Here is an 88,093-nt window from a genome sequence, read left to right as displayed (position 1 = left end):
CGGCATGCGCTGTCACCGGCCCCACCAAGAACCCACTAACCCGACACAAGATCCATATTTATTTATGACCCGCAGTCATAACGCTCACCGGACCGTTGCCCGGGCACCCTGGTGGCCACCGCCTTTCAGCGACTGGACAGAGTTGCCCAACCCGAGCGGTCCGACGGAAGCAGATGGGGTGGCGGCGGGAGCGGGGGGTGGCAGAGAGGCCACCACATGCCGGGACCGCAGGCCGAGCTTGACCGCGGGCCGAGCTGACTGCAGGTCAAGCTTGACCGCGGGCCGAGCTGACCGCGGGCCTAGCTGACGGCGAAGGGCGCCGCTCCCGGTGATTCGGGGGCGGCGCCCTTCGTACGGTCGACGGAGGCTGAGCGGGTCAGTTCCGGTCGGCGTTGCTGGCCGTGTCCTCGCTGTAGCGGGCCCCGCCGTCCGACTCGCTGGTCAGCGGCTTGGCGCCGCCCTCCGGCGGGCCGGCCAGGCTCTGGCCGCCGGCGGCCAGCTCCGGGAACTTCGCGTCGAACGCCGGCCGCTCGGAGCGGATCCGCGGCATCCGGTCGAAGTTGCGCAGCGGCGGCGGGCTGCTGGTGGCCCACTCCAGGGAGTTGCCGTGACCCCAGGGGTCGTTCACCTCGACCACCGGGCCGGTCTTGTACGACTTCCAGCAGTTGTAGATGAACGGCAGCGTGGAGATACCGGTGACGAACGCGCCGACCGTGGAGATCATGTTCAGCGTGGTGAAGCCGTCGCTGGGCAGGTAGTCGGCGTACCGGCGGGGCATGCCCTCGTTACCCAGCCAGTGCTGCACCAGGAACGTGGTGTGGAAGCCGATCATGGTGAGCCAGAAGTGCACCTTGCCCAGGCGCTCGTCGAGCATCCGGCCGAACATCTTCGGGAACCAGAAGTAGATGCCGGCGAAGACGGCGAACACGATGGTGCCGAAGAGCACGTAGTGGAAGTGCGCCACCACGAAGTACGAGTCGGACACGTGGAAGTCGATCGGCGGGCTGGCCAGCAGCACACCGGTGAGACCACCGAAGAGGAAGGTGACCAGGAAGCCGACCGACCAGAGCATCGGCGTCTCGAAGCTGATCTGGCCCCGCCACATCGTGCCGATCCAGTTGAAGAACTTCATACCGGTGGGCACGGCGATCAGGTAGCTCAGGAAGCTGAAGAACGGCAGCAGCACCTGGCCGGTGGCGAACATGTGGTGCGCCCAGACGCTCATCGACAGCGCCGCGATGGAGATCGTGGCGGCGACCAGACCCTTGTAGCCGAAGATCGGCTTGCGGGAGAAGACCGGGATGATCTCGCTGATGATGCCGAAGAACGGCAGCGCGACGATGTACACCTCGGGGTGACCGAAGAACCAGAACAGGTGCTGCCAGAGCATCGGCCCGCCGGTCGCCGGGTCGTACACGTGGGCGCCGAGGATGCGGTCCGCGGCCAGCGCGAAAAGCGCGGCGGCCAGCAGCGGGAAGACCAGGATCACCAGCAGGCTGGTGACCAGGATGTTCCACGTGAAGATCGGCATCCGGAACATGGTCATGCCCGGCGCGCGCAGGGTCAGCACGGTGGTGATCATGTTGACCGCGCCCAGGATGGTGCCCAGACCGGAGATGGCCAGACCCATGATCCACATGTTGGCGCCGACGCCGGGCGAGTGCTCGACGCTGCTCAGCGGCGCGTACGCGAACCAGCCGAAGTCGGCGGCTCCGCCCGGGGTGATGAAGCCGGCGGTCGCCATCGTGCCGCCGAACAGGTACAGCCAGTAGGCGAAGCTGTTCAGCCGCGGGAAGGAGACGTCGGGCGCGCCGATCTGGATCGGCACGATGTAGTTCGCGAAGGCGAACACGATCGGCGTCGCGAAGAACAGCAGCATGATCGTGCCGTGCATGGTGAAGAGCTGGTTGTACTGCTCGGGCGACAGGAACTGCAGGCCCGGGCGGGCCAGCTCGGCCCGCATGATCAGGGCCATCAGGCCACCGATCATGAAGAACACGAACGCGGTGACCATGTACATGATCCCGATCTGCTTCGCGTCCGTGGTTCGCAGCAGCCGCGCGATGGCCGACCCCTTGACCGGCTCTCGGACCGGCCAGGGCCGGGTCACGACCGGCTTGGGTGCGACGGTGGTCACGAGTGGCCTCCGGTTCTCGGTTGTCCCGCTCGGCACGCGCTTCTATCTGCGGGCCGTCATCCGCAAGGAGGATAGTCCCCGGAAGGTGGAACCGCCGCGTGGGGTGGCGGGGTAGCCTTCCCGCCGCACACCGCCCAGCCCAGCCGTCGGCCGCCGCCGATGGGAGCTACAGCGGGCCGACCAGCAGCCGGTAGTGCTCGCCGAAGATCCGGCCGCCGCGCCCGCGCAGCAGCGGGTCGCGCAGCGCGGGCGGCACGTCGCGCGTCCGGTTGCGGTCCCGGGTCCGGTCCCGCACCCATCGGGTACGCGGACGACGGCGACTCTCGTACGCGACCAGCGCCGCCTCCACGCTGCCGGCCGCCCGCAACGACTCGGCCAGCACCACCGCGTCCTCCAGCGCCATCGCCGCCCCCTGAGACAGCGTCGGGGCGGTGGCGTGCGCGGCGTCGCCGACCAGCAGCACCCGACCCCGGTACCAGCGGCCCAGCTCGACCTCGTCGGTGATCCCGACGTGCACCCGGTCCAGCGCCGCCAGCACCTCCGGCACCGCGCCGCCGTAGCCGCCGAAGAGTTCGCGCAACCGGGCCAGCGGGTCGACGGGCGGCACGGTGCCCGCCTCGTCGGCGTAACAGTGCAGCCTCCCGGCGCCGATCGGCACCATCAGGAAGCCGGAGCGCTGGCCGAGCAGGGCGGTCCATTCGGTGATCGGCGGGCCGTCGTGCAACACGGCCCGGTAGACCACCTGCCCGGCGGGGCGGGGCGGGCCGCCGAGCGCGGCCAGCGCGCGCACCGAGGAGCGCGGCCCGTCGGCGCCGATGACCAGGTCGTACTCGGTGCTGGTGCCGTCGGTGAACGTGACGCCGACGCCGTGCGGGAGCAGGTCCAGGGTGCGCACCTCGGCGCCGTGCCGGACGGCGCCGCCGGCCCCGGTGAGCAGCACCCGGTGCAGGTCCGCTCGGGGCAGGGCCCGGCACTCGCCGACACCGGCCCAGAGGGCGTCGAGGTCGACCGTGCAGAGCGGCGCCCCGGCGGCGTCGAAGAACAGTTGCCGGCGGATCACGTGCCCCAGCGGACGGACCGGGTCGTGCAGGTCCAGCCGGTGCAGCGCGCGGGCGGCGTTGCCGGGAAGGTAGAGACCGGTCTCGGTGGACTCCCCCGGCGGCAGCTTCTCGGTGACGTCCGGCCGGAAGCCCGCCAGGCGCAGCGCCCGGGCCACGGAGAGGCCGGCGATGCCCGCGCCGACGACGAGGATGCGCAGGGGGGAGCCACCCATGGTGGTGTACGCCTCCGGGGGGTGCGGCACGCGTTGGAGGCAACACGCTACTCGGAGCAATCGACGCACGCCAGGGCCGATCGGCCGGCCGTGCGCCGCTCGTCGGCGGCCCGCGTCGCTCAGCTGGACCTCCACCGCCGACCGTCCGGGGCGGGCGTGGCAATCCTCACATTTCACCAGTTCAACGGTTCCGGTTGAAGGAGCGTCATGAAACGTCCACTTCGGGCCCTGGTCGCCGCGGGTCTGCTGATCGGCGGTTCCCTGGTCGCCGTGGCCCTCGGGCCGAGCGCCTCCGCCGACACCCAGATCTGCGAACAGTTCGGCTCGACCACCATCCAGGGTCGGTACGTGGTGCAGAACAACCGCTGGGGCACCACCGCCCAGCAGTGCATCAACGTCACCGGCACCGGCACCGGCACCGGCACCGGCACCGGCTTCGATATCACCACCCAGAACGGCAGCAACCCCACCAACGGGGCGCCGACGGCGTACCCCTCGGTGTTCTTCGGTTGTCACTACACGAACTGCTCCCCCGGCACGAACCTGCCGATCCAGGTGAGCCAGATCAGCAGCGCCACCAGCAGCATCAGCTACCGGTACGTCAGCGGGGCGACCTACAACGCCTCGTACGACATCTGGCTGGACCCGACGCCCAAGCGGGACGGGGTGAACCAGATGGAGATCATGATCTGGCTCAACCGGCAGGGCCCGATCCAGCCCATCGGCTCACCGGTCGGCACCACCACCCTGGCCGGCCGGACCTGGGAGGTCTGGCGGGGCAGCAACGGCTCCAACAACGTCATCTCCTACGTCGCGCCGTCGCCGATCAGCAGCCTGAACTTCAGCGTGCTGGACTAGATCACCGACGTGCGCAGCCGGGACGCGATCACCAACTCCTGGTACCTGACCAGCATCCAGGCCGGCTTCGAGCCCTGGCAGGGTGGTGCGGGCCTGGCGGTGACCTCGTTCTCCGCCGCGGTCAACGGCGGCGGTACTCCGCCGACCACCCCGCCGCCGGGCGGCGCCGGCTGCGCGGTGAGGTACACGCCGAACTCGTGGAACAACGGCTTCACGGCCGACGTGCAGATCACCAACACCGGGTCCAGCGCCCTGAACGGCTGGACGCTGACCTACGGCCTGCCCGGCGGGCAGCAGGTGACCAGCACGTGGAACGCAACGGTGAGCCAGAGCGGGTCGACGGTGACCGCGCGGAACGTGAGCTGGAACGGCACCCTCGCCCCCAGTGGCACGGCCAGCTTCGGCTACCAGGGGACGCTGAGCGGCGCGTACTCCTCACCGACCAGCTTCAGCCTCCACGGAACAGCCTGCAGCAGGGGATGATCACGATTCGGAGGGGCACGGCCGAGGCTCGTCGTGCCTCGCCGCCAATCGCTTCCGGGCGCCGAACCAGGTGGCCCATGGCTTTGGCTCGACCTCAGGACTGACGGTGAGCGGGAGGCACCCCCAACCATCATCCTCCAACGGCGTGAGCTGCTTTCCTTGATGGCAACGACCAAGTATGGAGGCTGACGTACGGTCACCCCACGTGCGCGCAACACCCCACCTGCCCGCGTACTGGGCGGGCGTCTGCGAAAGTCCGCAAACGCCCGCCCAACTCTCGCCCTCAGCGATGCATGCACCGCTGGCAGTGGCAGTGAGCGGCTGCCCTTTTGTGCCTGGTCAACTCACCACTGGTCACAAGGAAAGTGCGTCGACCGAAAGCAGGCATGGTCTATCAGCAGGATCACGCGGTAGCGGCCGAGATCGGCCAGCCGGTCAAACAGGGCTGTCACGTAGGCGACCTCTGGCTGGCTGGTAGCGATGTCGAGGACGAAGGGGTGGCTCTCGAACGGCTCTCGATCGTCCGGCTCCCACGTCAACCAGGCCCGAGCCGAATCGTCGCCGCCGAGGAACATATCCTCCGCCGACGGCGTTTGGGAGAGCTTGAACCCGAGGACCACCTCAAGATCCTTCACGACTTGGCCCACAGTTGGCTTCCAGCCGAGATCCGCAGCCCCAATCATCAGATTCTTGTCCATCATCACTCCCTCACCGGTTAGCAGCTTAGCCAGTCGATGCCGTCGCAGTTGATGTCGTTCGAGAAGGGCTGCATCCCCGCACGCCACCGATGGCCGTCCGAGTCGGTTCCAAAAACCGAGAGGTTCTTCAGTTCATCGCCGGGGTTCTTCCGGAGATGTTCCCTCATGCCCTCATTGACCTTGGTGGCATCGACTCCCTCCACCCGGATGTACACATCACGCGAGTGTTGCTTCTTTGCGTCGCGCAAAGCATTACGTACCGCATTCCCCGAATTGGTACGAACAGTCTTGAACTCTGAGCGAACACCGTCGACATAGGCGTCGAAGCCCTTTTCATCACTGGCACCAACTGCCGGCATGTCCTGATGTCCGGTGCCCTTACGCCCGTCGCCCCGGGATTCGACGTGCTTGGCACCTTCCCCCCCGTCCTTGCCCCAGGCCAACTCGAAAGCAATGGCAAATTCGTCATCGTTAAAACCAAACTCTTTGCCGTTCAGGCTTCGCGATTCGTCGATACGGTCCAAGGTGCGGCGGATTAGCTCGTCCAGAATTTTGTCCTCAGCGACGTCCTCGGTGAAGCTGCACACCAGCTTCGAGATCCCCTTGCACTTAATGTCCACGTCCACCTTGTCGAAAAGGTGACTGAAGTCGAAGCGACCTTCCTTGATCTGCTTGAACCTCTTTTTGCGAAGTTCCTTCGCGCGCTCGGGGTCGCCGGTCGAGGCCCGCTCCTCCTCATCAGACGAGAACTGGTTGCTGTTCCCACCGCCGCTGGCGTTGTCGATCGCGTCGCAGTCGTAGTGGAGACAATCTTCATCGATGAGCCCGCTCGGGTCACTCGACGTGACTGGACTGTTGTTGGCGTAGGCGTAGCCGTTCCACTGCTGTGAATCGCCACTGTCAATGAGCGGGTCGACGGAGACGAATCGGCCAACGGCTTGGTCGTAGGACCTGGCGCCCAACTGGGTGAGACCGCTTGTCGGATCGATGATTCCACCCGCAAAGCCACGCTGGTCCGGCCAGGCGGTGGGTTGATCGCCTCGTGGCCCACCATATGGAGTGGTCCGCCGCCGGGTGATCGCACCCGTCCCAGCGTCAACGCTGCTATGGGCCGTACCGTGCTGGTCACTCTCCGGGAAGCTGACGCCACCGGGGCCGCGGACAGCGACCGTGCGACCCGCGAAACTGTAGAACCGGGTACCGGCGACTGAGCGCGCGGCGTGGTTGAGCCGGAGTTCCAGGCCCGGGAGGTAGACGGTGGTGGCGTCCGGCTCCTTGCGGACCAGCCGGTTCCCCTCGCTGTCGTAGATGAAGCTCGTGGTCTTACCGCCGACGGTGACCGTTGCGAGCTTGCCCTCGGCGTCCCACTTGAGGGACTGGCTGGCAGACCCGGTGGTGCAGTCGTTGGTCGAGCCTGCACCCGGACGGCATTCCGTGTTGCCCGCCTTGTCGTACCCGTACTGATGGGTCCGAGCCCCGCCTGGCCCAGTTTCCTCGACAGCCATCAACCCGTGCGGCTTGGCACCGCCCGCTGCCGGGTACCGGTACTCGCGTTTGGTGTCCGCGACACCATCGAGACCATGGATGGTCTCGACCTTCCGGTTGCCGACCTCGTCAATCTCCCACGAGTGGTGATAAGGGCCGGGCCCGCCCACGCCGGTGGTGGCGGGGCCGCCCGCACACGGATCGGTGTTGAGATTGTCCGTGGACCATGCCTCGGTGAGCCGTCGTAGGTGGTCGTAGCTGAAGCATTGGATGTCCCGGGCGCCTCCGGCGGGCGTGTCACTGATGGACAGGACGTTGCCGGCTTGGTCGTAGCTGTACCGGGCGTCGGTGTCGACCGTCGAGGCGTGCGGCCGGTCGAGGCGCGAGGTGAGGAGCCGACCGGTTCCTCTCTCGTAGGTCCAGTTGTGGACCGCCTTCTTGCCGTTGCCAACGGATAGGTCCATCCTCAGCAACTCGCCATTCCGACCGTAGCTTGTACCGGTGACGTAGCTGCTCGTGCCACTTGCCAGCCCGGTGGGACGAAGCAGATCGTCATAGCTCGTGACGATGACCTCGGCCGGAAGCCCGCCGGCCTGGGGCGAGCCGCTGCTCTGCACGGTGTCGTCGTTGTTGTACACCTGCGTGAATTCGTACGTCTTCGCCAGCTCCGCGCCGGCGCCGGAGGGGATGGTGTAGCTGGTCTTTCCCGCCCGGTAGAACGAGTCCAGGTTCGAGTACGTGACACCATAGGCTTGGCCGTTGACGTAGCGAGCGGTCCAGTGCAACTGGCCCTTGGCCAGGCCGTCGTACGACCATTCGGTGAGCTTCACGTTGCCCGTCGCGAGCACCCGCCAGGTCTGGGTCTTCCGGCCCAACGCGTCGTAGACGTACTTGAGTTTCTCGCCGCGGCTGTCGGTGCTGTACTCGAGCCGACCCAACGCGTTGTAGGAGTACTCGGTCGTCCCCCGATCGGGATCCTGGTCCTTGATCTTGTCGCCGAGCTGGTTGTAGCTGTACCGCCAGACGTTGTTGGCGGCGTCCGTCATTGACTCCAGCTGCCCGTCGGGCCTGTGGGTGTAGCGGGTGACGTCCGCGGGACCGGACGGGCCGTCGCCCTTGTAGTGGTGGATCTCGGTCGTGTTGCCCTGTGCGTCGGAGACGACGGTGGTGGGTGTGCCCCCTACCGGAGGGTCGACGTGGGTCCGATCCCCCTCATAGCTGGTGGTCGTGCGCCAACGTTCGTCACCCGCGACGGAGAAGATCTCCGCCGTCGTTCGACCGGCACCGTCGTAGACGTACGACGTCTGCCCGTTGGTGGAGCCCTCGGGAACGATGATGGGTTGATCACCCGGGGTGCCGAGGACGTGGTACGGCGAGTTCTTCGTCGCCACCTGCCCGGTACCCGAATAGATCAGGTCACTGATCAACCAGCCGCCGTCCGGCCCTTCCTGCTGGCTCTGCCGAGGACGGGTGAGGCTGTCGAGGATGTCGTAGGAGGCCCGGTAGGTACCGTCGTTCTTCACCTTCTCGGTCTTGATGACCAGAGCCTTGTCCGTACGGACCAGGTACGTGTACTTGATGTTCGGCGTCTGCCCCAGACTCTTCGACCGGTTCGGGAGCCAGACCTCGACCAGGCGTCCAAGGGCGTCGTACTTGAGATCGACGCGCTTGCCGTTGGGGTCGACGATCGTTGTGGGCAGACCGAGACTCGGTTCGACCGTGCTGATGGTCGCGTGTTTGAGGGGGTTGGTGGCCGTCATCTGGGTGGTCAACCCGTTGGTCTCGACGTACGTCTTGCTGGCGATGTTTCCGGCAGCGTCCGTTTCGGTCAGCGCCCGCCCGTAGGCGTCTACCGTCATTTCGCCGACAAGGGAGTAGGTGGGTGTCGTGCCGTCGTGACCAGCGAGTTCCTCTCCCCGGGTCACCACGCCCGTCTTCGGAGCCACTCCGTAGCCCTGTTGGTCATAGAAGGTGCGGGTGTCGGTGAGAACCTGCGTGGAGCGGTCCGGGTTGGCCACTCCGCAGTTCACCGAGAGCGTCTCCGTGCGCTTGACGTAGGTGTACATGTGCTTGTCCGGGTTGTCGGCGTACCAGGTACGGGTGCACCGGTCGTCGCTGCCCCGTGACACGTCGCCCAGATCCTCGACCTGCGTGACCCGGCCCCAAGACGTGTCGTGCGTGTTCGAGGTCCGGGTTTCGCGCCATTGAAGGTTCCCCTGCGCATCGGGCTTCAGTGCGGTGAAGGTCCGGGTGCTGTCAGTACGGACGAGGGACGCGCGCCGCGTGCCCCAGGACTCGGTCTGCGTGAGGGTGTGGTGCAACCATGGCTTGCTGATTGACTTGCTGACAACGGTGGTCCCGTCATAGGTGAGCGTCTCCAGCGGGTGCGCCGACCATTCGTCCAGGTCCGAGTAGACGGTGCCGACGGAGTCGGTGACACTCGCGCTCCGAGTTCCTCCATCCGGCAGGGGATCGCCGTGCATGCCCCGCAGGAAGATGTTGTCGACCCGGGTGGGCATGCTCTGTCCATCCCCGGTACGAACGGTGACCTTCTCGTAGCCTCGCCAGTCGCCCCAGGTCAGGTCGGCGTTCTTGACGATGCCGTCCGGCTTGTTCTTCCGCCAACCGGCGTCCCCGGCGTACGCGTACCTGGTCACCATGTCCGAACTACGGCCGGTGCGGTCCGTGGTGGTGATTTCCTCGACGACATACTTGTGGAACCAGTCGGTCACCTTCTTGTCGTCGTCCAGCGGGCTCCAGATCACCGGGTAGCACCGCTTCGTCGACTCCCCAGGCTTGGGCAGGCTCCCAGCAGCACAGTCCGCCGGGGCATAGGTGACGTCGATCTGCGACCCGGTATCGCTGTAGATCGTCTTCAGGCGGTAGCGGATGAGCTCTGAGATCATGTCATTGGGAGCGTCGATACGGTTGGGCATCTGCATGCCGACGAGCTCGACGGAGGGCAGGGTGAGCGTCGCGCCACCCCGGTGCCCCTTCTGGGTGATCTTGCTCAGCCACAAGGTTCGCGAGGCATCACCGTTGTTCTTGAACTCGTGGGTGAGTTGCCACGATTCGACGGGGCTCCAGGATGTACCGGAACGGACTTCGGTCGTGATGTCGGTGAGTCGCTTACGGGTGAAGAAGGTCGGCGACGACTGCTCGATCTTGCAGTGTGTGCTGGGCGCGCAGATGCGGTCGAAGGGAACATCCGGCCAGTGGGCGGATGTCGTGAGGTTCAGATCTGCTTCGTCGCAGTCAACACCGGTGGTCGGAAGGCAGCGCTCGTCCACGGCGAAGCGGACCCGCGCCGGCGCCGGGGTGGTGTAGACCTGGCCGTCATGATGACCGTAGTCGACTCGCTTCAGCCAACCGCCCCGGTCGTAGCTGTCGCCATTGACGTCGGTCTTGGCTCCCCGGGCGTAGTAGTTGGTCTCCGGCTGGTAGTAGTAGGAGACGACGTTGCCCTTGGTGTCCTTGACGTAGTCGAGGTTCCATCTCCACGCCTGATCACAGTAGGAACTGGCGAAGCCGGCAGTGCTGTTACAGGGCTCCCCGGCGTCGTCCCCGTAGATCGGAACCGTCCACGCTGACTTCGTCTCTTCCTGGCCGGTCGCGCCGGTCCAGCCGGGGAGGCGGTTCAGGCCGAAGTAGTACTCGGTTCCGTCGGTAGTCGTGACCCTCCAGTGCTCACCGTCATCGTCCCCGTTGTTGGCACCGGACAGCCTCTGGATCTTGGCGCCGCTGTCGTCCGCGAGTTTCCAGTTATTTTCGTCGATTTTTATCAGATCGCCGGACTGCCCACCGAGGACCATCGTGGCGTTGTGATGGGCCCAGCACTGGTCGCCGACGTTGTCGTGTCCGTCGTCCGGGCAGGGCTTGTAGCGCCGCTCGATGTAGCCCGGCTCGTAGCTGAACCCCTCGCCGATCCACGATCCCTGGTTGTTGGTGGCACTCGTCTGCCCGTCGACACCCTGAGACGAATAGCTCAGATTGAGCTGGGGGCCGAGTTGGCCCGGAGTCGGTGGAACTCGGACCGGATAGTTCCAGGACATGGCACCGGAGTTCAGCGCGACGTTCCACGAGGCCGAGGGCGAGAGCTTCGTGGCGCCGTAGTCCCCTTGGGCCGAGGCGTCGCCGGCCTCCAGAGCCAGCAGCATCCCGTCAGCGGTGGCGTTGATCCGCGCGGTGACCGTCTTCTTCTCGGTGTCGTTGACCGACGGCAGCGGCGTGCGCTGCCGACAGGCGGACGACTCCGGCGTGGTGAGAGCGCATTCCGGCAGCATCACCGCGCGGAGCCGGCCGCCCCAGTCGCCGCCGTAGCTTCCGGCGAACTCCCGGTAGCCCAGACTCACCTCGACCGGACCAGAGTTCCCGCCGGCAGTGGCATCGGCCGGTTGTACCCGTACCGTCGGACCGGTGACCCCGGCCCGGTCGGAGACCGCGCGGGCGTAGGTACGCACCCGCAGCCCCGAGGGTGCGGCCGACTTGGCCAGCCGGCCCTGCTCCTGCACGGCCCGGGCTGCCACCGGCAGGCCACCGGCCCGCGCGGCGGCGGCCGCCTTCCGATCGGATGACCCGGCCACCGGGACCTCCACGGTTCCGGCGCCTGGCCACCGCGGTTCGGCTGGAGTGGCAGAGGCTGCGAGCCAGGCGGGGTCGACCACGCGAGGCTTGACCGCGGCTGCGGCCCCCCGCACGGGCGCCCCGAGTTTCGGCACGGGCGGCCCGTCGTACGTTCCCGCGGCGGATGCCGGAGGCACCTGCACCAGGCTCGCGGACATGACCATCGACAAAGCGCCAGCGGAGAAGGGGATGAGCCGGCGGCGAGCGGAGCGCAACATTTGCCGCATTTTCGACACTCTAGACATGAAGTGATCCACCAGGTGCTCGAGAAGACGGTGCGGAAAGGGGTGTTCCTGCCCGGCAGCCGACAGGCGCCGGGCAGGAACTGTGGAACTCAGACGTCGGGCTGCTCGGTCGGGTTGGCTAGCGCCTTTACGGTGACGTCGTCGAGAACGCCGTCGTAGACACGCACCTCGTCGACCACCCCTGCGAAGTGGTCTCCCCAGGCGTCGTTGTGCCGGGTCCGGCCGATCTGCAGGCCGCCGTTGGCTGGCCAGGTCGTGTAGTGCGAACCCTTGGCCGCGACCGCCAATTGCCCATCGACGTACAGCCGGACCTCATTGAGGAAGTCGTTGTACGTCAGCGCGAGATGCTGGCCGTCGTCACCGCCCTGCTCCACCGTCGCCAGCCGCTGGTCGTCGAAGACCAGCGTCGCCGGCGGCGATCCGGCCTGGTCCACCTCGGAGAGGACCAACTCCCACCGCGGCATCGCGCCTTCGAGGCGGCAACGAACCGTGTAGGCGGCGGTGTGCAGGCCGGCCTGGGAGAGGACCGCCATGTTGCGGTTGCAGTCGGTGGCCAGCTTGACCCGCGCGGTGACCGAGTAGTTCCCGACCGTGCCGGCTCCTGTCGAGGCGTCGGCGTAGTCGTTGACGCCATCGAGCACCATGTGGCCCATACCGACGAGAGCGGTCTCCGTCGGTGGCGGGAAACCGGACGGGTCATAGGTGAACAGGCTGGCCCCACTGCGCAGCGTCAGTTCCTTGTCCACGTCACCGCTGTGATCAGGACTGGTCGCCTCGGGCGTCTCCGGGAGATCATCGATATCCGTGGCGGAGTCGAGCGCCCAGTAAGCAGTACGGGTGGGCTTCAGCGCGGCCAACTGCGCGATCTCCACCGGCGTGACGATCCGATTGAAGACGGAGACGTCAGCCAGGTTTCCGGTGAAGTAGTCGGTGTGCCCGGACTTGGCGAGCCGCCGTCCGAGCTGCACGGGGCCCCGCGCCTTCCACACCGACTGACGCGCCTGCGTCGCCGGCTGGATCGTAGTGTTCGTGTGCAGCGCCAACTGCTTCTTCACATGGTCGTACACGGCAACCAGGTGAACCCACTTACCGACCTCGGCCGTCGGACCGACCGCACGCCACCCGCCCAGCGAGTTGACGTCCATGGCGGGCACTTCAAAGACCCACTTCTTGGTGGCCGCGTCGAATCCCAGCACGAACCCCGGTTCGCCCGAGCCGTCCTGCGAGACCAGGACCCCGTCGCGGCTGTCGTCGCCCAGCTTGGCCCAGAGGCTGACCCCGAAGCCCTTGCTGGTGTCGACGACGCCGGTGGTGGTCGTGGCGAGATAGCTGCCGGTCCCGTCCAGGTACGCCGACCTGTCAGCGAGGCCACCCGGGCCGGGCTGGCCGAAGGCGACCTCCGACGCCTGCGCGTTGTTCACCCCGCGCGCGTCCGCGGCGGCCAACGAACCCGGTGCGTCTGCCAGGCCCCACTCGCCGACCGCCGGTGTCCCGGTAGCCACCTGGAAGGCGCAGGCCGTGGTGTCGCTCGTCTTGCCGGCGCGGTCGACCGCACGCACGTACACGGTGTGCGAACCCTCGCTGTCGGCCAGCCAGGTGACCGTCACCGGCCCGCCGTCCGTGGCGGGGGTGAGGGTGTTCGCGGGCGACGGCGTCGTGTCGAAGCCGTACTCGTACTTCACCACGTCGGTCGCAGCCGAATCGAAGGTGAACGTGCCGTAGCGTCCGACCCCGTCGTAGTAGTTCTCGTCATCGGTGCAGGCCGGGGAAGTCTCCAGCTGATCGCGCGGCAGATACTCGGGTGAGTCGATGTCCGGCCCGGCGGGCCGGCTCTTGTCCAGAAGGAACTGGCACTTGATGCTGCCGTCGGAACTCCACGGCCCCCAGGTTGTGCCGTCGTACGCCTGCACGTCCCAGGAGGTGACCACGTTCTCCGGCAGGGTGGGGACGCCGGACGTCGCGTCTGCGGCGTTGTAGGAGAACAGCGAGCCGCTGTTCTTCTGCCCAGACGTCCAGGTCTTCGTCTGGAGCGCGCCGTTCTGTGTCCAGGTGACGCGGAACTTCGCCTGAAGGGGTTCCGCGTCACCACTGTCCGGGTCGGTCAACGTGGCGTACAGCACCGGCAGTTTCGACACGTACGGCGCCGAGCTACCCGAGACGCAGGCGCCACCAGGGTTCATGGACAACGCCGAGACCGGCGGCTTGTTGGGCGCACGGTTGTAGGTCACCGACAGGGTCGCGTTGTTGCAGAATCTCTTCACGTAGTAAATGCTCGACTCGCTGTCGGCCCGGATGCCGAAGGTCGTGGTCGACCAGTTGCTCGCGGCCGCATCCCGCACCCCGTCGGTGGCGTCGAACTCGACGTTCTGGTTGGTGGTGGTGCAGCTGCTCTTCGTGCCGGTTGGCGCGATGGTGTCGAGCTTCTTCTTCCAGGACGGCTGGTTACCCCAGTTCGTCGAGGAGCTGATGCCGCTGCCCATCAGGTAGAGCGAGGCGTTGCGCGCGCTGCCGTCATAGGTGTGGACCATCGTCACCTTGAACCTGGCGCTAATGATCGAGATGCGGTCGTCCTGGTAGGGCGTCGGCAGTGCGTACATGAGCCGCTTGACCTGTGAGTTGCGTCCGCAGTCCGAGGGACAGAGCCCGATGCGCTCATCGGGCTCGTCGTCGAAGCGCCAGTACTCCTCGCTCGGGTAGCCCGAGTCGACCATGGTCCAACCGGTACGCGTGGTGCCGTTGACGAAGGGGTCGATGTAGACCGGATAGACCGTGGCAGGGTCGTCCAGCATGGCCGCGTCGGGCGTCAGGCTCAGGGCACCGCCGCCGACCCTGACGCCCAGACCGGCACGGCGAGCCGATTCCGGAGGAACGCGAGAGGCCTCCCGGCCCGTATCCGCCACCGCCGCCCGTGCGCCGATCGCCGGCGTACCCGAGTCCCACATGATCGGCGTCGGGGTCTCGAAGACCTCACCACCGGTCGCGGGGTCGACCGCCTGGAGGCGGCCCTCGCCCTTGTCCCGCACGGTCAGGTTGCCGGTCTTCAGGCCCAGAGTCAGGTTGCGCAGTCGCGGATTCTTCGCCGCCTGCCTGTCCTTCACCACCAGCACGTGGGAGAAGCCCGTCGTCGACGCCCGCACCACAAGGTCGACGCCGGCGAGCACGTCGGGGTAGGTCGCGGTGTCGCCCGCGAGCGTAGGGGCGGGCAACCGCTCCGGCCAGGAAAGGCTCAACCGCCGGCCAGCGCGCTCCACCGAGGCGAACGGGGCGTCGCCGCCACCGGAGAAGCTGAGCCCGATGGTCGCCGCCCGGGGGCCGACCGATCCGTCGGGCCGCTTGACCAGCGTCGGGTCGGTCGGAACCCACTTGCCACCCTGCACCACCCGCACCGGTTGCTGGTGGTGCACCTGGGTGTAGGTGCCGTCCGGGTTGGCGTACGTCTCGCGACTCTCACCTCGGAGCACACCGACCTCGACCGGCTGACCGGAGGCTCTCGCCTCCACGGCGGCCTCCGCCTCGGTCTGCTTCAGTTGAGCCCTACCAGCCGTGGGCGCCATGGTCGGCGCCACCGAGGGCTGGACCTGCCCGGCCGTCATCGCGTACGCCGCGAACAACCCGGCCAGCCCAGCTGTCAACCCAACCCGCCTCAGCCAGCCTCGGCTGCTTGTCTGGCTGTCCACCGTGCGGTCCTCCCCCGTTTCGCTTCGCTTGTCCATCCGCACCGTCACCCGATTCCCGCGCCGAAAGCCGTCTCCGCCGCCGGGATGCCGCCCTGGCCGGGCTTCCACGTACTGGTCGGCGCCGCCGACCCGCCAGCCAGGCTCGACCAGGTAAATCCGTAGACGGCCGGGTCGCCGTACGGAGAGCCGACGTAGAGTTGCTGCGAGGTGGCGCCGAGCGACGTACCGAGCAGTTCCTGGGTGACCGCCGTGCCAGGCAGGCTGGCCGGGGCTCGCTCGATCGTCAGTGGCGTACCGACTGGGTTCGCCAGGGCCGGGAAGATCCGGACCCGTCCGGTGTCGGCCTTCGCACCCGCGTCCTCACCCGGCACCCCGACGGCCAGGAACATCGTCGAGGTCGTGCTCTCGGAGGCCGGGGCGGTGTTCACCACGAGGACCCTTTCGCCGAGTTGGTCACCGTCCTCGGAGGAGTAGGTGATTGCAGGCAGTTCGTTCAGAGTGTTCGCCGCGGTGACGTGGAACCGGTGCACCAGGCCAGCGTCCGGCGCTGCGGTATTGGTCGCCGTCACGGTGATGTCCTCACCCGGCACACCGACGACCACGAGGGAGTCGGCCTGCCCGGCGGGTGCGCCCAGCGGGCGGTACGGCGCAATGGAGACGGACTTGCCGAAGGTGTCGTTGGCCTCGGACACGTTCGACACGTTGACCACGTCCTGGGTGAGACCAGCGGCCATCGTCGGCAGTCCCCCCGTCAAGGTGTGACTGAGCACGTTTGCCGATCCCGCGAATTCGAGGGACCCGATGGCCTCGCCGGGAGAACCGACGACGAAGTGGTGCGTGGACGCCGCGACGGAATACCCGGTCCGGTCGTCACTCTCGGCGGCGCCGGGCATCCCGGCTCCCTGGGCAACCACCACGTTGACGCTTCCCCGCAGGTAGTGCACGAGACCGGCGTCGACGCTCGCGCCGATGTCCTCACCGGGCACACCGATGACCAGGTAGGGCTCGCCGGAAGCGGTCCGGCTGCCGGCCACGGAGTAACCGAACCAGTCGCCGGGCTCGACCGTGTCCGGGGTGCTACCGAGGTCCTGGTGGTAGTTGATCGAGGCTGGACCAGTCGCGAGTCCGGTCGGGGCGCCGAGCAGCACGTAGACGATGCCGGAGTCGGCCGCCGAGCCGATGTCCTCGTAGGGAACACCGACGGCCAGATCGGAGCAGCCGTCGCGGTTCGCGTCGTAGCTGGAGATCGACGTGCCAAAGCCGTCACCAGCCTCGAGAATCCCCGAGACTTGGGCGTTACCCTCATCGATGGTCTGCACCGCGCCGGTGCGACCGTAGATGATGTGGATCTGGCCGGCCCTCTCCTTGCCCTCGACGGTCGCCTCCGGGTCGGCGATGGCGACGTCCGCCACCCCGTCACCATTGAAGTCGCTGTCCACGCCGCCGGTGCAGCCAGCGACCGGAGGCGCCGTGACATAGACGGTCATCTCGCAGAACGAGGACCACCTGTCACTGCCGGTGACGCCGTCCGCAGCCTTGACCCGCCAGCGATACGAACCGCCGTCGGCGAAGGCACCGGTGGCCACCGTCGTGCTGGCCGTGGCGCCGTTGCCGACTCCGGTAACCGTGGCGGATCCGATCGGTGCGGTGCCGACCAGCGACCACCACTCGAAGGTGACCGACATGGCCGTGCCATCAGCGTCGCTGACAGTGGCCTTGAGCTGCGGGGTGAGCGAATTCACCAGCGGCCGGGACGTCCCCGTGACGCACGAGCTGGTCGGCACGGTGGCGCGGGCGGTCACCGTCGGGTACGAGTTGTAGGTGACGCTGGCCTTGGGCAGCTTCGTGGTGTCCGACTCGTTGCGGGACCGGAACTGCTTGAAGTAGCTGGAGTCGGTTTCGTTGGAGGCGCGGAGCCCCATGTCGGCCCGTGTGTCGCCCGCGTTGGCGGCTCGCTGGAAGAAGCTCGTTCCGGTTACACCCACCCAGTTGTCGTTACAGCTGGCGTCGTACCCGGCTGTAGCCGTACTGGATGCCTCCTTGTAGTTCCACGTCGGCTGGGTATCCCAGATGACTCCGTCGTAGACCGTGCCGACGGTCCAGATCTCCCAGGACCGCGCCGAGCAGGCCGCCGACCACCAGTTCCAGAACGAGAAGGTTGCGGCGGTGATTTGCTTGCCGACGAGGGCAGTGGTGTCCCACCGGGCCAACGAGCGGGTCACCGGCCCGGTCGAGCCGAGTCGGCCGAGTCGCAGATCGTCGGTGCCGCCCCGGTCCGCGGTGTCGCCGGCCTGGATGAAGCTGTCGTACGTGGTGGGAAGCGGGTTGATCTGAGGATCGATGGTGATCGGGTACTGGCGCTTGGGGTCGGTCAGCCACCGTAGATCCGGGGTCAGCGTCAGTGTCAGCCCACTGGCGCCGCGGGCGTTCACCGTCCGATCCACGGTTGAGGCTACGGCGGCCTCGTTCACCGGGTCGCCCTGTGCGTTGATCCGGGCGTCCCACATCTTCAGGGCGGGCGTACGGGCCACGGTTCGGCCGGTGGCGTCCTGGATGACCGTGTTGCCGCCGGCGTCGCGGCTGGCCTTGACGACGCTGCGGCCGCTGATCGGCAGGGACATCTTCGCCACCTGGCTCGCCGCAGCGCGGCTCTTGACGACGAAGAACGTCTCCATCCCAGCGCGGGTGGAGGCGACCACCAGGTCAACCCCGGGCAGCGCGTCCGCGTAGGTGGCCCGCTCAGCGCTGATCTCCGGCTCGGGCAGAGCACCGGACCAGCCAATCGAGAGCCGGTCGTCGCCGTGTCCCAGCGCCGCCAACTCGTGCGTACCGGCCCGCTGCGCCCCGGACACCACCAAGTCGAAGGGGTGCGCCACAGCGGCGATCCGCCCTTCGGCAGTGCGTTGCAAGGTCAGGTCGACCGGCACCCAGTCGTCACCGCGACGGATCCGACTCGCGCCGAGAGACAGTTCCGCCCGGAACGAACCGTTCGGCAGCGCCCATACCTCGGCCGTCTCCGAGGTGAGGCTCATGACCTGCACCGGTTTGCCGGTCTCGCGAGCGGCGCGCAGGGACACCGCCTCGTCTGTCCGGACCTCCACTCCACCTGTCACGCCATCCGGACCTGCGGCCAACCACTCCGCCGGTTCGCCCGGAACGCCGGACAACGCGACCGCCGTCAGTACGGCTACCCCCGCTGCCAAGCATGAACGGACAGTGGCAGTCAGCCGACGTGCCACGAACCCTCCCCGTGTCTCCAGTTATGTGAGCGGGGACTCTATGGATCACCTGGCTCAGCGCACAAGCGCCGTAACAAACTGTTAGGACGCATAGGAGCGAAACCGGACATCCATCCGATGATGATCACTGTGGGCAACATTCCGTCGCCCTGGTTGGCCGCCTGGCCCTCCTGACCGGCTCTCACCGGGCCCGGACCAGGCCTGGTCCACTGGACATCCACATCGGCGAAGGCCCGGGTCAGGTACGTAAATCCGCCACTCTCAGAATCCGAGCGACCGGGCTTCTGGCAATGAATTCCACCCTCGTAATCCGCTTGCTTCAATGTAACTAGCGGTGACCGAGGCGCGCCGACCTAACAGCCGACGGGATCTCAACCGAAAAGTTCGTAACAACCGGTCCACGACCCGCAGCAACCGCGAATGGCCTGCCGGTCGTCCTCTGAACGTCTGGCTGGCACCGACATCCGGGCAGCGTAGAGGCGGAAGGAGGATGTCGAGTCCGACCCGGACGGCGGTCCTCGGCGGGACGGAAGCAGGATCATGAAGGCCGGGAATTCAGCCGCTCAATTGATACGGCGAAAGAACTGACCGTGCGAAACGTCAATCTGATGTTCGTTCTCCATGGGCAGGCCCACGCCGGGCGGTGTGCTCGGCGAGTCGGCCCGACCGACGCCAACCGGTCGGCCGGCGCAGGCTGATTTGAGCCACCTCGGCGGGCACTGGTCACCCGGTCAGGCGGAGCCGGGTGGATCTCCCGCGCATGTCCTGAGCGGTGGCGGAAGAGATGCGGACGCCGGTGTCGATGCGGAACGGCACGGACCACCGCCCCGGGAACGGCTCCCGCCACGTGGCATGCGGGGGCCGCCTTCCGGCCATCGCACCCGGCCGGCCTTCGGTCAGACGCGGGTGAGACGGACGGCGTCGGCGACGACCAGGCCGGTCGCGTTGCTCCACCGGCTCACCGCGACCCGGTTGGCGTCCCCGGCCGGCAGCGCGAACGTGCCGAGGATCCGCCACTGCCCGCCGGTGACCCGCTGGTCGACGTAGACCGTCCTGTTGCCGGTGGTGGTGGCGACGATGTACGGGGTGGCGCTGTTGTAGCCGGCATTCGCCGGCCACCAGGCGTCGACCCGGTAGTTGCCGGTCGCCGGCACGTTGAACCTGTACCAGGCGGCGTCGCTGACCGCGACCGGGTCGGCGTACCGGTAGTCGGCGCCGAAGCGCTGCCCGGAGTACGTGGACACGCCCCAGTTGGCGCTCGCGGTGAACCGGCCGGCGGTGGCGTTGTCGACCGTCGAGGACCAGGCTGTGCCGCCGCCGGCCATCTTCGCCGCCACGTCGGCCCGCATCACGTCCAGGTTGATGAAGGACGGGTCGATCTTGCCGGTGGTGCTGGTCTCCCGGTGCCCCCGGGCGTGGCTGGCGTCCCTGCCCAGCCGGGTGAGCACGGCGGCGGTGGCGGCGATCGACGCGTTGTACTGCGCGGCGGTCATCTCCTGGTTCACGCCGTTGTAGTCGATCTCCCACCCGATCATCAGGGTGTTGCCGTCGCCGGCCGGGATCGGCCCGCTGCCCCCGCTGACCCCGGCGTGGTTGCACCGGCCGGCGGAGATGACGTGGAAGACGCCGTTGTAGTCGACCAGGGCCTGGCAGAGCGGGCCGGCCAGGTCGGGCCGACCGTTGATGCAGATGCCGAGCGCCGGGTGCGGGTTGCTCGCGCTGGAGGTCGAGGCGGTGTGGTGCCAGAGCACCCCGATCGGGTCGAAGGAGCCGGGGCGCATCCGGTTGAGCCAGTCGCCCTCGACGACGACCTGCACCCCGGCGGCACGCAACACGTCGACGAGCCAGGGGATCGTCGCCATCAGGACTCCCCGAGCAGGTCGGCGAGACATTCGGGCTTCGGTGCGGCGGCGGCCGGGGTGGGCCGGACGACGACGGTCAACGCCGCGGCCACCAGGGCCGGGATGCCGAGCACCCCGCGGCGGCGCAGACGGATGGTTCGGGACGTGGCCATGGCGCTCCTCCAGCGGACGGCGTCGGGCTCGATCGGATCGACGATCGTGATGACCGGCACGGTATACCGTGATGGTCGTCGATGTCGATACCCTTCAAGCGCGAGCCGCGTGCTGAAGGAAATCTCCCCGTCAGGCGCCGCCGAGGGCGTCGATGTCGCGCATCTCCTCCGCCGTCAGCGAGAAGTGGAAGACGTCGAAGTTGGTGCGGATCCGTTCCGGGGTGACCGACTTCGGGATCACCACGATCTCGTGGTCGATGTGCCAACGGAGCACCACCTGGGCCGGCGAGACGTCGTGCGCGGCGGCGATCCGGGTCAGCACCGGGTCGGAGAGGTCGCTGGTCTTGAACGGGCTGTACCCCTCCAGCACCACACCCCGGTCCCGGTGCTCGGCGTGCCGCTGCCGGTCGTACAGCGACGGGCTCCACCGGATCTGATTGACTGCGGGGTTCTCCTCGGTCGACTGGATCAGCTCGTCCATCTGGGCGGTGCTGTAGTTGCTGACGCCCACCGCGCGGGTCAGGTTCTCGTCCCGGGCGGCCAGCAGCTCCCGCCACATCGGGATGCTGTCCGTCGGCGAGGACGGCGGCCAGTGGATCAGCCACAGGTCCACCTGGTCGACGCCGAGGGCCTCCAGGCTCGCCTCCAACGTCTCGCGCTCCCGGCCCACCCGGTCCGGCGGCACCTTGGTGGTGATGAAGACGTCCTCCCGGCGCAGGTCGCTCTCCTTGATCGCCCGCCCGACCTCCCGCTCGTTGCGGTACATGGTGGCGGTGTCCAGGTGCCGGTAGCCGGCGTCCAGCGCGGCCAGCACCGCGTCGTAACCGGCCTCGCCGGTGGCCTGCCAGGTGCCGAAGCCGAGCAGGGGCATCCGCACGTCGCCGGGGAGCAGGGCGGTGGGCTGGTCGGTGAGGTCCATGAGGACCGTTCTACCCCGCGGCGTACTCGGCATGCGACCGAACCGGACACCCGGGTGTCCAGCGCGCCGGTCGGGTTTGCCGGAGAATGCGGGTGTGGCGGACCGGCTGGAGGAGTACCGGCGCAAGCGGGACGCGGCCCGGACACCGGAGCCGGTGCCGCAGCGACCCCCGGCCGCCGCCCCTGCCGCTGGCGACGGCACCGCGCGCTTCGTCATCCAGCAGCACCACGCCCGCAGTCTGCACTGGGACCTGCGACTCGAGCACGAGGGCGTGCTGGCCTCCTGGGCGGTGCCGCGGGGCCTGCCCCGCGACCCCGGCCGCAACCACCTGGCCGTGCACACCGAGGACCATCCGATGGAGTACCTCGACTTCTCCGGCGAGATCCCGGCCGGAGAGTACGGCGGCGGCCGGATGGTGATCCACGACCGGGGCAGCTACCACTGCGAGAAGTGGCGCGACGACGAGGTGATCGTGACGCTCTCCGGCGAGCGGACCGCCGGGCGCTACGTGCTCTTCGCCACCGGCGGCAAGGACTGGATGGTCCGGCGTACCGACCCCGCGCCCGCCGGCTGGACACCGATGCCGGAACTGGTCCGCCCGATGCACCCCACCCCCGCCGCCGGACTGCCCCGGGACCGGGCCGACTGGGGCTACGAGCTGCGCTGGGACGGCGTCCGGGCGGTGGCGTACGTCTCCGGTGGCCGGCTGCGGCTGCTCGCGGAGACCGACGAGGAGATCACCGGCGGGTACCCGTGGCTGCGGGACCTGGCCGAGGAGCTGGCCCCGACCGAGGCGGTGCTGGACGGCGTGCTGGTGCGCATCGACACCGCCGGCCGCGTCCGACCGGTCGGTCCGACCAGCGGCGGACGGGCCCCCGCCGGTGCCCAGTACCTGCTCGTCGACCTGCTCTGGCTCGAGGGCGTGAGCAGCGTCGACCTGCCGTACGCGCAGCGCCGGGAACTGCTCGACGGGCTGGCGTTGGCCGGTACCCACTGGCAGACCCCTGCGTGGTTTCCCGGGGCCGGCGACGAGGCGTTGCGCACCGGTCGGGAGCAGGGCCTGCCCGGGGTGGTGGCGAAACGGCTGGACTCGGTCTACGAGCCGGGGCGGCGCAGTCGACGCTGGCTGAGCATCGACGCGGTCCGACGGTGAGGAGCGACGTGTACCTGACGCACCTGGAGTGCCCGCGCTGCGGACGGGAACACGCCGCCGACGATCTGCAGAACCTCTGCGAGTGCGGTTCCCCGCTGCTGGCCCGCTACGACCTGCCGGCGGTGGCCAGGGCGGTCAGTCCGGAGCGGTTCGGGCTGCGCCCAGCCGACCTGTGGCGCTATCGGGAGCTGCTGCCGGTCGCCGACCCGCGGCACGAGACGAGTCTCGGCGAGGGCTGGACGCCGCTGCTGCGCGCCCCCGCGTACGGCGCGGAGATCGGCATCGACGACCTCATGGTCAAGGATGAGGGGCTGACCCCGACCGGCTCGTTCAAGGCGCGCGGTGCGGCCGTGGGCGTGAGCCGGGCGCGCGAGCTTGGTGTGCGGCACGTCGCCATGCCGACCAACGGCAACGCCGGGTCGGCCTGGGCCACCTACGCGGCCCGGGCCGGGATGCGCGCCACCATCGTCATGCCGCTGGCCGCACCGGGCATCTGCCGCCGGGAGTGCGTGGCCGCCGGCGCGGACCTGCGCCTGATCGACGGGCTGATCAGCGACGCCGGCCGGCGGGTGGCCGAGCTGGTCGGGGCCTCCGGCGGGGCGGTCTTCGACGCTGGCACGCTGCGCGAGCCGTACCGGCTGGAGGGCAAGAAGACGATGGGGTACGAGATCGTCGAGCAGCTCGGCTGGCAGGTGCCCGACGTGATCATCTACCCGACCGGGGGCGGTGTCGGCCTGATCGGCATCCACAAGGCGCTGCACGAGTTGCGCGAGCTGGGCTGGATCACCGACAAGCTGCCCCGGCTGGTGGCGGTGCAGTCCACCGGCTGCGCGCCGATCGTGCGGGCGTTCGCCGCCGGGGAGGACCGGGCGCAGCCGTGGCCCGACGCGCAGACCGTGGCGTTCGGGATCACCGTGCCGGCACCGCTGGGCGACGAGCTGATCCTGGCCGCGCTGCGGGCCAGCGCCGGCACCGCGGTCGCGGTGGACGACGCGGACCTCCTCGCCGACCTGCGGGACTTCGCCGCCCGGGAGGGGTTGCTGCTCTGCCCGGAGGGCGCGGCCTGCCTGACCGCGGCCCGGCACCTGCGGGCCGGCGGCTGGATCCGGGCCGGCGAGCGGGTGGTGGTGCTCAACACCGGCGCCGGGCTGAAGTATCCGGAGAGCGTCGACGTCTCCGACGTACCCGTGCTGTCCTGAGCGGCGCACGCCCCGCTGGGTTCAGAAGCTGTCCGGGTTGGTCAGTCGCCAGGCCGCGTTGATCAGGCCGATGTGCGACAACGCCTGCGGGGTGTTGCCGAGCGGCGTCCCGTCCTTCAGGTCGATCTGCTCACTGAACAGGCCGACGTCGTTGGCGTACGGCAGCACCCGCTCGAACAGCTCCTCCGCCCGGCGCCGCTCGCCGGTCATCACCAGGCACTCCACCAACCAGAACGAGCAGAGCAGGAAGCCGGCCGGGTCGGTCGTCCACCGCCGGACCAGTCCGCTCTCGCTGCCCAGCTCCCGCTCGACCATCTCGATGGTGGAGCGCATCCGTGGGTCGTCGGCCGGCAGGAAATGCAACATCGGCAGGAGGAGCGCCGAGGCGTCCAGCTCCGCCGAGCCGTAGGAGCCGGTGAACGCGCCGATCCGGTCGTTCCACCCCTCCCGCAGCACCTCGTCGCAGATCTCGTCGCGAACCACCGTCCAGCGACCCGGGTCGGCCCGGTCACCGAGCCGGTCGGCGAGCTTCACCGCCCGGTCCATCGTCACCCAGCAGAACACCTTGGAGGAGAGGTAGTGCCGCTCGACCTCCCGGGTCTCCCACATGCCCCGGTCCGGGAGGTGCCAGGTGCTGGCCACCTGTTCGGTCAGCCCGAGCACCATCTCCCGTAGCTCGTCGTCGAAGGTCTCACCGAGGTAGTCGCGCAGCCGCCAGACCGCCGAGATCACCTCTCCCGGCACGTCGAGCTGCCGCTGCCGCCAGGCGTCGTTGCCCATCCGCACCGGTCCGTCGCCGCCGAAACCGCGCAGGTGCGGGCGGTCGTGTTCGGTGAGGTCGCGCTCCCCTTCCAGCCCGAAGAGCACCGGCACCGGATCGTCGCCGATCCGGCCGATCGAGCGGGTCACCCAGGCGAACAGCCGGGACGCCTCCGACGGGCAGGCCGCCACCCAGAGTGCCCGCATCGTCATCGAGAAGTCGCGCAGCCAGGAGTAGCGGTAGTCGTAGTTGCGGTCGCCGCCGAGGCGTTCCGGCAACGACGTGGTCAGTGCCGCGGCGACCGCGCCGCTGCGGGCGTACGTCAGGCCGGTCAGCACGGTGGCGCTGTGGCGGACCAGCTCCGGGTACCGGCCGCCGTACTGGTGCGCCTCGCGGTAGCCCTCCCACGCCCGCACCGTCTCGGCCAGCGTGGCCACCGGATCGAGCCGGGCCGGCGGGTCGTGGTACGCCCCGGCGTAGGCCACGTCCAGCCCGACCACGTCGCCGGCGGAGACCTCGAACTCGTGTGTCACCCGGTCCCGGCCGGCCCGTAGCGGCAGGTCGCCGGCGCGCAGCATCAGGTCCACCGGACCGGCGGTGGCCAGCACGCCGCCCGGCCGCTCGTGCAGGTACGGAGTGAGCAGGCCGTCCTCCGGGCGGGGTGCGAAGTCCAGTGCCATCCGGACCCGCCCGGACAGCCCCTCCACCACCCGGATCAGCACGGCTGGCGAGTTCATGCCAAGATCGTGGGCACGGGCACCCAGTTCGGCGGCGAGCGCGTCGGTGACCGCCACGCTGCCCTGCGGAGTGTGGTGCACGGTACGCAGCACCAGCGTGTCCGGCCGGTACGCGCGCTCGACCCGGTGGCCCGGCGTACCGGCGGCGACCGGCGCCAGCCGGAAGTACCCGGCCTCCGGGTCGAGCAGCCGCGCGAACACCGAGGGACCGTCGAACCGGTCCGGGCACCACCAGTCGATGGAGCCGTCCCGGCCGACCAGCGCGCCCGAGCGGCAGTCGGAGATGAATCCGTAGTCGGAGATGGCCGGCTGATCCACCCGGCGCGGATACCCGGATCGGCCCGGATCAGACCGCCGTCACGCGGTGGGCGGCTCGTCCTCGCCGGCGGCCTCCGCCGCGTCGGCCTCCTCCTTCGTCCGGTGCACCGCCTGGTCGGCGTGCTCCGGCGGGCCGTACACGGTGTAGAGCACCAGCGGGTTGGGCCCGGTGTTGACAAAGTTGTGCCGGGTGCCGGCCGGCACCACGACCAGGTCGCCCTGGACGACCTCACGCTTCTTCCCGGCCACCCGGGCCTCCCCGGTGCCGCTGACGAAGGTCAGGATCTGGTCGATGCCCTCGTGCACCTCCTCGCCGATCTCACCGCCCGGTGGGATGGTCATGATGACCAACTGGGTGTGCTCCCCGGTCCACAGCACCCGCCGGAAGTCCGGGCTCTTCTCGGCGACGGTCGCGATCGTGAAATGCTCCATGCCGCGCTCATACCCCGTCCGGCATCCCGTCACGCCGGGACTGGCAGATGGTGGAATTCGCCACGGATCGCGGGTTTGGATCCACCCGGAACGGGGATCGACAAGGCTGACCGGTGCTCACGGCCGGTCGAGCCAGGTCCCCGCTGGCGTACCGCCTTACGGCTGCGGTGGTGGGAGACGGCCAGAGCGCGGCGACGTTCCGACCCCAGGTCGAAGCGGCGCCGTGCGCTCGTTCCCGCACCCGGTCGCCGCCCCGGCCGCGCCGCCCTTCGCCCGCGCCGCACCGCGCTCCGCGTTAGGAAGGGCCCCTTCCTTCTCAGCGGGCGTCGCGGTGCAGCCAGGCCAGCAGGTCCGGCGGTGCGAGAGCCGCCGCCCGCGTCCGGTAGCGGGCCAGGGCCGCCTCGTCGAGCAACTCCCGCCCCTGCCCCGAGCCGCCCCGCCGGAAGAAGGCCCGGCGGTCGCGCAGCACGCCGAGCCGGTCCGGGGCCAGCCGGTCGGCCCGCTCCCGCATCCGGTCGAAGGTGGCCGCCTCGACCAGCTCGGGCCAGCGCCGCTCGGGCACCGCGAGGCCCCACCGGTCGGCGAGGCGGCGCATCTGCCCGGCCAGGTCGGTGCGCAGGTCGTCGTAGTGCACCAACTCGACGTTCGGCTCGTGCCGGCGAGCCCAGGCGTCACCGAGATGCCACATCACCCCGGGCAGCGAGTCCAGCTCGGCGCGTGGATCCACGTCCTGGTCGACCCAGCTCGGCAGCCACTGCTGCACCGACGGCCGTGGTCGCGGCGGGCCCGCCGGCGCGGCCTGGCCGGTCAGTTCCCGCAGCCGCTCCCGGTCCAGGTTGCCGGCCTGGTGGTACAGGCTGACCGCCATGTCCAGCGGGTGCCGCGCCACCACCACGTAGTGCGCCCGAGGATCCAGGGGTACGCCGTCCAGCGGGGTGTGCGTCTTGATGAACCGTCGGTGCGGCTGGGCGGCCAGCCGCCGGTAGACCTCGTCCCGGGGCTCGACCAACCAGTCCAGCCAGGGCGAGAGCTCGGTCAGCGGCGCCGGCAGCTCGGGGGTGCCCAGGACCAGCAGCGCGCAGATCATCTGCATCCAGGTGGTGCCGCTCTTGGACCGGGTGCTGATGACGATGTCGCCGGTGCGGAACGGAAAACCCGTCCAGCGGGCGCTGTCCTCGTCCGCGGACCGGTAGCGGTGGGGAGACGCGGGCATCGGACGAGCGTAGTCAGCGAGCCGACAGCCGAGAAGTCATTTCCGGGGCTGACGAACCTGTGAAACATGCACATGTCTGGCTAGATTGAACTATGGTGCCCGCCCACGGGGGCCGGGCGGCGGAACCGGTCTACCGCCCCATCCTCGCCAGCCGACGCGGCGAGTTGGAAGCGCTGAGCCACCTCGACGCCGCGGCCGCCCCGCTGCTGACCCCGATCCTGGTGGTCACCGCGGTCGAACAGTCCCTGGTGGAGGCTCTGCGTCGGTTGCCGGCCGGGCTGGTCCCGGCCGTCGACGTCACCGCCGTGCCGGACGGCCCCGACACCGAGTTGGCCCGCTGGGGCGTACCCCTGCTGCCGGTGATCGGGCTCGCCGACAGCGACCGGCGGCTGGTCGCGCACGGCGGGGCGGCCCGCGCGCACGGCCGGCGGGCGCTGGTGCGGCTGCGGGCGGGCCGGGACCGGGCAGGGCCGGACGCCACCACGACGGCGGTGGAACGGGTCTGGCGGTTCACCCGGCTCGCGCCTGAGGAGTGCGACCTGCTGGTTGACGCCGGAGACGTGTGTTGCCCGGCGGACGTCCGGCTGGCCGAGCCGCGGGTACGCCGGCTGCTGGACTGGGCCCGCCGGCACGCCTGGCGGACGGTCACGGTCGCGGCCGGCGGGATGCCGGCCACCCTGTCCCGGCTGCCCACCGACGAGCCGGTCCGGCTGGACCGCTGGGACTGGCAGCTCTGGCAGCGGCTGGCCGACGCCGGCGTCGACTACGGCGACTACGGGATCGGGCCGGCCGTCCTCGGCGGCGGCGACCCGGGCGACCGGCTGCCCACCGTGCGCTACACCGCCGACGGTGACTGGTGGGTCTACCGCTGGTCCCGGCGCGGTGGACGCGGCGACGACCGGTTCTCCGACCTGTGCCGCACGCTGGTGTCGGCGCCGCACTGGCCCCGCACCGGCGCGGCCTTCTCCTGGGGCGACCACGAGCTCCTGCGGCGCGCACGGCGGGGCGCCGGGGCCGGTTCGACCAGCAACTGGGCGGCGTGGAGCACCTCGCACCACCTGGCGCACGTGCTGGCCGCGCTGCCGCACCAGGGCAGCAGCGTCCCGACCTGGCCGACGCGGCCGGACCCGCCACAGCGGGGGCGCTCACTGCGGGCCCCGCGCGGCGGCGAGACCCGGCGGGCCGGCTGAGCAGCGGGCGCGGCGGTGCGGCCCACTGCTGCGCCGACGCGGCCTACTGCTTCTCGGTGAAGCCGAACTGCACGATGCCCTCGTCGTCGACGGTGGCGTCGACCGAGGCGTCGCCGAGCAGTTCAGCGGCGTCCGCGTCGAGGAAGATCCGGGCGCCCTGGTTGTCGACCACGTGGTCACCCTGCTCGGGCTCGGGCACCAGCTCGACGGTGAGTGAGCCGGCATCGGCGTCGGCGGCGATCCGCACGCCGCCGTCCTCGGCGACGTCCTGCTGGTTGGCCAGGTCGCGGATGACGAGCACGGCGTTGTCGGTCATGGTGAGCATGAGCGGAACTCCTCGTGGATTCACGGCTCGCGGTCGGTTACCACACAGACCGGACGTCGGTCCGCGTACGAGCACACGTGGGAGGCGACGGGAGGTGGCGATCGGTCGTCGCCGTCGCATCGGGGCAGGTGAAGGGCCCCTCACGGCCTACGGTGCCCGCTGCCGGGCGATCCGTCAAATAGAGCCGGATCAGTCGAGAGCGGCGACCGGGGCGAGCCGGGCGCGGATCTCGTTGACCGCCGCGCGCCCGGCCCGGTTGGCACCGATCGTGCTGGCCGACGGTCCGTACCCGATCAGGTGAATCCTCTCGTCGGCGACCACCCGGGTGCCGTCCATGGTGATACCGCCACCGGGGGCGCGCAGCCTCAGCGGGGCCAGGTGGTCGAGGGCGGCGCGGAAACCGGTGGCCCAGAGGATCACGTCCGCCGGGACGAACCGTCCGTCGGACCAGGCCACCCCGTCGGGCGTGATCCGGTCGAAGACGGGTAGCCGGTCGAGCACGCCGCGCTCGCGCAGCCGGCGTACCTCCGGGGTGAGCACCAGCCCGGTCACGCCGACCACGCTGCCGGGTGGCCGCCCGGCGCGCACGGCCTCGTCCACCCGCGCCACCGCCGCCCGCCCCAGCTCGGGGCTGAATTCGGCGACGCGGAACTCCGGCGGACGGCGCGTCACCCAGGTGGTGGCGGCCGCCACCTCCGAGATCTCGCCGAGCAGTTGCACCGCCGAGGTGCCGCCGCCGACGACCACCACCCGACGGCCGGTGAACTCCTGCGGACCGCGGTAGTCGGCGGTGTGCAGCTGCCGACCGCGGAAGGAGGACCGGCCGGGGTAGTGCGGCCAGAACGGCCGCGTCCAGGTGCCGGTGGCGTTGATCAGGGCCCGCGCGGTCCACCGGTCGTGGTCGGTCCGCACGTCCAGTCGACCGTCCGGCCGGGAGTGCACCGCCCGGACCCGCACCGGCCGCCGGACCGGCAGCTCGAACTCCCGCTCGTACGCGGCGAAGTACGCGCTGACATGCTCGGCCGCCGGCCGCTGCGGGTCGCCGGGCGGGAAGGGCAGGCCCGGAAGGTCGTGGAAGCCGTGCACCCGCTCCAGCCGCAGCGTCGGCCAGCGGTGCTGCCAGGCTCCGCCGGGGCCGTCGTCGCCGTCGAGGATGACGAAGCCGTCGCCGGGGGCGAAGCCGGTGCGGCGCAGGTGGTATCCGGCGCTCAGACCGGCCTGACCGGCCCCGATCACCACGACATCGACCGAGTGGGTGTCCACGCCGGGTACAACGCCGGGCCTGCCGCCGCTCTGCCCGGCGGCGGCCGTCGCGCCGCTCACAGCAGCCGATCCCGCGCCTGAGCGCCCGAAATGTCCGTACGCTGAGCGAATGGACGAGACCCGTCGCTACCTCGCGGAGTTCCTCGGCACCCTGCTGCTGGTCTTTTTCGGGGTGGGCAGCGCCATCGCGGCGCGCGTCGAGGGCGGCGTGGTGGTGGTCGCCCTGGCCTTCGGCTTCGTCATGCTCGCCCTGGTCTACACGATCGGGCCCCTCTCCGGCAGTCACGTCAACCCGGCGGTGACGCTCGGCGCGCTGCTCTTCGGGAAGATCTCGCCGCTCGGCGCGGTGGCCTACTGGATCGCCCAGTTCGCCGGCGCGGCGGTGGCCAGCTTCGTGCTCTGGGCGCTGACCCGGTGGGGCGGCGTCGAGGACCAGACCGGGGCGCTGGGCGCGAACGGTTACGGCGCGAACATCAACGGGGGTGGCGCGGCAGTGCTGGAGATCGTGCTGACCTTCCTGTTCGTGCTGGTCGTCCTGGTGGTGACCAGTCGCACCGAGCACCCCGGTGTCGCCGGGGTGGCCATCGGGCTGGCCCTCGCCGTTACCCACTTCGTCGGGGTGACGTTGGACGGCACCTCGGTGAACCCGGCCCGCTCGTTCGGCCCGGCCATCTTCGAGGGCGGCGGGGCGCTGCGGCAGCTGTGGGTGTTCGTCGTCTTCCCGCTGCTCGGCGGGGCGCTCGCCGCGCTGGTGGCGCCGCTGATCATCGGGCCGCAGCGGCACTACTGGGGTGGGCACGACAAGCCGGTACGCGGGCACACCGCCTGAGCCGGTAAAGCGGTGGGCGGCACGGCCGGGCCGGAGAACGCGAGCGGCAAAAACCTTCGGCCGGAACTCTTCTCCGGCGAATATCTTCGTGGCAGCATCAGCGCATGCATCGTCGTCTCTTTCCCCGGGCCCTCGCGCTGGCCGCGCTGGTCGCCGCCGCGGCCACCGCCGGCGCACCCGGCGCCACCGCCGAGTCGCCGACCCCCGCGGCGACCCGGCTGAACGCCACCATCGACTCGATCCTCGCCGACACCCGGCTGGCCGGTGCGCAGGCATCGGTGGTGGTGGTCGACACCGGCACGGGGCAGACCCTCTACGACCGCAACGGCGACCGCCGGCTGATCCCCGCGTCCAACACCAAGCTGCTGACCTCGACGGCCGCCCTGGAGTTGCTGGGTCCCGGGCACCGCTTCACCACCGACGTGCGGACCACCGGCAAGCGCCGCGCCGGGCTGCTCTCCGGCAACCTCCACCTGCGCGGCGGCGGCGACCCGACCATGCTCGCCGCCGACTACGACGCGCTCGCCGCGCAGGTCGCCGCCGACGGCGTACGGGTGGTCACCGGCAACCTCATCGCGGACGACACCCGCTACGACCGCACCCGACTCGGCCCCGACTGGACCTGGGACGACGAGCCCTACTACTACGCCGCCCAGGTCTCCGCGCTGACCGTCGCGCCGGACACCGACTACGACGCGGGCACCGTGATCGTGCACGCCGCCCCGGCCGATCGGGCCGGCGCCCCGCCGGTCGTCACCACCACCCCGCCCACCGGCTACGTCCGGATCGACAACCGGGCGCAGACGGTCACCGAGGGCGAGACCTCGATCTCCATCGAGCGGGAGCACGGCGGCAACACCGTCGTGGTGACCGGGCAGATCGCGGTGGGCGACGAGCCGGCCAGCGATTGGGTGACCGTCTGGGAACCCACCGGCTACGCGGCGGACGTGTTCCGGGCCGCGCTGCGCCGGCACGGGGTCCGGGTGCTGGGCCGGACGGTGCTCGGCCAGCCCACCCCGGAGGGGGCCACCACGGTCGCCCGACACGACTCGATGAGCCTGGCCGAGCTGATGACCCCGTTCCTCAAGCTCTCCAACAACGGCCACGCCGAGGTGCTGACCAAGGAGATCGGCCGGGTCCTCTCCGGCTCGGGCACCTGGTCCGCGGGGCTCACCGCGATCAGCGAGTACGTCGCCGACACCGGCATGGACACCGGCAGGCTGCGCCAGCGCGACGGCTCCGGGCTCTCCCGGCGCAACCTGATCCCGGCGGCGGAGTTCGTCGACCTGCTCGCCGCCGTCCGGGCCGAGCCCTGGTTCGCCACCTGGTACGCGGCCCTGCCGATCGCCGGCGAGCCGGAGCGGTTTGTCGGCGGCACCCTGCGCAGCCGGATGGCGGGCACCCCGGCGGCGGGCAACGTGCACGCCAAGACCGGCAGCCTGACCGGCGTCTCCGGTCTCTCCGGCTACGTCACCAGCGCCGACGGCCGGGTGCTGGCCTTCTCGATCCTGCTGAACAACTACCTGACCGCCTCGGTCAAGCGGCTGGAGGACCAGATCGCGATCGCGCTGGCCGGGTACCGCGCGGACCAGGTGTCCACGGCGCGGGTGGCGACCCCGGCGGCGCCGGACACGCCGCGTACCCCGGAGGGCGTCGAGTGCTCCTGGGTCAAGCCGATCACCTGCTGACCGAGCCGGATCAGGCCGGACGGTCCGGCACGGGAACCACCGCGGTCGGGTCGCCGCGCTCGATGAGCGCGGCGATCTCGGCGGCCCGCAGCCCGCGCAGCGCCAGCACCCGGGCGCCCCAGCGGTGCAGCCGGCACGGGTGCGGGCTGGCGTCGTTACGGCAGACCACGCCGCCCGACCAGCGCCGGGGCGCGTGCACCACCACCGCCCGCACCGCGAACTGGGCGTCCTCCCCGGTCACGTACGGCGGCAGGGGGATGTCGCGGAGCACCTCCCCGGGCGCTTCGCCGGCGCCGGACGGCGCGACGGGACGGACGCGGTGGGCGGTACTGCTGCTCGTCTCGGCGGCCTCCACACTGGATGGTCGGACGGGGACAGCAGAAAGTTACGACCCTCTGCACGGGGCGCGACGGACAAACTGTCCCCGGATCAGCCGACCTGCGCCCTGAGCCGGGCGGCGGTGCGGGTGGCGTCGTAGTCGGGCCCAACCCCGTCCACGATGATCGTTGAGCCCTCGATGTGCCGGGTACGCAGCGGCAGGATCTCCTGGTACGCCGCCGAGGCGTACCAGGCCCGCGCCGCCTCGACGTCGGGGAACTCGACGATGACCACGGTGCCGGGCCAGTCGCCCTCCAGCACCTCCACGTCGGTGCCGTGCACCCGGAACAGGCCCTGGTACGGGTCCAGCGTGGCCTGGATGCGCTCGATGTAGGTCAGGACGTCCTCGTTGAGCTGCGGGGTACGCAGGTGGGCGAGCGCGAAGGCGGGCATGGGTCCTCCCGGAAGATGTGCACCCGGCGGGCGCCGGGCCGTTGGGAGGAAGTCTCGTCGGCGCCGGCCGTGCCGTCGATTACCTCACGGGTAAGGGCGCGCCCGTCCCGGTCAGACGCGTTCGAGCACCACCACCGGGATCTCCCGGTCGGTCCTGGTCTGGTAGTCGTCGTACGCGGGCCAGATGCCGGCCATGGTGGACCACATCCGCGGCTTCTCCTGCGCCGTGGCGGTCCGCGCCCGGGCGGTGAACCTCTCCGCGCCCACCTGCACCTCCACCTCCGGCTCCGCCAGCAGGTTCAGGTACCAGGCCGGGTGCTTCGGATCGCCGCCCTGCGACGCCACCACCAGGTACGCGTCGCCGTCACGACCGTAGATCAGCGCGGTGCGCCGCAACTGGCCGCTGCGCCGGCCCCGGGTGGTCAGCAGCAGGGTGAAGACCCCCGGCCGCCACTCGTGGCCCTCGGCGCCGTCGGTCTCGACGTACCGCCGGATGTGCTCGGCGACCCAACCCTCCGGGCTGTCCAGGACCTGCTCGCTCGATGTCATCGGGGCTCCTCGGGATCATCCACGGCCGTCGCGCCCAGGCTACTGCGGCCGGCCGCCGCCGGCCCGCCGAACGCGGGCCTCGCCTGCCGGCCCGACGCGGTGCGGTCAGCGCAGCGCCAGGGCCTGCAGGCCCACGTTGCCACAGTGCTCGGTGAAGACCTTCTCGACGGTCCAGGTCAGCACCAGGCGGGCTCCCTTCGGGGCCCGGAACCGGACGGTGAACTGCGCGCTCTGACTGGTGTACGGGTCCTCCATGCGCAGTGTGGTGCTCAGTCCGCCGCTGGCGAGCCGCGCCTCCAGGCGGCCGCGGGCCATCCAGATCCCCGCGTAGAGGTGCACCGTGCGCAGCTCGCCGCTGCCCGCCACCGCCAGGGCGAAGCCGCTGCCGGTGCCGCAGGTATAGATGCCGTTGGGGGTGTCGGTGACCGACCGCTCCGGGGTGCCGTCGCGCCAGCTGAAGACCTCCTGGTTGCCGTCCCAGCCGACCCGGGTGCCGGCGCCGCCCTCGTCGAGGATCTCCCCCGCGCCGTCGCGCTTGCGGACCGTCGAGTCGCCGCCGCGCAACCCCCAGTGCATCCAGTCGCGGGTGCCGACGGCGGTGAGGTCCACTTCGGCCGCCACGTCCGCCCGGGTCACCAACAGCACCGGCGGCGCGGGCAGCGGAGCCGGGGAGCTGGCCGAGGGCGTGGGCGTGGGCGACGGCGGGCGCTGCCGGGGGCGCAGGCCGGGCGACGCCGGCCCGGCCTCGCCGGTACGTCCCTCCGCTGCAGGAAAGCCGGTGGGCCGGGCGGTTCCGGCCTGCGCGCCCGGCGGCCCCGCGGAATTGTCGCCGCCCTCCGGAGCGGGCCGGTTCCCGAGGTACGAGACCAGGGCCACCAGGCAGGCGAGCACGGCCAGCCCCTCCACCGCCCAGCGGCGCCGCTGCCGGCCGCGGGCCAGGCGGCGCAGCGCGCTGCGGGTCTGCCCGGAGGTGATGCCCGGCGGTCGGTGGGCGCCCCGGCGGTCGGACAGTTCACTCCCGGCGTTCGCGCCCGCCCGCGTGCGGTCCTCGTCCGCCACCGACCCCTCCACTCCGCCGCCCGACCGCAGCGGGTGCGACGTCCGCTGTGGGCGTTTCACGTTCGCACCGGCGCGGCCGACACGCCAGAGACGGACGGGCGGGCGTTTCCGGTTTGTTACCGGACGGTATAGGACAGCCGGGCGCGCGTCGCGTCGGAGTGTCAGCCGATCTCGAAGCCCAGCGCCCGCGCGATGACCAGCGCCTGCTCGGGGTCGACGATCGCGCCGGTGCGCTCCACCACCGTCGGGTCGAGCGCGCTCAGGTCGCTGCCGCGCAGGTCGGCGCCGCCCAGCCGGGCGCCGTGCAGCTGCGCGCCGGAGAGGTCGACGCCGGTCACGGTGGCCCCGGTGAGGTTCACGCCGGTCAGGTCGACCTCGCGCATCCGCACGTCGGTGAGGCGTACGCCGCGCAGGTCGGCGCCGGGCAGCGCGACGAAGGACCAGTCCCCGCCGGCCACGGTCAGCGGGCGCAGGTCGCACTGGGCGAAGGTGCTGCCGACCAGCTTGCAGCCGGTGAACTCGGCCTCGAAGAGGTTGCACCGCTTGAAGGTGCAGCGGGTGAAGGCCGAGTCGACGTGCCGGGACGCGTTGAACAGCACGTTGCCGAACGTGCAACCGGTGAAGACCGCCCCCCGGGTCACCGCCTCGGTGAGGTCGACGTGGAAGAACTCGCAGCCCACGAAGTGCCGGTCGACCAACTCCTCGGCGTACCAGTCGTCGTGGCGGAAGGTTCTGTCCTCGGTCAGCTCCGGCATCCGGCCAGGCTAGTGCTCGCCGCCGACGACCCGGCCCTTCCACCACCGGCGTACCGGCTAGTAGGTTCGGCGGCGTGAGCGTGCAGCGGAGCATCGACCCGGACCAGATCGGCTTCGACCCGGCGCGGCTGGCGCGGATCGACGAGCACTTCGGCCGGTACGTCGACGACGGCCGGTTGTCCGGCTGGCAGGTGGTGGTCACCCGCCGGGGCGAGGTGGCGCACTCCTCGACGTACGGGCTGCGCGACCGCGAGGCCGGTGCCCCGGTCGAGGCGGACACGCTGTGGCGGATCTACTCGATGACCAAGCCGGTCACCTCGGTCGCGGCCATGATGCTGTGGGAGGAGGGCCGGTTCGAGCTGACCGACGAGATCAGCCGCTGGCTGCCGGAGTTCGCCGACCTGCGGGTCTACTCCAAGGGGTCGACGCTCAAGCCGTACACGGTGCCGGCGATCGAGCCGATCCGGGTCTGGCACCTGCTCACCCACACCGCCGGCCTGACCTACGGCTTCATGCAGACCTCGGTGGTCGACGGGCTCTACCGCGCCGCCGGCTACGACCTCCACCCGCCCGCCGACGTCGACCTGGCCAGCGCCTGCGCCGCCTTCGGTGAGCTGCCGCTGCTGTTCCAGCCCGGCACCGCCTGGGGCTACTCGGTCGCCACCGACGTGCTCGGCCGGCTGGTCGAGGTGGTCTCCGGGCAGAGCCTCGACACGTTCTTCGCCGAGAAGATCTTCGGCCCGCTGGGCATGACCGACACCCGCTGGTGGGTCGAGGGCGACGACACCGAGCGGCTGGGGGCGCTGCACGTGCCGGACCCGCGGACCGGCCGGGCGGTCCGCTACGACAAGCTGGGCGCGCTCGCGTACGCCAAGCCTTCCCTGCTCTCCGGCGGCGGTGGCCTCATCTGCAGCGCCGCCGACTACCACCGCTTCACGCAGTTGCTGCTGCGCGGTGGCGAGCTGGACGGGGTACGCCTGCTCGGGCCGCGCACCGTGCGCTTCATGACCCGCAACCACCTGCCCGGCGGGCGGGACCTGGGCACCCTGTCCACCGGCGGGTTCGCCGAGACCACCCTGGACGGGATCGGCTTCGGCCTCGGTTTCGCCGTGGTGGACGACCCGATTCCGAGTCGCGTGCCGAGCAGCGTCGGCGAGTACTACTGGGGTGGGGTGGCCAGCACCGCGTTCTGGGTGGACCCGGTCGAGGAGATCACCGCGCTGTTCTTCACCCAGCTGATGCCGTCGAGCACCTACCCGCTACGCCCCCAGTTGCGCCAGCTCGTCTACTCGGCGCTCGTCGACTGACCCGGCCGGGATCGCCGTTCCACCGACGGGCGGTCGGGGCGATCCCTAGCCTGGGTTCATGAGCACCATCGTCGTGTTCGGCGCGGGCGGCACCGCCGGGTCGCGGGTCACCGCGGAGGCGGTCGGCCGGGGACACCGGGTGATCGCGGCGGTCCGCCGCCCGGAGGCCACCTCGTACCTGCCGGCCGGGGTGCGGGTCGTCACCGGGGACGCCACCAGCGAACGCACCGTCCGGGAGGTCGCGCCGGACGCGGACGCGCTCGTCGTGGCGATCGGCGGCGGCGCGGAGCGCGGGCTGTGGCGGAACGCGGCGGAGAACCTGGTCACCACGCTGCGCGGGATGCCGGCCGCGCCGCGGATCATCCACCTGGGCGGCGGATCGACCCTGCTCACCCCGAAGGGCACCCGCTTCCTGGACGAGCCGGACTTCCCGGCGGAGTACCGGGACTCGGCGCTGGGCCAGGCCGACGCGCTCGACTACTACCGCACCTCGGCCGACGGGGTGAGCTGGACGTACGTGTCCCCACCGCCGCTGGAGTTCCACCCCGGCGAGCGCACCGGGCACTACCGCACCGGCGCCGACGAGCCGGTGACCGACGACCAGGGACGGTCGGTGCTGACCTACGAGGACCTGGCGGTGGCGATCGTGGACGAGATCGAGCAGGCACGCCACGAGAACACCCGCTTCACCGTCGCGTACTGATCGCGGCAACGGCGACCGGGCGGACGGTCAGTCGGCGAGGCGGGCCGGGAAGCCGCCGGTGGCGATCGGGCCCCAGGCGTCGATGGTGACCCGGATCAACGACTTGCCCTGGCGCACCATCGCGGCCCGGTAGTCGTCCCAGTCCGGGTGCTCGCCGGAGATGCTGCGGAAGTACTCCACCAGCGGTTCCAGCGCCTCGGGCAGGTCCAGCACCTCGGCGGTGCCGTCGAGCTGCACCCAGGGGCCGTCCCAGTCGTCGGAGAGCACGCAGGCCGAGACCCGCGGGTCGCGGCGGATGTTGCTCACCTTGGCCCGCTCCGGGTACGTCGAGATCACCAGCCGGCCCTGCGCGTCCACGCCGGCGGAGACCGGGGAGGACTGCGGGCGCCCGTCGGCCCGGGTGGTCATGAGCACGACGCGGTGCCGGGGCCGGAGGAAGTCGAGCAGGTCGTCCCGGTCGACCCGGGTGTTCTTCGCGATGCTGCGTGCCATCGCTCGTTCCTACCAGGGCGGCGGCCGGCCGGGCGCGGCGGGTCAGCGTGGGCGGGCGGCGCTGCGGTGCACGGCCGTCTGGGTGGGCACCCGGGGCCGCACGCTCGGGCGCCAGGCCCGACCGTTGGCGTAGATCACCCGGAACCCGAGGTACGAGGCGAGCGGCGCCCAGTGCGCCGAACCCATTCGCAGCTCCGCGGCATTGTGCCGTTGGCCGTTGGCCAGCACGTCGAGCAGCACGGTTTCGAAAGCGGCCGATTCCACCCAGTCGACCTCACGGGTGAAACCGCAGATCAGTGCCGCGCCGGTGACGTCGAGAAAGTCGCGTAGCACCGCGTCGGAGGCGCGCAGCACCGAGCAGCTGCCGAAATAGAGCCGGCGCCCCTCGCAGCGCCCGGCCATCAACTCGGCCACCTCGTCCAGCGCGACCGAGTGCCAGTCGGTGAGGCAGAGCCGGCTGGGCTCGCCGTGCATGGCGAAGAAGCCGACGCGGTGGTCGGCGTACTGCTTGAGCAGCCAGCGGTCCAGGAAGTAGAACAGCTCGTCGTGGGTGGCCGCGTCCTTGTGGATGAAGCGGATCTTCCCCAGCCGTTCCAGCAGCTCCAGCGTGGGCAGCACGGACCCCCGTTCGTTGAGGTCGCGGTGCCACTGACCCTCGACACAGAAGACGCCACCGCGTGCCACGCCCACCTCCGCCAGTCCGCCCGCCCGGCGCTGACGTTACCGCCCGGCCCGGTCGAGGGACCATCACCCTCGGTGTCCAAGCCTGCGACGTTCGGTGCGGTTGTTGCCGCGAAAGGCGACCTCGTAAGGAATGGCTGTTTCTCGAATCAGGCGAATTCCCAGGCAAGACTCAGGGACCGCAAATCATGAGGACAATTCTCGTTAATCACCGCCAACCGCTCGCAGCAGTGCCAAGGTGGAAATCGCGGGACGTCCCGGTCGATGTCCCGAATGCCACCCCAATCGCTCTCCTATCGGGAGGACTTCTGTGCGCGTAAACACCTTGAAGCGGGCTGCCGTCGCATTCGCCCTGGCGCTGCCCGGGGCAGCGATCGCCGCGGTGGTCGCCGCGCCAGCGGCCCACGCCGACGGCTGCTACACGTGGAACCGCAACCTCTACCAGGGCCGCTCCGGCGACGACGTCCGCCAGTTGCAGATCCGGGTCGCCGGCTGGGCCGGCTACCGGGACATCGTGGAGAACGACGGCCGCTACGGGCCCAAGACCGCCGCCGCGGTCAAGCGGTTCCAGCAGGCGTACGGGCTACGCGCCGACGGCGTCGCCGGCCCGCAGACCTACGCCAAGCTGTACCAACTCCAGGACAACGACTGCACCCCCGTCCACTTCAGCTACAGCGAGATGGACGACGGGTGCGGCCGGGGCGGCTGGCGCGGGGGCCCGCTGTCGGAGAGCCAGACCCGGCAGAACGCGCTGCGCACCATGTGGAAGCTGGAGGCGCTGCGCAGGGGCCTCGGCGACAAGCCGCTCTACGTCTCCAGCGGCTTCCGCAGCCGGGCCTGCAACGACCAGGTCGACGGCGCATCGGACAGCCAGCACCTCTACGGCAACGCCGCCGACGTCACCTCACGCACGTCGTCGCTGTGCCAGGTCGCCCGCAACGCCCGCAACAACGGCTTCAGCGGCCTCTACGGGCCGGGCTACCCGGACCACGACGACCACGTGCACGTCGACTCGCGCCGGGAGAACAACAGCGACAACAGCTCCAACACGACCGACTGGTCGGCACCGAACTGCGGAATCGGCGCCGGCAACGACTGAACCCAGCGGAACGACGACGCCGGCCCGACGCGGGTGGGAAACCCCGCGCCGGGCCGGCGGTCGTGCCGCCCCGGGGGCGCGCGGGCGTACCCCCGCTCAGCTCGCCCGGGGCCAGCGCGGCGCGGCGACGGGGGGAGTCGCCGGCCGGCCGGGAACGCCGGGCCGCGCCCCCGGCGGAACGGCCCGCGCGGCCTGGTGCCGCGACTGGGCCGGATAGCCGCCGGGACGCGCGGACGCCGGCCCGGTGGCGGTGAACGGGAAGGGCACGTGCACGAACGGGTTGCCGTGGCGGATCAGTGCCTCGATCTGCCGCTCGTTGAGCCCGTGCTCGGTCAGCACCCGCCGCCCCCAGCGGTGCAGACGGCAGGGGTACGAGGCGCCGTCGTTGCGGCACAGCGGCCCCGTCGGCCACTCCTCGGCGGTGTGCACGACCACCGCCCGGACCGCGAGCCGGACATCCTCGGGGGTCAGCGGCGCCGGCACCGGCACCTCACCCAGTACCTGATCGATGGGATCCGTCGACTGCTCACCAACTCGCACGGCAGGCCTCCCGCAGCTCGGCAGCGGTACGGCGGAACCGCCGTACCGACGTCCTCGGCCAGTGGTACGGCCGGCACCGGACGAAAGTTCAATCTCGGTACGCGCTGAGCAGATCCTCCGGCGACAGACCACCACCGCTGATACTTCCATCGCTGGAACACTCATCGGTGAGTGCAACCCGGCGTGCGCTCAGACCAGGCCGGCGTCGTGGACAAGGAGCGCCACCTGGACCCGGTTGTTCAGGTCGAGTCGGGTCAGCAGGCGCGAGACGTACGCCTTCACCGTCGCCACGCTCATGAACAACTCCCCCGCGATCTCCGCGTTGGTGCATCCCCGGCCCAGCGCGACGGCCACCTGCCGCTCCCGCTCGCTGAGCCCGGTGAGCAGCCGCAGCGCGCGTTCCCGGCGCGGGTCCGGCCCGGCCGGCGCGGGAACGGCGGCGGTCACGTGCGCGATCAGTGTCCGGGTCACCGTCGGGGAGAGCGTCGCCTCACCGGCCGCCACCCGGCGCACGGCGTGCACGATATCCGCCGGCGGGGTGTCCTTGAGCAGGAAGCCGGCTGCCCCGGCGCGCAGCGCCCGCAGCACCTGCTCGTCGGCGTCGAAGGTGGTCAGCACCAGCACCTCCGGTGGGTGCGGCTGGGCGCGCAGCGCCTCGGTGGCGGCCAGCCCGTCCACCCGGGGCATCCGGATGTCCATCAGCACCACGTCCGGGGCGTACGCGGTCACCGCCGCGGGCACCTCGGCGCCGTCGGCGGCCTCCCCCACCACGACCAAGTCGGGCAGGCCACCCAGGATCATCGACAGCCCGGCCCGGACCAGTGCGTCGTCGTCCACGATCAGCACCCGCACCGGCTGAGCGCCTGCGCCGGGCCCGATGTCGCCGCCCGGAAGGCCGGTCACGCCGGCCACGGCAGCCAGGCGGCCAGCCGGAAGTCGCCCGCGTCGTCCCGGCCGTACGCCAGCCGGCCGCCGGCCAGGCTCACCCGCTCGGCGATGCCGACCAGGCCGGTGCCGGCACCCGGAAGCGCACCGTCGCTGACGCCACCGACCGGCCACCGGTTGCGGATCTCCACCGTCAACCCGGCGCCCGGACCGCCGGCCAGGTGCACCGTCACCACCGCCCCGGCCGCGTGCTTGCGGGCGTTGGTCAGCCCCTCCTGCACGATCCGGTACGCGGCCCGACCCAACGCCGCCGGCACGTCGGCCGCGGCGTCCACGGTGTCGGTGACGTTCACCCGCACCCCGGCCGCCCGCGACTCGGCGATCAGGCCCGGCAGGTCACCCAGGGTGGGTTGCGGCGGCTCCGGAGCGTCGCCGTCGTGCTCGGCGCGCAGCACCCCGATCACCTCCCGCAGGTCCTGCAGGGCGGCGTGCGCGCTGCCCCGGATCACCCCGGCGGCCCGGGCGACCTCCTCGGCCGGCGCGTCGGGGCGGAACTCCAGCGCACCGGCGTGCAGGCTGAGCAGCGAGATCCGGTGGGCCAGCACGTCGTGCATCTCCCGGGCGATCCGGGTGCGTTCCAGCTGCCGGGCCTGCGCGACCCGCAACTGCTGCTCCGCCTCGGCCCGCTCGGCCCGCTCGCGCAACGACACGATCAACTGGCGGCGAGCCCGGACGAACATCCCCCAGGCCAGCACGCTCAGGCTGATCACCACGCCCCACGCCGTGTTGGCCCAGTACGGCAGGCTCGGATCCGGGCGCAGCCAACTGAAAACCAGGTTGGTGACGAGACCGACACCGGTCACCGCCACCGCGACGCTGGTGCGCCGATGCACCACCACGGTGAAGTACAGGATCAGCAGGGGCACGGCCGCGGCCATGGAGAAGAGGGTCAGCGGCACGGTGCCGACCACCAGGCCGAGCGGCCAGCGCCGGCGGAACCAGAGCAGCCCGCAGCAGACCAGCCCGAGCAGAGCATCGGCCGCGATCATCCAGTCGTGCGGCAACGCAGGCGACATCGCGGGGTCGGGCGAAGCGACGTCGGCGGTGACGACGAGCACCCAGACCAGGGAGACCAGGAACGCGAGGCCGTCCACGATCCAGTCGCGGGTGGTGCGGCGCGGGCCGCGTCGCCCGCCACCGGCCGGCACGACCAACACCCCCGGCAACAGCCAGGGGTGTTCGGGCACGACGACGCTGGTCACGCGCCCATGCTAGGCAGCGGTGGGCATCGGCAACCAGCTACCAAAGTCGAGACCTGCCGGTCGACCAAGGTCGCTGCGGGGACAGACCGGTGGCCGCAGCGGATAGCCGACCGGCACGGGCAGGCTCCGTCGCATGATCACCGTGGAGAACCTCACCAAGCGGTACGGGCCACACCCGGCCGTGGACGACATCTCGTTCCAGTGCCAGCCGGGGACCGTCACCGGCTTCCTCGGCCCCAACGGCGCCGGCAAGTCCACCACCATGCGGATGATCTGCGGGCTCACCGCACCCACCGCCGGTCGGGCCACCGTCGCCGGGCGACCGTACCGGGACCTGCCCAACCCGGGGCGGGAGGTCGGCGTGCTGCTGGACGCCTCCGCGCAGCACGCCGGGCGCACCGGGCGGGAGGCGCTCGCTCTCACCGCGTACACCATGGGCCTGGACCGGCGGGAGGTGGCCGCGAAGCTCGACCTGGTCGGGTTGAACGCGGTGGCCGCCAAGCGACGGATCCGGGCGTACTCCCTGGGCATGCGGCAGCGGCTCGGCCTGGCGCAGGCGCTGCTGGGCGACCCCCGGGTGCTGATCCTCGACGAGCCGGCCAACGGCCTGGACCCGGAGGGGATCTTCTGGATGCGCGGCCTGCTGCGCGACTTCGCCGACCGGGGCGGCACCGTGCTGCTCTCCTCCCACCTGCTGCGCGAGGTGGAGGCGGTCGCGGACCGGCTGGTGGTGATCGGGGGCGGCCGGATCGTGGCCCAGGGCGACAAGGCCGAGCTGCTGGCCGGCGGCGGCACGCTGGTGCGCGCCCGTGACGCGGCGGCGCTGAGCCGGGCGCTGGACACCGCCGGCCTGTCCGCCGTCGACGGCCCGGACGGTCTGCTCGTGCAGGCCGACGGCGAGGCAGTCGGCCAAGTGGCCGCGGACGCCAACGTCGCGCTGGCCGAGCTACGGCCCGCCGGAAGCGGCGGCCTGGAACAGCTCTTTCTCACCCTGACCGCCGGCGAATCCACCAGAGAGGCCGTCCGATGACCACCACCACCGCGCCCGCCGCCGGCGCCGTCGCGCCCCGGCAGCACACCCCGCTACGCCGCCCGTCGCTGCTGCGCCTCACCGTCGTGGAGCTGCGCAAGCTCGTCGACACCCGGGCCGGACTCTGGCTGCTGATCACCATCGGCCTGGTCGCCGCCGCCATCGTCACCCTCCAGCTGATCTACGCCGGGGACGCCGACCAGACCTTCGCCACCTTCTTCACCGCCTCCCTGCTGCCGGTGGGGTTCCTCCTGCCGGTGCTGGGCATCCTCTCCATCACCAGCGAGTGGTCCCAACGCACCGCGCTGAGCACGTACGCCCTGGTGCCTCGCCGGGAGCGGGTGGTGGCCGCGAAGCTGATCGCGGTGGTGCTGGCCGCGCTCGCCTCGGTGCTGGCCAGCCTCGCCGTCGCCGCCGCCGGGACGCTGCTGGCGGGAGCCACCGGCGGCGCCGGCGACTGGCGGATCGGGGGCGCGCAGGTCCTGCACGCGGTGGTCTTCCAGGTGGCCAACGTGCTGATGGGGGCGGGCTTCGGTCTGCTGCTGCTCAACCCGCCGCTGGCCATCGTCGGCTACCTGCTGCTGCCCACCGTCTGGACGGTGCTGGGCGGGCTGATCCGTTCGCTGCGCGGCCCGGCCGGCTGGCTGGACACCGGCCGCACCATGGAGCCGCTGTTCACCGACCACCTCACCGCCGGGCAGTGGGGACGGCTGGCCGTGTCGCTGCTGGTCTGGCTGGTCGTCCCGGTGGCCGCCGGCCTGTTCCGCACCCTGCGTCGCGAGGTGTCCTGACCATGGCCGCCCGCGACGGGTCGGGGCACGGCGCGCACACCGTGGTCAGCGGCGGCCTGGTGGAGCTGGCCGTGCTGTGGGGCGGCTTTCCGCTGCTGGGCGCCGGCGCCGGCTGGCTGCTCACCGCGACGGCGGGCTGGGTCGCCGAGCTGCCCTGGGCGCCGGTGCAGGAGCTGTTCGAGCTGCTGGACCGGCTACCCGAGCCGCAGGCCACCGCCGGAACGGTCTTGGTCGGGACGTTGGCCGGCCTCGTCGTGGCCGGGCTGGGCACCGCCGAACGGCTGGTCGTCACGGTGGACGCGGCGCGGGTCGAGCTCCGGCGTGGCGGCCGCGAGCAGGAGTTCGGGCGGGCCGAGGCCCGGGGCGTCTTCGCCGACGGCAAGGAGCTGGTGCTCCTCGACGCCGACGGTGCCGAACTGGTCCGGGAGTCGTCGGACCTGCCGGCCGACCGGCTGGCGGCGGCGTTCCGGTCGCACGGCTGGGCGTGGACCGACGGGGACCCGCACCGGGCGGCGTACCGGCTGTGGGTACCCGGGCTGCCCGGGTTGCCCGCCGGGGCGGACGCGCTGCTGCGCCCCCGGCAGCGGGCGGTGGAGAAGGACCGCCGCGACGACGCCCGGGAGCTGCGCCGGGAGCTGGGCCGGATCGGGGTGGTGGTGCGCGACGAGGCACGCCGGCAGTACTGGCGGCCCAGCGGGCGGGCACTCCCTCCGGGGTCGGAGGAGCCGACTTCGACCGAGCGGACACCGGACGGACGGTAGCGTCTGCCCCAGGAGAGAGCCCTGGGAGCGCGCGATGACCGAGCAGCAGCCGTACCGGGTGGTGTCCCGGCACCCCGGCTTCGAGCTGCGCCGGTATGCGGCCCACGTGGTGGCCGAGATGGAGGTCCAGGCGTCCTTCACCCGGGCTCCCATCGAGGCGTTCCGGCCGCTGGCCGCGTACATCGGGGGCGCCAACCGGGCCCGGCACCCGATCGGGACGACCGCGCCGGTGGCGCCGGAGCCGGCCGCGACGCAGAAGATCCCGATGACCGCCCCGGTGGTCCAGGAGGAGGGTGAGCGGCCCGGCGCCTACCTGGTGCAGTTCGTGATGCCCGCCGGCAGCACCGCCGCCACCCTGCCCGAGCCGGTGGATGCCCGGGTCCGCATCCGCGAGGTGCCCGCGATGCTCGCCGCAGCGATGCGGTTCACCGGGCGGTGGACGGAGAAGTCCTTCGGCCAGCGGGCGACCGCGCTGGGCCGGGCGGTCACCGCGACCGGGCTGCAACCCACCGGCGCCATCCGGTACGCCCGCTTCGACCCGCCGTGGAAGCCGTGGTTCCTGCGCCGCAACGAGGTCGTGCTGCCGGTCGTGGAGTAACCGGGCCAGAACGTGGACAGGCCCGCACCGGTCTCCCGGTACGGGCCCGCCCGTCGGCTGCGGTGCGGCTACTTCTTGTTGCCGGTGTTGGTGACCCGGAACGTGTAGTCCGCATCCAGGAAGGTCAGGTCGCCGGTCGGCAGGTTGGAGATCAGGACGGCGAAGTCGTCCTGGTTGCCGTTGGCGCACCTGGTCTTCAGGTTGCTGGCCGTGAACTGGTCGCCGGTGAACCGGTAGACCCAGTTACCGGCCCCGTCGGTGCTCTCCCCCGCCGAGGTGGTGCCCGGCGTGAGGTCGCAGTGGGCGACGACCTGGACGGTCCAGTTGTTGTCCTGGGTGCCGGTGGTGGCGAACCATTCACCGGCCGGCGAGCTGAGGGTGGCGGCGGCGCCGTTGACCCGGACGTCGTCGACGAACCAGCCGGTGTCCAGGTAGGCGGCGTCGGTGGAGTACCGGAACCGCACGTCGGTGGCGCCGGCCGGCAGCGCGGCGGTGAGGTGCACGTAGACCGGGTCGTCCACGAAGTACTCGCCACCGGAGGTGCCGGTCAGGCCGTTGCCCTCGGTGTTGTTGCCGTGCGGGTTCGTGTCGGTGGTGACGGTCTGCCCGGCGTCGTCGCGCAGCGGCACGGTGACCCACTCGCCGCCGACCAGGGCCTCGACGAACCCGTAGTCCCAGCCCTCCTCGATGAAGTGCCAGGTCCAGAAGTCCAGCGAAGTGACCGGCCCGGCGCTGTCGACGTTCAGGATGTTGTCGGACTGGCTCTCGTAGCCGGCGTACCAGTGGGTGGTGCCGGTGTGCGGCGCGATCGTCGTCTCGTCCTCGCCGTCGAAGGCAAGCGAAGCGGTCGGGCCGGGGTTGCGGAACCGCTCGACCGACATGCCGAACGGCACGGCGGTGGTGTCGGGGCGGTTCTTCAGCCGGGCCCACTTGGCCTCCGGGGTGGCGCCCTTGTAGCTGCCGCGACCAGCCCAGAACACGTCGTCGGCGATGTCGATCGTCCAGGACGTGTCGGCCGGGTCGCCGAAGTTGAAGGCCTTGATGTCGTAGATCGGCGAGTCCTCGTCGTCCAGGTAAACCGCCACCGACCAGTCCCGGAACAGCGTCTCGGCGCTGCGCAGGTTGGCGCCGGTCGTCGCGTTGAAGGTGTTGATGGCCTTCTGCACACCGACCATGCCGTCGGCCTGCTCCTCGAAGATGGTCTTGATGAGCAGGTCACCGGCCTTGCCGTCGTACTGCTTGTCGGGCGTGTAGGTGCCGTCGCCGTTGCCGCCGGCCTGCTCCCACAGGTACTGGAAGTAGGTGAACGCTGCGCCGTAGTTGGCCAGCGTGCCGCCCCAGCGCGTCAACGAGGTCTCCTCGTAGAAGACCTGGTGGTTGGTGAGGTGGGAGCCGCCGGCGTCCAGGCCGTTGAGGAAGATCGCGAAGTCCGCCAGCCCCTCGTCGACCCAGGAGAGCTCGCCCGGGTCGCTGTAGTTGTGCAGCAGGTGCTCCAACTCGTGGGCGACCGTGCCCTCGTACAGCTCGGGGCGGTCGTTGGCCGGGTTGGCGTCGCGCCACGGCGAGTCGTTGGGCCCGACCCGGTTGGCCCAGTCGAGGGCGTCGACCACGATGACGTTCATGCCGTTGGTCTCGATGAAGTCCGGGGCGAAGTAGCCGGCGGTGTACGAGGTGACCGCGCAGTCGTAGTACGCGTCGTCCTGGATGTTGTAGAGGAGCATGACCAGCGAGTCGCTGGCCGGCTCGTCTGGGTCGGCCGCGTCCATCGGCCCGAAGTGCTCCTCGTCCACGGCGACGATCTGGTCGGCGAGCTTGTCGCCGACGTAGTTGATCTGCGCCTGGGTGAGGGCGAACTGCGCGGCCGTGGCGGTCGCGCAGGGGGTGAACTCGTCGGCCGGGTTGTGGTCGAACTGCGGGTCGAGGCTGGCCACGCCGGCCGGCGCGGAGCCGTCCAGCGGGGTGCCGGCCGGGACGTAGATGTAGACCGGGGTGCCGTCGGGGGTGGTGTTGGCGTACACCCGGGTGAAGTCCTGGTTGTAAGTGCCGCCCGCCGCGCTGTCGTTGATCGGCAACGTGATGGTCTGCTCGCCGGGAAGATTCTCGTGATCGTTCGCCTGTGCCGGGGCCGAGACCGTGAAGGCGAGCGCCGTCACGCCCGCCACCACGGCCGCGATTCGGCTCGGTCGTCTCATTCGCACGCGGCTGCCTCCTGCCGGTGAGGCTGGGCGACTCAAGCCACCCAGTCATTCCTGTAACGTTTTCGATCCCTGCGACGCTGCATCGAAACCGCGCCTGACCAGCGGATACGTCCCCAGCAGACCACTTCGGACGGTGCTTGCGAAGCGGTCGCGGGTCACAGATGTGTCACGAACGTGAGTCATCCGGCGCCCCTGCGGCCTACCGGCCCCTCTACGCTGACCGGGTCGGCCCGACATTCGAGGAGGACGGCATGACCCGGTACGTCGCACTGCTGCGCGGGGTCAACGTGGGCAGCACCCGGATCGCGATGGCGGACCTGCGCCGGTTGGTCGAGGCGCTGGGGCACGACGACGTCCGCACGTACCTGCAGAGCGGCAACGTGGTCTTCGGCAGCACCGTGCGCGACGCCGAGAAGCTGGCCGGCGGGATCGAGCGGGCCATCGCCGACGAGTTGGGGCTGACCGTGCCGGTGCTGGTGCGCAGCGCCCGCGAGCTGGCCGCGGTCGCCGACGGCAGCCCGTACGCCGAACGGGAGAAAGACTCCGCCAGGCTGCTCGTGGCCTTCCTGCGCAGCGCGCCGACGAAGTCCGCGGTGGCCGGGCTGACCGTGCCCGGCGGCGAGAACGTCGCCTTCACGGTGACCGGCCGGGAGGTCCACCTGCACTACCCGGACGGCGGCTACGGGCGTTCGAAGTTCACCAACGCGTACCTGGAGAAGAAGCTCGGGGTAATGGCCACCACCCGGAACTGGAAGTCGGTCCAGGCCCTCGCTGAGCTGGCCGCCGGGTGAAGGTCGCCGCGCCACGGCGGCGGCACGGCCCGCACACCTGGAGCGGATAGGCTGATCCGGTCGTCTGACCGGCTACAGCAGACCACGCTGCGCCGCGTGCACTCCCAGTTGGAATCGACTGCGCGCGTCCAAACGCTCCATCAGGGAAGCGGTGACCCGCCGTACCGTCCGCAGTGACAGGCCGAGCTTGCGGGCCGCCACCTCGTCCGTGTGACCGGCGGCAAGGATCTGCAGTAGTTCCCGGGCGAAAGGCTCGAACCCGTCCGTGTCCAGCAGTGGCGGGGCACCCAGAGGACTGGCCGTACGCCATACCTGCTCGAAGAGCGCGTAGATGGCAGCGACGACGCCGGCGTGCACCACCTCGACCGCACCCCGGCTGGATTCTGCCGGGTCGAGTGGCAGCAGCGCGACCTGCCGATCCACCACGACCATCAGCATCGGCAGGGCCGGTGTCGTCCGAACCTGGCCGCCGAGGCCGGAGAGCCAGCGGGCGTAGGCCACCACGTTCGGATCGTTGCGGTAGCTGTCCTGATACACGCACTTGATGACGACGCCGCGTTCGAGGGCGAGCTGGTTGAGGGGTTTACTCGACTCCTTGGCATCGGGAGCCTGCGCGCTGCCCGGATTGAACGACAGGCACTCCGTGGTGGCCTTCGCCGCAAGCTCCTCCAGGCGGGCCCGGACGGCATCGACGTCCTCGTAACGCCGGACGCCTTCCTCTGGGCGGGCGGCCGACTGCTCCGCGGCGATCGACCTGATCGCCGCTCGGGTGGCTTCGATCTGACGCTGCCGGTGCAGAACGTCCGCCTCGGCCTGCTGGAGGAGCGCCGCGAGGCCGACATCCGGCGAGACCGCACGCAGGTTTCCGGGCTGAGCCGAGGACGGCCGCAGCAGGGCGAGGTCGGCCAGTTCGTCGAGCGCGGCGCGGACGGCACCCTCGTCAATCTTCAAATGCTCCGCCAGCCCGGCGACGCCGAGGTGCGGCAGAGTCAGCATGGCGCGGTATGTCCGCTCCGCGGACTCCGTCAAGCCCAGCATTTCAAGCATGCTCCACCTTTCGGGCCTTCGGGTCAGGTAAGTATCAGGAAGCCGCACAGCCGGCGCAAGGCCCGCGAAGCGGATCGGCCCGGCCTCTGGCATGAAGGTGCCACGCAGCTTGGCGCCACTGCCGAAGTAGTGACACGCCGCACGCCTGACCGGCAAGCTTCTTTCATCGGAATCACGAGCCCGAGTAATGCGGGAAGCGGATTTTCGCGACATTCCAAGGAAATGCTTCAGCAGGAGGAGTCCGCCATGAAGGCACCGTTTCGTCTGACCGTCACCGCCCTTGCGATAGGGGCCTTCCTGCTCGGTCCGAGCCTGCTCGATGAGGGCGCCGACGGCACCGGGACGCCCGGCTCCCGCGCCGTCGTGGCCGGCGGATTCGAATGGGCAGTCGCGCCGGACGGCGTCGGCGGCGGTGTCGTCGACGGCGGCTTCGAATGGGCCTGAGATGTACATGGTGGCCTTCACCGTGGAAATCGGCGAAATTCCGCCGATCGGCGAGGCGGTCCTACTCGATGCGATATGGGCTCACATTCGTCCGGAAGACCGGGTGGAACACATTCGCATAAGGGCAGGGCCCAGCCAGCTTTCGGTGGCGCTTTTCCTCCTCGCACGAGACCAGCGACACGCTGATGAATCGGCCGACGACATCCGACAACGCATCGGAAACCTTCCCGCACTTCGTCATTGAGATCGAGAGAAAGGCCATCAACGCCATGAACGTAACGGGGGCAAGAGCTCCTCACCCCAGCCGTCGGATCGCCGTGGGCATGATCGGCGCCGCCGTGGTGTTCGCCAGCGGTTTCGCCGTGACACCCCACGCCTCGGCGAGCACACTGCGCGACTCCATCGTCTCAGTTGCACAACGCGAGCTGAACGACGACAGCCGTAACTACGAGTACCGGGGCAGTGACAACTGCACCTACTACAGCGGCCAGATGACAGGCTGGCCCGTCTGCAACTCGTCGGGCTGGCGCGGCGGCTCGCAGAACGGCGACGACACGTACGCGTGGTGCGCCAACTTCGCCAAGTACATTTGGAAGCAGGCGGGAGTGACGGACCTCGGCGGTCTGAATACCTGGGCGCGATCATTCCGGGAGTACGGCCTCGACAACACGACCTATCATTCCCGCAGCAGCGGCTACACCCCCCAGCCGGGCGACGCGATCGTCTTCGACTGGCAGCAGAACGGTGTGATCGACCACGTGGGCATCGTGACGAGGGCATCCGATGGTCGGGTCTACACGATCGAGGGCAACGCCAGCGACCGCGTCTCCGCTAACGACTACAGCACGTCCAATGTGGACATCGTCGGATACTCGTCGCCGGTGGGCGCGAACGCCGAGGAGGACACCGCCGGCGCCAGCACGACGACGGGTGACCTCGGCCTGGTACGCACCGATGACGGAATCCTCGCTCAATACCGCCTCGGTACGGACGGCTGGATCTACGGGTCCAACCAGCCCAGGGTGGGCGCGGGCTACGGCCCATGGCAGCGAATCGGCAACCGGGGCGCCTTCACCGGCAATCCGGCCGCCATCGTCGCCGGCAACGAGACGATCGCGGTCTACGCCCGGGGCGTCGACGACAAGATCTACGGCGTGGGCCAGCCCTCGCCCGGCGCCGCCTTCGGCGGATGGGGCACGATCGGGACGGGCCAGCCCAGCTTCGCCAGCGACCCGACCGCGATCATGACGTCCGACGGCGAGATCGCGATCTACGCCACCGGCAGCGACGGCTACGTCTGGGGAACGGCGCAGAGCAGCCCCGGCAGCACCTTCGGCGCCTGGGGGAAGATCGGTACCGGCGGTGCCGGGGTGGCCTCGGAACCGCACGTCCTCATCGGCGCCAACGACACCATTGTCATCTATGCACGCGGCACCGACGGCAAAATCCACGGTGTCGGCCAGCCGTCACCTGGAGCGGCCTTCGGCGGTTGGGGGACTATCGGCAGCGGACAGCCCGCTGACGGCTTCAAGACCGCTCCCAGCGCGGTCGTGACCCCGGCCGGCACCGTCGCCGTCTACGCGACAGGTGTCGATGGCTACCTCTGGGGAGCCGCTCAAAGCAGCGCCGGTAGTGCCTTCGGCACCTGGATGAAGATCGGCACGGGAGGCGCCGGTGTAGCGTCTCGCCCGCAGCCGCTCATCGCCGCCAACGGCACGATCGTCATCTACGCCCGCGCCACCGACAACAAGATTCGCGGTGTCGGCCAGCCGTCGAAGGGCGCCGCCTTCGGCAGTTGGGTCACGATCGGCACCGGCCAGCCGAACTTCGTCGGCGACCCGACGGCGATCGTTGCGGAGTCGGGCGCGATCGTGATGTACGGCAAGGGAACCGACAACTGGATCTGGGGCGTCGGACAGAGCAGCGCCGGTGGCACCTTCGGAAACTGGTTCCACATCGGGAGCTGACCTGACTGCAACGACGGGCCGCGGGCGAGCGCTCGCGGCCCGTCGTTCTGCCGGTCAGAAAGCGATATGCCGGTGTCGTACTCGGGCACGAGCACCCGGCTGCGGGGGGACGCCGCGCGCACGGCGGCGATCAACTGGTCGAGGCGCGTGCGGTCGCTGGGCGCGACGGTGGGCGGATTGCGCAGCGCGGTCTCGAAGTTGTCGAAGTGCACCGGCACCACGACCTTTGGGTGGTCCAGCGCCGCCATCAGCCGGGGCACGTAGTCGGCGGTGGCGGTGCTGCTGTTCAGCGCCGCCATGGCCACGTCCGGTGCGAGCCCCGGCCAGGTTCCGGTCGACGAAGTCGCTGGCTCCCATGAAGAACACCGACCGGCCACCGACGACCCCTACCAGGTAGTTGAGGGTGTCACCCTCGGGCAGGTCGCCGATCGTCCTTGGCTTCGCCGGCTGGCTCACCCGCGGCCCGCTGTTTCGCCCGAGGTTGGCCAAAGCAGCCTCGGTCGGCTCGCGCGCCAGGGACTGTGGATCCATGCGCGCGATCCAGGTGGACAGCTACGGCGGGCCGGAGGTGCTCCGCCTCGTCGATCTCCCGCGACCGGAGCCCATCCCGACCGAGGTGCTGGTGCGGATCGTCGCGGCCGGGGTCAACCCGATCGACGGCAAGACCCGCGCCGGCGGCGGGTTCGCCCCGGTCGTCGGACCGCCGCCGTTCGTCCCCGGCTGGGACCTGTCCGGGGTGGTGGCCGAGACGGGGTACGGGGTGGTCCGCTTCCGCCCCGGTGACGAGGTCTACGGCATGCCGTTCTTCCCCCGACGCGCCGGGACGTACGCCGAGTACATCAGCGTGCCGGCCCGGCAACTCGCCCGGAAGCCGAGCAGCGTCGGGCACGTCGAGGCGGCCGCGCTGCCGCTGGTCGGGCTCACCGCCTGGCAGATCGTCGAGGCCGCCGAACTGCGGCCCGGCCAGCGGGTGCTGGTGCACGCGGCGGCCGGCGGCGTCGGGCACCTCATCGTGCAGATCGCCAAGAATCGGGGAGCGTACGTGATCGGCACCGCCCGCGCCCAGCGGCACGCGTTCCTGCGCGAGCTGGGCGCGGACGAGACGGTGGACTACACCGCCGCCCGGTTCGAGGACGTGGTCGACACCGTCGACGTGGTGATCGACCTGGTCGGCGGCGAGACGCGGTTGCGGTCGCTGGACGTGCTGGGGCGCGGTGGACTGCTGGTGCCGGTGCCGCGCGGCGGGCCGGACCCGGCCGGGCCGGCCGCCGAGCGGGGCATCCGGGTGCTGCCGATCATCGTCGAGCCGGACCATGTCGGGCTGGCCGAGCTGGCCGCCCTCGTGAATTCCCGCGGCCTGCGGGTGAGCGTCACCGCGACCCGGCCGCTGGCCGAGGCCGCCGAGGCGCACCGGGCCATGGAGGCGGGCGGCGGCGTCGGCAAGACGGTCCTGATCGTGGACGAGGAGCTGGCCGGCTGATCCGCGGGCGGCGGCGGCACCGCGTGCCGCCGCCGTCCACCGGCCCGGTCAGAAGTGGTATGCGGTGTCGTACTCGGGCACCAGCACCCGGCTGCGCGGGGAGATCCGGCGCACCGCCGCGACCATCTCGTCCAGCCGCTTGCGGTCGTTTGGGGCGACGGGCGGCGGGTTCCGCAACGGCGTCTCGAAGTTGTCCCAGTGCACCGGCACCACGACCTTCGGGTACTCCAGGCCCTCCAGCAGCCGGGGCAGGTAGTCGGCGGTGGTGCTGGCGTTCTGCATCGCCACCATGGCGACGTCCGGGGCCAGGCCGGTCAGGTTCCGCTCGGCGACGTCGCTGGCGCCGGTGAAGTAGACCGACGGGCCGCCGGCGATGCGCAGCAGATAGGCCAGCGTGTCCCCCTCCGGCAGGTCGGCGATGGTGGCCGGCTTCGGCGGCTGGCTCACCCGCACCCCGGGGAAGGCCATCGAGTAGGCGGCGTTGCGGCTGTGCAGCGACCCGACCACCTCGACGGTGTGGTCTCCGAAGTCCAGCACCTCTCCGCCCTTCACCGCGCTGAGCTGGGTCGAGGGCACCCCGCAGGCCAACCCCAGGTGGTACGCGGTCAGCGTGCCGAACGCCTGGGCGCCGGTACGGCCGGCGACGTACGGCACGTCCATGTAGTGGTCCCAGTGGGTGTGCGTGATCAGCACGGTGCTGGCCCGGTCGACGTGCGCGTCGACCACGTCGGTGCGTACGGTCAGCGGGGTGGCCGGCTTGAACGCGCCGGTGAACAGCCCGGTGTCGATGCGGCTGAGGAACGGGTCGACCAGGACGGTCCGCTCGGCGATGTCGATGCGCCAGCCGGCGGTGCCCCACCAGCGGAAGCTGACCGCGCCGCTGCGGCGCGGCGGGGCGGCCTGGGCCGGGCTGGCGGAGGTGGCGGCGAGGCCGCCGGCGGAGACCAGGGCGGTGGTGGCTGCGGCGTCGCGCAGGAAGCGACGTCGGTCGAGACTGGGCATGCGGATCTGCTCCCCGTGGGTCGGGCGATCGGTCGGCACGAGCCAACCAGCGCATCGGGGTCGCGGTCCAAGATGAACGGCCGCCAGCTCCGATACCGATGCTCATATCGGGCCTGCTCTTCGCCGGTGGAACGGCCGACGGGGTGCGGAAAATTCAGTTCCCGCGCAGGGCGTCGACGGCCGTACGGGCGGCCTCGCCCATGGCCAGGTCCACGTCGATCCGACGGGTGCTGAGCAGGTCGGTGCGGGCGAAGACGGCGATCGCGTACCGGCCGCCGTCGGGGTACTCGGCGAGCCCGGCCTCCAGGTGCAACCCGGGCAGCGTGCCGGTCTTACCGGACACCCGCACGCCGGGCGGGAAACCGGCGGCCAGGCGGGTCCAGAAGATCTGCCGGGCCATCCAGTCCCGGACCATCGCGCAGGCCGGCGCCGGCCCCGCCTCGTCCCGCCAGATCAGCGTGAGCAGCCGGGTGATCTCCCGGGCGGTGCTCGACGTGGTGCGCGCCGGGTCGAAGACCCGCATGGCCAGGACCCGCTCGGCGGGCAGGGCGGGGAAGATCCGGGCGAACTCCGCCTCGGTCCGCGCGCCCACGTCGGCGAGCATCACCTCGACCAGGTGCCGCGGGCCGCCGAGAATGCGGGTACGGGTCAGCCCCAGCTCGGCGGCGAGCATCGGCAGCAGGTCCGGGCCGACCCGGCGCAGCAGCAGGTCGGCGGCGGTGTTGTCGCTGACCGACATGGCGAAGTAGGCCAGGTCGCGCAGCGACACCTCGGCGTCGTCGGCGCAACCGGCCAGCCCCCACCCGCCGAGCCGGTCGGCGGCGGTGACCAGGATCCGCTCGGCCGGGTCCAGCTGGCCCGCGACGACCTGCCGGGCGAACTCCAGCACCAGCAGGATCTTGAAGATCGAGGCGATGACCACCTGCTCGTCCGCCCGCAGGCCGACCTCCCCGCCGCCGCTCTCCGGGCCGTCGGCGGCGTCGAGGTCGACGACGTGCAGGCTGGCGCTCACTCCGGCGGCGGCGAAGATGGCCTCGATGCGCTCCCCCACGTCCACCCCGGCACGGTATCCAGGGCGGTGCTGGCGCTGGCGTAGGGTCCGGCCGTGGACCTGCTCCGGCACCTGCGGCACTTCGTGGTGGTCGCCCATGAGCTGCACTTCGGGCGGGCCGCCGAGCTGCTGGGCATGGCCCAACCGCCGCTGAGCCAGTCGATCCAGCGGCTGGAGCGGGAGCTGGCGGTGGAGCTGTTCGACCGGTCCCGCCGCCAGGTGCGGCTCACCACCGCCGGGCAGCTGCTGCTCGGCGAGGCGGAGGAGCTGCTGGCCGGCGAGGGCCGGCTGCGCAACCTGATGGGGCAGGTCCGGGCGGGCGCGCTGGGCGTACTGCGGGCCGGGGTGCCGCCGGAGACGCCGGCGGTGACGCTGCGCGCGCTGCTGGACGCGCTCACCGCCCGCGCCCCGGGCCTGGACGTGGAGCTGCACGAGCTGACCAGCGGCGAACAGGTGCGGATGCTCACCGAGCGGAGCCTGGACGTGGGCCTGGTGCACCATCCGGTGCCGGCCGAGGGTCTGCGCTTCGGCGCCCCGGTGGACGTACCGCTGGGGGTGCTGCTGCCCCGCGCCTCGCCGCTGGCCCGGAAGAGGGAGGTGACGCTCGCCGCGCTGGCCGGCCTGGACCTGGTCACCGCGCCCCGGGCCACCGCGCCGGGCTGGCACGACCACCTGCTGGCGGAGTGCCGGCGGCACGGCTACCGGCCGGCCCGGGTCCGCCCGGCGCGCAATCCGGAGTTCCTGTTCGGCCTGGTGCTCGCCGGTGGCGCGGTGGCCGTGGAGCCGGCGGCGGTGGCCCGGCGCGAACCGCGCATCGCCTGGCGGCCGATCGCCGGCGTACCCCTGGTCAAGCAGACCTCGGCGGCCTGGCTGCAGCGCTCGGCGCACCCCGCGGCGCCGATGTTCGGCCAGCTCGCCGCCGAGGTGCTGGCCGGCCCTGAGCCGGCGCCGCCCGGGGCGGCTACGCCGGCGTCGGTCCCGGCGGCGCGCGCCTGGCCGGTGCTGTTCGACTCGGCGGGCTGAGCGTCGCGGGGATCACGTCGCCGCGGGACGTACCTGCAATGCGGCAATATGGCGGTGTTACTCGGGGAAGTTGCCGTGGGCTTGACCTTCAGGCAGAGGTGGGCGTCGGTTGTCTCGGCCGTCCCGCCTTGATCGGGCTGGGCTGCGTGACCGTCGACGGAAGGTGTCTCGCTGTGCCCCGTGAACGGCTCAGCGCCCTCGCCGCCCTGCCCGACGCGGTGATCGATCCGCTGCTGTGGCGGCTCGCTCTGGATGTCGGTGCCGCCGGCTAGCCCAACGAACGCGGCGACTGCCGCAACCTGCATTGCGATTTCGGTTCTGTGAGGTGGCCAGACTTGGAGGTCTCGCCCGTGGTTGCGCGCAGCGCAGGCGGACTGCGAGCGACAGGATCGGACTATTCGACAGTCCAGCGGGCTGGTGTCAGAGCGCTGGGACCGATTCCTGCGAAATAGGTTGACTCGACGGGTGGTCCCGGGGAGTACTGGATGCACGTTCCGCACCGCCGGCCGGCGCGCTCGGCCAGACAGAGTCGGGCAGGCACCGCCAGAGTCGGGGTGTCTGCTCTTGTTCGCGCCGACGGTGACGGAGCGTCGAGAGAAGGAGGCCCCCGCATGAAGGATCGCTCGTCGGCGAGTTGAGCCGCCGCATCACCATGGCGCTTGTTGAGCGCTGCCGGTGGGCAGAGTCTTGACCCTGTGGTTCGGCTTGCCGTCCGCCCCCGTGTCCGCCTGTTGACCGCAGCCTGCTGTGCCGGTTGCGGCGACGCCTGCTGCCTGCCCTCTGCGCGAGGTCTGGCTTGTTCGTTGACTCGACCACGGTGGCGTCTATCGGCCTCCGTCCTTGCACAAGGTGTTCCGCCCTGCCGGGCGTCACCTGGCAGGGTCGCGCCTGCCCAGGCCCTGATCGGAGGGGGCAGGCGTGATCCGGACGGCACCCCACGTCAGCGCACCTTACTCAGATCAACTGGAGTACGAAGTGATCTCAATCCATTCCAATCCGACGATGGCGACTGCCAGCTCGGTCCACCCCCGTACGACGACGCGGGTCCGGGCTGGGCACGTGCTGGCTCACCGCGGAAGGTGGGCCGTTGGCAACACCTGAACAGCCATTCCACGGCGTCCCCGCCGATCAGCGGTCGAGGCGGGAGCGGCTGGAGCACCGCATCCAGGTGCTGATCATGTTGTTGGTCGGCGGCGCGGCCGGCGCGGCCTCCTTCCGGCACGTGCATGACGTCGCGGCGGCACACGGCCAGCCGGGCTGGCTCGCCTGGGCCGACGCGGTCGTGCTGGAGTTGGCGTCGATCGCCGCCGGTCTGGAACTGCGCCGCAACCGGCGGGTCGGCAAGAGCGTCGCCTTCCCGGCGACCGTCCTGACAGTGGCGGTGTTCCTGTCCCTCGCCGCTCAGGTGGTAGAGGCCGAAGCGTCGGCGATCGGCTGGATCGCCGCCGCGCTGCCGGCGCTCGGCTTCCTGACGATGGTGAAGATCGCCCTGGGCCGCGCCGATTCCGCACCACCCGAGCGCACCGCCCGGCCCACGCGGGCCGAGCCAGGACCGCCGTTGATCGTGGATGCCGCGGTCCCGGACACCCGCGAGGCGGTCCCCGCACCGCCACTGCCGGTTCCGACAACCACCACCCCGGTCCGGGACCGCACCGCCGCGGCCCCCGCCCCGGCGGACCAGGACCCGGCGGACCAGGACCCGGCGGACCAGGACCCGGCGGACCAGGACCCGGCGGTCCCGGACCGGCGGGTCGACGACCCGCCGGTCCGGGACCGAGGTCCGCAGATCGCCGCGCTGCTCGCGGCCGCCCGGACCGCCGTCGGCACCCTGGACGCCCACGGGACACCGCTGTCCCGCAAGGCCCTCGTCCGACAGCTGCGCGCGGACGGGCACCACTTGTCCAACGCCACCGCCTCCACCCTCGTGCGCGTCCTGCGCGCCGAGAGCACCCCACCCGCGGCGGACCTGTCACATCGGCAAGCCGGCGTGACAGGTCCACAACCGGCCACCTGTGTCAAACCCGAGCCGTCGCGGCCAGCACGCGCGCCTGACAGCAAGCCTGCCTCCTGACAGAACCTGACCCGACCTGACCCGACCTGACCCGATCTGGCAGAGCGAACACCGTCCCGCCTCCGCGGCAGGGCGAGCAGTGTGCGCCTCACCCTGCGTACCCGCATTCCGAACCTCAAGGAGCAAGACGCATGCTGACCCAGCTCAGCGACTCCCACCCGCGCCAACACGGCCGTCACCGAACCGGCACGCACACCGATGCACACCACCGTTTCGACTCGGCCGCTGTGGCTGACCGTGTCGGCGTCGGTGTCGGTCCCCGTTTCACCGTCCGCCTTGACACCGACCCCCGCACCGACCCCCCGCTACCACGAACAGCCCAGCTCAGAACCCCTTTCAGGAGTTCGGTGCGGATCCAGACACACCCTCATGTGTGGGGTGTCCCCCCAGGGGCCACCCATGCGTAAACCGCTACCGGCTGCGGACCCGCTGCTGCGTCTACAGGCCAGCATCACCGCCCGCGACGACCGGCTCCTCGGCTGGCTCTACGACCACGGAGTGCTCACCACAGACCAGATCGCCGCCGCTCTGTTCCCGTCCCTGGACTTCGCCCAACGCCGACTACTCCGCCTCACCGTCCTGCGCGCGACAGACCGGTTCCGACCCAACCGGGCCTACGGCGGCTCCTACCCGTACCACTACGTCCTGGACCAACTCGGCTACAACCACGTCCGGGCCCAACGCGGCCTCGGACCACCGCGCCGGGACCAGGCCCGCCGCCGCAAGCAGTCCCTCACCGGCCGACCGGACCTGCCGCACCTGCTCGGCGGCAACCAGGTCTTCATCGACCTCGCCGCCCACGCCCGCACCCACCCCGACACGGCTCTGGACCGGTGGCAGCCGGCATCGGCCTTCCACGGTCCCGGGGTGTTCTACCGCAAGGGCAGCAACCCGCAGATGATGGTCCACGGACCGTCCGGACTGCCCCGCCCGGACGGCGCCGGGGTGTGGACCGAGCAGGGACGGTCCGTGCCGTTCTTCCTCGAGTACGACACCGGCCGCGAACGCCTCGACATCCTCACCGAGAAAGTCGCCAAGTACGCACGGCTCTACTCGATGAGCACCTGGACGTGGCCAGTGCTGTTCCACCTGCCCTCGGCCCGCCGCGAGGCGAACTTGCACCACCGCCTGGCCGGCATCGGTTCTGACATGGTCATCGCCACCACTACCACCGAACTGCGCCTCGCACTCGGCGCCAGCCCCGCTGAGCAGGTCTGGCAGCTGACCGGCCACCGCGCCGGCCGCTACCGGCTGGTCGACCTGCCATACACCGACACCCACCACGACGACGAGTTCCCGACCCACACCGCGTCCCGCTGAGCGAGCGCGCAGCCTGATGGACCCACACCAGGTGGTGCGTGCGGCGCCGGCTCGGGGCGCACGTCGGCGGCGGGGTGGCCGAACATCGGCGCGGCGGGGTGCGCGGACCGCTGCGGCCAGGCCGCCGACGTGCGCCCAGCAGCAGCTGTCCGGCCGGTGGTGAGCCGCACCTGGCGGCGGGGCAGGTGGAACAGCTGCACCGCCAGCTCGCGTTGCGTGCGCCCGGGCCGGCCACGTCGGCGTCGGTCCCGACGAGGCGCGCCTACCCGGGCGGGAGCACGGCTCGCCGGGCTGAGCGTCGCGGGGATCACGTCGCTTCGGCCGGTGAGTCGCGCTCCCGCCCGGGTATGGATGACGGGTGGCACGGGACGCGGGCCGCGTGGAAGCGCTACCGCGCCCGGACGCCTGCAGACGAAACGAAGGAGCCGCAGTGGCGAACACGATTCCCGACATCAGCCTGAACGACGGCAACACCATTCCGCAGCTCGGCTTCGGGGTGTTCCAGATCGAGCCGAAGGACACCGTGGCGGCGGTGACCAGAGCGCTGGAGGTGGGCTACCGGCACATCGACACCGCCGAGATGTACGGCAACGAGGCCGAGGTGGGCCAGGCGGTACGCACCTCCGGGCTGGACCGCGGCGAGGTCTTCGTGACCAGCAAGCTGAACAACAGCTTCCACCGCCCGGACGACGCCCGCAAGGCGTTCGACTCGACGCTGGACGCCCTGAAGATGGACTACATCGACCTGTTCCTGATCCACTGGCCGCTGCCGACCCTCTACGACGGCGACTACGTCTCGACGTGGAAGGTGCTGGAGGAGTTCCAGCGCGACGGCCGGGCCCGCTCGATCGGGGTGTCGAACTTCCAGGTGTCACACCTGGAGCGACTGGCCGCCGAGGCCGACGTGGTGCCGGCGGTGAACCAGATCGAGGTGCACCCGTACTTCGGCAACGAGGAGGTGCGCGCGTACGGGCGCGCGCACAACATCCTCACCGAGGCGTGGTCGCCGATCGCGCAGGGCAAGGTGCTGGACGATCCGACGATCACGGACATCGCCGAGCAGCTCGGCCGCACCCCGGCGCAGGTGGTGCTGCGCTGGCACGTGCAGCGCGGCGACATCGTCTTCCCGAAGTCGACCACGCCGGCGCGGATCGAGGAGAACACCCGCATCTTCGACTTCGAGCTGGACGACACCGCGATGGAGCGGATCACCGGCCTGGACAAGGGCGAGGCCGGCCGCCAAGGCCCCAACCCGGACACCTTCGACTACCTGCCGGCGTAACGCGTCGGCCGGCGGCGGCGCACACTGAAGGGGGCCCGAGCGGGCCCCCTTCTCGCGTGAAAGGACCGCGCCCCCGCGATGTCGCTCCGCCGTACCTGCCTGGCTCTGCTGTCGTTGCTTCTGCTCGGGCCGGCGGCCTGCGCCCCGAGTCAGGCCGCCGAGGCGCCCCGCTGGTCCGCGCCGGCGGTGGCGGCGTCACCGACCCCGCCGAAACCGCGCCCGGCGCCGACCTCCACGGCCGAGGTACGCACCCGGGTGACCGCGGCGATGCTGAACCTGGACGCGACGTTCCACCCGGAGACGGCGCAGTACACCGACGAGAACACCGATGCGTGGAAGCTGATCTCGCTGTGCAGGGCCAGCCTGCCGTCGGACATCAAGCGCACCGCCTACCGGGAGCGGAGCTGGGACGGCGAGACGGTGTGGATCCGGCAGTACGTGGTCGGCTACCTGAAGGTGCCCGGCCGCAAGCTCGCCGACGAGCTGCGCTCGGTCCTCGCGACGTGCAAGCAGTACGAGGTGCCGAGCGACGGGCGCACCTCGACGATCGTGCGGCCCTCGCCCCCACCCGTGCCGAACGGCCCGGACGTCATCACCTTTTGCGAGCGGCTCAAGGGGAAGTCGACCCGGCACCAGTGCACGCTCATCCTCGTTCGCGGCAACTTCGTCATGGAGGTGGACGCCTCGGCGGACAACGGCGACCTGGCGGCCGGCAGCGCACTGATCGCGAAGATCGCCCCGCGCGCGATGGCCGCTCTGGAGAAGATCGCCTGAACGCCGCCGTGGGGCGACACTGCTGCCGCCCCACGGATGGGCGATCAGGAATCGACGCGCTCGGCGAGCCGGCGGAACACCGCCTGGGTGGGCGAGCCAGGCTCGGGAACGTAGACGATCACACGCTGGTCGGTCTCCGGCACGTGCAGCACCCGGCACTCGAACTCCAACGACCCCAGCTCGGGGTGCGACACCCGCTTGACGATGGGGCGGCGCTCCTCGACGTCGTGTTCGGCCCAGAGCCGGGCGAAGCGGGGTGAGGTGCCGAGCAGCTCGGTGACCAGCTCGCGCAGGGCCGGGTCGGCCGGGTAGCGGCCGTAGGCGGCCCGCAGGTCCGCCACCGAGCTGCGCACGAAGCGGACGGTGTCGGCGTCGGTCCAGTGGCTGTCCACCACCGGTTGGCGGAAGATCCAGCGAATCATGTTGCGGTCCGCGTCCGGCACCGCCGCGAGGTCACCCACGAAGTAGGTGGCCAGCCGGTTCCAGGCCAGCACCTGGTACGTGGCGTCGACCAGGTACGCCGGGGTCTCGGTCATCGCGTCGATCAGGTGCCGCAGCCCGGGGCCGACCTCCCGGCTGGGCCCGCCGGTCGGCGGCGGGTTCTGCCCGGCGATGCGGAACAGGTACTCCCGCTCGTCCCGGCTGAGCAGCAGGGCGCGGGCCAGCGCGGCGAGCACCTGCCGCGACGGGTGCGGGCCGCGGCCCTGCTCCAGCCGGATGTAGTAGTCGATCGACATCCCGGCGAGCTGGGCCACCTCCTGCCGGCGCAGGCCGGGCGTGCGCCGGCGTACCCCGTCGGGCAGCCCCGCCTCGGCAGGACGCAGGCGGGCGCGGCGCGCGCGCAGGAACGCCGCCAGTTCGTCACGGCGCAGGCCGCTGCTGGTCATGCCTTCCAGCATGCCCCGGGCCCGGCGGGCGTGGGTGGTACCGGCGGTCCCAGCCTCGGCCGGTCCCTCCCCGCGGCAACCCGGCGCGGGCAGGCTCGACCGCATGACGAACATGATCGCCCTAGTCACCGGAGCCAACAAGGGAATCGGGCTGGCCACCGCCCGGCAGCTCGGCACGCTCCAGATGACGGTGCTGGTCGGCGCGCGGGACGCCGAGCGGGGCCGGACGGCCGAGCGGGCGCTGCGCGCCGAGGGCCTGGACGCCACTTTCCTGCCGCTGGACGTCACCGACGCGGAATCGGTGACGGCCGCCGCCGAATGGGTCGAGAAAAAGCACGGCCGGCTGGACGTGCTGGTCAACAACGCCGGCATTGTGCTCGGCGACGGCGAGCGGGCGCTGCCCAGCGAGACCACGCTGGCGACGCTGCGCCGGGTGTACGAGACGAACGTGTTCGGGCCCGTGGCGGTGACCAACGCGCTGCTGCCGCTGCTGCTCCGCGCACCGGCGGCGCGGATCGTGAACGTCTCCAGCGAGGTCGGCTCGATCGGGGTGATGACCGACCCGGCCGGCGCGCTGTTCGCGCTGACCTCGGTGCCGTACCCGTCGTCGAAGGCGGCGCTGAACATGGTCACCGCGATGTACGCCAAGGAGCTGCGGGACACCCCGATCAAGGTGAACGCGGCGAACCCCGGCTACTGCGCGACGGACCTGAACGGCAACAGCGGCTTCCGGACTCCGGAGCAGGGCGCCGAGGTGAGCGTGCACCTGGCCACGCTGCCGGCGCACGGACCGTCCGGGCTGCTGTGGGGCTTTCAGATGGACGCCGGTGGCGGGTACGGGGTGCTGCCCTGGTGAACGCTTGACCTGGAGTGCACTCCAGCCGGCAGGGTGGTCGGTGGGCGCCCACCGGTAGGGCGCACGGAAGGAGATCTGATGCGGTACCGCACGATCGGGGCCGACCCGGCGACCCAGCGCGAGGTGAGCGTGCTGAGCCTCGGCGCGATGCTGTTCGGCAGCGCCACCGACGAGGCCACCTCGTACGCGATCCTGGACCGGTACGTCGAGGCCGGCGGCACCTTCATCGACACCTCGGACAACTACGCGTTCTGGGTGGACGGCGGGCAGGGCGGGCAGAGCGAGGAGCTGCTGGGCCGGTGGCGGCGCAGCCGGGGCGTGGGCGACGAGATCGTCATCGCCACCAAGCTGGGCGCCCGCCCGCTGGCCCCGGGCACCAGCTACCTGGACAACGCCGAGGGCCTGTCGGCGAAGGTGATCCGCGAGTCGGCCGAGCGCAGCCGGGAGCGGCTCGGCGTGCAGCGGCTGGACCTGCTCTACGCCCACATCGAGGACCGCACGGTACCCCTGGCCGAGACCGTGGAGGGCTTCGCCGAGCTGGTCGCCGAGGGCACGGTCGGCCTGCTGGGCGCGAGCAACCACCGGGCCTGGCGGGTGGAGCGGGCCCGCGCGCTGGCCGCCGCGGCCGGCCTGCCGGGGTACGAGGTGCTCCAGTACCACCACAGCTACCTGCCCCGGCGCACCGACGTGCCCCGCCAGTTGGACCCGGACGGCGATCCGGGCGCCACCGGCGGTGACCTGCTCAGCTACCTGCGTGCCGAGCCCCAGTTGACCCTGGTGGCGTACTCGCCGCTGCTGAAGGGCGCCTTCACCCGGGCGGACAAGCCGCTGGGCCCGGAGTACGACCTGCCGAGCGCGCCGCGCCGGCTGGCCGCGCTGCGGGAGGTCGCCGCGCAGACCGGCGCGACGGTGAACCAGGTGGTGCTCGCCTGGTTGCTCGGCGGCGCGGTGCCGTCGATCCCGCTGGTCGGCGCCTCCTCGGTGGCGCAACTCGACGAGAGCCTGGCCGCGGTGGAGCTGGAGCTGACCGACGAGCAGCGGCACCGCCTCGACACCACCTGGTGACCGCACCGCCCCGCCGGCGTCAGCCCTCGGCCGGCGGGGCGGTCAGGTCCAACTGCCAGTCGTTGGCGCGCATCATCCGCCCCGGCGGGTACTCGAAGTCCACCTCACCCAGCCGGGTGAAGCCGACCCGGCGGCAGACCGCGTTGGAGGCCGGGTTGTCGACCGATGGGTAGGCGTGCGCGTACCGGTGGGTCCGGCGGGCGCGGGCCACGTCGACCACCGCGCGCACCGCCGCGGTGGCCAGCCCCTGCCCCCGGTACGCGGGCAGCACCGCCCAGCCCATCTCGTACACCGGCTGGCCCCGCCACTGCCGACTCCAGTACGCGACGCTGCCCACTCGCGCGCCGTCGGGCAGCACCAGGACGAAGACGCAGCCTTTACCGTCGTCGGCGAAGTGGACGTAGCGCTCATGGCGGGCCAGCACCTGCTCGTCGGTCTCCGGGCCGCCGGTGTGCCGCCGGGTCTCCGGCGTGTTGAGCGCCCGCAGCAGAGCCAGATCGCCCTCGCGCCACGGATCGAGCCGTACGTCGGTCATGTCATCACCCCCGTCTCCGGCGCTCATTGAAACAGCCGCCATCGACGTCGCGCCCGCACAACGGCTGACGGAGAAACAGGTCGGCCCAATTCTCCGTGCAGATCCGATGGACGGACCCCCGGCCTGCTCAGCCCGCCCTGCGCACCCGGTAGGCCAGGTGGGTGACGCCGTTGCCCTCGACGACACTGATGGGGCCGTCCAGTTGGACGGGTGCGATTTTCAGGTCGGCGAAGAGCGGAATGCCGTCGCCGAGCAGAACCGGAACGAGGTCGACGTGGACCTCGTCGAGCAGGCCGGCCTCGATGACCTGCGCCGCGATGGTGCCGCCGTTGACGCCGACCTCCTTGTCGCCGGCGATGGCCTTCGCCCGCTCGATCGCGCGCTCGATGCCGTCGGTGACGAAGACGAAGGAGTCGTTCTCGCGTTCCCACCCCTGGGGCACCTGGTGGGTGACGACGACCACCGGCACGTCCATCGGGTGCCGGCCGCCCCAGCCGTTGGTCATGTCGAAGAGCCGCCGGCCGACGACCAACGCTCCGGTCCTCTCGTGAAGATCGCGCAGGTGCGCGGCGCTCGCCGCCGAGGTGCGCAGCGTCATCTCCGGGTTGGCCGTCGGCGTCTCGACGTCGCCGTTGCCGTACCACTGGAAGAGGTGTTCGAAGCCGCCATGGGACGTGTCGGCGATGTAGCCGTCCAACGACATGGTGGCTCCGGTCGTCACCTTGGTCATCGTTCGCTCCCTGGTCTCTGCCGGCACGCCGGTGAATCCGACCTGCCTCTGCCTACGGTCGAAGCCAGCGACGCCCCGCTCGACACCCCTTCCCAAGATTTTTTGTAGGCGACGGCAGAAGGCCGCGACGGGCGACGGCGAACAGTTCGTTGGCCGCCGATCCGCGCGCCACGGCGTCCGCTAGATCTGATCTAGCGGGCCGCCGGCCGCCGCCTCGCGCCTGACGGATGAGACCGACAGTGGCCGGGGAGGGGGAACGATGACACCGCTCAGACTCGCCGTGATCATCGGCAGCACCCGCGAGGGACGCACGGGCGACCGGGTCGCCCGCTGGTTCGTCGACCAGGCCGACCGGCACGACGACCTGAGCGTGACGGTCGTCGACCTCGGCGACTACGACTTCCCCACCAGCTACCCGGCTGAGCCGACCGCGTCCGTGCGGGCGTTCGTCGGTGAGGTCGGCCGGGCGGACGCGTTCGTCGTGGTCACCCCCGAGTACAACCACAGCTTCCCGGCCTCGTTGAAACAGGCGATCGACTACGCGTACGACGAGTGGCAGGCCAAGCCGGTCGGCTTCGTCTCGTACGGCTGCCGGTCCACCGGCCTGCACGCCGTCGACCAGCTCCGCACGGTCTTCACCGCGCTGCACGCGATGACGGTGCGCGACGTCGTCGGCATCGACCTGCTCCACGGCGATCCGACGCCGCCGCACGTCGACCAGCTCCGCCAGGACACCCGCGTCCTGCTCGACCAGCTCCGCTGGTGGGGCCTGACGCTGCGCGACGGTCGCGAAGCGCGGCCCTACGTCTCCTGAGACCGACGAAACGAAGGGTAAGGATCATGAGTAGACGCACCACCGGCCTGGCCATCGAAGCCGAGGGCCTCACCAGGTCGTTCGGGGACACCCGGGCGCTGGCCGGGATCGACCTGCAGGTGCCCGCCGGCACCGTCTACGGCCTGCTCGGCCCGAACGGGGCCGGCAAGACCACCGCGGTCCGGGTACTCGCGACACTGCTGCGCCCCGACGGCGGCCACGCCCGGGTCTTCGGACACGACGTGGTCACCGAGGCCGACGCCGTCCGCGGCCGGGTCAGCCTGACCGGCCAGTACGCCTCCGTGGACGAGGACCTGACCGGCACGGAGAACCTGGTGCTCCTCGGCCGTCTGCTCGGCCTGCGCAAGCCGGCCGCGCGGGAGCGCGCGGCGGCCCTGCTCGCCGCGTTCGGCCTCACCGAGGCCGCCGATCGTCAGGTGAAGAAGTACTCGGGCGGGATGCGGCGGCGCATCGACATCGCGGCGAGCATCCTCAACACCCCCGACCTGCTCTTCCTCGACGAACCGACGACCGGCCTCGACCCGCGCAGCCGCAACCAGGTGTGGGAGATCATCCGGGCGGTGGTGGCCCACGGCACGACCGTGCTGCTGACCACCCAGTACCTGGACGAGGCCGACCAGCTCGCCGGACGGATCGCGGTGGTCGACCACGGCCGGGTGATCGCCGAGGGCACCCCGGGCGAGCTGAAGTCGTCGGTCGGCTCCGGCACCGTGCACCTGCGACTGCGCGACGCGGGGCAGCGGCCGGAGGCGGAGCGGGTACTCCGGGCGGCGCTCGGCGTACCGGTGCAGCTCGAAGGCGACCCGGTGGCGTTGACCGCCCGCGTCGGCGAGGCCGGCACCGACCTCGACGCCAGCGCGCAGGCCGCCCGCGCACTCGGCGAACTGGCCCGCGCAGGCATCGTCGTCGACGACTTCTCCCTCGGCCAGCCCAGCCTGGACGAGGTCTTCCTGGCCCTGACCGACCACCCCGCCGTACCGGCCAACGAGCGCGACGAGCAGCTGGAGGCAGCCCGATGAGCAGCACGAGCACCACGACCGAACGGGCGCCGTCCGTCTACGTCCCGTCCGCCGAGGCGCTGGCGACCGTACTGGCGCCCGGCGCCCGACCGCCCCGACCGAGCGCGCTGGGGGCGTCGCTCACCTTCGGCTGGCGGGCCCTGCTGAAGATCAAGCACGTGCCGGAGCAGCTCTTCGACGTGACCGCGTTCCCGATCATCATGGTGCTGATGTTCACGTACCTCTTCGGCGGCGCCCTCGCCGACAGCCCGCGCGACTACCTGCAGTTCTTCCTGCCCGGCATCATGGTGACCAGCGTCGTCATGATCACGATGTACACCGGCGTCGGCCTCAACACCGACATCGAGAAGGGCATCTTCGACCGCTTCCGTACGCTGCCCGTCTGGCGGCCGGCCGCCCTGGTCGGCATGATCTTCGGCGACGTGCTGCGCTACATCCTCGCCGCCCTGGTGATCCTCGGCGTCGGCCTGGCGCTCGGGTTCCGACCCGGCGGCGGGGTGGCCGGGGTGGCCGCCGGAATCGGGCTGCTGGTGCTCTTCTCGTTCGCGTTCTCCTGGGTGTGGACGTTCTTCGGCCTGATCCTGCGCAGCGAGAAGTCGGTGATGGGGGTCAGCATGATGGTGCTGTTCCCGCTGACCTTCCTCAGCAACGTCTTCGTCGAGCCCGCCACCATGCCCGGCTGGCTCCAGGCGTTCGTGAAGGTCAACCCGGTGACGCAGCTGGTGGCCGCGGTCCGCGCGGCGATGGCCGGCTCGTCGGACGCGTCCAGCACGATGTGGCTGCTGCTGTGGAGCGCCGGGTTCGTGGTGGTCTTCGGCACGCTCACCATGTACCGCTACAACCGCCGCTGATCCCGACACGACCGACGGGCGCCGCCACCAACGTGGCGGCGCCCATCTGTCGAACGCGGTCGGCGGGCAGGGGGGTCACGCTCCGACCGGAGCCCGGCCGACGCCGACGCGGCGTGCGACGTGGCCGAGGGCCTGAGCCATGCGGGAGGGCAGCGATTCCGGGGCCGGGATCTGCACCGGGCGTACCCGTCCGTTGTGTAGCGCCGTGAACAGCCAGCCGTGTTCGGTGCGCACGGCGACCAGTGTCTGCCGGGACAGGCGTCGCTTCGGCAGCTTCGATCGCCAGGGCATCAGGACCGAGGCGGTGCCGTGGACGATCGCCACGCCCGGGGCGACGTGCCGGATCGACTCGAGGTCGCCGACGAGTGCGGATCCGGCAAGCACGCCCCGGAAGAGCCGGTCGTGAGCGTTCTGCATGGCCTGTCGTCCGATGGCCCGAGTGCCGTCGTAGGAGACGTAGTCGGAGTCCTCGGTGAAGCAGGCGCCGTAGGCGACGGCGTCGTTGTCGGTCCAGGCCCGCATGAGCCGGCCGAACAGCTCCCTGATCTCACGGTCATCAGCTGTCATGGTGTCCTCCCCCGTCTGATATCGTTTCGATCGTCGAAGACTACGATAGCAGAAGGTTTCGAATGTCGAAGAATAGTCTGATCCGTGACGTGTCGATGCACGTGCGGCTGCTCCAACAGAGCTTCGACGCCTTCGAGGAGGCTGCCGCCGCTCGGCTCGGGCTCAACCGCACCGACCTTCGCGCGCTGGATCTCGTCCTGGCCAACGGTGGTCCGATGTCGGCGGGGGAACTGACCACCGCCCTCAAGCTCAGCCCAGCCGCGACCACCACCGTCATCGACCGCCTGGAGCGGGCCGGCCTGGTCAGCCGTACCCGGGACGCCGAGAACCGACGGCGGGTCCTGGTCACCGCCACGGACGCCGCGCGCACCATCGAGCAGGACATCTACCTACCCGTCGGCGCCGCCGGCGCACAGGCCCTCGGCAGGTACGACGAGGACCAACTCGCGACGATCCTCGATTTCCTGCGGACCGCCAGCCGGGTGCAGGAAGAGCAGGCGAAGCGGATCAGCACGGCTCCGGCCGATCCCCCAACCGGCACGTGAGCGCGCCTCGCCACGGCCGCGCAGGTGAAGCCGCGACTCAGCTGAGGCTCAAGACCCTCGAACCACCGGCTCAGAGTCGCCAGCGCAGGGGCTCGGGCGGCAGATAGCGACAGGTGCTCCCGGTCGAGACGGACTCGCGCAGGTGGCGGGCGAGCGCCGGATGGCGAACGTCAAGCTTGCGCAGCGTGTCCCGGATCCGCGCGGTCACCGTCTTGCGGGCCCGCTCCGCCTCGTCGCCCAGCCGACGGGTCCGGCCAGCCAGACCAGCGGCCGCGCGCAGCTCGTCGAGCAGTGCCCCGCGCTCGGCGTCGAGCGCGGCCACCTTCCGGTCGTCACCGCGCAGGACAGCCCGGTCGATCTCCTCATCAAGGCGTTCCAGGTGCCGCCGGTAGCGGGCCTTTGCCTCGTCGTCGAGGACCGGGTCGCCGCCCATCCTTCGGGCGGCGGCCAGCTCCGGGCCGGCGGCCGGGTCGAGCAACTCCACGGCGGGGACGCCGCTGCCCGGCCGGCTCAGCAGCAGGTGCAGGTCGTGCAGCCCCTTGGCGTCGGGTAGGTGCACGAACTCGCCTGCGTAGGCGAGCTGCCAGACCGGCCCGTCGCGGCGGAACTCGTACCCCTCGAATGACGCGGCGGCCCGCACGGCCGTCGCGGCCTGGCCCGGCAGGGCTTGGGCCGTCACGGCCCGACCTGGGCTGCTGGCCGTCGCGGCCTGGCCCGTCGCGGCTAGGCCCGGCACGGCTTGGCTCGGCACGGCTTGGGCCTTCACGGCCCGACCTGGGCTGCTGGCCGTCGCGGACTGGCCCGTGACGGCGGCCGCGGCGGTGCTTTCGGCGACCCGGGCTGCGGCTGCGGTGGCTGGAGCTTCGGTCTCGGTCGCCGCGGCTGTGGAGCTGGTGGTCGGGGCTGTGGCTTCGAGGGCTGTGGTGTCGGAAGAGGTCGGGCCGGCCAGTCGGTCGAGGACCTGCGTCATGCCGAGCGCGGTGGCGTCCCGGGCGGTGGCGGCGCGCAGCGCGGTCAGCGGCGCGGCGTCCTCCGGGCGACCACGGCCGGCCAGGGCGCGGACGAGGCCGGCGCGGGCGAGGACCGACCAGGGCCGGGAGCCCATCCGGTCGGCGGCGTCGCGGGCCGCGGTGAATCCGGCGACGGCGTCGTCCCAGCGCTCCTGCGCTGCGTCGACCACGGCCAGCCATTGGTCGACCGGCCCGCTGATGTCGCAGCCGAAGAGCGCGACCGTCCACTCCCCTCGGTGCGGGGCCAGCGCCGACCGCGCCTCGGCGCAGCGCTGCGGGTCATCGGACGCGGCGGCGGCCTGCGCGCGCAGCCGTAGCCAGAGCGGCGACACCGGACGGGGGTACCGGATGCCGGCGGCCTCGATGTCCTTGGTCAGTCGGACCGCCGTCTCGTCGTCGCCGCGCTCCGCCGCGGTGATCGCCCGCAGCAGCTCCCGGTAGGGGTAGTCGGTCGGGCGCAGCCCGTCCAGCAGCGTCTCAGCCTCGGCGAACCGGCCCTGGAGCAGCAGTCGGGACCAGAACACGTGGTGGCCCATGAACGCGAAGTCGGCGTGGCCCGGGTCGGCCAGGTCGGTCAGGGCGGAGAAGAGCTCGTCGGCCTCGGCGAAGTCACCCCGGAACGCGGCGATGATCCCGCCGTCGACGGCCGCGGCCAACCGGCTCCGGGCGGCGTCGTCCTGCCGCGCCACGGTCACGAAGGAGTCGAACTCCTCGACGTAGCGGGGGTCGCCGAGCTCGAGCAGGGCCACCCACCGCAGCGAGGTCGACCACAGCTCGGTTTCCCGGTCGCCGGAGCGGCGGGCCACGTCCCGGATCTCGGCCGTGAGCGTGGCCCGCGCCGCCGCGGTGCCCAGCCCCCAGGTGGTGTCGTGGCGGGCCCACAGGCTGAAGGTGAGCGCCTCGTCGTCCCGGCCGCGCCGGGCGATCGTCTCGGTGGCGGTGATCAGGTCGGCGATCAGGGTGGCGACCGGCGCGGCGGCATCGGGCTCGCCGATCAGTCGCCGGTACGCCTCCCGCACCAGCTCGGCCGCTTCCGCCGAGCGTTCGGTCGCCACCTGACGGGTGCGGTGCACCGTGAGCGCGACGCGGGCCAGCAGCACCGGGTCGTCGAGCGTACGCGCCAGCGTGGCGGCCTCGGTGAGCAGTTGCACCGCCTCGCCGCGGCCGGCGTGATGGAAACAGACCTGGCCGAACTCGAGGAGGATCCGCACCCGCTGTGCCCGGTCCTCGACGATCTCCAGCGCCCGGCGGAAATGCAGCGCCGCCTCGTCGGTGGCCAGCCGGCCGAACGCGTCCCGCCCCGCGGCCACCAGCACCTCGGCGGCGCGGGCCGGGTCGAGCGCGGACCCGGCGAGGTACGCGTGCCGGGCCAGGTCGGCCGGGATCAGCCGGTCGGTGAGCGCGCCGGGGCCGTCGACCGCCCGGACCACCGTGGCGTGCCGGGCCTGCCGGTCCTCGTCGGTGAGCCCGTCGTAGATCGTCTCCCGGACCAGGTCGTGGGCGAAGGCGAACCGGCCGCCGCCCCGGGCGACCACCAGCCGGGCGGTCACCGCCGCGTCGAGTAGCCGGTCGACCTGCGCCACCGGGGCCACCGCGCAGGCCGCGAGGACCTGCCGGTGGAACTCGCGCCCCAGCACGGCGGCGACGGTGAGCGCGTCGACCACGGCGGCGGGCAATTGCGCCAGCCGGCGGCGCACCGCCTCGCGTACCCCGGGAGCGATCGTGCCGGCCGCGCCGTCGGCGCGCCACAGCCGGGCGGTCTCCTCGACGAAGAACGGGTTGCCGCCGGTGCGCCGGTGCACGTCGTCGACCAGGCCGGCGTCGGGGTCCCGCCCGCCGGTACGCGTTATCAGCGCGGCCACCTCGTCCCGCGCGAGGCCGGTGAGGGTCACGGTGGTCGCCTTCGCCGCCAGCGGCATCAGCAGCGGACGCAGGGGATGCTCGGCGGACTCGACCTCGGCGTCGCGGTACGTGCCGACCAGCAGCAGCCGCTCGAACCAGGTGTGCTGGGCGGCGAACCCCAGCAGCCGCAGCGAGGCCGGGTCGGCCCAGTGCAGATCATCAAGGACGACCACGACGGGTCGGTGCTGGGAGACCGCGACCAGCGCGGCGGTCACCGCGTCGTACAGGGCGAAGGCCTCACGGTCGGCGCCGTCCCCGCCCGCCTCGATGCCGGCCATGGTGGCGGTACGGCTGAGCTGTTCGCTGCCCGCCTCGCCGAGCAGGGCCGCGAGCGCCGGCTGCGCGGTCGGGCGGGCCACCGCCCAGTCGTCGGCGGAACGTCGCAGGCCGCGGAGCACCTGCACCCAGGGCCAGTAACCGGGCGCGCTGTCGGAGTCCCAGCAGGCGGCGCCGAGCACGAGCGCCCCCCGCTGACGGGCCTCGCGCGCGGCGGCCGTGACCAGCGTCGTCTTGCCGATGCCCGGCTCGCCCGTGACCAGCACGAGCCCGCCGTGACTGGTGGCGGCCCGATCCAGCTCGGCGCGCAGCAGGCCCGCGGGATGCTCCCGCCCGATGATGGCGTCGCCCAGCCGCACGTCCATGGCTCCCCGACGGTATCGGACCCGTCCGACACCGAGGAGTCCGCGCACGCGTGGCTGGCACCAGTTCTCCGGCGGGAGGGGCAGCCCACGCAGCTCGTGCTGCCTGTCCGGCCGGCGCAGTCCGTGCCGCAGCGCGCTGACCTAACCCCATCACTCCCTATCGTTACCCATTCAGCTACCATAGGGAGCGATGAAGGAAGACATGTACTCGGTGGAGCAGGTCGCGGACCGGCTCGGCCTGCACGTGCGGACGGTGCGCGGCTACATCCGCTCGGGCCGGCTCACGGCGGTGCGGATCGGCAAGCAGTACCGGATCGCCGCCGCCGACCTCGACGTCCTCACCGGGCGCACCCGGTCCGCCGCCGTCGCCGGCCCGGCCGAGGTGTCGAGCATCGTGCAGATCGACGGCGTCGACCGAGCCGCCGCCGACCGGCTCGGCACACTCGTGCTGACCAGCGCCAACACCGGCCACGACCAGGCGCACCCGCTGCGCGTCCAGACCGTGCACAACGAGGAGCGGCACCGCATGAAGATCATCATTCTGGGCGGCGTCGCCGCCACCGCAGAGCTGCTGCACCTGCTAGACGCGGTGCTCGACGCGGACAACGGCCTGCTGGGCCGGAAGGAGGAGAACGGTGCCTGACGAGGTACAGGAACGAGCCGGCGTACGGGTACTGGTCTGCGACCCCGCCGGCCCGCCGGTGGCCACCGAGCAGGACGCGCTGGACCTGGTGGGTGCGGCCTTCCTCGGTGTCGAGGTGGTGGCCGTACCCGCGAGCCGGCTCGACGAGCGCTTCTTCTCGCTGGGCACCCGCTTCGCCGGCGAGGTCATGCAGAAGTTCGTCAACTACCGGCTGCGGCTGGCCGTCGTCGGCGACATCTCGGCGCACCTGGCGGCCAGTTCGGCGCTGCGCGCCCTGGTGCAGGAGTCGAACCGGGCCGAGCACATCTGGTTCGTCCCCGACCTGGACGCCCTCGACGCCCGGCTACGCGGCGCGGCTTGACCGCGCTGGGCACCGGTGCCGACATTCCGTCGAGAGCGTGGGCCAGGCGCTGCCCATCCGGGTCCCCGGCGAGCGACTTGGCGGCGCGCCACGGCCCGCGCAATGCTCCCGCCCGAGGATGGTCTCGCTGATCCGCATAACGTCGAGACGGTATCGGAACCGCCCGACACCGCGAGAAACTAAGCTCGAGAGATCGGGCATCAGCAGGTGGTGTCAGCCGTGTCGCAAACGAGCGAACCGCCGGGTCGCCTGCGCAAGCCGATCGACCCGGTCGGTCAAACCGGCGCGGGGCTCGCCCTTGGGCTCCGGGATCGGCGCGGCGGCTCCGGCCTGCCGCTCAGCCTCATGGTCATCGGGCGGTGCAACAGAGCGGTTGGCCTCGTCGATCAACGCGCGAGCACGGTTCTCGACCTGCCGACGCTGCTGATCTGACTCCCGGGCTTCCGCGCGCAGGGTCGACATGGTGAGTGACCAAGCCCTGTCCAGGCGCTGCGGATCGTCGAAGAGGCTTGTCTCCAACGGCGGCCCTGGGTCCACGTAGTTGCTGGACGGCAGCACCCAGACCGCGTCGTCCACCAGGTATCGGTCTTCGGGCTGCGGCTCCGGTTCGGGTTCGGGTTTGTCGGGTGTGGCCACTGTTCCTCGAGTCCCCTTCACTATCGCCATGCGAAGTCACCCGCGCCGAGGTCTTCGCGTGTAATCAGATCGTTGAAGTGCACGAGCTTGAGGGCAAAACGGTAGCTGACGTAGAAGAGGTTCAACGCCGAGACCACGCAGAGCGTGATCCAACGCCAGTCGGTGATTCCAACGAAGGTCAGGGGGTCGGCGACGCTGCCCCCCGGGATTGGCGTCGGTACGGTCGGTGGCGGTGATCCCAGATACAGCACGACCGCGATCACCGACACGACACCGCTCACAACAAGCGACAACCGCGCGAGAAGCGAACCACCGACCAACGCGTCCTTGTCCGATGAGACGCCGAACCAAGAGGCAGCGACGGCCGGAAGCGCCAGCATGAGGGCCGGCAGGCCGCCCACCTGCGCCCCTTGCGGATCAGTGACAAGGTTTCCTGCGACCGCGATCAGCAGGGTGGTGGCCAGGGCGGTGACGGTCGCGCGCCCCCGGGCGCCCGGTGGGGTCTCTTTGAAGCCGGTGATCAGCTGCAGATCCCGCAGCTTCGGTGCGGCCCGCGAGTAGCCGCGCATGTAGACGTGCACAAAGTTCTGGCCCCGCTTGCGGCGCACCCGGAAATGATGGTCCGTGACAAGGTCGTCCTGTCCGGTCCTGGTCGAATCGAGCTGGTGCGCACAGAGAAGCTTCCTGTCAGGGTCCTCTTTGCCGGAGCCGTTCTTCTCCTCGGGCATGCCGGCGGGTTCCTTGCCGCGCCACTGCCGGGTCAACAGGACCCGACAGTGCCGGCACTGGAGGAACTGCTTGAGGACGTACTTGTTCGTTGGGGCATTGACGCGAAGGTGGTAGCTCTCAGCGGTGAGCGCCAACTCCACCGGAATCGCCACCTTGTCGGGCTTCAGGCCGAGTCCGAGCCGAAGCAGACCACGCCAACTTCTGGTAAGCGACGCGGGAATGAACGTCGGCTCATACTTGAGCAGGAACCGCCCGCTGGACGCGTCCGGCGCCGCAACGACCGCCACGATCGGATAGGACCAACTGAGGGCCGCGACATACTTGCGGACGCGTTCCTTGCTCTCGTCGTTCGGAAACTTAATTTCCTCGAGGATGACGTCCATCCGTCCGTGCACCCGCTTGCCGTTCAACGGCCCACGAGTCGCCACGATCTGCAGCAGCGCCAGTTCGGCAGCCCGGACGGGCTCCTCCAAGGTAGTCGGTGGTGAGGGCGCGTCCTTGCCGGCGAAGATTTCCATGAGGATGAGGCGGAGGCCGGCCGCCGCCAATCGCGTGGTCTCCTCATAGGAGAGGGTGGGTATTGAGCCGCCGCCCGCCGACCAGAGGTGGAAGTTGTCCACCAGCTCGCCTTTCATCGGCTGCAGGACCGGGATGTAGAGAGCCCTTCCACCGTCCTCGGCATCCGGCAACGTGAAGGAGATCGACACCTGCTGAGTAACCGCACGCTCATCGAGATCGATAGTCTCGGTTAGTCGCGAGCGAGAGCTGGCGGGGTCGACGATCAGCTCCACAAACATTGCGATCGCCTTGCGATCGTGCTCGGTGAGCCGCTCAATCGCCGAGGCTTGAAGGCGCTGCAGCCATGGGACGTCCGGCTGCCCGGGGCGCTGCGCCACTGCTTTCTCTTCGCCCAGGCTCTGGCGCAACCGCCCGAAGATCACCCGGCAAAGGATGACCGCCGCGATCAGGCAGAGGACCCGCGCACCCCCTCCAGGCTGCGGTCGTTGTCGATGAACCACTGCCCGTGAGCGTCAAAGCGGTGACGAAGCCAGCCCGTGCTGCCTGCAGCAGTGAGCAGCAGGGCGGCCAGAGCGGCGATGCCGATGTTCATCATCATCCTTCGAACGCCACGCGGCTCTTTCATTGCCAATCACGCCCCCACCACCTGACCGCAATAAGTGCCTGAGGGGGTACAGGGTGCTACAGGTCGGCGGGCGAGTCGAGGCGGGCAGAAAATAGGACAGTCCGCCAGATTCGTCGATGCGTATGTGACGAAAGACACCTGCCACCTGCATGTTTCGATACGAGCGCCGGCCGACAGAGGTTGGCCACCGCGGCGCCCGTTATCAGAACGTGACCCGATCTCGCACCGAGTGGCCGCCGCTGGCCGCCTGCGTGACGGCCGTCGGGCGGAGATCGTCCTATCGCACTCAACAGCAGTACCCCCACCCGTCGTACGATCGGCCTACGGTCTACCGGCGACGGACGTCGGCGGACGCCCGCAGCACGTGCAGGAGACCGGTGACGGCCAGGATCATGCCGGCTGGAGCAGGCCGATCACGTTGCCGCCGACGTCCGAGACAAGTCGCGATGACCTGCCGTCGGCAGGTCGGTGACATCCGGCACCGGCTGCGAGCCGGTGTTCAGCAACACCTTCACCCCGGCCTTTGCCGCCGTCGGTCAAGGCCGACGACCGCAGCGCGAGCCCGCTTCGGACCGCTCAACGTGAGTAGGCCGGCTGTGTCGGATGTCTAGCCGCCCGCCTACCGGGTACGCGCGACGCATGGGTAGCCACAAGCAGAACAAACACGACAGCGGCGGCGAGTCGGCGCGAGGCCGGCGGCATCCGGGCAGCGGCGCTCCGGGCCGCCAGGGTTCGCCCATGGAGCACTCGCCAGGCATGCGGCACCGGCGCACCGCCACCGGCTCCGCCGGCACGGAAGGTGACCTGGGCCGGGCCAAGGTCTCGGGCGACGAGCGGGTTCAGCGGCAAGGTAATTCCTGATCCAGCACGCAGCGGTGCGGTCGTCCGGCGAAACGGGACGGCCGCACCGGGCGCGGTGACTGTTACGCGGTGGCGCAGATGGCGTACGACGTGTTGACCCAGCTACCGGCGAACGCGTCCTCCTCGTAGGCGCCGGCCGTGTCGGACGTCGGGGCCGTGGCGACGCCGCCGCTGGGACGGAAGTCGTCCACGACCACCTCGCCGGCGGCCCCGTTCAGCTCGTAGCCCGCGCCGGTCAGCACCTTGCCGACCGGGCAGGTCGCCGTGACGCTGCGGAAGTCGGCCGAGCTGTTGCTGCTCACCGCGGAGGTGCGGACCAGACCCGGCAACGGGCCGGCGCAGATGGCGAACGCGGTGACGTCCCAGTTCAGTGCGGTCGCGTCCGCCTCGTAGGCACCGACGTTGACCGAGGTCGGCGCCGCGGCGACACCACCATTGGGGCGGAAGTCGTCCACCACGGCCTCACCGGTGACGCCGTTCAGCTCGTAGCCCGTACCGGTCAGCACCTTCCCAGCCGGACAGGCCGCCGTGATGGTGCGGAAGCTGTTCGAGCTGTTGGTGCTCACCGCCGCGACCCGGACCAGGCCGGCCACCGGGTTGGCGCAGATCGCGTACGCCGTCACCGACCAGCTTCCGGCGAAGGCGTCCGCCTCGTACGCGGTCGCGGTGACGGCCGTCGGCACCGTGGCGGGACCGCCGTTGGGGCGCAGGTCGTCGACCACCGCCTCCCCGGTCGCCCCGTTCAGCTCGTACCCGGTGCCGGTCAGCACCTTGCCGGCCGGGCAGACCGCGGTGATGGTGTGGAAGTCGTTGGAGTTGAACGCGCTGGTCGCGGAGATCCGCACCAGGCCGGGGACCGCGGCGGAGGCCGGGCTCGCCGGCACGACCACCGCCGCCGTGACGGCAACACCGAGCACGAGCACGGCTGTACGCGCCGCGAACCGCCGGGACACTGGCCAGAAGCTGTGGGTTGTCGCCGGCCTGACCGGGAGTGAGCAGGATCGACAACGGCCGACCACGTCCGTCGACCGCTAGGTGGATCTTCGTGCTCAGCCCTCCACCGGATCGCCCGATGGCCTCGCCATCTTGCGCACCAGGCGTCGCCGCACTTGTCGAGGAGCCCCCTTTTTACGGGCGCCAGCGGCATGCTGATGCGCCCGCACGATCGACGAGTCGATGCTGATCGTCCACTGCACCGGTGTGCCATCGTCGTGGACCTGCGCCGCGGCCAGGATCCGATCCCACGTGCCGTCGGCCGTCCAGCGGCGCAGCCGCTCATGGCAGGTCTTCCACGGCCCGAAGCGTTCTGGCAGGTCACGCCACGGCGCGCCCGTGCGCAGTTTCCACAGGATCCCGTTGATGACCTGACGGTGATCCCGCCACCGCCCCGAGAACTCCCCGGTTCAGGCAGCAGCGGCGCGATCACCGCCCACGCCTCATCGGTCAACTCACCACGACGCACCACCGGCACATCGTCAACGATCAACCACTACAAGATCGGCAGGACACGCCCTAGGCTCTGCCGCGAGGGAAAGCTGGATGAGGCATATTGTCGATTTTCATTGGCGGGCGTGGGCCGCTCCTTCTACACGAAGTGGTTTGCGTTCGCTGGGCGCGCAGAAGACAGGCCATGGCAGCCGCTCATTCTCGACGACCGGGTCTTTCGCACTTTCAACGACACGCTCGGAATCTTCACGGTCAGACTGGCCGGCACTCGTCGCAGAGACCGTCGGTATTGTGCGTACGTCGAGCATCTCCACCTGTGGAGCAATTCCGTGCGCGAAGCCGGAATCCAGTGCTCGGCCGAACGGCTCGAGTGGATCCTGTTCGCCCACAACGGTGCCGCCCTCCCCTAGCGTGGCCGACGCCTAGGAGCTGGCGACGGTGACCATCGCCTGCAGATCGAGCAGGTGCTTCTCCGTGTAGCGGATGACGACTGGCTGACCACACAGCTCGACCTCCAGGCCGTTGTCCGAACCGCCCTCGGTGCTCGTGCGCCACCGCAGGACCTGCTCCAGCAGGTCCTCGGATGCGACCTGGCCGTGCAGGAACTTGCTGGTGCAGGTCGGGCAGAGACACAACGCGTTGCCCTGGCGGTCGATCCAGGCGGCCGCGGTGTGTGAGACGAGGCTGAGGACCTCAAAGTACGGAGTTCCGTCCCGCTTGAGGAAAGTGGCGGCACAGATCTGGCAGCGGCCGTCGTACTGTTCCAGCAGGAACTGGCGTACCGCGGGATCCTTGCCGTCCCAGACCTTGCGACCGAGGACGCGGAACCGATCTCGAGGCGCCGGCTCATCCGCGAGGTCCTGGCTGATGGCCTCCGCGGTCCGCTGTCGGCGAATGGCAGGAGCCTGGACCACCCCGGGGGTGGACGGCAGGTCGGTCCGGGGTTCTGCGTATACCGGGGCCTTGTCGAAGGCAGCCTCCAGCGCGTCGGCGTACTCCTCGGGAGTAAGGCCGGCGCCGATCTTCTTGTCGCCGTCGCCGTCGCCGTCGTCGACGTCGACGTCGACGTCGACGCCTCGCCACTCGTTGCGGAGGCGCTGCATCATCTCGGCGGCTTTCGCCGGGTGCTTGCGTGCGAACTGCAGGAAGTCCACGGGGAGATTGAACTCGGCACTCGCCTGCGCGATGTGGGAAGTGCGCATGCCAAGAGCATCGGCGAGGGCCTGGCTGGGTGTGAAGTCGTCCGGTAGGTCGTCGAGCGACACCATCGCGGGCTCGACGAAGGAGCCGTTCTCCGTCGGCAGCCATGCGTGTGCGGCGGCCACCTCCAGCGCCGTGGAGGTCGTGTCAGCCCGATCGCTGTTGGTGTAGTCCTGCCGAGTCGATGACTCCACCACCCCACGCAGCCGGTTCGCGTGCGGCAACAACAGCTGGTTCCAGACGTACGCGGATCGCTCGTGGTTGGGATGAGCCAGGGCGGTGTCCAGTCCGGCGATGTTCAGGTCGGGGTCGAATCCGTGCAGGCCGCGCCGGTGGTTGCTATGGAAGTTCCAGATGACGACATGGCCCTGCGGGTTGGACTCACGCAGGGAGACCCGAACACGGTCCGCCACGCCCAATTCGCTGAGCTGGCGGCGATACCGCTGGTAACGCTCGTGGAGAAACCACCCGTGTTCGCTGGGCAGGAAGTAGTGCTCGAGTTCGGGGTCCGGCCAGTAGGCGACGGACGGGCGCTGATACGAGTACGTCGCTCCGTCCGCCGGCCGGCACAGCAGGAAGGCCGTCTCCCGCAACTCCTTGAGCAGGTCGGTCCTTCGCGATCCGCTGGCGGTCTGCAGGGCGTGGAGGATGGCTGCGAGGTCGACGTCATGCTGATCCTCGTCGACCGACGCGGTCCAGCCGTGGTACCGCGGCAGGACGTGCGTGATGACCTCGTCCACCGCGTTCGGCTCGGTGAGGCCGAGCCGTTGGAGGAAGGCTCGGGCATCCTGGTCGGCGACGATCGCTCGCCGGACGGTCGGAAAACTCGAGGGCGTCGTCCTGGGCAGGTAGGCCTGCGGGCGGTTGTCCGAGCCGAACGGCACGACATGGCGGCCGTCTTCCAGACGGATAAGGGGCATGGTGCGGGCCGGTCCGGGACGGTCCCAGTGTCCCCGTGGTTCACGCCACAGGGCGGGGCTCTGGGCAAGAAAGCGGTACAGCCGGATCAGCCATTCGTCCTCGGCCGACGCCAGGAACTCCGTGCTGAGCTGGGAGACGACCCAGTCCGGAGTGACCTCAGCGACGCCGAGGGTGTTGCGCAGGTAGCTCCACAGGGCGGGGCTCCGGTTTTCGGTCAACTGCTCCGGCTGCCAGTACAGCTTCTCGGCCATGCCGATTAGTGCGCCGAGCTGCGTCGGCGTCAACAGTTCCTGCATGCTCCGCACCCGCGCGAGGCGGACGCGCGAGGCGGGCGCGTGCCGCATCGGACCCGCGACCGGCAGGAGGGGCCGGGTCTGCACGGCATCGCGAAGGGCGTCGAAGAGCGGTCGTAGCAGCGAGCCTTCGGGGAATGCTTCCGGCGTGACGGGAAGCACCTCGAACACGTCGAGACCGAGCCGACCGTCACGACGCATCTCCTCAAGAGCATCGACCAAAAGCTGCGCGGCTTCCGCCACGATCGTCGCGTTGTCCGGTTCGTGCTCGGGTACGTTGTCCCGCGCCGGAGTGGTGCGCAGCGGCGCCTGCAGCAGGAATCCGAGCCCGGTCGGCTTGTCGGTCGGAAAATAGACGACCAACGGCGCGCGGGGAACGCGTTTGACCAGGGCATCCGGCCCGGGACCGGTCAGTTTGAACGCGACCTCCACCCGCTGACCCGGGTGCCCGATATGGTCGAGCGGGCGGCGGTACACGCGCCAGTACTGGTGCTTGGTCACCCGCCCGTTCTGGTGAACCTCCAGCTCAACGTCGGGCGACTGCCCGCCAGGCGCGTTGCGGGAGAGCGTGGTCACGCCGCTTTCCCCTCGTATCGCAACTTCCCGAACCTGCGCGAGGAAGAGCAGCGCGACGGGGTCGAGCCGGGCGAGCCCACTACTGATCTCGCTGTGCGCGGTGTGCGGAGGCGCGTCGTCGCGATCGAACGGGAAGACGAACCTGGTGAGGTCGGGGTCCACGTCTCCTGGACACTCGGCAGGCTCCGGCCGGACGTAGTGCTGGATGCGGAAATGCTCCGAGCCGGAGTGCACCTCCGGTGCGCGGGTGTAGGCGTAGACGGACTTGAAGCCGATGCCGAACTTGCCGATGCTGGTCAGCTCGCCGGTCTTCGTGGAGACGTCGACTCCGCAGATGCCTCGCACGTCCTGCTCGTTGAAGAGGCGGCCGTCATGCTCGACGACGAGGCGATCCGCGTGCAGCGCGAAGGTGACCCGCGTAGCCCCGGCGTCCTCGGCGTTCTGCAGAAGCTCGAAGATGAAGTGGGTGCGGTCGGCGTAGAGCCGCTGCAGAAAGTCGAGGTGCCGGGTGCCCTCGCCGTACTCCCGGATGTTGTCCTCGCGGATGCGTGCGTAGTCACTGGGCATGGCTGATGATCAGCACTCCCTCCGCGATCCGGTGGCTGACGATGTCGACGCGGCGTCGTTCCTCCAGCTGCTCACGGCGCCGCTCGAAGTCACGGACGGCGTGCGCTCGTTGTGCCGTCAGCATGGTGAGGATCCGCGGCTCCGTCTCGTCGGTGAGGCGCTCGTCGAGTCGCAGCAGGCTTCGGTGGTGATGGGCTTCGAGGCTGCCGATCCGGCGGGCCAGCAGCACCTCGTTGAGCGCATGCGCCTCCCGCACCGCATCTCGGCGCCGCTGCTCGGCGTAACTGGCAAGTGCCGCATCCGCCGCACCGGGGCCGGCGGATCGCTCCTCGCTCGCGGGCCGCACGTCGGCGAGGAGCACGAAGAGGCGCCGCTCGACGGCGGGGCTGGCGGTCAACCGCGCGGCGTCCACGACGAACGGCACGGTGCGGTACTCCGGCCGAGCGGCGATCGTCTCCCAGGTGTCGCAGGCGAAGAGGTAGCTGCCCGCTGGCAGGTCCTGATCCACGACATGCAGATGAGCGCGCAGTTGTTGACCCTCGGCCGGGGCAAGTGCCTGCACGGCCAGCCGGACCAGCGGGTGGGTGGCGGTCAGGAAGGCGAGTGATCGATCGCCGCTGGCCACCTCGGCGGAGAACGTCAATCGGAGGCCGCCGTCCTTCTCGTTGAGCCATCGGCGTAGCTCCTGCACGAGCCGGCCCCCGCCGAGCTTCGCCTCGTGGCGGCCCAATGCGGTGAGCAGTTCCAACCGAGCTGGCTGAGACAGGCGTAGCCGCAGCACGTCGCCGGCCGATCGATCCAGGTGACCTAAGACCGGCGGCCACGTCACGTAGGCGCGAACGAGTTCCTCCAACTGCTGCTCGGTGACCGCTCTCCCATCCGCGACCAGGGTGTTCAGGTCGTGGGTGAGGCTGTCGTCCAGCCCCAGAAGGTCGTGGCTCGCGTCCTCGACACCGCGGGTCTCGGCGATGAGCCGTACGGCGTTGTCGGCGAGCTGCCGCGCCTGTTCCGCCATCTGCTCCGGAGTCAGTTCGGTGCTGCTCGCCACGGCGGTGAGGCCCTGCGTCATCTCACCGAGCACGCCCTCAAGGTCACCCACCGTGTCGCGGAACAGGTCGAGCCGTTCCCAACAGCGATGGAAGACCCGCTCCTCGACGGTCTCGGGCGTCACGAAGTTGAGGATCAGCACCTTTGGGCTCCGCTGCCCGAACCGGTCGATGCGGCCGATGCGCTGCTCGATGCGCATCGGGTTCCAGGGGATGTCGTAGTTGACGAGCCGATCGCAGAACTCGTAGTCGAGGCCTTCGCAGCCGACCTCGCTGGAGAGCAGGACGTCGATCGCCTCCGCGTCCGCACGGCCAAGGCGGAACCGGTCCCGCAGCAGCTGGCGATCGGGCTCGTCCACGCGACCGGTGACCACCCCGACCCGGACACCGGCCGCGGTGAGGTGTTCCACGAGGTAGTCGAGGGTGCCGAGGAAGAACGAGAAGACGAGGAGCTTGCCCGGACCGTCGGCGGCGCGCGCTTCGCGGACGGCCTGGAGCAGCCGCTCGAGCTTGGGGTCCTCTGGCGGCAGGAGCCGCGCCATCTCCCGGAGGTCCGCGTCCGTCGGCAGCGGGAGCCTCGGCGAGGAATCGTCCGGCTCCGCCTCCGGCGCATCGGTGAGATCGGTGACGGTCACCTCGTCCGCAGCCGCGATGCGGCGAGCCAGCGCGGGTAGACAGCTTGACGCCTGCCGCTCGAGGGTGTCGAGAATCAGGCGGACCACGACCGGGTCGTATCGGGTCAGCAACTGGTCGCGGCGGGCTTCGAGCAGACGCTCGTAGAACTTCCGCTGCACAGGCGTGAACGGCACCAGTACGGTGCGCGGCTCGCGGATCGTGAACCCGCCGATGTCGCGCCGCCGGGTGCGGTTCACCAGCGGAGCGAGCGTGTTCAGCTCTTCGATCTCGCGCACACACCGTACCCGGTCGTCCGTCGTCAGGACGGTCGCGCTCAACCGCGCGCGGACGCCCTGATACCGCGGGTCGATCGCGATGGCCTGCCGCCCCCAGTCGGTGGAGGCAGCGGCGTGCAAGGCGTCGAGCACCTTGTGGGTGGCATCCGGGGAGCCCTTCCGCAGCATTCGTACGGCGGCGTTGAGGTGTCGATTGGGCTCGACGACCTCGAAGAACGTCTGCCGGTCCGGGAACAGGTCCGGGCGGAGCAGGTTGAGCAGGGTGAACAGATCACGGGCGTGGGTCTGCACCGGCGTCGCCGAGAGCAGGACGAGGGCTGTGCTGATCCGGCCGAGATACTGGGCCAGCGTATGGGAGTTCGTGCCCGGCGTACGCAGGTGGTGTGCCTCGTCGGCGATCACGAGGTCGAAGGCAGGGGGCGGGTCCAGCTCTCGCAGGCCCCTGTTCCTCTTATGCGTCGGGCTCCCGTTGAGGTACGACTCCCGCGCGAACAGCTCGTAGTGCACGATGGCGCGCCGGTACTCCTGCGGCCAGGCGCCCTCCAGGTGGGCCTCGTTCAAGCAGTAGCGCAGACTCGCCGAGTCGAGCACCCGGAAGTCCTCGTCGAAGCGGCGCATCTCTTCGCGCCACTTGACGGTGAGCGCCTTGGGGCAGAGGACGAGCACGTGGTCCAGCGGCTGCCGGGCAGCCAACTCCTTCAGGATCAAGCCGGCTTCGATCGTCTTACCGACGCCGACGTCGTCGGCGATGAGCAGGCGCGGCTCGTCGGCGCGGGCGAGGCGCAGTAGCGGACGGAACTGGAACGGCACGTACGTGATCCGGGCCGCCCGCAGCGAATACACGTGATCGGTGAGCGGGTGACTGAGCCTGGCGGCGACCAGGCGGGCCCGGAACTCCGCAGGAGACAGCCCGCCGGTCGTCGCCTCCGGTGGCGCCGCCGCGAGAACCAGCTGGTCCTCCGCGTACTCGCGCAGGCTTCCCGCTTCGTGGAAGACGCGATAGCGGCCGAAGCCGTCGACGCTCTGAAGGATCTGGATGACCGGCCCGACGCGACTGGGGTCGGCTTGAACGGCAACGATGTCACCGACGTTGAATCCCACGCGCGCCCCTCGAACTCGCCCCCACGCGACCGGCCCTCGCCCGCGGCCTCGCCCGACGCCCAAGAGCATAGGCACGCGTCGACAGTCTCGACGGGGCCGTTCAGCCGTATGGAGATCGATCTGCGCCGAAGGTCGGGACTAATCCGGCTCGGGGCAGTCATCCCACGCGCCGCTCCGCTATTCGCCACCCTCCGCGTCACGTGGCTTCGGCACCTGGCGGTTGAAGCGCGGCTTGAAGGCGACGACCAGGGCTTCCTTCGTACCCTCCGGGTTGTCCATCTCCTGCCAGCGGACCTCGCACCGGCCCAGCCAGTCGGCGATGTCATCGGCCGACGCCTCGTTGTCCGGAGTGTCGAGAACCTGGCCGACCTGGTCGTGCAGCACCGACGAGTCGCGGTTGCCGTTCAGGTGCTGCCGGAGGCGATCCCGGAGACCCCGCCTGGTCCGGCCGACGTAGATGACCACGCCGCGGTCGAGAACCACGTGCACGCCAGCGGCGTTGGGAGCCTCGGCAACGGTCTCCAGGGTGTACGGCTGGGGAGCCGTGAAGCCGGCCAGTAGGTCGTCGTGCACGGTGTCGGGCATCCCCGGGACGTTACCGGCGTGGGCCCTCGTCCGCGGCCCCGCACGGGCCGTCGTGGTCGTCGCGGAGGCGGCAGCGGCCGGGCCCGTCGAGCTTGGCGCGCACCAGATTCTGGGTACGCAGGAACTGGCGATCCTCCTCGCTCAGGGTGGTCTCACCGAAGTCGATGGCGGTGACGTGACCGAGCAAGTCGCGTAGGGCTGCGGCCAGGGTGATGGCTCCGTCGAGGCTGGTCAGGGTGGTGGGTAGGTGGATGATCCAGCGGGGTGCGCTCCATCGCTGCCACCGGCTATTCGGTGAACCTGGGTCTGTGTGGCGGCAGCCGGTGTGCCGGGACTGCCACTGCCGCAGCGCCTGGCGGATGCGTTCGGCCTCGGTGTTCGCCGTGGTCAGCGCGCCGTGCAGTCGTTCGAGTTCGTCTGCAATCCGGTTGAGGTAGTCGTGCACCTGGTCGGGGTCGAGACCGCGCCCAGCGGGTTTCGAAGTCGACGGCGCGGACGTGGTGCGGGTGCAGGCATTCCCCGGTCACGTCGATCATCGCTGCGGCGCCTCCTACTCAGCGATCAGCACGCGGATCTGACGGTCGGTGAGGCCGCGCTGGTCACGGACCCGGCAGACCCAGCGGTGCAGCGGGCAGGGGTGGCGCGCGCGGTCGTTGCGGCAGCGCAGGCCGCCCCGCCACTGCTCGGCAGCGTGCACGGTGACCGCCCTGACCGCGAAGGTGACGTTTCGGCGGTGATGTGGGGCGGTAGGGGTAGCTCGCCGAAGATTTCGTCAATCGAGTCCATGTCCCCCTCCTGTCGATGGTTGTCGAGCGGCGCCGAGGTGGATGGGGATGATCGGTACGACCGTGCGTCCGTACCGACCCAGCACGCATCCCGGGCCTGCTGATGCGCCGCGACCGGTGCCGCGGCGGTTCTTCCGCCTGCCACACGTTTCGCTGGGTGCGCCGCTGGACGCGACGCGCTTGCTTCGCGTGTCGAGGCAGCGTCGCCGCGCCGCCCCGGCACTGATCGGGCATAGGTGCCCGGACGAGCCGCTCTGGTGCCAAGCCGAATCGACTCAAGGCCCAGCTATGTCACTAGGCCGTGTCTTCAAAGGTTCATAACCATTGGAGTAGCGCGGCGATGGTGACGGTGGC

General features: G+C 70.7%; 71 protein-coding genes and 3 pseudogenes. 31 read left to right on the top strand and 43 right to left on the bottom strand.

What is annotated here, in order from left to right:
• Nucleotides 1-376: 376 nt before the first annotated feature.
• Nucleotides 377-2,137, bottom strand: coding sequence for a cytochrome c oxidase subunit I (gene ctaD, locus ACFOW4_RS13255; RefSeq protein WP_377527493.1), 1,761 nt, complete (start codon nucleotides 2,135-2,137; stop codon nucleotides 377-379).
• Nucleotides 2,138-2,303: 166 nt separating this feature from the next.
• Nucleotides 2,304-3,410 (bottom strand): FAD-dependent monooxygenase, encoded by a 1,107-nt coding sequence (locus tag ACFOW4_RS13250; RefSeq protein WP_377527499.1) that lies wholly within the window; start codon nucleotides 3,408-3,410, stop codon nucleotides 2,304-2,306.
• Between the two features lie 207 nt (nucleotides 3,411-3,617).
• Between ACFOW4_RS13250 and ACFOW4_RS13245 the strand changes: the two are divergent.
• Nucleotides 3,618-4,751 (top strand): annotated as a pseudogene (locus tag ACFOW4_RS13245) (cellulose binding domain-containing protein).
• Nucleotides 4,752-5,095: 344 nt separating this feature from the next.
• Here the strand turns inward: ACFOW4_RS13245 and ACFOW4_RS13240 are convergent.
• From ACFOW4_RS13240 to ACFOW4_RS13210, 7 genes are all read right to left on the bottom strand, one after another.
• Nucleotides 5,096-5,449 carry a hypothetical protein gene (locus ACFOW4_RS13240; RefSeq protein ID WP_377527492.1) on the bottom strand — a complete coding sequence of 118 codons (354 nt, stop codon included), beginning with the start codon at nucleotides 5,447-5,449 and terminating at the stop codon, nucleotides 5,096-5,098.
• Nucleotides 5,450-5,466: 17 nt separating this feature from the next.
• Nucleotides 5,467-11,784, bottom strand: a complete 6,318-nt coding sequence (locus tag ACFOW4_RS13235; protein ID WP_377527490.1) for an RHS repeat-associated core domain-containing protein — start codon at nucleotides 11,782-11,784, stop codon at nucleotides 5,467-5,469.
• A gap of 107 nt (nucleotides 11,785-11,891) precedes the next feature.
• Complete coding sequence (locus ACFOW4_RS13230; RefSeq protein ID WP_377527488.1) at nucleotides 11,892-15,434, bottom strand: LamG-like jellyroll fold domain-containing protein; 3,543 nt, start codon at nucleotides 15,432-15,434, stop codon at nucleotides 11,892-11,894.
• A gap of 89 nt (nucleotides 15,435-15,523) precedes the next feature.
• A complete protein-coding gene (locus tag ACFOW4_RS13225) occupies nucleotides 15,524-18,718 on the bottom strand; it encodes a hypothetical protein (protein WP_377527486.1) in 3,195 nt (1,064 codons plus the stop codon).
• A gap of 896 nt (nucleotides 18,719-19,614) precedes the next feature.
• A complete protein-coding gene (locus ACFOW4_RS13220) occupies nucleotides 19,615-20,580 on the bottom strand; it encodes an N-acetylmuramoyl-L-alanine amidase (RefSeq protein WP_377527484.1) in 966 nt (321 codons plus the stop codon).
• Entirely contained in the window at nucleotides 20,580-20,732 is a 153-nt protein-coding gene (locus tag ACFOW4_RS13215; protein ID WP_377527482.1) for a hypothetical protein, read from the bottom strand. The genes ACFOW4_RS13220 and ACFOW4_RS13215 overlap by 1 nt, the downstream gene beginning before the upstream one ends.
• Nucleotides 20,733-20,862: 130 nt before the next feature.
• A complete protein-coding gene (locus ACFOW4_RS13210; RefSeq protein WP_377527481.1) occupies nucleotides 20,863-21,651 on the bottom strand; it encodes an aldo/keto reductase in 789 nt (262 codons plus the stop codon).
• Between the two features lie 94 nt (nucleotides 21,652-21,745).
• On the opposite strand from ACFOW4_RS13210, the gene ACFOW4_RS13205 reads away from it, so the two are divergent.
• Both ACFOW4_RS13205 and ACFOW4_RS13200 read left to right on the top strand, forming a co-directional pair.
• Nucleotides 21,746-22,804, top strand: coding sequence for a DNA polymerase ligase N-terminal domain-containing protein (locus tag ACFOW4_RS13205; protein ID WP_377527479.1), 1,059 nt, complete (start codon nucleotides 21,746-21,748; stop codon nucleotides 22,802-22,804).
• An 8-nt stretch (nucleotides 22,805-22,812) separates the two neighbouring features.
• Complete coding sequence (locus ACFOW4_RS13200) at nucleotides 22,813-24,003, top strand: threonine synthase (RefSeq protein WP_377527498.1); 1,191 nt, start codon at nucleotides 22,813-22,815, stop codon at nucleotides 24,001-24,003.
• A gap of 21 nt (nucleotides 24,004-24,024) precedes the next feature.
• Here ACFOW4_RS13200 and ACFOW4_RS13195 read toward each other — a convergent pair whose 3' ends face one another.
• The 3 genes from ACFOW4_RS13195 to ACFOW4_RS13185 all read right to left on the bottom strand — a co-directional run bounded on the left by ACFOW4_RS13195 (nucleotide 24,025) and on the right by ACFOW4_RS13185 (nucleotide 27,463).
• Nucleotides 24,025-25,818, bottom strand: a complete 1,794-nt coding sequence (locus ACFOW4_RS13195; protein ID WP_377527477.1) for a glycoside hydrolase family 15 protein — start codon at nucleotides 25,816-25,818, stop codon at nucleotides 24,025-24,027.
• Nucleotides 25,819-25,857: 39 nt separating this feature from the next.
• Nucleotides 25,858-26,250: a cupin domain-containing protein gene (locus ACFOW4_RS13190; protein WP_377527475.1), complete on the bottom strand. Its 393-nt coding sequence runs from the start codon at nucleotides 26,248-26,250 to the stop codon at nucleotides 25,858-25,860.
• 316 nt (nucleotides 26,251-26,566) lie between these two features.
• Nucleotides 26,567-27,463: a sulfotransferase domain-containing protein gene (locus tag ACFOW4_RS13185; protein ID WP_377527473.1), complete on the bottom strand. Its 897-nt coding sequence runs from the start codon at nucleotides 27,461-27,463 to the stop codon at nucleotides 26,567-26,569.
• Nucleotides 27,464-27,555: 92 nt separating this feature from the next.
• Between ACFOW4_RS13185 and ACFOW4_RS13180 the strand changes: the two genes are divergently transcribed.
• Nucleotides 27,556-28,653 (top strand): beta family protein, encoded by a 1,098-nt coding sequence (locus ACFOW4_RS13180; RefSeq protein ID WP_377527472.1) that lies wholly within the window; start codon nucleotides 27,556-27,558, stop codon nucleotides 28,651-28,653.
• Nucleotides 28,654-28,696: 43 nt separating this feature from the next.
• On the opposite strand, the gene ACFOW4_RS13175 is transcribed toward ACFOW4_RS13180, so the two are convergent.
• Together ACFOW4_RS13175 and ACFOW4_RS13170 are read right to left on the bottom strand one after the other, a co-directional pair.
• Entirely contained in the window at nucleotides 28,697-28,978 is a 282-nt protein-coding gene (locus tag ACFOW4_RS13175) for an adhesin (protein ID WP_377527470.1), read from the bottom strand.
• Between the two features lie 189 nt (nucleotides 28,979-29,167).
• On the bottom strand, nucleotides 29,168-30,301 hold the full coding sequence (locus ACFOW4_RS13170) for an NAD(P)-binding domain-containing protein (protein WP_377527468.1): 1,134 nt from the start codon (nucleotides 30,299-30,301) through the stop codon (nucleotides 29,168-29,170).
• Between the two features lie 49 nt (nucleotides 30,302-30,350).
• Between ACFOW4_RS13170 and ACFOW4_RS13165 the strand changes: the two genes are divergently transcribed.
• Together ACFOW4_RS13165 and dacB are read left to right on the top strand one after the other, a co-directional pair.
• Complete coding sequence (locus tag ACFOW4_RS13165; RefSeq protein ID WP_377527466.1) at nucleotides 30,351-31,070, top strand: MIP/aquaporin family protein; 720 nt, start codon at nucleotides 30,351-30,353, stop codon at nucleotides 31,068-31,070.
• Between the two features lie 104 nt (nucleotides 31,071-31,174).
• Nucleotides 31,175-32,758, top strand: a complete 1,584-nt coding sequence (gene dacB / locus ACFOW4_RS13160; protein WP_377527465.1) for a D-alanyl-D-alanine carboxypeptidase/D-alanyl-D-alanine-endopeptidase — start codon at nucleotides 31,175-31,177, stop codon at nucleotides 32,756-32,758.
• Between the two features lie 10 nt (nucleotides 32,759-32,768).
• On the opposite strand, the gene ACFOW4_RS13155 is transcribed toward dacB, so the two are convergent.
• From ACFOW4_RS13155 to ACFOW4_RS13135, 5 genes are all read right to left on the bottom strand, one after another.
• Entirely contained in the window at nucleotides 32,769-33,029 is a 261-nt protein-coding gene (locus ACFOW4_RS13155; RefSeq protein ID WP_377527463.1) for a hypothetical protein, read from the bottom strand.
• Between the two features lie 158 nt (nucleotides 33,030-33,187).
• Nucleotides 33,188-33,529 (bottom strand): DUF1330 domain-containing protein, encoded by a 342-nt coding sequence (locus ACFOW4_RS13150; protein ID WP_377527462.1) that lies wholly within the window; start codon nucleotides 33,527-33,529, stop codon nucleotides 33,188-33,190.
• Nucleotides 33,530-33,640: 111 nt separating this feature from the next.
• Nucleotides 33,641-34,078, bottom strand: coding sequence for a nitroreductase family deazaflavin-dependent oxidoreductase (locus ACFOW4_RS13145; protein WP_377527460.1), 438 nt, complete (start codon nucleotides 34,076-34,078; stop codon nucleotides 33,641-33,643).
• Nucleotides 34,079-34,183: 105 nt separating this feature from the next.
• A complete protein-coding gene (locus ACFOW4_RS13140) occupies nucleotides 34,184-35,137 on the bottom strand; it encodes a hypothetical protein (RefSeq protein ID WP_377527459.1) in 954 nt (317 codons plus the stop codon).
• Nucleotides 35,138-35,298: 161 nt separating this feature from the next.
• Nucleotides 35,299-35,892, bottom strand: a complete 594-nt coding sequence (locus ACFOW4_RS13135) for a pentapeptide repeat-containing protein (protein WP_377527458.1) — start codon at nucleotides 35,890-35,892, stop codon at nucleotides 35,299-35,301.
• 74 nt (nucleotides 35,893-35,966) lie between these two features.
• Between ACFOW4_RS13135 and ACFOW4_RS13130 the strand changes: the two genes are divergently transcribed.
• Together ACFOW4_RS13130 and ACFOW4_RS13125 are read left to right on the top strand one after the other, a co-directional pair.
• Complete coding sequence (locus ACFOW4_RS13130; protein ID WP_377527456.1) at nucleotides 35,967-37,199, top strand: serine hydrolase domain-containing protein; 1,233 nt, start codon at nucleotides 35,967-35,969, stop codon at nucleotides 37,197-37,199.
• Nucleotides 37,200-37,257: 58 nt separating this feature from the next.
• On the top strand, nucleotides 37,258-37,902 hold the full coding sequence (locus tag ACFOW4_RS13125; RefSeq protein WP_377527455.1) for an NAD(P)-dependent oxidoreductase: 645 nt from the start codon (nucleotides 37,258-37,260) through the stop codon (nucleotides 37,900-37,902).
• Between the two features lie 27 nt (nucleotides 37,903-37,929).
• Here the strand turns inward: ACFOW4_RS13125 and ACFOW4_RS13120 are convergent, their stop codons facing one another.
• Together ACFOW4_RS13120 and ACFOW4_RS13115 are read right to left on the bottom strand one after the other, a co-directional pair.
• Nucleotides 37,930-38,394, bottom strand: a complete 465-nt coding sequence (locus tag ACFOW4_RS13120) for a PPOX class F420-dependent oxidoreductase (RefSeq protein WP_377527453.1) — start codon at nucleotides 38,392-38,394, stop codon at nucleotides 37,930-37,932.
• Between the two features lie 42 nt (nucleotides 38,395-38,436).
• A complete protein-coding gene (locus ACFOW4_RS13115; RefSeq protein ID WP_377527452.1) occupies nucleotides 38,437-39,078 on the bottom strand; it encodes a DUF6642 family protein in 642 nt (213 codons plus the stop codon).
• 307 nt (nucleotides 39,079-39,385) lie between these two features.
• Between ACFOW4_RS13115 and ACFOW4_RS13110 the strand changes: the two genes are divergently transcribed.
• A complete protein-coding gene (locus ACFOW4_RS13110) occupies nucleotides 39,386-40,174 on the top strand; it encodes a D-Ala-D-Ala carboxypeptidase family metallohydrolase (protein WP_377527451.1) in 789 nt (262 codons plus the stop codon).
• Between the two features lie 96 nt (nucleotides 40,175-40,270).
• On the opposite strand, the gene ACFOW4_RS13105 is transcribed toward ACFOW4_RS13110, so the two are convergent.
• The 3 genes from ACFOW4_RS13105 to ACFOW4_RS13095 all read right to left on the bottom strand — a co-directional run bounded on the left by ACFOW4_RS13105 (nucleotide 40,271) and on the right by ACFOW4_RS13095 (nucleotide 42,861).
• On the bottom strand, nucleotides 40,271-40,714 hold the full coding sequence (locus tag ACFOW4_RS13105) for a hypothetical protein (protein ID WP_377527449.1): 444 nt from the start codon (nucleotides 40,712-40,714) through the stop codon (nucleotides 40,271-40,273).
• Between the two features lie 189 nt (nucleotides 40,715-40,903).
• The gene (locus tag ACFOW4_RS13100; RefSeq protein WP_377527496.1) at nucleotides 40,904-41,635 is read right to left on the bottom strand and encodes a response regulator; all 732 of its coding nucleotides are present in this window, start codon (nucleotides 41,633-41,635) and stop codon (nucleotides 40,904-40,906) included.
• Nucleotides 41,614-42,861 carry a sensor histidine kinase gene (locus ACFOW4_RS13095; RefSeq protein WP_377527448.1) on the bottom strand — a complete coding sequence of 416 codons (1,248 nt, stop codon included), beginning with the start codon at nucleotides 42,859-42,861 and terminating at the stop codon, nucleotides 41,614-41,616. The genes ACFOW4_RS13100 and ACFOW4_RS13095 overlap by 22 nt, the downstream gene beginning before the upstream one ends.
• Before the next feature lie 133 nt (nucleotides 42,862-42,994).
• On the opposite strand from ACFOW4_RS13095, the gene ACFOW4_RS13090 reads away from it, so the two are divergent.
• The 4 genes from ACFOW4_RS13090 to ACFOW4_RS13075 are packed head-to-tail and all read left to right on the top strand — an operon-like array spanning nucleotide 42,995 to nucleotide 46,041.
• Nucleotides 42,995-43,891, top strand: a complete 897-nt coding sequence (locus ACFOW4_RS13090) for an ABC transporter ATP-binding protein (RefSeq protein WP_377527446.1) — start codon at nucleotides 42,995-42,997, stop codon at nucleotides 43,889-43,891.
• Complete coding sequence (locus ACFOW4_RS13085; protein WP_377527445.1) at nucleotides 43,888-44,682, top strand: ABC transporter permease; 795 nt, start codon at nucleotides 43,888-43,890, stop codon at nucleotides 44,680-44,682. Before ACFOW4_RS13090 ends, ACFOW4_RS13085 begins: the two co-directional genes overlap by 4 nt.
• Before the next feature lie 2 nt (nucleotides 44,683-44,684).
• Nucleotides 44,685-45,443, top strand: coding sequence for a hypothetical protein (locus ACFOW4_RS13080; RefSeq protein ID WP_377527443.1), 759 nt, complete (start codon nucleotides 44,685-44,687; stop codon nucleotides 45,441-45,443).
• A 34-nt stretch (nucleotides 45,444-45,477) separates the two neighbouring features.
• The gene (locus ACFOW4_RS13075; protein WP_377527442.1) at nucleotides 45,478-46,041 is read left to right on the top strand and encodes an SOUL family heme-binding protein; all 564 of its coding nucleotides are present in this window, start codon (nucleotides 45,478-45,480) and stop codon (nucleotides 46,039-46,041) included.
• 68 nt (nucleotides 46,042-46,109) lie between these two features.
• Here ACFOW4_RS13075 and ACFOW4_RS13070 read toward each other — a convergent pair whose 3' ends face one another.
• Entirely contained in the window at nucleotides 46,110-48,233 is a 2,124-nt protein-coding gene (locus ACFOW4_RS13070) for a hypothetical protein (protein WP_377527441.1), read from the bottom strand.
• A 257-nt stretch (nucleotides 48,234-48,490) separates the two neighbouring features.
• On the opposite strand from ACFOW4_RS13070, the gene ACFOW4_RS13065 reads away from it, so the two are divergent.
• Nucleotides 48,491-49,030 carry a DUF1697 domain-containing protein gene (locus ACFOW4_RS13065; protein ID WP_377527439.1) on the top strand — a complete coding sequence of 180 codons (540 nt, stop codon included), beginning with the start codon at nucleotides 48,491-48,493 and terminating at the stop codon, nucleotides 49,028-49,030.
• A 72-nt stretch (nucleotides 49,031-49,102) separates the two neighbouring features.
• On the opposite strand, the gene ACFOW4_RS13060 is transcribed toward ACFOW4_RS13065, so the two are convergent.
• Entirely contained in the window at nucleotides 49,103-50,542 is a 1,440-nt protein-coding gene (locus ACFOW4_RS13060; RefSeq protein WP_377527438.1) for a hypothetical protein, read from the bottom strand.
• A gap of 164 nt (nucleotides 50,543-50,706) precedes the next feature.
• On the opposite strand from ACFOW4_RS13060, the gene ACFOW4_RS13055 reads away from it, so the two are divergent.
• Both ACFOW4_RS13055 and ACFOW4_RS13050 read left to right on the top strand, forming a co-directional pair.
• Nucleotides 50,707-52,488, top strand: coding sequence for a CHAP domain-containing protein (locus ACFOW4_RS13055; protein ID WP_377527436.1), 1,782 nt, complete (start codon nucleotides 50,707-50,709; stop codon nucleotides 52,486-52,488).
• A 529-nt stretch (nucleotides 52,489-53,017) separates the two neighbouring features.
• Complete coding sequence (locus ACFOW4_RS13050; RefSeq protein ID WP_377527435.1) at nucleotides 53,018-53,968, top strand: NADP-dependent oxidoreductase; 951 nt, start codon at nucleotides 53,018-53,020, stop codon at nucleotides 53,966-53,968.
• A 48-nt stretch (nucleotides 53,969-54,016) separates the two neighbouring features.
• Here ACFOW4_RS13050 and ACFOW4_RS13045 read toward each other — a convergent pair whose 3' ends face one another.
• Together ACFOW4_RS13045 and ACFOW4_RS13040 are read right to left on the bottom strand one after the other, a co-directional pair.
• Entirely contained in the window at nucleotides 54,017-54,970 is a 954-nt protein-coding gene (locus ACFOW4_RS13045; RefSeq protein ID WP_377527433.1) for an MBL fold metallo-hydrolase, read from the bottom strand.
• A 154-nt stretch (nucleotides 54,971-55,124) separates the two neighbouring features.
• Nucleotides 55,125-56,027: a serine hydrolase gene (locus tag ACFOW4_RS13040; protein WP_377527432.1), complete on the bottom strand. Its 903-nt coding sequence runs from the start codon at nucleotides 56,025-56,027 to the stop codon at nucleotides 55,125-55,127.
• 48 nt (nucleotides 56,028-56,075) lie between these two features.
• On the opposite strand from ACFOW4_RS13040, the gene ACFOW4_RS13035 reads away from it, so the two are divergent.
• The 5 genes from ACFOW4_RS13035 (at nucleotide 56,076) to ACFOW4_RS13015 (ending at nucleotide 62,491) form a co-directional block, all read left to right on the top strand.
• A complete protein-coding gene (locus ACFOW4_RS13035) occupies nucleotides 56,076-57,044 on the top strand; it encodes a LysR family transcriptional regulator (protein ID WP_377527430.1) in 969 nt (322 codons plus the stop codon).
• Nucleotides 57,045-58,131: 1,087 nt separating this feature from the next.
• Nucleotides 58,132-59,115: a DUF2637 domain-containing protein gene (locus ACFOW4_RS13030; RefSeq protein ID WP_377527429.1), complete on the top strand. Its 984-nt coding sequence runs from the start codon at nucleotides 58,132-58,134 to the stop codon at nucleotides 59,113-59,115.
• Nucleotides 59,116-59,514: 399 nt separating this feature from the next.
• On the top strand, nucleotides 59,515-60,435 hold the full coding sequence (locus ACFOW4_RS13025) for a replication-relaxation family protein (RefSeq protein WP_377527427.1): 921 nt from the start codon (nucleotides 59,515-59,517) through the stop codon (nucleotides 60,433-60,435).
• 430 nt (nucleotides 60,436-60,865) lie between these two features.
• Entirely contained in the window at nucleotides 60,866-61,717 is an 852-nt protein-coding gene (locus ACFOW4_RS13020; protein WP_377527426.1) for an aldo/keto reductase, read from the top strand.
• Between the two features lie 78 nt (nucleotides 61,718-61,795).
• Nucleotides 61,796-62,491 (top strand): hypothetical protein, encoded by a 696-nt coding sequence (locus tag ACFOW4_RS13015; RefSeq protein WP_377527424.1) that lies wholly within the window; start codon nucleotides 61,796-61,798, stop codon nucleotides 62,489-62,491.
• 44 nt (nucleotides 62,492-62,535) lie between these two features.
• Here ACFOW4_RS13015 and ACFOW4_RS13010 read toward each other — a convergent pair whose 3' ends face one another.
• Nucleotides 62,536-63,378 (bottom strand): helix-turn-helix transcriptional regulator, encoded by an 843-nt coding sequence (locus ACFOW4_RS13010; protein ID WP_377527423.1) that lies wholly within the window; start codon nucleotides 63,376-63,378, stop codon nucleotides 62,536-62,538.
• Between the two features lie 103 nt (nucleotides 63,379-63,481).
• On the opposite strand from ACFOW4_RS13010, the gene ACFOW4_RS13005 reads away from it, so the two are divergent.
• Together ACFOW4_RS13005 and ACFOW4_RS13000 are read left to right on the top strand one after the other, a co-directional pair.
• Nucleotides 63,482-64,234 carry an SDR family oxidoreductase gene (locus tag ACFOW4_RS13005; protein WP_377527421.1) on the top strand — a complete coding sequence of 251 codons (753 nt, stop codon included), beginning with the start codon at nucleotides 63,482-63,484 and terminating at the stop codon, nucleotides 64,232-64,234.
• A gap of 78 nt (nucleotides 64,235-64,312) precedes the next feature.
• Nucleotides 64,313-65,299 carry an aldo/keto reductase gene (locus tag ACFOW4_RS13000; protein ID WP_377527420.1) on the top strand — a complete coding sequence of 329 codons (987 nt, stop codon included), beginning with the start codon at nucleotides 64,313-64,315 and terminating at the stop codon, nucleotides 65,297-65,299.
• A gap of 19 nt (nucleotides 65,300-65,318) precedes the next feature.
• Here the strand turns inward: ACFOW4_RS13000 and ACFOW4_RS12995 are convergent, their stop codons facing one another.
• Together ACFOW4_RS12995 and ACFOW4_RS12990 are read right to left on the bottom strand one after the other, a co-directional pair.
• Nucleotides 65,319-65,834, bottom strand: coding sequence for a GNAT family N-acetyltransferase (locus ACFOW4_RS12995; protein ID WP_377527418.1), 516 nt, complete (start codon nucleotides 65,832-65,834; stop codon nucleotides 65,319-65,321).
• 127 nt (nucleotides 65,835-65,961) lie between these two features.
• Nucleotides 65,962-66,564, bottom strand: a complete 603-nt coding sequence (locus tag ACFOW4_RS12990; RefSeq protein WP_377527417.1) for a dihydrofolate reductase family protein — start codon at nucleotides 66,562-66,564, stop codon at nucleotides 65,962-65,964.
• A gap of 259 nt (nucleotides 66,565-66,823) precedes the next feature.
• Between ACFOW4_RS12990 and ACFOW4_RS12985 the strand changes: the two genes are divergently transcribed.
• Genes ACFOW4_RS12985 through ACFOW4_RS12975 form a run of 3 tightly spaced genes read left to right on the top strand, consistent with a single transcriptional unit; the run spans nucleotide 66,824 to nucleotide 69,269 of the window.
• Nucleotides 66,824-67,378: an NADPH-dependent FMN reductase gene (locus ACFOW4_RS12985; protein ID WP_377527415.1), complete on the top strand. Its 555-nt coding sequence runs from the start codon at nucleotides 66,824-66,826 to the stop codon at nucleotides 67,376-67,378.
• Between the two features lie 26 nt (nucleotides 67,379-67,404).
• Nucleotides 67,405-68,418, top strand: coding sequence for an ATP-binding cassette domain-containing protein (locus ACFOW4_RS12980; protein ID WP_377527414.1), 1,014 nt, complete (start codon nucleotides 67,405-67,407; stop codon nucleotides 68,416-68,418).
• Nucleotides 68,415-69,269: an ABC transporter permease gene (locus ACFOW4_RS12975; protein ID WP_377527412.1), complete on the top strand. Its 855-nt coding sequence runs from the start codon at nucleotides 68,415-68,417 to the stop codon at nucleotides 69,267-69,269. Before ACFOW4_RS12980 ends, ACFOW4_RS12975 begins: the two co-directional genes overlap by 4 nt.
• 75 nt (nucleotides 69,270-69,344) lie before the next feature.
• Here ACFOW4_RS12975 and ACFOW4_RS12970 read toward each other — a convergent pair whose 3' ends face one another.
• A complete protein-coding gene (locus ACFOW4_RS12970; protein ID WP_377527410.1) occupies nucleotides 69,345-69,836 on the bottom strand; it encodes an SgcJ/EcaC family oxidoreductase in 492 nt (163 codons plus the stop codon).
• A gap of 62 nt (nucleotides 69,837-69,898) precedes the next feature.
• Between ACFOW4_RS12970 and ACFOW4_RS12965 the strand changes: the two genes are divergently transcribed.
• The gene (locus tag ACFOW4_RS12965) at nucleotides 69,899-70,381 is read left to right on the top strand and encodes a MarR family transcriptional regulator (RefSeq protein WP_377527408.1); all 483 of its coding nucleotides are present in this window, start codon (nucleotides 69,899-69,901) and stop codon (nucleotides 70,379-70,381) included.
• A 70-nt stretch (nucleotides 70,382-70,451) separates the two neighbouring features.
• Here ACFOW4_RS12965 and ACFOW4_RS12960 read toward each other — a convergent pair whose 3' ends face one another.
• Entirely contained in the window at nucleotides 70,452-73,934 is a 3,483-nt protein-coding gene (locus ACFOW4_RS12960; protein ID WP_377527407.1) for an ATP-binding protein, read from the bottom strand.
• 190 nt (nucleotides 73,935-74,124) lie between these two features.
• Here ACFOW4_RS12960 and ACFOW4_RS12955 point away from each other — a divergent pair, with 190 nt between their 5' ends.
• Together ACFOW4_RS12955 and ACFOW4_RS12950 are read left to right on the top strand one after the other, a co-directional pair.
• Nucleotides 74,125-74,577 carry a helix-turn-helix domain-containing protein gene (locus ACFOW4_RS12955; RefSeq protein WP_377527405.1) on the top strand — a complete coding sequence of 151 codons (453 nt, stop codon included), beginning with the start codon at nucleotides 74,125-74,127 and terminating at the stop codon, nucleotides 74,575-74,577.
• Complete coding sequence (locus ACFOW4_RS12950; protein WP_377527404.1) at nucleotides 74,570-74,938, top strand: DUF4180 domain-containing protein; 369 nt, start codon at nucleotides 74,570-74,572, stop codon at nucleotides 74,936-74,938. Before ACFOW4_RS12955 ends, ACFOW4_RS12950 begins: the two co-directional genes overlap by 8 nt.
• 213 nt (nucleotides 74,939-75,151) lie before the next feature.
• Here the strand turns inward: ACFOW4_RS12950 and ACFOW4_RS12945 are convergent, their stop codons facing one another.
• From ACFOW4_RS12945 to ACFOW4_RS12935, 3 genes are read right to left on the bottom strand one after another with little or no spacing between them, the layout of a single operon-like run.
• Nucleotides 75,152-75,574, bottom strand: coding sequence for a hypothetical protein (locus tag ACFOW4_RS12945; protein WP_377527402.1), 423 nt, complete (start codon nucleotides 75,572-75,574; stop codon nucleotides 75,152-75,154).
• A gap of 20 nt (nucleotides 75,575-75,594) precedes the next feature.
• Nucleotides 75,595-77,244 (bottom strand): hypothetical protein, encoded by a 1,650-nt coding sequence (locus ACFOW4_RS12940; protein ID WP_377527401.1) that lies wholly within the window; start codon nucleotides 77,242-77,244, stop codon nucleotides 75,595-75,597.
• Between the two features lie 23 nt (nucleotides 77,245-77,267).
• Nucleotides 77,268-77,420, bottom strand: coding sequence for a hypothetical protein (locus tag ACFOW4_RS12935; protein ID WP_377527400.1), 153 nt, complete (start codon nucleotides 77,418-77,420; stop codon nucleotides 77,268-77,270).
• A gap of 765 nt (nucleotides 77,421-78,185) precedes the next feature.
• On the opposite strand from ACFOW4_RS12935, the gene ACFOW4_RS12930 reads away from it, so the two are divergent.
• Nucleotides 78,186-78,308, top strand: a complete 123-nt coding sequence (locus ACFOW4_RS12930; RefSeq protein WP_377527398.1) for a hypothetical protein — start codon at nucleotides 78,186-78,188, stop codon at nucleotides 78,306-78,308.
• Between the two features lie 62 nt (nucleotides 78,309-78,370).
• On the opposite strand, the gene ACFOW4_RS12925 is transcribed toward ACFOW4_RS12930, so the two are convergent.
• Both ACFOW4_RS12925 and ACFOW4_RS12920 read right to left on the bottom strand, forming a co-directional pair.
• On the bottom strand, nucleotides 78,371-79,225 hold the full coding sequence (locus ACFOW4_RS12925) for a hypothetical protein (protein WP_377527501.1): 855 nt from the start codon (nucleotides 79,223-79,225) through the stop codon (nucleotides 78,371-78,373).
• 19 nt (nucleotides 79,226-79,244) lie between these two features.
• Nucleotides 79,245-79,770 (bottom strand): annotated as a pseudogene (locus tag ACFOW4_RS12920) (IS5 family transposase); the annotation flags it as partial.
• On the opposite strand from ACFOW4_RS12920, the gene ACFOW4_RS12915 reads away from it, so the two are divergent.
• Nucleotides 79,730-80,164, top strand: coding sequence for a hypothetical protein (locus ACFOW4_RS12915; RefSeq protein WP_377527495.1), 435 nt, complete (start codon nucleotides 79,730-79,732; stop codon nucleotides 80,162-80,164). The pseudogene ACFOW4_RS12920 and the gene ACFOW4_RS12915 overlap by 41 nt on opposite strands.
• Before the next feature lie 12 nt (nucleotides 80,165-80,176).
• On the opposite strand, the gene ACFOW4_RS12910 is transcribed toward ACFOW4_RS12915, so the two are convergent.
• From ACFOW4_RS12910 to ACFOW4_RS12890, 5 genes and pseudogenes are all read right to left on the bottom strand, one after another.
• Complete coding sequence (locus tag ACFOW4_RS12910; protein ID WP_377527396.1) at nucleotides 80,177-83,311, bottom strand: sacsin N-terminal ATP-binding-like domain-containing protein; 3,135 nt, start codon at nucleotides 83,309-83,311, stop codon at nucleotides 80,177-80,179.
• Nucleotides 83,301-86,369, bottom strand: a complete 3,069-nt coding sequence (locus ACFOW4_RS12905; RefSeq protein ID WP_377527394.1) for a DEAD/DEAH box helicase — start codon at nucleotides 86,367-86,369, stop codon at nucleotides 83,301-83,303. The genes ACFOW4_RS12910 and ACFOW4_RS12905 overlap by 11 nt, the downstream gene beginning before the upstream one ends.
• A 177-nt stretch (nucleotides 86,370-86,546) precedes the next feature.
• Nucleotides 86,547-86,954, bottom strand: a complete 408-nt coding sequence (locus tag ACFOW4_RS12900) for a GIY-YIG nuclease family protein (RefSeq protein ID WP_377527392.1) — start codon at nucleotides 86,952-86,954, stop codon at nucleotides 86,547-86,549.
• A gap of 310 nt (nucleotides 86,955-87,264) precedes the next feature.
• A pseudogene (locus ACFOW4_RS12895) lies at nucleotides 87,265-87,490 on the bottom strand (DivIVA domain-containing protein); the annotation flags it as partial.
• A gap of 14 nt (nucleotides 87,491-87,504) precedes the next feature.
• Nucleotides 87,505-87,651 (bottom strand): hypothetical protein, encoded by a 147-nt coding sequence (locus ACFOW4_RS12890; RefSeq protein ID WP_377527391.1) that lies wholly within the window; start codon nucleotides 87,649-87,651, stop codon nucleotides 87,505-87,507.
• Nucleotides 87,652-88,093: the final 442 nt, after the last annotated feature.

The organism is Micromonospora sp. GCM10011542, assembly GCF_042650685.1.
Taxonomy (GTDB): Bacteria; Actinomycetota; Actinomycetes; order Mycobacteriales; family Micromonosporaceae; genus Micromonospora.
Note: the sequence above shows the minus strand (reverse complement) of the source record. Positions and strands in the feature narration are given on the sequence as shown.

Bases quoted from the DNA above. Each gene is read 5' to 3' on its own strand.
- ACFOW4_RS13120 (WP_377527453.1), bottom strand. From the start codon at position 38,394: ATGGCACGCAGCATCGCGAAGAACACCCGGGTCGACCGGGACGACCTG.
- ACFOW4_RS13015 (WP_377527424.1), top strand. From the start codon at position 61,796: ATGTCGCTCCGCCGTACCTGCCTGGCTCTGCTGTCGTTGCTTCTGCTC.
- ACFOW4_RS12975 (WP_377527412.1), top strand. From the start codon at position 68,415: ATGAGCAGCACGAGCACCACGACCGAACGGGCGCCGTCCGTCTACGTC.
- ACFOW4_RS13075 (WP_377527442.1), top strand. From the start codon at position 45,478: ATGACCGAGCAGCAGCCGTACCGGGTGGTGTCCCGGCACCCCGGCTTC.
- ACFOW4_RS13010 (WP_377527423.1), bottom strand. From the start codon at position 63,378: ATGACCAGCAGCGGCCTGCGCCGTGACGAACTGGCGGCGTTCCTGCGC.
- ACFOW4_RS13190 (WP_377527475.1), bottom strand. From the start codon at position 26,250: ATGGAGCATTTCACGATCGCGACCGTCGCCGAGAAGAGCCCGGACTTC.
- ACFOW4_RS12970 (WP_377527410.1), bottom strand. From the start codon at position 69,836: ATGACAGCTGATGACCGTGAGATCAGGGAGCTGTTCGGCCGGCTCATG.
- ACFOW4_RS12955 (WP_377527405.1), top strand. From the start codon at position 74,125: ATGAAGGAAGACATGTACTCGGTGGAGCAGGTCGCGGACCGGCTCGGC.
- ACFOW4_RS13090 (WP_377527446.1), top strand. From the start codon at position 42,995: ATGATCACCGTGGAGAACCTCACCAAGCGGTACGGGCCACACCCGGCC.
- ACFOW4_RS12960 (WP_377527407.1), bottom strand. From the start codon at position 73,934: ATGGACGTGCGGCTGGGCGACGCCATCATCGGGCGGGAGCATCCCGCG.
- ACFOW4_RS13085 (WP_377527445.1), top strand. From the start codon at position 43,888: ATGACCACCACCACCGCGCCCGCCGCCGGCGCCGTCGCGCCCCGGCAG.
- ACFOW4_RS13250 (WP_377527499.1), bottom strand. From the start codon at position 3,410: ATGGGTGGCTCCCCCCTGCGCATCCTCGTCGTCGGCGCGGGCATCGCC.
- ACFOW4_RS12935 (WP_377527400.1), bottom strand. From the start codon at position 77,420: ATGATGATGAACATCGGCATCGCCGCTCTGGCCGCCCTGCTGCTCACT.
- ACFOW4_RS13000 (WP_377527420.1), top strand. From the start codon at position 64,313: ATGCGGTACCGCACGATCGGGGCCGACCCGGCGACCCAGCGCGAGGTG.
- ACFOW4_RS12995 (WP_377527418.1), bottom strand. From the start codon at position 65,834: ATGACCGACGTACGGCTCGATCCGTGGCGCGAGGGCGATCTGGCTCTG.
- ACFOW4_RS13175 (WP_377527470.1), bottom strand. From the start codon at position 28,978: ATGCTCACCATGACCGACAACGCCGTGCTCGTCATCCGCGACCTGGCC.
- ACFOW4_RS13125 (WP_377527455.1), top strand. From the start codon at position 37,258: ATGAGCACCATCGTCGTGTTCGGCGCGGGCGGCACCGCCGGGTCGCGG.
- ACFOW4_RS13065 (WP_377527439.1), top strand. From the start codon at position 48,491: ATGACCCGGTACGTCGCACTGCTGCGCGGGGTCAACGTGGGCAGCACC.
- ACFOW4_RS12985 (WP_377527415.1), top strand. From the start codon at position 66,824: ATGACACCGCTCAGACTCGCCGTGATCATCGGCAGCACCCGCGAGGGA.
- ACFOW4_RS13150 (WP_377527462.1), bottom strand. From the start codon at position 33,529: ATGCCCGCCTTCGCGCTCGCCCACCTGCGTACCCCGCAGCTCAACGAG.
- ACFOW4_RS13185 (WP_377527473.1), bottom strand. From the start codon at position 27,463: ATGCCCGCGTCTCCCCACCGCTACCGGTCCGCGGACGAGGACAGCGCC.
- ACFOW4_RS13220 (WP_377527484.1), bottom strand. From the start codon at position 20,580: ATGGCGACGATCCCCTGGCTCGTCGACGTGTTGCGTGCCGCCGGGGTG.
- ACFOW4_RS13215 (WP_377527482.1), bottom strand. From the start codon at position 20,732: ATGGCCACGTCCCGAACCATCCGTCTGCGCCGCCGCGGGGTGCTCGGC.
- ACFOW4_RS13135 (WP_377527458.1), bottom strand. From the start codon at position 35,892: ATGCCGGAGCTGACCGAGGACAGAACCTTCCGCCACGACGACTGGTAC.
- ACFOW4_RS13235 (WP_377527490.1), bottom strand. From the start codon at position 11,784: ATGCGGCAAATGTTGCGCTCCGCTCGCCGCCGGCTCATCCCCTTCTCC.
- ACFOW4_RS12965 (WP_377527408.1), top strand. From the start codon at position 69,899: ATGTCGAAGAATAGTCTGATCCGTGACGTGTCGATGCACGTGCGGCTG.
- ACFOW4_RS13210 (WP_377527481.1), bottom strand. From the start codon at position 21,651: ATGGACCTCACCGACCAGCCCACCGCCCTGCTCCCCGGCGACGTGCGG.
- ACFOW4_RS13165 (WP_377527466.1), top strand. From the start codon at position 30,351: ATGGACGAGACCCGTCGCTACCTCGCGGAGTTCCTCGGCACCCTGCTG.
- ACFOW4_RS12990 (WP_377527417.1), bottom strand. From the start codon at position 66,564: ATGACCAAGGTGACGACCGGAGCCACCATGTCGTTGGACGGCTACATC.
- ACFOW4_RS12900 (WP_377527392.1), bottom strand. From the start codon at position 86,954: ATGCCCGACACCGTGCACGACGACCTACTGGCCGGCTTCACGGCTCCC.
- ACFOW4_RS13055 (WP_377527436.1), top strand. From the start codon at position 50,707: ATGAATCGGCCGACGACATCCGACAACGCATCGGAAACCTTCCCGCAC.
- ACFOW4_RS13080 (WP_377527443.1), top strand. From the start codon at position 44,685: ATGGCCGCCCGCGACGGGTCGGGGCACGGCGCGCACACCGTGGTCAGC.
- ACFOW4_RS13070 (WP_377527441.1), bottom strand. From the start codon at position 48,233: ATGAGACGACCGAGCCGAATCGCGGCCGTGGTGGCGGGCGTGACGGCG.
- ACFOW4_RS13025 (WP_377527427.1), top strand. From the start codon at position 59,515: ATGCGTAAACCGCTACCGGCTGCGGACCCGCTGCTGCGTCTACAGGCC.
- ACFOW4_RS13005 (WP_377527421.1), top strand. From the start codon at position 63,482: ATGACGAACATGATCGCCCTAGTCACCGGAGCCAACAAGGGAATCGGG.
- dacB (WP_377527465.1), top strand. From the start codon at position 31,175: ATGCATCGTCGTCTCTTTCCCCGGGCCCTCGCGCTGGCCGCGCTGGTC.
- ACFOW4_RS13145 (WP_377527460.1), bottom strand. From the start codon at position 34,078: ATGACATCGAGCGAGCAGGTCCTGGACAGCCCGGAGGGTTGGGTCGCC.
- ACFOW4_RS13050 (WP_377527435.1), top strand. From the start codon at position 53,018: ATGCGCGCGATCCAGGTGGACAGCTACGGCGGGCCGGAGGTGCTCCGC.
- ACFOW4_RS12910 (WP_377527396.1), bottom strand. From the start codon at position 83,311: ATGCCCAGTGACTACGCACGCATCCGCGAGGACAACATCCGGGAGTAC.
- ACFOW4_RS12980 (WP_377527414.1), top strand. From the start codon at position 67,405: ATGAGTAGACGCACCACCGGCCTGGCCATCGAAGCCGAGGGCCTCACC.
- ACFOW4_RS12930 (WP_377527398.1), top strand. From the start codon at position 78,186: ATGGAGCACTCGCCAGGCATGCGGCACCGGCGCACCGCCACCGGCTCC.
- ACFOW4_RS13180 (WP_377527472.1), top strand. From the start codon at position 27,556: ATGGTGCCCGCCCACGGGGGCCGGGCGGCGGAACCGGTCTACCGCCCC.
- ACFOW4_RS13240 (WP_377527492.1), bottom strand. From the start codon at position 5,449: ATGGACAAGAATCTGATGATTGGGGCTGCGGATCTCGGCTGGAAGCCA.
- ACFOW4_RS13045 (WP_377527433.1), bottom strand. From the start codon at position 54,970: ATGCCCAGTCTCGACCGACGTCGCTTCCTGCGCGACGCCGCAGCCACC.